The sequence below is a fragment of the Acidovorax sp. FG48 genome, assembly GCF_057809085.1.
Genome location: NZ_JBMDJH010000008.1, coordinates 1 through 112,984, shown reverse-complemented (window position 1 = coordinate 112,984; position 112,984 = coordinate 1). Strand labels below are relative to the sequence as shown.

The 112,984-nt window shown below is 64.9% G+C and carries 102 protein-coding genes and 2 tRNA genes (1 of these 104 cut by a window edge); 56 read left to right on the top strand and 48 right to left on the bottom strand.

All coding sequences use genetic code 11. The features are described 5' to 3' along the window. The 3 genes from ybgF to ACODSU_RS13470 form a co-directional block, all read left to right on the top strand. Positions 1–446, top strand: partial view of a tol-pal system protein YbgF gene (ybgF, locus tag ACODSU_RS13480; RefSeq protein ID WP_488842680.1) — the 3' portion only. It extends 346 nt beyond the left edge of the window; 446 of the gene's 792 nt are visible here — the last part of the coding sequence; the start codon falls outside the window, past its left edge; the stop codon is at positions 444–446. Beyond that, positions 443–1,273, top strand: coding sequence for a tRNA threonylcarbamoyladenosine dehydratase (locus ACODSU_RS13475; protein ID WP_488842679.1), 831 nt, complete (start codon positions 443–445; stop codon positions 1,271–1,273). Before ybgF ends, ACODSU_RS13475 begins: the two co-directional genes overlap by 4 nt. A 42-nt stretch (positions 1,274–1,315) precedes the next feature. Then, positions 1,316–1,391: transfer RNA gene (locus tag ACODSU_RS13470), tRNA-Lys, on the top strand. 144 nt (positions 1,392–1,535) lie between these two features. On the opposite strand, the gene ACODSU_RS13465 is transcribed toward ACODSU_RS13470, so the two are convergent. Next, positions 1,536–2,600, bottom strand: coding sequence for an AI-2E family transporter (locus ACODSU_RS13465; protein WP_488842678.1), 1,065 nt, complete (start codon positions 2,598–2,600; stop codon positions 1,536–1,538). A gap of 242 nt (positions 2,601–2,842) precedes the next feature. Between ACODSU_RS13465 and ACODSU_RS13460 the strand changes: the two genes are divergently transcribed. From ACODSU_RS13460 to ACODSU_RS13440, 5 genes are all read left to right on the top strand, one after another. After that, a complete protein-coding gene (locus ACODSU_RS13460) occupies positions 2,843–5,722 on the top strand; it encodes a 2-oxoglutarate dehydrogenase E1 component (RefSeq protein ID WP_015013899.1) in 2,880 nt (959 codons plus the stop codon). Between the two features lie 51 nt (positions 5,723–5,773). Continuing rightward, positions 5,774–7,039, top strand: coding sequence for a 2-oxoglutarate dehydrogenase complex dihydrolipoyllysine-residue succinyltransferase (gene odhB, locus ACODSU_RS13455; RefSeq protein WP_488842677.1), 1,266 nt, complete (start codon positions 5,774–5,776; stop codon positions 7,037–7,039). Positions 7,040–7,129: 90 nt separating this feature from the next. Beyond that, complete coding sequence (gene lpdA, locus ACODSU_RS13450) at positions 7,130–8,557, top strand: dihydrolipoyl dehydrogenase (RefSeq protein ID WP_488842676.1); 1,428 nt, start codon at positions 7,130–7,132, stop codon at positions 8,555–8,557. Positions 8,558–8,636: 79 nt separating this feature from the next. Then, entirely contained in the window at positions 8,637–9,734 is a 1,098-nt protein-coding gene (zapE, locus tag ACODSU_RS13445; RefSeq protein ID WP_015013902.1) for a cell division protein ZapE, read from the top strand. Continuing rightward, a complete protein-coding gene (locus ACODSU_RS13440; RefSeq protein WP_488842675.1) occupies positions 9,731–10,429 on the top strand; it encodes a hypothetical protein in 699 nt (232 codons plus the stop codon). The genes zapE and ACODSU_RS13440 overlap by 4 nt, the downstream gene beginning before the upstream one ends. Before the next feature lie 152 nt (positions 10,430–10,581). Here the strand turns inward: ACODSU_RS13440 and ACODSU_RS13435 are convergent, their stop codons facing one another. Further along, a complete protein-coding gene (locus ACODSU_RS13435) occupies positions 10,582–11,388 on the bottom strand; it encodes a PP2C family protein-serine/threonine phosphatase (protein ID WP_015013904.1) in 807 nt (268 codons plus the stop codon). A gap of 107 nt (positions 11,389–11,495) precedes the next feature. Here ACODSU_RS13435 and ACODSU_RS13430 point away from each other — a divergent pair, with 107 nt between their 5' ends. Continuing rightward, the gene (locus tag ACODSU_RS13430; protein WP_099730408.1) at positions 11,496–11,699 is read left to right on the top strand and encodes a YdcH family protein; all 204 of its coding nucleotides are present in this window, start codon (positions 11,496–11,498) and stop codon (positions 11,697–11,699) included. Beyond that, the gene (gene yoaA, locus ACODSU_RS13425) at positions 11,699–13,771 is read left to right on the top strand and encodes a DNA repair helicase YoaA (RefSeq protein WP_488842674.1); all 2,073 of its coding nucleotides are present in this window, start codon (positions 11,699–11,701) and stop codon (positions 13,769–13,771) included. The genes ACODSU_RS13430 and yoaA overlap by 1 nt, the downstream gene beginning before the upstream one ends. Here yoaA and ACODSU_RS13420 read toward each other — a convergent pair. Then, positions 13,734–14,531 carry an outer membrane protein assembly factor BamD gene (locus ACODSU_RS13420; protein WP_015013907.1) on the bottom strand — a complete coding sequence of 266 codons (798 nt, stop codon included), beginning with the start codon at positions 14,529–14,531 and terminating at the stop codon, positions 13,734–13,736. The genes yoaA and ACODSU_RS13420 overlap by 38 nt on opposite strands. A gap of 209 nt (positions 14,532–14,740) precedes the next feature. Here ACODSU_RS13420 and dnaE point away from each other — a divergent pair, with 209 nt between their 5' ends. The 3 genes from dnaE to clpA all read left to right on the top strand — a co-directional run bounded on the left by dnaE (position 14,741) and on the right by clpA (position 21,147). After that, complete coding sequence (gene dnaE / locus ACODSU_RS13415) at positions 14,741–18,274, top strand: DNA polymerase III subunit alpha (protein WP_488842673.1); 3,534 nt, start codon at positions 14,741–14,743, stop codon at positions 18,272–18,274. Between the two features lie 98 nt (positions 18,275–18,372). Next, on the top strand, positions 18,373–18,741 hold the full coding sequence (gene clpS / locus ACODSU_RS13410) for an ATP-dependent Clp protease adapter ClpS (RefSeq protein ID WP_015013909.1): 369 nt from the start codon (positions 18,373–18,375) through the stop codon (positions 18,739–18,741). A 57-nt stretch (positions 18,742–18,798) separates the two neighbouring features. Next, positions 18,799–21,147 carry an ATP-dependent Clp protease ATP-binding subunit ClpA gene (gene clpA, locus ACODSU_RS13405; protein WP_488842672.1) on the top strand — a complete coding sequence of 783 codons (2,349 nt, stop codon included), beginning with the start codon at positions 18,799–18,801 and terminating at the stop codon, positions 21,145–21,147. A gap of 110 nt (positions 21,148–21,257) precedes the next feature. Here the strand turns inward: clpA and ACODSU_RS13400 are convergent, their stop codons facing one another. Beyond that, positions 21,258–23,429 carry an AsmA family protein gene (locus tag ACODSU_RS13400; protein WP_488842671.1) on the bottom strand — a complete coding sequence of 724 codons (2,172 nt, stop codon included), beginning with the start codon at positions 23,427–23,429 and terminating at the stop codon, positions 21,258–21,260. Positions 23,430–23,624: 195 nt separating this feature from the next. Between ACODSU_RS13400 and ACODSU_RS13395 the strand changes: the two genes are divergently transcribed. Then, positions 23,625–24,533: a pseudouridine synthase gene (locus ACODSU_RS13395; protein WP_488842670.1), complete on the top strand. Its 909-nt coding sequence runs from the start codon at positions 23,625–23,627 to the stop codon at positions 24,531–24,533. Between the two features lie 213 nt (positions 24,534–24,746). Here the strand turns inward: ACODSU_RS13395 and ACODSU_RS13390 are convergent. The 7 genes from ACODSU_RS13390 to gabT all read right to left on the bottom strand — a co-directional run bounded on the left by ACODSU_RS13390 (position 24,747) and on the right by gabT (position 32,739). Continuing rightward, positions 24,747–24,820 (bottom strand) — tRNA-Gly (locus tag ACODSU_RS13390). Positions 24,821–25,346: 526 nt separating this feature from the next. Next, on the bottom strand, positions 25,347–26,843 hold the full coding sequence (locus ACODSU_RS13385) for an NAD-dependent succinate-semialdehyde dehydrogenase (protein WP_488842669.1): 1,497 nt from the start codon (positions 26,841–26,843) through the stop codon (positions 25,347–25,349). 150 nt (positions 26,844–26,993) lie between these two features. After that, positions 26,994–27,812 (bottom strand): ABC transporter permease, encoded by an 819-nt coding sequence (locus ACODSU_RS13380; protein WP_137745621.1) that lies wholly within the window; start codon positions 27,810–27,812, stop codon positions 26,994–26,996. Between the two features lie 41 nt (positions 27,813–27,853). Further along, a complete protein-coding gene (locus ACODSU_RS13375) occupies positions 27,854–29,116 on the bottom strand; it encodes an ABC transporter permease (protein WP_488842668.1) in 1,263 nt (420 codons plus the stop codon). A gap of 59 nt (positions 29,117–29,175) precedes the next feature. Next, positions 29,176–30,210 carry an ABC transporter substrate-binding protein gene (locus tag ACODSU_RS13370; RefSeq protein ID WP_488842667.1) on the bottom strand — a complete coding sequence of 345 codons (1,035 nt, stop codon included), beginning with the start codon at positions 30,208–30,210 and terminating at the stop codon, positions 29,176–29,178. An 83-nt stretch (positions 30,211–30,293) separates the two neighbouring features. Next, positions 30,294–31,391, bottom strand: coding sequence for an ABC transporter ATP-binding protein (locus ACODSU_RS13365; protein ID WP_488842732.1), 1,098 nt, complete (start codon positions 31,389–31,391; stop codon positions 30,294–30,296). Positions 31,392–31,434: 43 nt separating this feature from the next. Next, complete coding sequence (gabT, locus tag ACODSU_RS13360; RefSeq protein WP_488842666.1) at positions 31,435–32,739, bottom strand: 4-aminobutyrate--2-oxoglutarate transaminase; 1,305 nt, start codon at positions 32,737–32,739, stop codon at positions 31,435–31,437. A 190-nt stretch (positions 32,740–32,929) separates the two neighbouring features. Between gabT and ACODSU_RS13355 the strand changes: the two genes are divergently transcribed. Further along, complete coding sequence (locus ACODSU_RS13355) at positions 32,930–34,348, top strand: aminotransferase-like domain-containing protein (protein WP_488842665.1); 1,419 nt, start codon at positions 32,930–32,932, stop codon at positions 34,346–34,348. A gap of 176 nt (positions 34,349–34,524) precedes the next feature. Here the strand turns inward: ACODSU_RS13355 and ACODSU_RS13350 are convergent, their stop codons facing one another. The 9 genes from ACODSU_RS13350 to ACODSU_RS13310 form a co-directional block, all read right to left on the bottom strand. Further along, positions 34,525–35,199, bottom strand: a complete 675-nt coding sequence (locus ACODSU_RS13350) for a GntR family transcriptional regulator (RefSeq protein ID WP_488842664.1) — start codon at positions 35,197–35,199, stop codon at positions 34,525–34,527. A 70-nt stretch (positions 35,200–35,269) separates the two neighbouring features. Next, positions 35,270–36,292, bottom strand: coding sequence for a TRAP transporter substrate-binding protein (locus ACODSU_RS13345; RefSeq protein WP_488842663.1), 1,023 nt, complete (start codon positions 36,290–36,292; stop codon positions 35,270–35,272). 60 nt (positions 36,293–36,352) lie between these two features. After that, positions 36,353–37,618 (bottom strand): TRAP transporter large permease, encoded by a 1,266-nt coding sequence (locus ACODSU_RS13340; RefSeq protein ID WP_488842662.1) that lies wholly within the window; start codon positions 37,616–37,618, stop codon positions 36,353–36,355. A gap of 37 nt (positions 37,619–37,655) precedes the next feature. After that, on the bottom strand, positions 37,656–38,291 hold the full coding sequence (locus tag ACODSU_RS13335) for a TRAP transporter small permease (RefSeq protein WP_488842661.1): 636 nt from the start codon (positions 38,289–38,291) through the stop codon (positions 37,656–37,658). A 144-nt stretch (positions 38,292–38,435) separates the two neighbouring features. Further along, the gene (locus ACODSU_RS13330) at positions 38,436–39,785 is read right to left on the bottom strand and encodes an FAD-dependent oxidoreductase (RefSeq protein ID WP_488842660.1); all 1,350 of its coding nucleotides are present in this window, start codon (positions 39,783–39,785) and stop codon (positions 38,436–38,438) included. After that, the gene (locus ACODSU_RS13325; RefSeq protein WP_488842659.1) at positions 39,776–40,072 is read right to left on the bottom strand and encodes a 2Fe-2S iron-sulfur cluster-binding protein; all 297 of its coding nucleotides are present in this window, start codon (positions 40,070–40,072) and stop codon (positions 39,776–39,778) included. Before ACODSU_RS13325 ends, ACODSU_RS13330 begins: the two co-directional genes overlap by 10 nt. Then, on the bottom strand, positions 40,069–41,184 hold the full coding sequence (locus ACODSU_RS13320) for an NAD(P)/FAD-dependent oxidoreductase (protein WP_488842658.1): 1,116 nt from the start codon (positions 41,182–41,184) through the stop codon (positions 40,069–40,071). Before ACODSU_RS13320 ends, ACODSU_RS13325 begins: the two co-directional genes overlap by 4 nt. Before the next feature lie 28 nt (positions 41,185–41,212). Next, positions 41,213–42,160 carry a 4-hydroxyproline epimerase gene (locus ACODSU_RS13315; RefSeq protein ID WP_291442753.1) on the bottom strand — a complete coding sequence of 316 codons (948 nt, stop codon included), beginning with the start codon at positions 42,158–42,160 and terminating at the stop codon, positions 41,213–41,215. A 36-nt stretch (positions 42,161–42,196) separates the two neighbouring features. Further along, a complete protein-coding gene (locus ACODSU_RS13310; protein WP_291442755.1) occupies positions 42,197–43,114 on the bottom strand; it encodes a dihydrodipicolinate synthase family protein in 918 nt (305 codons plus the stop codon). A 290-nt stretch (positions 43,115–43,404) separates the two neighbouring features. Here ACODSU_RS13310 and alaS point away from each other — a divergent pair, with 290 nt between their 5' ends. Further along, positions 43,405–46,032, top strand: coding sequence for an alanine--tRNA ligase (alaS, locus tag ACODSU_RS13305; protein WP_488842657.1), 2,628 nt, complete (start codon positions 43,405–43,407; stop codon positions 46,030–46,032). A 101-nt stretch (positions 46,033–46,133) separates the two neighbouring features. Beyond that, positions 46,134–49,115, top strand: a complete 2,982-nt coding sequence (locus ACODSU_RS13300; RefSeq protein ID WP_488842656.1) for an HD domain-containing phosphohydrolase — start codon at positions 46,134–46,136, stop codon at positions 49,113–49,115. A gap of 112 nt (positions 49,116–49,227) precedes the next feature. On the opposite strand, the gene ACODSU_RS13295 is transcribed toward ACODSU_RS13300, so the two are convergent. From ACODSU_RS13295 to ACODSU_RS13275, 5 genes are all read right to left on the bottom strand, one after another. Beyond that, positions 49,228–50,283 (bottom strand): GGDEF domain-containing protein, encoded by a 1,056-nt coding sequence (locus ACODSU_RS13295; RefSeq protein ID WP_015013931.1) that lies wholly within the window; start codon positions 50,281–50,283, stop codon positions 49,228–49,230. A 39-nt stretch (positions 50,284–50,322) separates the two neighbouring features. Further along, the gene (trmB, locus tag ACODSU_RS13290) at positions 50,323–51,096 is read right to left on the bottom strand and encodes a tRNA (guanosine(46)-N7)-methyltransferase TrmB (RefSeq protein WP_488842655.1); all 774 of its coding nucleotides are present in this window, start codon (positions 51,094–51,096) and stop codon (positions 50,323–50,325) included. Then, positions 51,093–52,130, bottom strand: coding sequence for a tRNA glutamyl-Q(34) synthetase GluQRS (gene gluQRS / locus ACODSU_RS13285; RefSeq protein WP_488842654.1), 1,038 nt, complete (start codon positions 52,128–52,130; stop codon positions 51,093–51,095). The genes trmB and gluQRS overlap by 4 nt, the downstream gene beginning before the upstream one ends. Continuing rightward, entirely contained in the window at positions 52,127–53,269 is a 1,143-nt protein-coding gene (locus ACODSU_RS13280; protein ID WP_488842653.1) for an NAD(P)/FAD-dependent oxidoreductase, read from the bottom strand. Before ACODSU_RS13280 ends, gluQRS begins: the two co-directional genes overlap by 4 nt. Positions 53,270–53,366: 97 nt before the next feature. Next, on the bottom strand, positions 53,367–54,305 hold the full coding sequence (locus ACODSU_RS13275; protein WP_056744595.1) for a LysR family transcriptional regulator: 939 nt from the start codon (positions 54,303–54,305) through the stop codon (positions 53,367–53,369). A 104-nt stretch (positions 54,306–54,409) separates the two neighbouring features. Between ACODSU_RS13275 and ACODSU_RS13270 the strand changes: the two genes are divergently transcribed. From ACODSU_RS13270 to ACODSU_RS13250, 5 genes are all read left to right on the top strand, one after another. After that, positions 54,410–55,111: a pirin family protein gene (locus tag ACODSU_RS13270; RefSeq protein ID WP_110958555.1), complete on the top strand. Its 702-nt coding sequence runs from the start codon at positions 54,410–54,412 to the stop codon at positions 55,109–55,111. A gap of 40 nt (positions 55,112–55,151) precedes the next feature. After that, positions 55,152–55,565, top strand: a complete 414-nt coding sequence (locus tag ACODSU_RS13265) for a DoxX family protein (RefSeq protein WP_015013937.1) — start codon at positions 55,152–55,154, stop codon at positions 55,563–55,565. 153 nt (positions 55,566–55,718) lie between these two features. After that, positions 55,719–56,273 (top strand): flavodoxin family protein, encoded by a 555-nt coding sequence (locus tag ACODSU_RS13260; RefSeq protein WP_060987534.1) that lies wholly within the window; start codon positions 55,719–55,721, stop codon positions 56,271–56,273. Between the two features lie 59 nt (positions 56,274–56,332). Next, the gene (locus tag ACODSU_RS13255) at positions 56,333–56,740 is read left to right on the top strand and encodes an OsmC family protein (RefSeq protein WP_110958556.1); all 408 of its coding nucleotides are present in this window, start codon (positions 56,333–56,335) and stop codon (positions 56,738–56,740) included. Further along, the gene (locus tag ACODSU_RS13250; RefSeq protein WP_488842652.1) at positions 56,737–57,636 is read left to right on the top strand and encodes a pirin family protein; all 900 of its coding nucleotides are present in this window, start codon (positions 56,737–56,739) and stop codon (positions 57,634–57,636) included. Before ACODSU_RS13255 ends, ACODSU_RS13250 begins: the two co-directional genes overlap by 4 nt. 60 nt (positions 57,637–57,696) lie before the next feature. Here the strand turns inward: ACODSU_RS13250 and ACODSU_RS13245 are convergent, their stop codons facing one another. The 4 genes from ACODSU_RS13245 to ACODSU_RS13230 all read right to left on the bottom strand — a co-directional run bounded on the left by ACODSU_RS13245 (position 57,697) and on the right by ACODSU_RS13230 (position 61,997). Further along, the gene (locus ACODSU_RS13245) at positions 57,697–58,482 is read right to left on the bottom strand and encodes a sulfurtransferase (RefSeq protein WP_488842651.1); all 786 of its coding nucleotides are present in this window, start codon (positions 58,480–58,482) and stop codon (positions 57,697–57,699) included. Positions 58,483–58,569: 87 nt separating this feature from the next. Next, positions 58,570–59,433, bottom strand: coding sequence for a MinD/ParA family protein (locus tag ACODSU_RS13240; protein WP_488842650.1), 864 nt, complete (start codon positions 59,431–59,433; stop codon positions 58,570–58,572). Positions 59,434–59,443: 10 nt separating this feature from the next. After that, a complete protein-coding gene (locus tag ACODSU_RS13235; RefSeq protein WP_488842649.1) occupies positions 59,444–60,217 on the bottom strand; it encodes a GGDEF domain-containing protein in 774 nt (257 codons plus the stop codon). A gap of 91 nt (positions 60,218–60,308) precedes the next feature. Continuing rightward, positions 60,309–61,997: a SulP family inorganic anion transporter gene (locus ACODSU_RS13230; protein WP_488842648.1), complete on the bottom strand. Its 1,689-nt coding sequence runs from the start codon at positions 61,995–61,997 to the stop codon at positions 60,309–60,311. A 178-nt stretch (positions 61,998–62,175) separates the two neighbouring features. Here ACODSU_RS13230 and ACODSU_RS13225 point away from each other — a divergent pair, with 178 nt between their 5' ends. From ACODSU_RS13225 to ACODSU_RS13210, 4 genes are all read left to right on the top strand, one after another. After that, positions 62,176–62,667: a BON domain-containing protein gene (locus ACODSU_RS13225; protein WP_488842647.1), complete on the top strand. Its 492-nt coding sequence runs from the start codon at positions 62,176–62,178 to the stop codon at positions 62,665–62,667. 90 nt (positions 62,668–62,757) lie between these two features. Beyond that, positions 62,758–63,993, top strand: a complete 1,236-nt coding sequence (locus ACODSU_RS13220) for a PLP-dependent transferase (RefSeq protein WP_488842646.1) — start codon at positions 62,758–62,760, stop codon at positions 63,991–63,993. 95 nt (positions 63,994–64,088) lie between these two features. Then, positions 64,089–64,958 carry a DUF2189 domain-containing protein gene (locus tag ACODSU_RS13215; protein ID WP_238990651.1) on the top strand — a complete coding sequence of 290 codons (870 nt, stop codon included), beginning with the start codon at positions 64,089–64,091 and terminating at the stop codon, positions 64,956–64,958. Between the two features lie 317 nt (positions 64,959–65,275). Then, complete coding sequence (locus ACODSU_RS13210) at positions 65,276–65,455, top strand: hypothetical protein (RefSeq protein WP_488842645.1); 180 nt, start codon at positions 65,276–65,278, stop codon at positions 65,453–65,455. 16 nt (positions 65,456–65,471) lie between these two features. On the opposite strand, the gene ACODSU_RS13205 is transcribed toward ACODSU_RS13210, so the two are convergent. Beyond that, entirely contained in the window at positions 65,472–66,152 is a 681-nt protein-coding gene (locus ACODSU_RS13205) for an arylesterase (protein WP_488842644.1), read from the bottom strand. Between the two features lie 15 nt (positions 66,153–66,167). Here ACODSU_RS13205 and ACODSU_RS13200 point away from each other — a divergent pair, with 15 nt between their 5' ends. The 4 genes from ACODSU_RS13200 (at position 66,168) to ACODSU_RS13185 (ending at position 69,846) form a co-directional block, all read left to right on the top strand. Further along, positions 66,168–66,869, top strand: coding sequence for an ABC transporter ATP-binding protein (locus ACODSU_RS13200; protein WP_488842643.1), 702 nt, complete (start codon positions 66,168–66,170; stop codon positions 66,867–66,869). A gap of 125 nt (positions 66,870–66,994) precedes the next feature. After that, positions 66,995–67,741, top strand: a complete 747-nt coding sequence (rlmB, locus tag ACODSU_RS13195) for a 23S rRNA (guanosine(2251)-2'-O)-methyltransferase RlmB (RefSeq protein ID WP_060987527.1) — start codon at positions 66,995–66,997, stop codon at positions 67,739–67,741. Between the two features lie 34 nt (positions 67,742–67,775). Further along, complete coding sequence (locus tag ACODSU_RS13190; RefSeq protein WP_488842642.1) at positions 67,776–68,501, top strand: SIR2 family NAD-dependent protein deacylase; 726 nt, start codon at positions 67,776–67,778, stop codon at positions 68,499–68,501. Positions 68,502–68,679: 178 nt separating this feature from the next. Continuing rightward, positions 68,680–69,846: an ABC transporter substrate-binding protein gene (locus ACODSU_RS13185; RefSeq protein ID WP_488842641.1), complete on the top strand. Its 1,167-nt coding sequence runs from the start codon at positions 68,680–68,682 to the stop codon at positions 69,844–69,846. A 110-nt stretch (positions 69,847–69,956) separates the two neighbouring features. Here the strand turns inward: ACODSU_RS13185 and ACODSU_RS13180 are convergent, their stop codons facing one another. After that, positions 69,957–71,762: an ATP-binding response regulator gene (locus tag ACODSU_RS13180; protein ID WP_488842640.1), complete on the bottom strand. Its 1,806-nt coding sequence runs from the start codon at positions 71,760–71,762 to the stop codon at positions 69,957–69,959. Continuing rightward, complete coding sequence (locus ACODSU_RS13175; RefSeq protein WP_488842639.1) at positions 71,749–72,396, bottom strand: response regulator transcription factor; 648 nt, start codon at positions 72,394–72,396, stop codon at positions 71,749–71,751. Before ACODSU_RS13175 ends, ACODSU_RS13180 begins: the two co-directional genes overlap by 14 nt. 193 nt (positions 72,397–72,589) lie before the next feature. Here ACODSU_RS13175 and ACODSU_RS13170 point away from each other — a divergent pair, with 193 nt between their 5' ends. The 8 genes from ACODSU_RS13170 (at position 72,590) to ACODSU_RS13135 (ending at position 79,797) form a co-directional block, all read left to right on the top strand. Continuing rightward, positions 72,590–72,958: a hypothetical protein gene (locus ACODSU_RS13170; protein ID WP_488842638.1), complete on the top strand. Its 369-nt coding sequence runs from the start codon at positions 72,590–72,592 to the stop codon at positions 72,956–72,958. A 12-nt stretch (positions 72,959–72,970) separates the two neighbouring features. Next, entirely contained in the window at positions 72,971–73,483 is a 513-nt protein-coding gene (locus ACODSU_RS13165; protein ID WP_488842637.1) for a hypothetical protein, read from the top strand. A gap of 26 nt (positions 73,484–73,509) precedes the next feature. After that, on the top strand, positions 73,510–74,049 hold the full coding sequence (locus tag ACODSU_RS13160; RefSeq protein ID WP_488842636.1) for a DUF3617 domain-containing protein: 540 nt from the start codon (positions 73,510–73,512) through the stop codon (positions 74,047–74,049). Then, positions 74,046–74,891 carry a hypothetical protein gene (locus ACODSU_RS13155; RefSeq protein WP_488842635.1) on the top strand — a complete coding sequence of 282 codons (846 nt, stop codon included), beginning with the start codon at positions 74,046–74,048 and terminating at the stop codon, positions 74,889–74,891. Before ACODSU_RS13160 ends, ACODSU_RS13155 begins: the two co-directional genes overlap by 4 nt. Positions 74,892–74,919: 28 nt before the next feature. Continuing rightward, complete coding sequence (locus tag ACODSU_RS13150) at positions 74,920–75,639, top strand: hypothetical protein (protein WP_488842634.1); 720 nt, start codon at positions 74,920–74,922, stop codon at positions 75,637–75,639. 37 nt (positions 75,640–75,676) lie between these two features. After that, on the top strand, positions 75,677–76,723 hold the full coding sequence (locus tag ACODSU_RS13145) for a vWA domain-containing protein (protein WP_488842633.1): 1,047 nt from the start codon (positions 75,677–75,679) through the stop codon (positions 76,721–76,723). 45 nt (positions 76,724–76,768) lie between these two features. Further along, positions 76,769–77,791: a vWA domain-containing protein gene (locus ACODSU_RS13140; protein ID WP_488842632.1), complete on the top strand. Its 1,023-nt coding sequence runs from the start codon at positions 76,769–76,771 to the stop codon at positions 77,789–77,791. Between the two features lie 689 nt (positions 77,792–78,480). Then, the gene (locus ACODSU_RS13135; RefSeq protein ID WP_488842631.1) at positions 78,481–79,797 is read left to right on the top strand and encodes a Yip1 family protein; all 1,317 of its coding nucleotides are present in this window, start codon (positions 78,481–78,483) and stop codon (positions 79,795–79,797) included. 10 nt (positions 79,798–79,807) lie between these two features. Here the strand turns inward: ACODSU_RS13135 and ACODSU_RS13130 are convergent, their stop codons facing one another. Together ACODSU_RS13130 and ACODSU_RS13125 are read right to left on the bottom strand one after the other, a co-directional pair. Further along, positions 79,808–80,422: a chromate transporter gene (locus ACODSU_RS13130; protein ID WP_488842630.1), complete on the bottom strand. Its 615-nt coding sequence runs from the start codon at positions 80,420–80,422 to the stop codon at positions 79,808–79,810. Then, positions 80,419–81,015: a chromate transporter gene (locus ACODSU_RS13125; protein ID WP_488842629.1), complete on the bottom strand. Its 597-nt coding sequence runs from the start codon at positions 81,013–81,015 to the stop codon at positions 80,419–80,421. Before ACODSU_RS13125 ends, ACODSU_RS13130 begins: the two co-directional genes overlap by 4 nt. Positions 81,016–81,271: 256 nt before the next feature. Here ACODSU_RS13125 and ACODSU_RS13120 point away from each other — a divergent pair, with 256 nt between their 5' ends. Continuing rightward, the gene (locus ACODSU_RS13120; RefSeq protein WP_488842628.1) at positions 81,272–82,117 is read left to right on the top strand and encodes a fumarylacetoacetate hydrolase family protein; all 846 of its coding nucleotides are present in this window, start codon (positions 81,272–81,274) and stop codon (positions 82,115–82,117) included. Positions 82,118–82,236: 119 nt separating this feature from the next. Here the strand turns inward: ACODSU_RS13120 and ACODSU_RS13115 are convergent, their stop codons facing one another. Then, the gene (locus ACODSU_RS13115; RefSeq protein ID WP_060987522.1) at positions 82,237–82,521 is read right to left on the bottom strand and encodes a 7(1) septoil knot domain-containing protein; all 285 of its coding nucleotides are present in this window, start codon (positions 82,519–82,521) and stop codon (positions 82,237–82,239) included. Positions 82,522–82,762: 241 nt separating this feature from the next. On the opposite strand from ACODSU_RS13115, the gene ACODSU_RS13110 reads away from it, so the two are divergent. Beyond that, a complete protein-coding gene (locus ACODSU_RS13110) occupies positions 82,763–83,470 on the top strand; it encodes a VIT1/CCC1 transporter family protein (protein ID WP_488842627.1) in 708 nt (235 codons plus the stop codon). Positions 83,471–83,615: 145 nt separating this feature from the next. Here the strand turns inward: ACODSU_RS13110 and ACODSU_RS13105 are convergent, their stop codons facing one another. The 3 genes from ACODSU_RS13105 to ACODSU_RS13095 all read right to left on the bottom strand — a co-directional run bounded on the left by ACODSU_RS13105 (position 83,616) and on the right by ACODSU_RS13095 (position 86,369). Further along, complete coding sequence (locus ACODSU_RS13105) at positions 83,616–84,998, bottom strand: type II toxin-antitoxin system HipA family toxin (RefSeq protein ID WP_488842626.1); 1,383 nt, start codon at positions 84,996–84,998, stop codon at positions 83,616–83,618. Positions 84,999–85,037: 39 nt separating this feature from the next. Next, positions 85,038–85,340 (bottom strand): helix-turn-helix transcriptional regulator, encoded by a 303-nt coding sequence (locus ACODSU_RS13100; protein ID WP_015013960.1) that lies wholly within the window; start codon positions 85,338–85,340, stop codon positions 85,038–85,040. Positions 85,341–85,409: 69 nt separating this feature from the next. Further along, positions 85,410–86,369: a LysR substrate-binding domain-containing protein gene (locus ACODSU_RS13095; protein ID WP_488842625.1), complete on the bottom strand. Its 960-nt coding sequence runs from the start codon at positions 86,367–86,369 to the stop codon at positions 85,410–85,412. 93 nt (positions 86,370–86,462) lie between these two features. On the opposite strand from ACODSU_RS13095, the gene dsdA reads away from it, so the two are divergent. Genes dsdA through ACODSU_RS13075 form a run of 4 tightly spaced genes read left to right on the top strand, consistent with a single transcriptional unit; the run spans position 86,463 to position 91,630 of the window. Continuing rightward, the gene (dsdA, locus tag ACODSU_RS13090; protein ID WP_488842624.1) at positions 86,463–87,827 is read left to right on the top strand and encodes a D-serine ammonia-lyase; all 1,365 of its coding nucleotides are present in this window, start codon (positions 86,463–86,465) and stop codon (positions 87,825–87,827) included. A 57-nt stretch (positions 87,828–87,884) separates the two neighbouring features. Next, positions 87,885–88,871, top strand: a complete 987-nt coding sequence (locus ACODSU_RS13085; RefSeq protein ID WP_488842623.1) for a Bug family tripartite tricarboxylate transporter substrate binding protein — start codon at positions 87,885–87,887, stop codon at positions 88,869–88,871. A 34-nt stretch (positions 88,872–88,905) separates the two neighbouring features. After that, positions 88,906–90,468 carry an amidase gene (locus ACODSU_RS13080; RefSeq protein WP_488842622.1) on the top strand — a complete coding sequence of 521 codons (1,563 nt, stop codon included), beginning with the start codon at positions 88,906–88,908 and terminating at the stop codon, positions 90,466–90,468. Positions 90,469–90,484: 16 nt separating this feature from the next. Next, complete coding sequence (locus ACODSU_RS13075; RefSeq protein ID WP_209819559.1) at positions 90,485–91,630, top strand: NAD(P)/FAD-dependent oxidoreductase; 1,146 nt, start codon at positions 90,485–90,487, stop codon at positions 91,628–91,630. A gap of 35 nt (positions 91,631–91,665) precedes the next feature. Here ACODSU_RS13075 and ACODSU_RS13070 read toward each other — a convergent pair whose 3' ends face one another. From ACODSU_RS13070 to ACODSU_RS13060, 3 genes are all read right to left on the bottom strand, one after another. Beyond that, complete coding sequence (locus ACODSU_RS13070; RefSeq protein WP_015013966.1) at positions 91,666–91,881, bottom strand: YjfB family protein; 216 nt, start codon at positions 91,879–91,881, stop codon at positions 91,666–91,668. A gap of 102 nt (positions 91,882–91,983) precedes the next feature. Then, the gene (locus ACODSU_RS13065) at positions 91,984–93,399 is read right to left on the bottom strand and encodes a dihydrolipoyl dehydrogenase (RefSeq protein ID WP_488842621.1); all 1,416 of its coding nucleotides are present in this window, start codon (positions 93,397–93,399) and stop codon (positions 91,984–91,986) included. A 132-nt stretch (positions 93,400–93,531) separates the two neighbouring features. Then, complete coding sequence (locus ACODSU_RS13060) at positions 93,532–94,125, bottom strand: IMPACT family protein (protein ID WP_476016778.1); 594 nt, start codon at positions 94,123–94,125, stop codon at positions 93,532–93,534. A gap of 226 nt (positions 94,126–94,351) precedes the next feature. Here ACODSU_RS13060 and ACODSU_RS13055 point away from each other — a divergent pair, with 226 nt between their 5' ends. Next, complete coding sequence (locus tag ACODSU_RS13055; protein WP_309824355.1) at positions 94,352–94,555, top strand: hypothetical protein; 204 nt, start codon at positions 94,352–94,354, stop codon at positions 94,553–94,555. A 46-nt stretch (positions 94,556–94,601) separates the two neighbouring features. Here ACODSU_RS13055 and ACODSU_RS13050 read toward each other — a convergent pair whose 3' ends face one another. Then, positions 94,602–95,147, bottom strand: coding sequence for a GNAT family N-acetyltransferase (locus ACODSU_RS13050; protein ID WP_110958581.1), 546 nt, complete (start codon positions 95,145–95,147; stop codon positions 94,602–94,604). 62 nt (positions 95,148–95,209) lie between these two features. Next, on the bottom strand, positions 95,210–96,172 hold the full coding sequence (locus tag ACODSU_RS13045; RefSeq protein ID WP_488842620.1) for a bifunctional helix-turn-helix transcriptional regulator/GNAT family N-acetyltransferase: 963 nt from the start codon (positions 96,170–96,172) through the stop codon (positions 95,210–95,212). 191 nt (positions 96,173–96,363) lie between these two features. Between ACODSU_RS13045 and ACODSU_RS13040 the strand changes: the two genes are divergently transcribed. Then, positions 96,364–98,775, top strand: a complete 2,412-nt coding sequence (locus ACODSU_RS13040) for a YgiQ family radical SAM protein (protein WP_309824351.1) — start codon at positions 96,364–96,366, stop codon at positions 98,773–98,775. Between the two features lie 126 nt (positions 98,776–98,901). On the opposite strand, the gene ACODSU_RS13035 is transcribed toward ACODSU_RS13040, so the two are convergent. From ACODSU_RS13035 to ACODSU_RS13025, 3 genes are all read right to left on the bottom strand, one after another. Continuing rightward, a complete protein-coding gene (locus ACODSU_RS13035; protein ID WP_488842619.1) occupies positions 98,902–99,363 on the bottom strand; it encodes a hypothetical protein in 462 nt (153 codons plus the stop codon). Between the two features lie 193 nt (positions 99,364–99,556). After that, a complete protein-coding gene (locus ACODSU_RS13030) occupies positions 99,557–100,267 on the bottom strand; it encodes a DUF1294 domain-containing protein (protein WP_488842618.1) in 711 nt (236 codons plus the stop codon). Positions 100,268–100,285: 18 nt separating this feature from the next. Next, entirely contained in the window at positions 100,286–101,176 is an 891-nt protein-coding gene (locus ACODSU_RS13025; RefSeq protein ID WP_488842617.1) for a CoA transferase, read from the bottom strand. A 176-nt stretch (positions 101,177–101,352) separates the two neighbouring features. Here ACODSU_RS13025 and ygiD point away from each other — a divergent pair, with 176 nt between their 5' ends. Further along, on the top strand, positions 101,353–102,216 hold the full coding sequence (ygiD, locus tag ACODSU_RS13020) for a 4,5-DOPA-extradiol-dioxygenase (protein ID WP_488842731.1): 864 nt from the start codon (positions 101,353–101,355) through the stop codon (positions 102,214–102,216). 117 nt (positions 102,217–102,333) lie between these two features. Here the strand turns inward: ygiD and ACODSU_RS13015 are convergent, their stop codons facing one another. Further along, a complete protein-coding gene (locus ACODSU_RS13015) occupies positions 102,334–102,948 on the bottom strand; it encodes a nucleotidyltransferase family protein (RefSeq protein WP_488842616.1) in 615 nt (204 codons plus the stop codon). Continuing rightward, positions 102,941–104,137 (bottom strand): amino acid aminotransferase, encoded by a 1,197-nt coding sequence (locus ACODSU_RS13010; RefSeq protein ID WP_488842615.1) that lies wholly within the window; start codon positions 104,135–104,137, stop codon positions 102,941–102,943. Before ACODSU_RS13010 ends, ACODSU_RS13015 begins: the two co-directional genes overlap by 8 nt. A gap of 106 nt (positions 104,138–104,243) precedes the next feature. Here ACODSU_RS13010 and uvrB point away from each other — a divergent pair, with 106 nt between their 5' ends. The 9 genes from uvrB to dnaQ all read left to right on the top strand — a co-directional run bounded on the left by uvrB (position 104,244) and on the right by dnaQ (position 112,892). Continuing rightward, complete coding sequence (uvrB, locus tag ACODSU_RS13005) at positions 104,244–106,334, top strand: excinuclease ABC subunit UvrB (protein ID WP_488842614.1); 2,091 nt, start codon at positions 104,244–104,246, stop codon at positions 106,332–106,334. Positions 106,335–106,586: 252 nt separating this feature from the next. Then, positions 106,587–107,123, top strand: a complete 537-nt coding sequence (gene iscR / locus ACODSU_RS13000; RefSeq protein WP_015013980.1) for a Fe-S cluster assembly transcriptional regulator IscR — start codon at positions 106,587–106,589, stop codon at positions 107,121–107,123. A 115-nt stretch (positions 107,124–107,238) separates the two neighbouring features. Beyond that, positions 107,239–108,459 carry an IscS subfamily cysteine desulfurase gene (locus ACODSU_RS12995; protein WP_015013981.1) on the top strand — a complete coding sequence of 407 codons (1,221 nt, stop codon included), beginning with the start codon at positions 107,239–107,241 and terminating at the stop codon, positions 108,457–108,459. 39 nt (positions 108,460–108,498) lie between these two features. After that, the gene (gene iscU, locus ACODSU_RS12990; protein ID WP_015013982.1) at positions 108,499–108,900 is read left to right on the top strand and encodes a Fe-S cluster assembly scaffold IscU; all 402 of its coding nucleotides are present in this window, start codon (positions 108,499–108,501) and stop codon (positions 108,898–108,900) included. 25 nt (positions 108,901–108,925) lie between these two features. Beyond that, on the top strand, positions 108,926–109,249 hold the full coding sequence (gene iscA / locus ACODSU_RS12985; RefSeq protein WP_015013983.1) for an iron-sulfur cluster assembly protein IscA: 324 nt from the start codon (positions 108,926–108,928) through the stop codon (positions 109,247–109,249). A gap of 83 nt (positions 109,250–109,332) precedes the next feature. Beyond that, positions 109,333–109,851 carry a Fe-S protein assembly co-chaperone HscB gene (gene hscB / locus ACODSU_RS12980; protein ID WP_291437909.1) on the top strand — a complete coding sequence of 173 codons (519 nt, stop codon included), beginning with the start codon at positions 109,333–109,335 and terminating at the stop codon, positions 109,849–109,851. A 77-nt stretch (positions 109,852–109,928) separates the two neighbouring features. After that, positions 109,929–111,800, top strand: a complete 1,872-nt coding sequence (gene hscA / locus ACODSU_RS12975; RefSeq protein ID WP_488842613.1) for a Fe-S protein assembly chaperone HscA — start codon at positions 109,929–109,931, stop codon at positions 111,798–111,800. Positions 111,801–111,840: 40 nt separating this feature from the next. Beyond that, a complete protein-coding gene (gene fdx / locus ACODSU_RS12970) occupies positions 111,841–112,179 on the top strand; it encodes an ISC system 2Fe-2S type ferredoxin (protein WP_343736538.1) in 339 nt (112 codons plus the stop codon). Next, complete coding sequence (gene dnaQ, locus ACODSU_RS12965; RefSeq protein WP_488842612.1) at positions 112,179–112,892, top strand: DNA polymerase III subunit epsilon; 714 nt, start codon at positions 112,179–112,181, stop codon at positions 112,890–112,892. The genes fdx and dnaQ overlap by 1 nt, the downstream gene beginning before the upstream one ends. The last annotated feature ends 92 nt before the right edge of the window (positions 112,893–112,984 follow it).

Sequence of the window (112,984 nt, the reverse complement as noted above, 5' to 3'; positions counted from 1 at the left end):
GCGTGGACGAGCGGTTGCGGCAGTTCGAGCCCATCAAGGTCACGGTGGATGGCCGCGAGTTTCAGGCAGACCCGGCGGAAAAGCGGGACTTTGAAGCGGCCCTGGCTGTGTTTCGGTCCGGCAAGTTCCCTGACGCCAGTGCCGCTTTTGCAGGCTTCGTGCGGCAGTATCCGCGCAGCGGTTACGTGCCTTCTGCGCGTTTCTGGCTGGGCAATGCCCAGTACGCGACCCGCGAGTACAAGGAAGCCATCGGCAATTTCAAGCAGATGCTGGCCGAGGCCCCCACGCACGCACGTGCGCCCGAGGCCGCGCTGTCCATCGCCAATTGCCAGATTGAGCTCAAGGACACCCGCACTGCGCGCAAGACACTGGAAGACCTTCTGCGAGCCTATCCGCAGTCTGAAGCGGCCGTTGCTGCCAAAGAGCGTCTCTCAAGGCTCAAATGACGGCGGTTGGTGTGGCCTTGGCCTCGCAACCCGCCGCAGACGAGGCGGCGGAGTACGCATTGGAGCGTCGCTTCGGCGGGCTTCAGCGGCTCTATGGCGTGCAGGGGGCAGCCAGAATCCGTGCCGCTCACGTGGCCGTGGTCGGCATTGGCGGTGTCGGATCCTGGGCTGCGGAGGCGCTTGCTCGCAGTGGCGTCGCTCAAATCACCTTGATCGATTTGGACCATGTCGCTGAATCGAACATCAACCGCCAGATTCACGCATTGACCGACACCGTAGGGCAAGCCAAGGTTTTGGCCATGCGCGATCGCATCGCGCAAATCCACCCAGGATGCACCGTCAACTGTGTTGAGGAGTTTGTGGAGCCCGGAAACTGGCCGGATTTGTTGCAGACGCCGGTGGATGCACTGATTGATGCGTGTGACCAGATCAAGGCCAAAACGGCGTTGTCGGTGTGGGCGCGGGCCCATGGTGTGCTGCACATCACCGTAGGCGCAGCAGGCGGCAAGCGGCATGCGCACAAGGTGGATGTGGATGATCTTGCATTCACGACCCACGACCCGCTGCTGGCCCAAATGCGCTACCAGATGCGCAAGCACCACGGCGCGCCGCGTGAGGGCAAGAAGATCGGGGTCCCCTGTGTTTTCAGCCGGGAGGCGGTAGCACCGCCAGATGCCTCCTGCAACATCGATGGCGATGGATCGTTGAACTGCCATGGCTACGGATCGGTGGTTGCCGTGACTGCGACCTTCGGTCAATGCGCGGCCGGCTGGGTACTCGATAAACTTGCAACCGATTCCAAATCGGCGGTAAAAAAGACGCTATAATCCAAGGCTTTGCAGCAATCGATACGATGGTTGCAATCGGTCGGGACGTTAGCTCAGTTGGTAGAGCAGCGGACTTTTAATCCGTTGGTCACAAGTTCGAATCTTGTACGTCCTACCACCCGATTCAAAAACGTACTTTCAAGTGCGTTTTACGCCAAAAGCCTCCCTCGGGAGGCTTTTGTTTTTGCTGCTCAGCTTATCTGAGGTCATTGGGGCGTGATGCCCCGGGATATTGGCGCGCTTGGCCTGGGCAAAGCGGGTATCACCGGGTGGGGGCGTCCGTTTCAGCCGAGGGTGCAAAGAGGTCCCAGCTGGCCATGAATAAGGCCGCAATCACGGGGCCGATCACAAACCCTGTCAGGCCGAACAAGGCCATGCCGCCCAGGGTGGAGATCAGCACGATGTAGTCGGGCATCTTGGTGTCCTTGCCCACCAGAACCGGGCGCAAGATGTTGTCCACGAGCCCGATCACAAAGACTCCGAACGCCGTCAACACCACCCCTTGCCACACTGCACCGGTTGCCAGAAAGTAAATGGCGACGGGCACCCAGATCAGCCCGGCCCCCACTGCGGGTAACAGCGACAGGAAGGCCATCAGAACCCCCCATAGCACAGGGCCCTGGATGCCCAGGATCCAGAAAATCATGCCGCCCAGTGCGCCCTGAGAGGCAGCTACCACAATGTTGCCTTTGACCGTGGCTCGGATCACGGTGGTGAATTTGCCCACCAGCTGACGTTTGTGGGCCTCTTCCAGGGGGGTGGCCTGACCGATGCGCTTCGCCAGGCTGGCACCATCGCGCAGCAGGAAGAACAGCAGATACAGCATGATGCCGAAGCTGACGATGAACTCGAGTGTGTTTTGGCCGATGCTCAGAGCCTGCGTCGCAACAAATTGACTGGCCTGTACCGCAAAGGATGAAAGCTTCTGTTGAAGCTCGCTCACGCTGGTCAGTTGCAGGCGATCGAGCAGGTTGACGGCCCAGGCGGGTAGGGCGGCGATGACCTGTTGCAGGTACAGCCCAAAATTGATCTGGCCGGAGCGTACGCGCTCATAGATGGCGGTGGCTTCTTGAATCAACGACACCGTGATGGCAGCCATGGGCAGGATCACCACCACCAGGCACAGGCCAAGCGTGCACAGCGCAGCCAGTGTGGGGCGCCTTGGCATTTTTTTCAGCAGTTTGCGATGCAGTGGCGCAAAGAGGATGGCAAGAATGACTCCCCAGAAAACGGCTCCATGAAACTGCCAGAGGATCGCGCCGAATGCGATGGTGACGACGGTGAGCAGCAGCAAAAAAGCTTTGTCCTGGAGGTGTTGATGCGGCATGGAGTTGGGTTTGAAATGGGATACCCGGAATGTACGCGAGGCGCCGGTCGAGGCGGATTTTTGGACGGTGCAGCGATGGCAGCATCCATTTTTTAGGGGTGGACTTCGGTTCAGTGGCACAATGGCGGTCGTACCAAGGCCCTTCCCCAGCCACAGTCGCATCCGCCAACCGGTTCAGCCGTGTCGCGGAAGGTTTCTCAACCAGCTAATGCTTTCCCAAGGAAAGCGGAGGTCAGCGGAATATGAGCGATACGACATCCGTCTATCAAGCCTACCAAGGCAACACTTACCTCTTCGGCGGCAATGCGCCCTATGTCGAAGAGATGTACGAGAACTATCTCGCCAACCCCGGTAGCGTGCCAGATACGTGGCGCGAGTACTTTGATGCGCTGCAGCACGTCCCAGCCGTGGATGGCAGCAACGCCAAAGACGTTCCGCACCTGCCCGTCATCAATGCCTTCGCAGAGCGCGCCAAGCAAGGCGGCACCAAGGTGGTGGTGGCGACTGGTGCTGACTCGGAGCTGGGTCGCAAGCGCACGGCCGTACAGCAACTGATCGCCGCCTATCGCAACGTGGGCCAACGTTGGGCCGATCTGGACCCGCTCAAGCGCACCGAGCGCCCCGCAATTCCCGAGCTGGAACCCTCTTTCTACGGTTTCAGCGATGCCGACCAGGAAACCGTGTTCAACACCAGCAACACGTTCTTCGGCAAAGAGTCGATGACGTTGCGCGAGTTGATCAACGCGCTGCGCGAGACCTATTGCGGCTCCATCGGTGCCGAATACATGTACGCCACCGACCAGAATCAGAAGCGCTGGTGGCAAGAGAAGTTGGAAACCATCCGCAGCAAGCCCAACTTTGGCGCGGACAAGAAGAAGCAGATCCTGGACCGCCTGACGGCCGCTGAAGGCCTGGAGCGTTTCCTGCACACCAAGTACGTGGGCCAAAAGCGTTTTTCGCTCGAAGGTGGTGAGAGCTTCATCGCTGCGATGGATGAACTCATCCAGTCTGCCGGCGCCAAGGGCGTGCAAGAAATCGTGATCGGTATGGCCCACCGTGGCCGTCTGAACGTGCTGGTCAACTCCCTGGGCAAGATGCCCAAGGACCTGTTCGCAGAGTTCGACCACACCGCTCCCGAAGACCTGCCCGCAGGTGACGTGAAGTACCACCAAGGCTTCAGCTCGGACGTGACCACCCCCGGCGGCCCGGTTCACCTGTCGCTGGCATTCAACCCATCGCACCTCGAAATTGTGAACCCGGTGGTCGAAGGCTCTGTGCGCGCTCGCATGGATCGCCGTGCTGACCCCCATGGCAAGCAGGTTCTGCCCGTGCTGGTCCATGGCGACGCAGCTTTTGCGGGCCAGGGCGTCAACCAGGAAACGCTGGCGCTGGCCCAGACCCGTGGTTACTACACGGGCGGCACGGTGCACATCATCATCAACAACCAGATCGGTTTCACCACCTCCGATCCACGTGACGCCCGCTCCACGCTGTATTGCACCGACATCGTGAAGATGATTGAGTCGCCCGTGCTTCACGTGAACGGTGATGACCCAGAAGCCGTGGTTCTGGCCACCCAACTGGCGCTTGAATTCCGCATGGAATTCAAGAAAGACGTCGTGGTGGACATCATCTGCTTCCGCAAGCTGGGCCACAACGAGCAGGACACCCCGGCTCTGACGCAGCCCCTGATGTACAAGAAGATCGGCGCACACCCCGGCACCCGCAAGCTGTACGCCGACAAGCTTGCCACCCAAGGTCTGGGCGAGTCGCTGGGCGATGACATGGTCAAGGCCTACCGCGCCGCCATGGACGCGGGCAAGCACACGGTCGATCCGGTGCTGACCAACTTCAAGAGCAAGTACGCCGTGGACTGGAGCCCGTTCCTGGGCAAAAAGTGGACGGATGCTGGTGACACCGCCATCCCGCTGGCCGAGTGGAAGCGCCTGGCCGAGAAGATCACCACCATCCCCGATAGCGTCACGCCACACCAGCTCGTCAAGAAGGTGTACGACGACCGTGCCGCAATGGGCCGTGGCGATATGCCCGTGGATTGGGGCATGGGCGAGCACATGGCGTTTGCGTCGCTGGTGGCCAGCGGCTATCCGGTGCGCCTGTCTGGCGAGGATTGCGGCCGTGGCACGTTCACGCACCGCCACGCCGTGATCCATGATCAAAAGCGCGAGAAGTGGGACATCGGTACCTACGTGCCGCTGCAAAACGTGGCCGACAACCAGGCCCCGTTTGTTGTGATCGACTCCATCCTGTCCGAAGAGGCGGTGCTGGGCTTCGAATACGGCTATGCATCGAACGACCCCAACACCCTGGTGATCTGGGAAGCGCAGTTCGGCGACTTCGCCAACGGCGCGCAAGTGGTGATCGACCAGTTCATCGCCTCGGGCGAAGTGAAGTGGGGCCGTGTGAACGGTATCACGCTGATGCTGCCCCACGGCTACGAAGGCCAGGGCCCTGAGCACAGCTCGGCCCGCCTGGAGCGCTTCATGCAGCTGGCTGCCGATACCAACATGCAGATCGTGCAGCCCACCACGGCCAGCCAGATCTTCCACGTGTTGCGTCGCCAGATGGTGCGTGATCTGCGCAAGCCGCTGATCATCATGACGCCCAAGTCGCTGCTGCGCAACAAGGACGCCACATCGCCGCTGTCCGAGTTCACCAAGGGTAGTTTCCAGACGGTGATCCCCGAGCAGGATGAAGCGATCGTGAAAAAGGCCGCCAAGGTCAAGCGCGTGATCGCATGCTCGGGCAAGGTGTACTACGACCTCGTGAAGAAGCGCGCCGAGAAGGAAGCCGACGATGTGGCGATCCTGCGCGTCGAGCAGCTCTACCCCTTCCCGCACAAGGCGTTCTCTGCCGAACTGAAGAAGTACCCGAACGCTACCGACGTGGTGTGGTGCCAGGACGAGCCACAGAACCAGGGCGCCTGGTTCTTCGTGCAGCACTACATCCACGAAAACATGCTCGAAGGCCAGAAGCTGGGCTACTCCGGCCGCGCTGCTTCGGCATCGCCAGCCGTGGGTTACTCGCACCTGCACCAGGAACAACAAAAGGCGCTGGTGGACGGCGCGTTTGCCAAGCTCAAGGGTTTTGTCCTGACCAAGTAAGGCCAGCTGCGACCCGACAACAGAACAAAACCCCATTCCGAAAGAATTGATATGGCTATCGTAGAAGTCAAGGTCCCTCAGCTGTCCGAATCCGTGGCCGAAGCCACCATGCTGACCTGGAAGAAAAAGGCCGGTGAGGCCGTGGCCGTGGACGAAATCCTCATCGAGATCGAAACCGACAAGGTCGTGCTCGAAGTGCCAGCGCCCGCCGCTGGCGTGCTGGCAGAAATCATCCAGGGCGACGGCGCCACGGTGGTGGCGGACCAGCTCATTGCCAAGATCGACACCGAAGGCAAGGCCGGTGCTGCAACTCCTGCTCCGGCAGCAGCAGCTCCCGTGGCTGCGGCAGCACCTGCTGCTGCCCCCGCAGCTACTGGCAGCTCCAAGGGCGATGTGGCCATGCCTGCCGCCGCCAAGCTGTTGGCCGACAACAACCTGTCTGTCTCGGCTGTGGCCGGTTCGGGCAAGGATGGCCGCGTGACCAAGGGTGATGTGCTGGCCGCTGTGGCGGGCGGCGCCAAGGCTGCCGTGGCTGCGCCCAGCGTGATTCCCACGGGCGTACCCACCAAGGCACTGCCCCAGGTGGCAGCGCCTGCCGGCAAGGAAGACCTGAGCGGCCGTCCCGAGCAGCGCGTGCCCATGAGCCGCCTGCGCGCCCGTGTGGCCGAGCGTCTGCTGCAGTCGCAGTCGACCAACGCCATCCTGACCACGTTCAACGAAGTGAACATGGCCCCAGTGATGGACCTGCGCAAGAAGTTCCAGGACAGCTTCACCAAGGAACACGGCACCAAGCTGGGCTTCATGTCCTTCTTTGTGAAGGCTGCTGTGCACGCCCTGAAGAAGTACCCCGTGCTCAACGCATCGGTGGACGGCAACGACATCGTCTACCACGGCTATTTCGACATCGGTATCGCCGTGGGTTCGCCACGCGGTTTGGTGGTGCCTATCCTCCGCAATGCAGACCAGATGAGCTTCGCCGACATCGAGAAGAAGATCGCCGAGTTCGGCAAGAAGGCTGCCGAAGGCAAGCTGGGCATTGAAGAAATGACCGGTGGCACGTTCTCCATCTCCAACGGCGGCACGTTCGGCTCCATGCTGTCCACCCCCATCATCAACCCGCCCCAGTCGGCCATCCTGGGCGTGCACGCCACCAAGGACCGTGCCGTGGTCGAAAACGGCCAGATCGTGATCCGCCCGATGAACTACCTGGCCATGTCCTATGACCACCGCATCATCGACGGCCGCGAAGCCGTGCTGGGCCTGGTGGCGATGAAGGACGCGCTGGAAGACCCATCGCGCCTGCTGTTCGACATCTGATCCCCTGACTGCATCGACCCACCCGCGTGGCCCGACCTCTGGTCCTGCCCGCCGGTGGGTCTTTCTCCAACTGACTGAACGAGATTTCCCATGAGCAAACAATTTGATGTGATCGTCATCGGTGGCGGCCCCGGTGGCTACATTGCCGCCATCCGCGCCGCCCAGCTGGGCTTCAACGTCGCCTGTATCGACGAGTGGAAGAACGACAAGGGCGGCCCCGCACCCGGCGGCACCTGCACCAATGTGGGCTGCATCCCCTCCAAGGCGCTGCTGCAGTCGTCCGAGCACTTCGAGCATGCCAACAAGCACTTTGCCGAGCACGGCATCACGGCGACCGGCGTAAAGATGGACGTGGCCAAGATGATTGCCCGCAAGGACACCGTCGTGAAGCAGAACAACGACGGCATCCTGTACCTGTTCAAGAAGAACAAGGTCAGCTTCTTCCACGGCCGTGGCTCGTTCGCCAAGGCCGTCGAGGGGGGTTACGAGATCAAGGTGGCGGGTGCCGCTGAAGAGACGCTGACCGGCAAGCAGATCATCATCGCCACCGGCTCCAACGCCCGTGCGCTGCCCGGCACGCCGTTTGATGAAGAACTGGTGCTGTCCAACGATGGCGCGCTGCGCGTCGGCGCCGTGCCCAAGAAGCTGGGCCTGATCGGCTCGGGCGTGATCGGCCTGGAAATGGGCTCGGTGTGGCGTCGCCTGGGTGCTGAAGTCACCATCCTTGAAGGCCTGCCGACCTTCCTGGGTGCCGTGGACGAGCAGATCGCCAAGGAAGCCAAGAAGGCCTTCGATAAGCAGGGCCTGAAGATCGAGCTGGGCGTGAAGGTCGGCGAGATCAAGACCGGCAAGAAGGGCGTGAGCATTGCCTACACCAACGCCAAGGGCGAAGCCCAATCGCTGGATGTGGACAAGCTCATCGTCTCCATCGGCCGCGTGCCCAACACCATTGGCCTGAACACCGAAGTCGTGGGCCTGCAACTGGACGAGCGCGGCGCCGTCGTCGTGGATGCCGACTGCAAGACCAACCTGCCGGGCGTCTGGGCCGTGGGAGACGTGGTACGTGGCCCGATGCTGGCGCACAAGGCCGAGGAAGAGGGCGTGGCCGTGGCGGAGCGCATCGCCGGCCAGCATGGCCACGTGAACTTCAACACCATCCCCTGGGTGATCTACACCAGCCCCGAGATTGCATGGGTGGGCCGCACCGAGCAGCAGCTCAAGGCCGACGGCGTCAAGTACAAGGCGGGCAGCTTCCCGTTCTTGGCCAACGGCCGCGCACGCGCGCTGGGCGACACCACCGGCATGGTCAAGATGCTGGCCGATGCCGAGACGGATGAAATCCTGGGCGTTCACATCGTGGGCCCACAGGCCAGCGAACTGATCGCCGAGGCCGTGGTGGCCATGGAGTTCAAGGCCAGCAGCGAAGACATCGCGCGCATCTGCCACGCCCACCCCAGCCTGAGCGAAGCCACTAAAGAAGCAGCGTTGGCAGTGGACAAGCGCACTCTGAACTTCTGATTGAGGTTCAATCAGCTGCAAGCGCATGATTTGCATGCGCTTGTAGCTATTATTTTTGTAGTATCAGAGCATCCACAAAGTGACCGTCAAACAGGCTTACCTGGCTGAGTTGGCCGCCAAAGGCTACCAAAGCGATCCCGCCCAGCTGCGCGCTGTGGATGCCCTGCAGCGCTGTGCTGACGAGTGGGCCCAGTACAAGGCGCGGCGCTCCAACGCGATCAAGAAGCTGATCAACCGCCCCGAGATTCCGCGGGGTGTGTACATGTACGGCGGCGTGGGGCGGGGCAAGAGCTTCTTGATGGAATGCTTTTTTGACGCTGTGCCCCTGAAGCGCAAGGTGCGTTTGCACTTTCACGAATTCATGCGCGAAGTACATCGCGAACTGGCTGCACTTCAGGGCACCGTCAATCCGCTGGACGTGTTGGGCGAGCGCATCGCCAAACGCTACAAGCTCATTTGTTTTGATGAGTTCCATGTGGCGGACATCACGGACGCGATGATCCTTCACCGTTTGCTGGTGGCGTTGTTCGACAACGGCGTTGGCTTTGTGACCACTTCCAATTTCAAACCGGACGACCTTTACCCCGGAGGTTTGCATCGCGACCGCATCCTGCCGGCAATTGACCTGCTCAATGAGCGGCTCGAAGTGGTCAACGTGGACAACGGCACCGACTATCGCCGCCGGACGCTGGAGCATGTGAAGCTATATCACACGCCACTGGGCCCTGAGGCGGACGCCGAGATGAACCAGGCGTTCGACCAGCTCGCCGAAGTGCATGACGAAGACCCCGTGCTGCATATCGAGGCGCGCGAAATTCGAGCCCGGCGCAAGGCCGGCGGGGTGGTGTGGTTTGACTTCAAGACCCTGTGCGGCGGGCCCCGGTCGCAGAACGACTATCTGGAGATTGCGACGCAGTTCCATACCGTGCTGCTGTCCGATGTTCCGTACATGCCCGTGAGCATGGCATCGCCAGCGCGGCGGTTTACCTGGCTGGTGGACGTGTTGTACGACCGCAGGGTCAAACTCATTCTGTCGGCGGCCGTGCCGCCTGAGCAGCTGTATACCGAGGGGCCACTGGCGCACGAGTTTCCACGCACGGTGTCGCGACTCAACGAGATGCAATCCAAGGAATTTCTGGCGCTGGAGCGCCGCACGGTGGATACGGGGTTGACATGAGCAAGACCGGTGGGCGTTTGTGGTCTGCGTTGGTGGTGCTGGCTTGCTCAGTGGTGCCTGTGCTGGTTGCTCCGGCCCGTGCTACCACGGAGGCGGGGGCAGAGTCCGCATCTGCGTCGGCAGCAGCGCATCGAAAGACGGAGCGTGACCGTATCGCACGCGAACGCGAGGCGCTGACAGCCCGGCGCCAGCAGGAAGAGGCGGTGTGCTACCAGCGCTTTGCGGTGGAGGATTGCTTGCGTGGTGTACGCGCCAAGGCGCGGGAGACCCACGACCGACTGCGCGCGCAGGAAATCGAACTCAACGACGCCGAGCGCAGGGAGAAAGCGGCAGAGCGCCTGCGGGCCATCGAGGACAAGCAAACGGCCGTCCCCCCTGCGGCCAAGCGTGCCGAGGCACAGGTTCGCAAGCCAGCGGCTGACCCGGACGCTGCCAAGGCGCAGCGCGACACAGAAGCGCACCAACGCGCGCAGCAACAAAACAGCCGCGCCCAGGCTCAGGCGACTGAGCAGGCCACACGTGCTGCCGCCAACGCGGATCGCGCGGCCCAGTCGCGTGCCAAACATGAACAGGCGCTCCAGGCTGCGGAGGAGCGTCGCGCGCGGGTTGAAAAATCCAGAGCCGATGCCTTGGCCCAAGGCCGCAAACCTGCTGCGCCCTTGCCGGCGCCTGCCGCGTCTGCGCCGATGCGTTGAATTGGGAAAACCCGCAGGGGGACAGGCGATCAGAAGGGGCGGGAGATCCCAGGCACATCAGCCAATAGGGAGGCAGGGTGGGGCAGTCTCATCACTACCCGATGAAATCCCTGCACTACCCCTGCTCCCGGCTGGTGGAGCGGACGAGATCCTCAGGGCCGGCCCATGTCCAGGGGCGTCAGGCGCGCAATCTTTTTCTCTTCGGCCAGCGCCTCGATCTTGACGACCACCAGCGAAAGGTTATCGCCGCCTCCACGTGCGCGGGAGCGGGCTTTTTCAATCAGGAACTCTGTCGCCTCCCGGGGGGACAGTGAATCGACCACCGATGCCAGCTCGGTGGGAGAAAAGTAGTGCCACACCCCGTCACTACAGGCCAGCAAGACATCGCCCGGCTGAAGCTGTGGAATCACATGGGTCGTGATGGGCGGGTCACTTTCGGTGCCCAGGCAGCCCACCAGGATGTTGGAGTGGGGATGGTTGTTGGCTTCGGCTTCCGTCAGCTCACCCCGGTCGACCAGCGCTTGCACATAGGAGTGGTCGCTGGTACGAAACGCCAGCCGGGAACCCTGAAAGTGATAGATGCGCGAGTCGCCTGCATGGACCCAGTGGCAGTCACCCCGGGGGTTGATCAGAAACGCCGCGATGGTGCTGTGGGGTTCTTGCTCTGCCGAGATGGCGGTCAGCCGAATGACGATGTGCGCCTCTTCGACCATGTTCTTGAGCATTGCCACCGGGTCGTCGGTGTCGGGCGAATAGCGCTCGAACAACTGGCGCGCCGTCATCATGACCTGGTCCGACGCCTTGCGCCCGCCGCTGCGGCCACCCATCCCGTCGGCGACCACACCCAGCACGCAGCCGTTGTGCCGCTCATGGGAGATCAGTGCCACCTGGTCTTGCTGGTATTCGCGGTCACCCTTGTGGATGCCGGTGGAGGCGATGAGGCGAAACGCTTTGGTCATGCTGCAGATTGTGGGGGCGCCTACGCGAACGCCTGTCGTGGAAAGCGGGCCAAGCGCGTATTATCCGCCCGCCTGTGGCATTTTTGCCATGCCCGTGGCCCCCTGCCTTGAAACCCAGCCTGCACTCCCCCCACCGCCAGTTGATCGAACTGCGCATGGAACATGCCGATCTCGATGCGCTCATCGACCGGTGTACGCCCGACGCGGCGCCCGACGAACTCACCTTGCGCCGTCTTAAAAAGCGCCGGCTGGTGCTACGGGACGCCATGGAGCGGCTGGAGCGGCAACTCGAACCCCAAGAGCCCGCCTGATGTCGTTGGTGGCCATGGTGCCCGAGGTGTTTGCCCCCGGTGGTGTGCTGGCGCGGGCAGATGGGCATTTTCAGCCGCGTGACGGCCAGACCCAGATGGCCGTTGCGGTGGCTCAGACCATTGCAGAAGGGGGCGCGCTGGTGGTGGAGGCGGGTACCGGTGTGGGCAAGACCTACGCCTATCTGGTGCCCGCCTTGCTGAGTGGTGAGCGGGTGCTGTTGTCTACCGCGACCAAGGCCCTGCAGGACCAGTTGTTCGCGCGCGACCTGCCTCGGCTGGTCCAGATCCTGGGGCAGCCCGTTCGTATGGCCCTGCTGAAGGGGCGCACCAGTTATTTGTGTCTGCATCGCATGCAGCAGGCACGCCTGGATGTCCAGGCCCAGGACCGTGGTGTTGCCCGTGTGCTGGCCAAGGTGGAGGACTGGTCGCGCCAGACCGTATCCGGCGATCTGGCCGAGCTGACCGGATTGGATGAGCGCTCGCCGGTGATTCCGTTGGTCACCTCGACGCGTGAGAACTGCCTGGGGTCCTCGTGTCCTCGCTTTCGGGAATGCCATGTTCACCGCGCGCGGCGCGAAGCGTTGGCTGCGGACATTGTGGTCATCAACCATCACCTGTTCTTTGCCGATGTGGCGGTGCGTGAGTCGGGCATGGCTGAGTTGCTACCGACGGTGCGTGTCGTTGTTTTCGATGAGGCCCACCAGATCAATGAGACCGGCGTTCAGTTTCTGGGGATGCAGATGTCCACGGGGCAATGGATGGACTTTGCCCGCGACCTGCTGATCGCCGGACTACAACATGCGCGCGGGTTGGCGGACTGGGCGGGGCTGTCGCAGCTTCTGGAGTTGTCTGCTCGGGACCTTCGTCTGGTCGTTGGCAACGCGATTTTCCAGGGGGCGAATGGCGTTGCAGCAGGGGCCAGAGTGCGCTGGACGGAGGAGGCCCCCGAAGGTGTCTCGGGCGCTGAGTGGCGTGCTGCGTTGCGTGCATTGGGATCGGCGTGCGCGCAGTCGCTGGAGTCGCTGGACACGGTGAGCGAAATATCGCCCGATCTGGAGCGCCTGTACGAACGTGGCAGTGCACTGTTGGCACGGCTGGCCAGGTTTTCGGGCCCTTGTCAGGCCGATGCGGTGCGTTGGCTCGATGTGGGCAACCAGTTGCGTCTGATCGAGTCTCCGCTGGACATTGCAGATGCCATGCGCACTCGGATTCTGACGTCGCCCGCAGAAACCTCGGAAGGGGGAGCCTGGCCTGAAGAGCCGGCCGCAAATGTGGGCAGGGCGTGGATTTTCACGTCTGCGACGCTGGGTGCCGATGAGGCCTTGACCTGGTTCACCGAACGAGCCGGACTGAAGGATGCACGCATCCTTCGCGTGGCCAGCCCGTTCGACTATGCCCGACAGGCGGCCTTGCATGTGCCGCGCCAGTTGCCATCGCCTGCGGATCCGTCCCACAGCCGCAGTGTGGCCGAGTGGGTTGCGCTGGCCGCCGAGCCGCTGGGCGGGCGCACGCTGGTGCTGACCACCACACTCAAGGCGTTGCGCACCATTGGCGATGCCCTTAAAGCACGTTGGCAGACCTCCGGCGCGTTGGAGGTGTTGGTGCAGGGGGAATGGCCCAAGCGGCGCTTGATGGAGCGTTTTCGCGAAGGCGCATCACACGGCCTGCCGGGTTGTGTGCTGGTGGCCTCGGCTTCGTTCTGGGAGGGGTTTGATGTGCCAGGCGATGCTCTGCAACTGGTGGTCATCGACAAGCTGCCATTCCCACCCCCGGGAGATCCGTTGGGGGAGGCGCGCACCCAGCACATCGAGAGGGCGGGTGGCAAAGCGTTCACATCGTATGCACTGCCGGAGGCGGCGGTCGCGCTCAAACAAGGGGCCGGGCGCTTGATCCGGCATGAAACCGACCGGGGTATTTTGGTGGTGGGCGATACACGCCTGGTGACGATGGGTTACGGCAAGCGCTTGCTGGCCGCGTTGCCTCCAATGCGCAGGCTGGAATCGCCCGAAGAATTCGAGTCTGCGCTGATGGCGCTTACCAAACCTTCCACCACGGATCCGACTTGCCCTTGAAGCCGCCATTCAGATAGGCGCTTTGCGGGTAGGACTTGTCCATCACGCGGCGGGCGTCGTCGCGCAGCTGGGTCATTCCGAGCGCGTCGTAGGACTGGATCAGGATATACAGCGCCTCTTCAAGCGCTGGCACACCCTGGTAATCGGCCAGCGCCACTTGCGCTCGGCCAATGGCAGCCACGTAGGCGCCACGCTGGAAGTAGTAGCGCGCCACATGCACCTCGTACTGCGCCAGCGAATTGACGATGTAGGTCATGCGCTGGCGCGAGTCCTGCGCGTAGCGGGATTCAGGAAAGCGTGTGACCAGTTCGCTGAAAGCTTCAAAGGAGTCTTTGGCAGCTTTTTGGTCGCGCTCGGACAGGTCTTGGCGCGAGATGAACGAGAAAAGGCCCAGGTTGTCGTTGAAGTTGACCAGGCCTTTCAGGTACAGCGCATAGTCCAGAGCCGGGCTTGCAGGGTGCAGCTTCATGAACCGGTCGAGCGTTGCGATGGCCTGCGCTTTTTCACCCGCCTTGTAGTGGGCATAGGCCTTGTCGATCTGCGCCTGTTGGGCCAGGGGGGTGCCCGCAGCGCGGCCCTCCAGCTTTTCCAGCAGCGGAACGGCCTTGTCATAGGCCCCGCTGTTCATTTCGTCCTGGGCTTCCGAGTGAATGCGATTAGGACTCCAGCCCGCCGTTTTATCGACCGTGGTGCTGGAGCAGCCAGCCAGCAAACCAGCCAGCAGCAGGGCGGAAACAAGGGGCAGTGGGGCACGCAGCATCGCAAGCAGCTTTCAGCAAAGAAAAAAGGAGGTGCGCCAAAAGGGGCTCAGGGGTTTTGTTGCGGGCCGGTGCACTGAACACACCCGACACGCAAGCTGCCACCACCATTTCAGGCACGAAAAAGCATTGTACTGGCGGCGCCTGCAGCGCCAAGGCGCCGCAGGCGTCTGTGCTGCCGATGAACCGCCGGGGTTTCTACAATGCCTGCATGTTTGTTCATTTGCGCCTGCACACCGAGTTCTCCGTCGTTGACGGTACCAATCGCATCGACGAGGTGGCCAAAGCCGCTGCCAAAGACGGCCAGCCCGCACTGGCCATCACCGATCTCAACAATCTCTTTGGCGCGATCAAGTTCTACAAGGAAGCGCGGGGCAAGGGTGTCAAGCCCATCCTGGGCGCGGAGATCTTTCTCGAAGGCGAGGCGGGTGCACCGCCGTCGCGTCTCATTGTTCTGGTTCAGAGTCGGCAGGGGTATCTGAACCTTTCGGAGCTGTTGGCCCGCGCCTGGACGCGCAACGTGGTGAAAAACCTGGCGTTGAGCACCTGGGCATGGCTGGAGGAGCTATCCGAGGGATTGATCGCGTTGTCTGGCGCTCAGGCCGGTCCGGTAGGGCAGGCGCTGATGAAGGGGGATGAGTCGGGCGCTGCGGACATTGCGTTGCGTCTGGCGGGCATTTTCCCGCACCGGTTTTATGTGGAACTTCAACGCGCTGGCCGCACTGACGATGAAGCCCATGTGGTTGCTGCAGCCCAGCTCGCTGCACGACTGAGTCTGCCTGTCGTGGCAACCCACCCGATTCAGTTTGCTGGTCCTGACGATTACGAGGCGCACGAGGCCCGCATCTGCATCGCTGAAGGGGAAATCCTGGCCAACCCCCGCCGGGTGCGCAAGTTCACCCGCGACCAGTATTTCAAGACCTCTGCGGAGATGGAGGCCTTGTTTGCCGACCTGCCATCGGCCATTGCCAATACGGTCGAGATTGCGCAACGCTGCAATCTGACCCTGGTGTTGGGCAAACCGCAATTGCCGGATTTTCCGACGCCCAATGGCATGCCCATCGATGAGTATTTCCGCTACGCGTCATTCGAAGGGTTGGAGGAGCGCCTCAAGCATCTCTTCCCAGACGAGACCGAAAGAGACAAGCAGCGACCACGCTATGTGGAGCGACTGGAGTTCGAGCTGGGCACCATTCTCAAGATGGGGTTTCCCGGCTACTTCCTGATCGTGGGTGACTTCATTCAGTGGGCGAAGAACAATGGCTGCCCGGTGGGGCCGGGCCGTGGTTCGGGTGCCGGTTCGCTGGTCGCCTATGCGCTGAAGATCACCGACCTGGACCCGCTGCAATACAACCTGCTGTTTGAGCGCTTTTTGAACCCAGAGCGCGTTTCGATGCCTGACTTCGACATCGATTTCTGCCAGTCCAACCGCGACCGGGTGATTGACTATGTCAAGGACAAATACGGCAAGAATGCTGTGAGCCAGATCGCCACCTTCGGCACGATGGCGGCCAAGGCTGCGATCCGCGACGTGGGCCGGGTCATGGACATGAGCTACACATTCTGTGATGGCATCTCCAAGCTGGTGCCCGGCAAGCCCGGCATGTCCTACACCCTGGCCTATCCGCCCGAGGTGAAAAAGGAAGGCGACAAGAACAACTACGCGCTAGAACTGGAGCCCATGCTCTACGAGCGCGTGCGCAAGGAAGAGGACGTCAAGACCGTCATCGAGATGGCGCAAAAGCTCGAGGGCATGACGCGTAACATCGGCATGCATGCCGGCGGCGTGTTGATCGCGCCCGGCAAACTCACCGATTTCTGCCCGCTCTACCAGCAGCCAGGCAGTGAGTCGGCCGTGAGCCAGTATGACAAGGACGATGTGGAGGCCATCGGACTGGTGAAGTTCGACTTTCTGGGGTTGGCTACGCTCACCATTCTGGAGATTGCGCGCGAGTTCATCATCAAGCGCCACAAGGGCCAGGAGAACTTTGCGTTCGAGAACATTCCGCTCGACGACGGGCCGACGTACCGGCTGTTCTCCGAGGGTAAGACTGAAGCGGTGTTCCAGTTTGAAAGCCGTGGCATGCAGGGTATGTTGAAAGAGGCGCGCCCCAGCCGGCTGGAAGATCTGATTGCCCTGAACGCGCTGTACCGGCCAGGACCTATGGACCTGATTCCCAGTTTCGTGAATCGAAAGCATGGCAAGGAAGAGGTCATCTACCCGCACCCGCTGGTGGAGCCCGTGCTGGCCGAGACTTACGGGATCATGGTGTACCAGGAGCAGGTGATGCAGACCGCTCAGGTCCTGGGCGGTTACAGCCTGGGCGGCGCCGACATGCTGCGCCGTGCCATGGGCAAGAAGAAGGCCGAGGAGATGGCCGAACACCGCGCCATCTTCCGCAAGGGAGCTGCCGAGAAGGGCATCAGCCAGGAGAAGGCTGACGAGGTGTTCGACTTGATGGAGAAGTTTGCGGGCTACGGCTTCAACAAGTCGCACGCAGCCGCTTATTCCCTGCTGGCGTATCACACCGGCTGGCTCAAGGTGCACTACACCGCCGAGTTCTTCTGCGCCAACATGACGGTGGAAATGGATGACACCGACAAGCTCAAGGTGTTGTTTGAAGACGCGCAAAAGATGGGGCTGTCGTTTGAGCCGCCGGACGTGAACCGCGGTTTTTATCGGTTCGAACCCGTCACCGACAAGATCATCCGTTATGGCCTGGGGGCCGTGAAAGGCACGGGTCAACAGGCGATTGAAGCCATCGTCGCCGCCCGCGAAGGGCGCGGGGAGGGGCCACAGGGGTCGACGAAGGGGCCTTTCAAGAGCCTGTTTGATTTCTGTGTGCGGGTGGACAAGGCCCGCATGAACAAGCGCACGGTGGAGGCGCTGATCAAGGCTGGCGCCTTTGACTCCATCCATCTCAACCGGGCAGCCTTGGTCGCTTCGATTGACCGTGCGTTTGACTTTGCCGCCGTAACGCTCGCGAACGTGAACCAGGGGGGGTTGTTTGACATGATGGGCGACGACGCCCATGGCTCCAGCACGCAGGAACCAGACCTGGTGGATGCAACGCCCTGGGGCATCAAGGAGCGGCTCACGCTGGAAAAAACCGCCGTGGGGTTCTATCTGTCTGGTCACCTTTTTGATGAAGTGGCGACGGAGGTGCGCCGTTTTGTGCGGACCCAGATCGACGAGCTGCTGGATAGCCGTGAGCCTCAGGTCCTGGCCGGCATCATCAGCGACTTCCGGGTCATCAACGGGCAACGGGGCAAGCTGGGGCTCTTCAAGCTGGACGACAAGTCTGCAGTGATCGAAGCGTCTGCGGATGAAGCGCTGCTCAACACCTACCGCAACCAGCTCAAGGAGGACGAGTTTGTGGTGATGATGGGAAGGTTGCAGCTGGACCACTTCAGCGGCGGCCTGCGCGTCAAAGTGCAGCAGGTGTGGGATTTGGCGGGCGCGCGTTGCCGGTTTGGCAAATACCTGCATGTGACTGTGGGTGACAAGGCGCCCGATGTGCCGCGCTTGGTGCGAGAGTTTCCACCGGTGCGCGAAGAGATTGCCGAAGGGGAGTTGGTGCACGGGCTGCGCGTGCGCATGGGCGTGCGTTGCAAGTCGGACGACGCGGCCGCAGTGGCGGAGTTGCAACTGGGCGAAAACGCGCGTTTTTACCCCAGCGATGCAGCCCTCGCGGCGTGGACTGCCCAAGTAGGCGCCGGTGCTGCCAATGTGGTCTATGAGTGACGGATTGTTCTGCCAGAGTTTCGGTCAACGGCTGGCTTGAAAAATACCTGCCCCACAACCAGCTTCTCTTGCAGCAGCACCTTCTTCGGGTCGCTAGAATGATTTTCATGGCAACAAAACCACCTTCACCCCCCACCGCGCCGCCGGTGACTCGGCCAGCGCGGGATGACGGCGGTTCGGTCGTGCTCGAGAGGCGCACCCAAAAGACCCAGCCGCCCCAGATGTACCAGGTGGTCATGCTCAATGACGACTACACGCCCATGGAGTTCGTGATCGTGGTGCTGCAGGAGTTTTTTAGCAAGGACCGCGAGACGGCCACCCAGATCATGTTGAAGATCCACCTGGATGGCAAAGGCGTTTGCGGCGTTTATTCGCGCGATGTGGCCGCCACTAAGGTAGAGCAAGTGCTTGACGCCGCCCTCAAGGCGGGCCACCCACTGCAATGTGTCAGTGAGCCTGTTGAATAACAGGTCTTTTGTCCCGATCTACAGTTATCCCTTCCACGCAAGCACAAAGGAGTTCACATGATTGCCCAGGAACTGGAAGTCAGCTTGCACATGGCCTTTGTTGAGGCCCGTCAGCAGCGCCACGAGTTCATCACCGTGGAGCATCTGTTGCTTGCATTGCTCGATAACCCCAGCGCAGCGGAGGTGCTGCGCGCATGTTCGGCCAACATCGATGATCTGCGTTCATCGCTGTCGAACTTCATCAAAGACAACACGCCCCAGGTCGCCGGTACCGACGAGGTGGACACTCAACCCACCCTGGGCTTCCAGCGGGTGATCCAGCGCGCCATCATGCACGTGCAGTCCACGGGCAACGGCAAGAAAGAGGTGACGGGCGCCAATGTGCTCGTGGCCATCTTCGGCGAGAAAGATTCGCACGCTGTGTACTACCTGCACCAGCAGGGCGTCACGCGCCTGGACGTGGTCAACTTCATTGCCCACGGCATCAAGAAGGGCGAGCCACCGGAACCCGCCAAGGCTGAAAATCAGGCCGAGGGCGAAGAAGGCGGTGGTGGCGAGCGCAATGAAAAAGCCTCGCCCCTGGAGCAGTTCACCCAGAACCTGAACCAGGCGGCCAAGGACGGCAAGATCGACCCGCTGATCGGCCGCAACTACGAGGTCGAGCGCACGATCCAGATCCTGTGCCGCCGCCGCAAGAACAACCCGCTGCTGGTGGGCGAAGCCGGTGTGGGCAAGACTGCCATTGCCGAGGGGCTGGCCTGGCGCATCACGCAGAACGACGTGCCTGAAATCCTTGCCGAAGCCACGGTGTACTCGCTCGACATGGGCGCGTTGCTGGCGGGCACCAAGTACCGTGGCGATTTCGAGCAGCGCCTCAAAGGCGTGCTCAAGTCGCTCAAGGACAAGCCCAACGCCATCCTGTTCATCGACGAGATCCACACCCTGATCGGTGCGGGCGCGGCCTCAGGTGGCACCTTGGATGCGTCCAACTTGCTCAAGCCTGCGCTGTCCAGCGGCCAGCTCAAGTGCATTGGTGCAACCACCTTCACGGAGTACCGTGGCATCTTTGAAAAGGATGCTGCGTTGTCCCGCCGCTTCCAGAAGGTGGACGTGGTCGAGCCCAGCGTGGCCGAGACCATCGACATCTTGAAGGGCCTCAAGAGCCGCTTTGAAGAGCACCACAGCGTGAAGTACGCTGCTGCGGCCCTGCAGGCTGCGGCCGAACTGAGTGCCAAGTACATCAACGACCGCCATTTGCCTGACAAGGCCATCGACGTGATCGACGAGGCCGGTGCCGCGCAGCGCATCCTGGTGCCCAGCAAGCGCAAGAAGACCATTGGCAAGGCCGAGATCGAAGAGATCGTGGCCAAGATCGCGCGCATTCCGCCGGCCAACGTCAGCAACGACGACCGCGGCAAGCTGCAGACGCTGGAGCGTGACCTCAAGAGCGTGGTGTTCGGTCAGGACAAGGCGCTTGAGGTGCTCGCCAGCGCTGTCAAGATGGCGCGTTCGGGTCTGGGTAAGGGCGACAAGCCCATCGGCTCGTTCCTGTTCAGCGGTCCTACGGGTGTCGGCAAGACCGAAGCAGCCAAGCAGCTCGCCTACATCATGGGCATCGAGCTGATCCGCTTTGACATGTCCGAGTACATGGAGCGCCATGCCGTGAGCCGCCTGATCGGCGCCCCCCCGGGCTACGTGGGCTTCGACCAAGGCGGTCTGCTGACCGAAGCCATCACGAAGAAGCCGCACGCGGTGCTGCTGCTCGACGAGATCGAGAAGGCACACCCTGACATCTTTAACGTGCTGCTGCAAGTCATGGACCATGGCACGCTGACGGACAACAACGGCCGCAAGGCCGACTTCCGCAACGTGCTCATCATCATGACCACGAATGCCGGCGCCGAGACCATGAACAAGGCGACCATCGGCTTTACCAACCCGCGTCAGGCGGGCGACGAGATGGGCGATATCAAGCGCCTGTTCACGCCCGAGTTCCGCAACCGGCTGGATGCCATCGTCAACTTCAAGGCGCTCGACGAGCAGATCATCTTGCGCGTGGTGGACAAGTTCCTGCTGCAGCTGGAAACGCAGCTGGCCGAGAAGAAGGTGGAGGTCACTTTCACCGACGCCTTGCGCAAGCATCTGGCGAAGAAAGGCTTTGACCCCCTGATGGGCGCGCGCCCGATGCAGAGACTGATTCAGGACACGATCCGCCGTGCCTTGGCCGACGAGCTGCTGTTTGGCCGCCTGACCGAGGGTGGGCGCCTGACTGTGGAAATCGAGACGAAGAAGGACGACAAGGGTGTGGAAACACCCGAGGTGCTTCTGGACATCCAGCCTTTGCCCAAGAAGGAGCGCTCGGCGAAGTCTGAGCCTGCAGAGCCGGAAGAGGCAACGACCGACTGACCTTGCGTTCCTCGCAAGTCCGCGAAAAGCCCACGGCGTCAACCGTGGGCTTTTTCATTGGCGATGGCCGCTGGGGGCATACACCACCCGAGGCGATGTCTAGGTGTTTTCTAGCGTGATGGCGTGCGCGCGGCCGGAATGCGAGCACGCCCCGCCTTGACCGGTTGTGTGGCCTGAGCAAGCAAGGGCGCACACTGAGCATCGTCGTCAGCGCCGGGGACTGTGACCGGCAGCAGTGCCAAGGCTGCAGGCGCCGCGACTGCGGCGGCAATGGCTGCACCTGCGCGCAGCAGCAAGGGGCCCGGTTCTACGCCCACGTCGGGCTTGCCCAGCGTGCCGCGCACATATAACGGAGTGCGCAAAGAAAAGAACTTCCACTCCAAGGATGCGGGCTTCACGCTGAGGTTCAGGCGCTCGTCTGCCATGTCGATGGTGCCGGTGACATCCACCACCGCTTCGTTGGTGCTCAGCTTGGCAGTGCGGACCGTGGCAACCCCTTCGCGCACCGCCAGGTCAGCCACTGCGCACCGGAGCTGCACCTCCTTGTCGTCGCCAAACAGTTTGCCAATCACAATGCTGCCGACGTTGAGCGCAGCGCGGTCCAGCAGTTCGCGGCTCAGGGTTCCCTCGCGAACGTACAGGCGCGCCTCGCCATTGCTTGTGCCGAGCCATTGCGCCACGGAGTTGCCTTGGCCATTCAATGCGATGGCCCCATCCAGCCGACCTAGGCTTTTACGCGTCAATTCCACCTCGGGGAACAAGGCAGCGAGTCGCAGGTTTTGCACGCGGGTATCCATGCGTACCGTGAGCGGTCGTTTGCGACTGTCCAGCACCAGCTTTGACTCAATCTGGCCTTTGGCTACGCCAAAGTGCAAAGGCTCCAGGCGCAGCACTGCATCGTCGAGCACCGCGTGCACGCTGAGGTCTTCCAGTGGCAGGCTGTCGGGGCGGATCACTCGTTGTCCCGAGAATTTCAGATCCATGTCCATGTTGCTCCAACGATCGGTGGCAAAGGCCGCGTTGGGCAATACCCTGCCATTCCGACCCGCTCGGGCCTTCGCCGTGGTGGCTGTCCCGAGCACTGGCCCCAGGTCTGCAAGCCGCAATTGGTTGGATGTGATGGCTCCCGACAGCTTGCCGCGCGGCGCCCCTGATACAAAGCGCAGATTGCCGTGGAGGTCGCTCTGACCGACTGTTCCGGTGAAGTCACGGTAGTTCCACACGGCGCGGCCCGGCTGCAGGCTACCCTGCAGTCGGCCCTGGGTTTGAAACGCAGGTGTGTTGGGCAGAACCAGGCCCGTGAGCGGGTACAGATCCGCCATGCTGGCGCCCTTGAGCATGACCTGAAAATCCATGCCTGACAGGTCGCCCGGGTTGGCCAATATGCCCTGAACCGCTGTTTCCACACTGCCCGCCTTGGCTGTGAATTGCAGGGGGTAGTTCACTTGCTTGTCACGCAGTGTGAGGACGGAGCCGGCCTTGCCGTGGCCTTCGATGCGTGCTTTGCCCATCGTACCCAGCACATCGAATCGCACACCATAGCGTGGGGAACCAGAAGCAACGTCTGCGCTGGCCGCAGACGAGGCTGCAGCGTGCGGGGGCGCCATTACCGTCTCTTGTGGCAAGGTATCGACACGGGCTGTCAGTTCAAGGTCCTGTGTGGCGTCGGCATACCCCAGTCGGCCTTTACGAACCACCAGCTGATGGACACTGAACGACCAGCGAGTCTTCGTATCGGTGGGGTCTTTTTGGGGGAAGGTCCAGTTGTTGCTGCCATCGCGCAGCCGAGCCAGTGAGATATCCGGGCCAGAGAGTTCCAAGGTATCAATCACCACTTCACGAGCCAGCAACGGCCAGAGCTTGAGCGACGCGCGTGCCACCTCCGCGCTGGCCGTGGGGCGCGGTTCTGCGCTCCTCCCTGTGCGGGCGAACCCTGGGGGGTCTTGCAGAACCAGCTGCGTGCCCTGCACGGTGACGCCGGGTATCCAGCGGTGCCAGCCCTCTTCGAGGGGCTGCGGCCAGTGCCAGGAAGCGGACAGGTCGCCTTCCACCGCAAACTGTCGTCCGCTCGCTTCGCTGGCGGCTTGGTTCAGCCAGGGCTTGGCGCGATTCCAGTCCCACTGGGTCAAAGTCACCGCGCCAATCAAAAGCAGCCCCATCACGCTCGCCGCCACACCCCAGGCTATGCGTACCCCGCGGCTGCCTTGTCTCCTTGGGAATGCGGGTTGAGCTACGGTGCGGGGCGATGGGTTGGTAGCGTGGTTGGTCGGAGGGCTCGTCATAGAACGGTCATGCTAGCCCGCAGAACGTGACTTTGGGCCCTTCGCACTGCGCTGCAGGCCTTTTGGCGCGCTTGTCCTACAGAGTGGGAACGCGTGGACAATCTTCTTGCCGTGCGGGGCTGGGGACACGTCGGCCCATGCGGGGTCTGATGCTGTGCGGTTACGCATGTCGATCCCTCCTAGAATTCGCAAGCCATGCACAACCCCCGTCATCCCCATGTCCTGCCGGTGCGCGACGGGGTGAGCCCCAGCTGTGTGGTGCTGCCCACACGCGGGCAGGGCAGCATGCTGGATTTCCTGGTGCATCGACTGCCCGCAGTGTCCCGTGATGGCTGGTACGACCGCATGAAGGCGGGTGATGTGGTGGATGAGCACGGGCAGGCTGTTCAGCCCGAACGGCCCTTCGAGGGTGGTGTGCGTCTTTACTACTACCGTAGCCTCCCGGCGGAGCCCGCGTTGCCCTTCAGCGAAACCGTGCTGTACCAGGACGAGCATCTGGTAGTGGCGGACAAACCTCACTTCATGCCGGTTACGCCCTCGGGTCGTTATCTGCAAAACACCTTGCTGGTGCGGCTGAAGCGTCGACTGGGGCTACCCGAGTTGTCACCTCTGCATCGTATTGATCGCGATACAGCCGGGCTGGTGATGTTGTCGGTGCAGCAGCCCACCCGTGGTGTCTACCAGGCCTTGTTCCGTGACCGGCAGATCATCAAGCACTACGACGCGATTGCGCCCTGGCGCGCGGACGTAGTCTTTCCCCGCGACCATGCCAGCCGTCTGGAAGAAAGCCCGCAGTTCTTTCGCATGCACGAAGTGCCCGGCGAGCCCAACAGCCACACCCACATGCAGGTGCTGGAGGTGGCCGGTGATTGGGCACGCTACCGCCTGTCACCCATCACTGGCAAGCGGCACCAGTTGCGCGTGCACATGGCGGCCCTGGGACTGCCGCTGCGCAACGATCCGTTCTACCCCGTGGTCAACGACCCGCCCGAAGGTGACTATTCGCGGCCCTTGCAGTTGCTGGCAAGGTCACTGGAGTTTGTGGATCCGGTGACAGGGGTTCAGAGAGTCTTTGAAAGCCAGCAGGCTCTGGTCTTGCCCTGAGCTCATCGGCGGCCGGCTTGTGGCTCCAGGCCGCAGCTACCAAAGCGGGCTTCGTTAACGAGACCCTGCTGAGCTCCGTGCAAGGGGTTTATGATCGAAGGCAGTGCCCCCTGCCTGCCGCACCAAGTCGCCAGGCGGCGCAACATGCCGACATTCGCCCATGAAAAAGCCCGCCAAACGTTGTTGCCTGGGAGGCTTGGAATGTCGGGAATATGGAGCGGGTGAAGGGAATCGAACCCTCGTATGAAGCTTGGGAAGCTGCCGTTCTACCATTGAACTACACCCGCAGTAGTCTGGATTATAGGCAGCATCTGCAGGCTCAACCTCCAATGCCGGTCTGGCTGTGGTCCGGCCACATGAGAGCTCACTGGGCCGCAGTGGCGGCTGCGGAAAAGCGGATGCTGTCCGATACACTGCAACTGCATGGATGACCTTCAAAAAACGGTGGCCCCTTGGGTGCCAGCCTGGTTGCTGGTTTGGGCTGCCAGTCTTGGTGGGTGCACGTATTCGCCGCCAGCGCCTTTCATCATTGTCGGAAACGAAAAATCAGTGTCGATCAGTTGGGAAAACTCCACTCTGGGCTCGGATGGAGCGCTCAGAGCGGCAGAGAAGCACTGCGCTAAGTATGGCCTCGCGGCAGAACTCTCCAATCAAGTGGGTCGTTTCGAGGCGACTTACCGTTGCGTCCAGGCGGTGGAGTGACGCTATCGAGCGAATCAGGTCGCAGAGGGGTATTTTTGTACTCCAATGCGCCCTGGTACTTGATATTCATATGCAATCAGCTATTAAATTGATAGCAGAGCGCGCCGGCGCTCACTTGCCGCTCTGGATGTCCCCCACGCACAGGTACTTGATCTCCACATAGTCGTCCATGCCGTAGTGCGAGCCTTCGCGGCCCAGGCCGGATTGTTTGACGCCGCCAAAAGGCACATGCTCGGTGGCCAGAATGCCTACATTGGCGCCGACCATGCCGTATTCCAGCGCCTCGGTCACGCGGAAGATGCGGCCCACGTCGCGGCTGTAGAAGTAGCTGGCCAGGCCGAACTCGGTGTTGTTGGCTGCGTCGATGGCTTCCTGCTCGGTCTTGAACTTGAACACCGGGGCGAAGGGGCCGAAAGTTTCTTCACGGGCGCAGAGCATGTCGGCCGTGGCGTTGGCTACCACCGTGGGTTCAAAGAACTGGCCTGAGCCCAAAGCTGTGAGCCGCTGGCCGCCCGCGACCACTTGGCCGCCCTTGGCCAGCGCGTCGTCCACGTGGCGCTGCACCTTGGTCAGCGCGGCTTCTTCGATCAGCGGGCCCTGGTTCACACCGGCCTCAAAGCCGTTGCCCACCTTGGCCGTCTTCACCTTGGCGGCGAATTTGGCCACAAACTCGTCGTACACGCCTTCCTGCACATAAAAGCGGTTGGTGCACACGCAGGTCTGGCCCGCATTGCGGTACTTGCTGGCAAAGGCGCCTTCCACGGCGCTGTCGATATCGGCGTCGTCGAACACGATGAAGGGCGCGTTGCCGCCCAGCTCCAGCGACATTTTCTTGACCGTAGGCGCCGACTGCGCCATCAAGATACGGCCCACTTCGGTGCTGCCGGTAAAGCTGATGTGGCGCACCACGTCGCTCGCGCACAGCACCTTGCCGATGGCGATGGAGTTGTCGCTGTCGGCCGGCAGGATGTTGAACACCCCGGCCGGGATGCCCGCGCGGATGGCCAGCTCTGCGGCGGCCAGGGCGGTGAGCGGCGTCAGCTCGGCAGGCTTGATGACCACAGGGCAACCGGCGGCCAGCGCGGGCGCGACCTTGCGCGTGATCATGGCCAGCGGGAAGTTCCATGGCGTGATGGCCGCGCACACACCGATGGGCTGCTTGAGCACCAGCAGGCGGCGGTTGTTGTCGAACTGGGGCAGGGTCTCGCCATTGATGCGCTTGGCTTCTTCGGCAAACCACTCCACAAAACTCGCCCCGTAGGCCACTTCGCCCTTGGCTTCGGGCAGGGGCTTGCCCTGTTCGGCGGTCATGATGCGGCCCAGGTCGTCCTGGTTCGCCATCAGCAGGTCGTACCACTTGCGCAGGATGATGCTGCGCTCCTTAGCGGTTTTGGTCTTCCAGGGGCCCCAGGCGGCGTTGGCGGCGGCAATGGCGGCCTCTGCATCGGCCGGGCCCAGGTTGGCCACATCGGCCAGTTTCAGGCCTGTGGCCGGGTCGTTCACGTCAAAGCGGCTGCTGCCTGCGACCCACTGGCCGTTGATGAGGCCGTCGGTCTTGAGCAGTGTGGGGTCGTTCAGCAGGGCGAGGGGGGAGGTCTTCATGTCCATGGGATTGCTTCCAGAAAGAGGGGCGTGACGAAGGAAAGACGAAAGGAAAGCCAGACGCGTTTGCCCGCAGGGCCGTGGTCTAGCCAAAGGCTAGCACGCCCGGACGCATTGCGTTGGTCGCCAAGGTGGCAGCCACTGGCAGCATGTCGGTCATGCGCGGCGGCCGCGCAGCCATTCCAGTGCCAGCAGCAGGCTGGTGGTGAACAGGATGAGCAGCGTGGCCACCGCGGCAATGGTGGGCGAGATGTTTTCGCGGATGCCGTTGAACATCTGGCGCGGCAGGGTGGACTGGTCCGCCCCGGCCAGGAACAGCGTGACCACGACCTCGTCGAACGAGGTGGCAAACGCAAACAGCGCGCCCGAGATCACCCCCGGTGCAATCACTGGCAGCGTGATGCGGAAGAAGGTGTTCAGTGGCGTCTCGCCCAGGCTCAGAGAAGCCCGCACCAGGTTGTGGTTGAAGCCCGCCAGTGTGGCCAGCACGGTGGTCAGCACAAATGGTGCGCCCAGCGCGGCGTGCACGACGATGAGGCCCAGGTAGCTGTCGGCCAGGCCCAGCGGCGCAAAGTACAGGTAGGTGGCCACGCCCACCACGATGATGGGCACCACCATGGGCGCGATCAGGATGCCCATGAGCAGTCCCTTGAAGCGGAAGTCCGCCCGCGACAAACCCACCGCCGCCAGCGTGCCCAGCACCGTGGCAATCAGCGTGGCCGCAGGCGCCACGATGAAGCTGTTGCGCGTGGCGCGCGCCCATTCGGCGGATTCGAACAGGTTCTGGTACCACTTGAGCGACCAGCCGTGGATGGGGTAGGCGAGGAACGAACTCTCGGAAAACGACAGCGGCACCATCACCAGAATGGGCGCCAGCAAGAAGGCGAGCACGGCCACACACAGCGCGCGCACGGCCCACCAGCCGAGCTTGTCGGCCAGCGTGGCATAGAGGGGGAAGGAGGGAAGGCGGAACATGGTCAGTGGCTTTCTGCGTCAGAAGATGGGTCCACCTGGGGTCAGCCCAGGCTCAACTCGGCCTTGCCAAAGCGCCGGTACACGCCATACAGCACCAGCGTGGCCACCAGCAGCAGGGCGCCCAGCGCGCAGGCCATGCCCCAGTTCACTTCCACATTGGTGTAGCGGGCGATGTAGTAGCTCAGCATCTGGTCGTCCGCCCCGCCCAGCAGCGCAGGGGTGACGTAGTAGCCGATGGCCAGGATGAAGACCAGCAGCGCGCCCGCGCCAATGCCGGGGTAGGTTTGCGGCACATACACCCGAAAAAACGCTGCCACCGGCGAGCTGCCCAGCGACACCGCCGCGCGCAGGTAGCTGGGCGGCACACTTTTCATCACGCTGTACAGCGGCAGGATCATGAAGGGCAGCAGGATGTGCACCATGGCAATGACCACGCCCGTGCGGTTGAACAGCAGCGCCAGGGGTTGCTCGATCAGGCCCAACCCCATCAGCCCCCGGTTGACCAGCCCTTCGGACTGCAGCAGCACGATCCATGCGGCCACGCGCACGAGGATGGAGGTCCAGAACGGCACCAGCACCAGGATCATCAGCACATTGGCCGGGCGGGCGGGCAAGGTGGCCAGCCACCACGCCAGCGGGTAACCCAGCAGCAGGCACACCAGCGTGACCACCAGGCTGATGTGGAAGGTGCGCAGCAGGATGCCGCCAAACGCGCGTTGCTCCTCGGGCATGCGCTCGATGTGGCCCAGTGCGTCGCGCTGCAGGTCCACCGAGGCAAGCAGGTAGTCGGGCGTCCAGCGCGCGCCGTTCTTGGCGATGGCCTGCCACAGCGGCGCTTCGGCCCAGCGCGGGTCCTTGTCCAGCAGCTGCGCGCGGATGGCCTCGGGTGTGCCCTCCATGGGCAGTGCGCGGTACGCGCCCATGATGAGCGAGCGCGCACCGGGCACTTCGGTGTTGAGCCGCCGCGCCAGCGCCCCGGCGTCGGAGCTGTCGGGCAGGCGGGCCAGGTCTTGCACTAGCGCGGCGTAGGCGGGTGCGCCGGGGGCGTCCTTGCGGTCCCAGCCGTCCAGCGCGCGCATGGTGGCGGGCAGGGCGTTGGCGACTTCGGGGTTTTCTACCGCGCGCTGCAGCAGCGCGGCAATGGGCACCAGCAGCGTGAGCAGCAGGAACACCAGCAGTGGCAAGGTCAGCGCAAAGGCGCGCCATTTGCGGCGTGACTCGGCGCGCGCCAGGGCCTGGCGCAGCGCACCGGGGGGGCTGCCGGTGGAGGCAATGGCGTGGGGATGGGCCAGGGTGGCTTGCATGCGGGTGTCCTGCTCTCAGCGTTTCACAAGGGCATCTTCAAAGGGGCAATACAGGAGGCTTACTGGGTGGCCCAGGCGGCAAAGCGCTTCTCCAGCGCCTCACCCTGGTCGGCCCAGAAGCCCACGTTGAATTGCAGCGCTTCCTTGGCGTTGGTGGCCGAGGTGGGCAGGTCGTCCAGCACCTTCTTGTCCAGCGACGCCAGCGCCTTGCTGTTGGCCGGGCCGTAGGCAATGTTCTGCGCGTAGGCCGCTTGCTGCGGCGTCTGCATGGTGAAGGCGATGAACTTCACGGCCGCATCCTTGTTGGGCGTGCCCTTGGGGATGGCCCAGTAGTCCAGGTCGTAGATGCCGCCGGGCCAGTAGATCTTGAGGTTGCGGCCTTCGCGGTTGGCGGCGTCGATGCGGCCGTTGAACACCGTGGTCAGTGCCACATCGCCCGCCACCAGGAACTGGGGCGCCTGGGCACCGGCTTCCCACCACTGGATGTTGGGCTTGAGTTCGGTCAGCTTCTTGAACGCGCGGTCAGCACCGTCCTTGGTGGCCAGCACCTTGTACACATCGGCGGGCTTCACGCCATCGGCCAGCAGGGCGAATTCGAGGTTGTAGCGCGCGCCCTTGCGCATGCCGCGCTTGCCGGGGATCTTCTTGGTGTCCCAGAAATCGGCCCAGCTCGTAGGTGGGGTCTTGAGCTTGTCGCCGTTGTAGGCCATCACGGTGGACCATACAAAGATGCCCACGGCGCACTCGTGCACGGCGGCTGGCAGCAGGTCGACCTTGGGCACGATCTTGCTGTAGTCCAGCTTTTCGTACAGGCCCTCGTCGCAGCCGCGTGCGGCGTCGGGCGATTCGACCTCCACCACATCCCAGGTCACTTTCTTGGTCTCGACCATGGCTTTGACCTTGGCCTGCTCGCCGTTGTATTCCACGGCCACGATCTTGGTGCCCTGCTTTTCATAGGGCTCGTAGAACGCCTTTTTCTGCGCGTTGGCATTGGCGCCGCCGAAGTTCACGACGGTGAGTTGCTGTTGCGCAAAGCTGGGCAGGGCGACCAGGCAGGCAGCCAGGAATGCGCAGGCGATGAGGCTCTTTTTCATGGTGCAGATTTCCTTGGGTAGTGGAGGAACAGGAACGGGAAGGCAAACAGGGAAAGTGACGGGAGCGAGGCTGTGCAACGCACTCACACGGAGTAGATGCGCGTGGCAGCGGGCGGGAACTCCAGCAACACCCGGTCGCCCGGCTGCGCGTGGCTGGTGCCCAGGGGCGACAGGGCTCGCTTCACGGTGGCCGGCTCCTGGCCGTGGCCCAGCTCGCAGACCAGGCGCAGGTGGTCGCCGTAGTAAATGGTGCGCGCCACGGTGGCGGGGATGGCGTTGGGCCGGGGGTATTCGGACTGCGGGTGCAGCACGATGCGCTCGGGCCGCACGCAGGCCTGCACCCGCGCGCCCACGGGGGCCTGGTTCACGTTGATGCCGGGCAGCAGAAAGCCGCCGGGCATCTGGATGGCGGCGTCTGCCCCAGCGCCCTGCAGCGTGCCCGAGAGCACGGTGCTGTCGCCCACAAAACCCGCCACAAAGCGGTTGCTGGGGGTTTCGTACAGGCTCTCCACATCGGCCAGCTGCTGGATCACGCCTTCGTTGAACACGGCCACGCGGTCGCTCATGGTCAGGGCCTCGCCCTGGTCGTGCGTCACGTACACAAAGGTCACGCCCAGCTGGCGGTGCAGCTCTTTCAGCTCTATCTGCATGTGCTCGCGCAGCTGCTTGTCCAGCGCACCCAGAGGCTCATCCATCAGCACGAGCTGCGGGTTGAACACCAGCGCACGCGCCAGCGCCACACGCTGCTGCTGGCCGCCAGACAGACGCGCGGGCAGGCGGTCTGCCATGCCACCGAGGCGCACCATGTCCAGCGCTTTCTTTACGCGCTCGGCCTGCTCGGCCTTGGGCACCTTGCGCACCGTCAGCGGGTAGGCCACGTTCTCGCCCACCGTGAGGTGGGGGAACAGCGCGTAGTTCTGGAACACCATGCCAAAGTTGCGCTTGTGCGGTGGTGTGCGCGTGATCTGCTTGCCGTCCAGCAGGATGTCGCCCGCTGTGGGCGATTCGAACCCGGCCAGCATCATCAGCGTGGTGGTCTTGCCCGAGCCCGACGGGCCCAGCAGGCTCAGAAACTCGCCGCGCTGGATGTCCAGGTCCAGCGCGCGCACCACCAGCTGCTCGCCGTCGTAGGTCTTTTGCACGCCGGTAAAGCGCACCAGGGGTTCGGCAGGCTGGTTCATGGCGGGCGGTGCCTGGTAGGTGGAGTGGAGGGCCGGGCGCATGTCAGTTCGTGGCCGCAGCCACGGCCTTCAGGCTGTCGGCCAGGATGGCCAGACCTTCGTGCAGCAACTCGTCCGAGGCGGTCAGCGGCACCAGGATGCGGATCACGTTGCCATGCGTGCCGCACGACAGCAGGATCAGCCCGCGCCGTGCGGCCTCGGCCACCACCTGCTTGGTCAGGACGGCGTCGGGGCGGCTCAGGTCGCCGTTTTCAAACAACTCAATCGCCACCATGGCGCCCAGGCCGCGCACGTCGCCAATGGCGGGCACCTTGGCCGCGATGTCTTTCAGGCCGCGCACCAGCAGCGCGCCCATGTCCTGGCTGCGGGCCAGCAGCTTCTCTTGTGCAAAGGCCTCGATCACGGCCAGCGCGGCAGCGCAGGCCACGGGGCTGCCGGCATAGGTGCCGCCCAGGCCGCCAGGGGCGGGCGCATCCATCACATCGGCGCGGCCCACCACGCCCGCCAGCGGAAAACCGCCCGCCAGCGACTTGGCGGTGGTGATCAGGTCGGGCGCCACGGGCCACTGTTCGCTGGCAAACCAGGTGCCGGTGCGGCCTGCGCCGGTCTGCACCTCGTCGGCAATCAGCAGGATGCCGTAGCGGTCGGCCAGCGCCTTCAGGCCGCTGATGAATTCGGGTGGGGCGACGTAGAAGCCGCCTTCGCCCTGCACGGGTTCGACGATGAAGGCCGCCACACGCTCGGGCTCGATGTCGTTCTTGAAGATCAGCTCCACCGAATGCAGCGCCTGCTCCACGCTCACACCGTGCAGCGCGTTGGGGAACAGGGCGTGGTAGGTCTCGCCCGGGAACGGGCCAAACCCGATCTTGTAAGGCGCAACCTTGCCCGTGAGGCCCAGCGTGAGGTTGGTGCGGCCGTGGTAGCCGCCGGTGAAGGCGATCACGCCGGGGCGCTTGGTGTAGGCGCGGGCGATCTTGACGGCGTTCTCCACGGCCTCAGCGCCCGTGGTGAGCAGCAGGCTCTTCTTGGCAAACGCGCCGGGGGCCAGCGTGTTCAGGCGTTCGCACACTTCCACGTAGGGCTCGTACGCCACCACCTGAAAGCAGGTGTGGGTGTACAGGTCGAGCTGCGCCTTCACGGCGGCAATCACACCAGCGTGCAGGTGGCCGGTGTTGAGCACGGCGATGCCACCGGCGAAGTCGATGAAGCGGCGGCCCTCCACATCCCACAGCTCGGCGTTGCGGGCCTTTTGGATGAAGAGGTCATGGGCCTGGCCCACGCCCCGTGCCACGGCGGCGTGGCGGCGGGTGAGGAGGGCGGCGTTGGTGAAGTGGCGGTCTTGCTGCATGGTGGTCGGTGTGCTGGGTGACGAGGAAATGAAGGAATGGAGCGGATTCTGGAAGTCGCGCCATACACCGTCCATGTACAGCGCAGCGCTGTTTGGCGCGCACTGTGCAGGTCTAAAATCCTGTACAGGCAATCCCTGATTTGGTGTGCGCCAAGCCGGTGCACAATTCGCCTCCTTTTTTCCCCTCCTGATGCTCACTCTCAGCCCGGACCTGCAGACACCGCTGGTCAGCCAGATCGTTGATGGGCTGCGGGGCCTGATCGTTGGGCAGGTGCTCAAACCCGGCAGCAAGCTCCCGTCCATCCGCGCTTTTGCCGCTGCGCATGGCGTGAGCGTGTTCACCGTGGTCGAGGCCTACGACCGCCTGGTGGCGCAGGGCTGGCTGGTGTCGCGCGCCAATGCTGGCTTTTTTGTGAAGCGGCGGGGCGATGAAGGCGTGGCGCCCGGGGCTGGTGCGCCAGCGCGGCCGGTGCCCCGTTTTGATGCGCGCTGGTACCTCAAGCAAATTTTTGAAAACCGCAACCTGCCCATGAAACCGGGCTGCGGCTGGCTGCCGCACGACTGGCTGTTTGGCGATGCGGTCAAGCGGAGCATGCGCCAGCTGTCGTCTGATGGCCCGGAGCTGGACGGCTATGGCCTGCCGCACGGCCACATGGCCCTGCGCATGGTGGTGGCCGAATCACTGGCCGAGCACCACCTGGCGGTGGATGCCGACCAGGTGCTGCTGACCCAGGGCTCCAGCCAGGCGCTGGATCTGGTGGCGCGCCGCCTGGTCAAGCCCGGTGATGTGGTGCTGGTGGACGACCCCGGCTACCCCAACCTGCACTTCATGCTGCGTTTTGCGGGCGCGCAGGTGGTGGGCGTGCCGCGCACCCCCACGGGCTATGACCTGCCTGCGCTGGAGGCCCTGCTGGCCGCACACCGGCCCACGGTGTTCTTCACCCAGCCGCGCCTGCAAAGCCCCACCTGCTCGATGGCGTCGGTCGCGCACCTGCACCGCCTGCTGCAGCTGGCCGAGCAGCATGGCTTTGTGTTGGTGGAGAACGACATCTACGCCGACATGGATTCGACCGTGCGCCCCTCGCTGGCCAGCCTGGACCAGCTCAGCCGCGTGGTCTACATCGGCAGCTTCTCCAAGACCATCTCGCCCAATCTGCGCACGGGTTATGTGGCGGCGCGGCGCGATTTGCTGGATGAGCTGGTGCAGCTCAAGATGATCTCGGGCCTGACGTCCTCCGAGATCACCGAGCGCATCACCTTCGGCGTGGTGACCGATGGCCGCTGGCGCAAGCACCTCAAGTCGCTGCGCGAGCGACTGGCTGAGGCGCACCGCGCGGTGGGCCGGCGGCTGCTGAACCTGGGGTTTGAGCTGTTCCACGAGCCCGAGGCGGGCATGTACCTGTGGGCGCGCCACCCTGATCTGCCCGACAGCGCCGAGCTGTCGAAGGAGGCCACGGGCGCGGGCATCATGCTCGGCCCCGGCCAGCTCTTTCTGGTGGAGCCGCGCCCCACGGGCTGGCTGCGCTTCAACGTGTCATTCAGCCAGGACGAGCGGCTGTGGCGCTTCTTGGAGCAGCGCATCCTGCTGGGGCAGCAGGTGGCGGAATAGGGCGGCTCCATGCACTGAGGGCCTGCGCGCAGTCCCCTGCGGGATCGCAAACAGCCTCTCTGAATGCGTTTTCAAGCATTTTTGGCACCATGCGCTAGTGCAATATGGCTTGTTTGCTATCAAATATGTAGTGAGCGGGCAAGCTACCCCGCTTTCCTTGCCGGAGGGCCTGGCGCCTACCGGTCGATGATGCGCCGCGCAAACCGCTCCAGGTACTCCATCAGCTGCTCCGCCCCGGCCATGGCGTGCGCTTCGTCGCCGCTGGCAATGCCCTGGGCCAGCTGCATGTGGGCGCGTGCGCCTTCGGACACCTCGCCCTCGTGCTGGTAGGCGTACCAGAAGCGCCTGCACTGCACGATGAGCGGCTGCACACATTTGACGGCCGAATGGTTCTGGCTGGCCTGGTGCACCACCACGTCCAGCGCGTGGTCGGCCTGCATGTAGTCGTCCAAGTGGCCGCGTGCGGCGGCTTCCACCATTTTTTCGGCGCACTGCACGATGGCCTGGCGCTGCGGCGCCGTGGCGCGCCGCGCGGCGCAGGATGCGATCAGGCGCTCCAGCACGCGGCGGGTCTGGATCACGTCCAGGTGGTCGGCCAGGTCGATGTGCGACACCAGCAGCCCGCGCCGGGGCTGCTGCGCAATCAGCCCGATGGAGACCATGCGCAGCAGCGCCTCGCGCACGGGGGTGCGGCCGAGGCCCGTGCTTTCCACAATCTCGGCCTCCACCACGGGCGAGCCGGGCTGCAGCTGCAGGGTGGAGATCATGGCCTCGATGGCGTCATAGGCCACGTCGGCCGCGCGCCGTTTGGGCGCAGGGTCTCGCTGGATGGGGGCACTGCGGGTGGTCATGGGGAGCAGGGTGTGGGGAGCGGGGTTGCAGACCGCATCTTAGTGGCTTGCGGTAGCGGCCCCGCTGCCATCAGGCCAGGCTGGCGCCCGCTTTGCGCAGCTCGGCAATCTGCGGTGCCTTGGGCAGCCACAGCTTGTCAAACTCCTGGATCGTGCTCTCGGGGTTGAAGGCCGATGCCGTCTTGAACGCGATGGACGTGCCCTTGAACCTCTCGATCAGCCCGGCCTCGGTGGTCACGATGTCGTTGATCTGCGCATCGAGCGACTGGGCCACCCGCTTGCGGATGATGTCCTTGTCCTTGGCGTCGAGCCCTTGCCAGATGCGGCCGGAGACCAGCGGTGCAAACGGCATGAACAGCGCATTCATCTGCAGCAGCGTCTTGGCCACCTTGTCAAAACGCTGGTTCCACGAGAACTCGATGTCGGCCTCCAGCCCATCGACCTGGCCGTTGCTCATCGCATCGAACACCTGGGGTGTGGGGATGGGCGTGGGGGCGGCGCCCAGCATTTGATAAAAGTCGCGGTACACGGGCGTGGGGTTGATGCGCAGCTTCATGCCCTTGATGTCGGTGGGCAGGTTGATGTCTTTGGTGGAGAACACGGCGCGCATGCCGGTGATGCCCCAGCCCAGGCCAATGGTGCCGGTCTCGCGCGGCAGCACTTCCAGCAGCTTGGTGGCGGCCGGGTGCTTGACCAGCTTGGCCACGGCGGGCGTGGAGCGCACCAGGTAGGGCGCATTGATGGCCGCGATGCTGGCCACACGCGAGCCCAGTTCGGCCGCCTGGATCCAGCCCATGTCCAGCGCGCCGGACTGCAGCTGCTGCATCATCGCCGCCTCGTTGCCCAGCTGGCCCGAGTGGAAGACGGTGACGCTCAGGCGGCCGTCGGTTTCCTTCTTCAGTGCCTCGCCAAACTGCAGCGCGGCGCGGTTCCACGAGTGGCCTGCGGGCGTGATCAGGCCCAGGCGGAATTCCTTGGCGTCGGCGGCCCGCACCAGCGCCGGAAAGCCCAGCCCCGTGACGGCGGCTGCGGCCACGGCGTGGCGCTGGATGAAGTGGCGGCGGGAGACTGGGCGGGCAGGCTGGGTCGTCATGGTGAACTCCGTGTGAAAGAACGTTGGGAGGGGGACGGATCTGTCGGACGGCATGCCCCGCTACTTGAGCAGGCCGAGCGACAGGCTGGGGAACAGCGACAACATCACCAGCGCCACGCAGCTGATGATGAAAAACGGCAGGGTCACGATGAACATCTTTCCGGGCTTGGCCCCGGTGACGGCCGACGCGACAAAAAAGCTCAGACCCACGGGCGGGGTCATCAGCCCCAACACCAGGTTGACGACGATCACCACGCCAAAGTGGCGCGGGTCGATGTGATAGACCTCGGTGGCAATCGGCAGCAGGATGGGCGCGGTCATGATGAGACCGGGGATGCCGTCGATCACCGTGCCGATGACCAGCAGGATGACGTTGGTGAGCAGCAGGAAGGTGACCGGGTCGTGCGCCACCGTCTGCACCCAGGCGGCCACCATCTGCGGCACCTTGCCGTAGATCAGCAGCCACGAGAACACGGCCGCTGCCGCCACCAGAAACAGCACGATGGCCGAGTAGATCGCCGAGCGCAGCAGGATCGCGGGCATGGCGCTGAAGCGGAATTCCTTCGTCACATACCGGCCCACCAGCGCCGAGACCAGCGCGCCCACGGCCGCCGATTCGGTGGGGTTGGCCACGCCACTCAGGATGGAGCCGACGATGATGATGGGGATCAGCAGCGTGGGGCTGGCCTGCACCACGGTGCGTGCGCGCTGGGCCAGCGTGCGCTTTTCGCTGCGGGGGTAGTTGTAGACAAAACCCATGAGCGCGATCACGACAAAGAACAGCAGCGTGAGCAGCACGCCGGGCAGGATGCCTGCAATCAGCATGTCGCCCACGGCCACCTGGGCCAACACGCTGTAGACCACAAACATCACGGAGGGCGGGATGATGGGCCCGAGCATGCCGCCGTACACCGTGAGGCCCGCCGCAAAGGTCTTGTCGTAACCCTGCTTCTCCATCTCGGGCACCATGACCTGCGACATGATGGCCACCTGCGCAGTGGCCGAGCCGATGATGGACGACACCAGCATGTTGGCCAGGATGTTCACGTAGGCCAGCCCCCCTTTGACCGAGCCGATGAAGGCCATCGACAGGTCCACCAGCCGCCGCGTGATGCCGCCGCTGTTCATGATCTCGCCGATCAGGATGAACAGCGGGATGGCGATGAGGCCATAGCTGTCCACCCCGCCGAACATCTGCATGGGGAACGACTGGAACAGCACCGGACTGCCGATGCTGAGGATGTACACCGCGCCCGACAGGCACAGGCACGCGCCGATGGGCACACCCACCATCAAGGCGGCGAGGAAGAACAGGGTGGTGATCATGGTCGGGGCTCGGTGGGTTTGCAGGGGTGGGTGGCGTTCAGTTCACGGCGTCGGCGTTGACCACGTCAAAGCCTGCGTGCTGCACACGCTCTGCGGCGCCCATGTCTTCCAGCAGGTTGGCCAGCGCATGCACGCTGAAGGTGGCCGAGAAGATCGGCAGGATGAGCTGCAGCACCCAGGTGGGCCAGTTCAGCGTCTGGGTGCGCTCGGTGTAGATGAAGTTGAAGCTCTCGGCCGCAAACTCCTTGGCGTCAAAGCCGTAGCGCGCAATGCCGATGGGGTCCATCCACACCCAGCACATCACCAGCATGGCCAGGCCAAACAGCAGCACGCCGGACGTGGCCACCACCTTGAATGCCTTGGCGCCCCGCGCGCCGAGGTGGTCGGTCAGCATGGTCACGGCAAAGTCCATGCGCAGCCGCGTCATGACCGACGCGCCTACAAAGGTCAGCCACACCACGGTGTAGACCGCCGCTTCGTCCACCCAGTAGATAGGCATCCCGGTGTAGCGCGTGACCACGTTGAGCAGGATGAGCAGCACCAGCAACGTCATGAGGGCGGTGAGCAGATGCCGCTCCATGCGCAGAACCTGCGTGGACAGCGCCAGCACCCAGCGAACAGGTGCACGCGGCGTGGCAGTGAGTGGTGGGAAGGGACTGCGGGTGGATGGCATGGTGCGGTGCTCGGGGTGGAAGGGGCTTGGGCAGGCGGCTTGGTGAGACTGAATTTTTAATATCTGGCAGATATATTTGCAAGCAAGATGAATGCCTGTTGCTTGTGGGGGGCGTCGCTGCTGAGCTGGAGAAAAGGCTTCGGGTCAGGCAGGCGGCGCTGCGCTGGGGCCTTCCGGCGCAGGCCCGCCGCAGGCGGCCAGGGTGCCGATGCGTGCAGGTGCCAGCAGGTGCCGGGGCGCGGTCGGTGTCCACCCAAACAGGTGCTGTGTGGCTGCACCGCAAATGCGCCCCTGGCAGGCGCCCATGCCGCAGCGGGTGTGCAGCTTGGCGTCGATCCAGCCCTGGCGGGGGGCCAGGTCGGCATGGGCCACGTCTTCACAGCGGCACACCAGGGTGTCAGGCCGGGGCAGGGCCTTGAGCTGCTCGTTCAGCACAAACGAGGTCTGCAGTACCTGGGCAAAACCTTCCCAGCGCACAAGCTGTGCGCGCAATGCCTGGGCCTGTTGAACGTGGCCTGCGGCTGTGTGGCCTGCGATGGCGCCCTGCACCAAGGCACGCTCGCTGCCGCCAAAGCCCGTGCTTTCCCCGGCCGCCAAAACGCCCGGCACCGTGGTGCGCATCTGCGCATCCACCGCCAGACCCATGCCGCCGCTCAGCGGTCCACCCAGTACACAACCGAGCAGTTGGCCCAGCTGGGTGTTGGGTACCAGGCCAAAGCCGCAGGCGATGCGGTCGCAGGCGATGGTTTCTTCTGCGTGCACGCCCTTGCGCAACCGCACGGACTGCACCTGGGTGGTGCCCTGTGCCTCCAGCACATGGGTGCTTGCGCGCAAGCCGGGGTGAATCAAGGCGAGAGCCTGCAGCGCCTTGGCAGGCCAGCGCGGCAGCTGCGCCGCAAAGCCTGCCAGTGCTGCCCAGGCGGCCTGCTCGGCGATGCGCACCACGGTGGCGCCTGCTTGCGTGGCCGTGGCGGCGGCCGCCAGCAGCAGCGGGCCGGTGCCAGCGATCACGATGCGCTGGCCGCGCACATCCAGCCCCGCCTTGATGAGGGCCTGCAGCGCACCCGCGCCCGTCACGCCGGGCAAAGTCCAGCCGGGGAAGGGCAGCAGCAACTCGCGTGCGCCGGTGCACAGGATGATGCGGTGGCTGTGCTGGGTCCAGCCCCGGTCGGCGTCTTCCAGCAGCAGGGCGGGGGCCTTGTCGGTGGGCTGGCGTGCGCCCAGGCCCACCACCCGGGTGCCGGTCAGCACGCGGATGTTGGCGTGCTTGGCTAGGGCCGCGCGGTGCTGCTGCGCCAGCGGCGGCAGGGCCACCTGTGGGCCATCGCGCCAGATCTGGCCGCCGGGCTGGGGGTTGTCGTCCACCACCGTGATGGCCGCACCGCTGGGCGCAGCGGCAAGGGCCGCCGCCATGCCTGCCGGGCCCGCGCCGATGATGAGGATGTCGCAGCGCTCGTGCATGGCGACCGGTACAGACATGGGTGTCAGGGGCATGGTGTGGCGCTCCCGGGAGCGGTGCCTGCATCGGTGTCGATGGCCGTGCCTTCGGCGCACACCGTCTGGCACGCAAGGCGGATGCGGCCCTGGATGCGCACGCGACATTCGTGGCACACGCCCATGCCACACAGCGGCGCGCGCGGCTCGCCAGCGACCGAGGTGCGTGTGGTGCCCGGCGGTTGTTGCGCCAGCGCGGCAGCCACGCTGGTGCCCGCTGGCACTTGCCGGGGGATTCCGTTCACGACGATCTGCACGGTCAGGGTGTGGGGGGCGGAGCGCGTCATGCGGCACCCCACGAATCAAAACGCTGCGCGGCGTAGGGCATGGGGTCGATGGGCGGTGTACTGCCGGTGATTTGCGCGGCCAGCAGCTGTGCGGTGCTGGGGGCCGTGGTCACGCCCAGCCCTTCGTGGCCCACGGCCAGCCACAGGTGGGGGTGCGTCGGGTGCGGGCCGATGATGGGCAGGCTGTCGGGCGTGGCAGCGCGAAAACCCGTCCAGGTACGAATCGCGTTCAGGTCCGCCAGGCCGGGCAGGTAGTCGAGCGCGCGCTGCAGCATGCGCGCGAGCACGGCGTTGTTGACGGCCGGGTCGGTGGTGTCGAACTCGCGCGACGAGCCGATCAGCAGTTGCCCCGTGGGCCGGGGTTGTACGTTGAAGGCCACCGAGGTCCCATCGCTGTGGTGCGCGCTGGTGATGTAGCCCAGCTCCACCAGCTGGTGGTGCACGGTGCCGGGGTAGCGGTCTGTGATGACGAGGTGGCCCTTTTTGGGGCGCAGCGGCAGGCCGGGGCACAGCTGCGTGGCCTGGATGCCGCTGGCCAGCACGATGGCGCCTGCGCTGCGCTGGCTGCCGTCCCGTAAGGTGACGGTGTGGCCGTCGATCTGCGCGGCTTCGGCCTGTTCAAAAACCACGGTTCCATGCGCTGCAGCCTGGGCCACCAGCCACTGGGCGGCACGCGGGGCATAAACCACGCTGTCGCCATTCACCTTCAGCGCGCCCGCCAGGCCGCGGCGCAGCGCAGGTTCTGCGCGGGCGAGGGCTACGGCATCCAGCATCTCGCAGGCCACGCCTTGGGCTTGCAAGGTGGCGCGCTTGGCGTGCGCAGCCAGCAGCTCTTCCTCGTTGGCAGCCAGCCAGAGCGTGCCGCAGGCGGTGAAGGCGCAGCCAGCATCCATCTGCGGTGCCAATGCGTGCCAGAGGTCGAGCGACGATTTGCTGAGCGCCAGCTCAGCCGGGTTGTCATCCATCACCACCAGATGGCCCATGCCTGCCGCCGTGGCACCGCCCAGGCGCGCATCAATGATCCGCACCGACAGCCCGGCCTGCACGAGCGAATGGGCACAGGCCGCGCCGACGATGCCAGCGCCGATCACAAGGACGTCGGTGGTTTGCATGGGGCCTGTGTGGTGGAAGAAACGCGGTTTACAGCCGGATGCCCCAGCCGAAGGGGTCCGTGTCGTCGATCAGCAGGGTCGCTTCGGCACTCATGTAGGCACGGCCACGCAAGGTGGGGATGAGCTTGCCACCGTCCTGCAGCGTGTAGCTGGCCTCGAACTGGCTGCCGATGATGCTGGCCTGGCGCCACACCTGACCCGGCTGGAGCTTGCCATCGGCGGCCAGGCAGGCAATTTTGGCGCTGGTACCGGTGCCGCAGGGCGAGCGGTCGTAGGCTTTGCCGGGGCACAGCACGTAGTTGCGGCTGTCCGCGGGATCATCGGTGCTGTCGTCGTCAGCAAATAGTTCGATGTGGTCGATCTCGCCACCGTTGTCGCCGCGAATGCCCTGGTCCTTCAGGGCCTGCTGCACGGCGCAGGTGTAGTGCATCAGTGCCTCCAGGTTGTCGCTCGCCACGCGCTGGCCGTGGTCCGAGATCAAAAAGAACCAGTTGCCACCCCAGGCCACATCACCCACCACACGGCCATAGCCGGGCACATCCACCGCCAGCTGGTGGTGCAGGCGGTAGGCGGGCACATTGCGCACGCTCACCGATCCATCGGTGTGCAAGGTCGTGGTGACGGTGCCCACCGGCGTTTCGATGCGGTGATCGCCAGGCTGGATGCGGCCCATGTGGGCCAGCGATGCGATCAGGCCAATCGTGCCGTGGCCACACATACCCAGGTAGCCGCTGTTGTTGAAGAAGATCACGCCCGCCGCGTTGGCGGGGTCTTGCGGTGCGCAGAGCAGCGCGCCCACCACCACGTCGCTACCGCGCGGCTCCAGCACGGTGGCGGCGCGCCAGGCATCGTGCTCGCGTGCCAGCCGCTCGCGCCGCTCGGCCATGGTGCCAGTGCCCAGGTCCGGAAATCCGCCAATGACAAGCCGGGTGGGCTCACCGCCGGTATGGGAGTCGATCACTTGGATGTGTTGCATGGTGCTGTGGTCGTGGTGGGGCAGTGGCTTAGTGTCTCAGGCCACAGACTGGTACTGGGTCGGGCGGGTTTCGAGCGCTTTGCGCACCACGCGCTCGACAAACGCCCGCTCTTCACCCACCAGCGGCAGGCGGGGGCGGCGCATGTGCTCGGTGCCCACACCCACCAGCACGTCGATGAGCTTGAGGTTCTGCACCAGCTTGTTCGATACATCGAGGTGCAGCATGGGCGTCATCCATTGGTACAGCGGCAGGGCTTCAGCAAATTTGCCCGCCTTCATCAGCTCGTACAGCGCCACCGTTTCGCGCGGGAAGGCGCAGCCCACGCCGGCCAGCAGGCCGTCGCAGCCCAGGGCCAGGCCTTCGTAGGCCAGGTCGTCCACGCCCAGGAAGAGCTGGTAGCGGTTGCCCACGGTGTTGCGCAGGTCGGTGATGCGGCGGATGTCGCCTGTGCTTTCCTTGATGGCGGCAATCCATTCGCAGTCGGCCAGCTCCAGCATGTGCTCGGGCTTCAGGTCCACGCGGTAGGCGACGGGGTTGTTGTAGACCATGAGCGGGCGCTGGGCGGCATGGGCCATGGCCCGGACGTTGGCCATGGCCTCGCGGGCGTCGGCCACGTAGATCACCGAGGGCATGACCATGTAGCCCGCCACACCCAGCCGATTGCCTCCGTCGATGTAGCGCAGGGCCTCGCGGGTGCTGGTCTCGGACACATTGGCCAGCACGGGCACGCGGCCGTCGGCTGCTTCCAGGGCAATTTTGGCGACCTGGAGCTTTTCTTCCAGCGTGAGGGTGCTGGCCTCGCCCAGCGAGCCGCAGGTGACCAGCCCGTGAATGCCGTTACGGATCTGGAAGTCGATGTGCCGTGCCGTGCCTTCGGCGTCGATGGACTCGTCGGCATGGAACTTGGTGGTGACGGCGGGGAAGATGCCTTGCCAGCGGGGTTGTGGGTTCACAGGGTGCTCCTTGGGTGCGTTGGGCGATGAAGTTATTAATATATTAACAAGATATCAAAAGCGCGCAAGCGAATTTTCGAGCGCGGGCAATTGGTCGCTGGGCGAATTGGAGGCGAGGGGCAGGCATGGAACCTGCAAATCCTGTGCCGCCCTTTGCTGTCGCACCGCTGCCACGGGCGCCAGGGCTGCAAACCTATAATGAAAGGTTGGTCCCCATAGGGGCAGCGACAGGCAGCGCACAGGCGCGGGTCCTGCGGTCTGCCTGCTCCGTGCAACCACTCCACAACACCATGAGCACTCCCACTTTTTCTGTCGCTGACATCCGCAAGTCCTTCCTGGACTTCTTCGTCTCCAAGGGCCACACCGTTGTGGCGTCCAGCCCCCTGGTGCCTGGCAACGACCCCACGCTGATGTTCACCAACTCGGGCATGGTGCAGTTCAAGGACGTGTTCTTGGGCACCGACAAGCGCCCTTACAACCGGGCGGTGTCCGTACAGGCCTGCCTGCGTGCCGGCGGCAAGCACAACGACCTGGAGAACGTGGGCTACACCGCGCGCCACCACACCTTCTTTGAAATGCTGGGCAACTGGTCGTTTGGCGACTACTTCAAGCGCGAGTCGCTCAAGTGGGCGTGGGAACTGCTCACCACCGTCTACAAGCTGCCGCCCGAGCGCCTGCTGGCCACGGTCTACCAAGAGGACGACGAGGCCTATGACATCTGGACCAAGGAAATCGGCCTGCCGCCCGAGCGTGTGATCCGCATCGGCGACAACAAGGGCGGTCGCTACAAGTCCGACAACTTCTGGATGATGGCCGACACCGGCCCGTGCGGCCCTTGCAGCGAAATCTTCTATGACCACGGCCCTGAGATCCCTGGCGGCCCTCCAGGCAGCCCCGACGAAGACGGCGACCGTTTCATCGAGATCTGGAACAACGTGTTCATGCAGTTCAACATGGACGAAACCGGTGCTGTCACCCCGCTGCCCGCTCCCTGTGTGGACACCGGCATGGGCCTGGAACGCCTCGCCGCCATCCTGCAGCATGTGCACAGCAACTACGAGATCGACCTGTTCGACCAGCTCATCAAGGCTGCCGGCCGCGAAACCGGCGTGACCGACCTCAACAACAAGAGCCTGCGCGTGATTGCCGATCACATCCGCGCGACCGCTTTCCTGGTGAGCGATGGTGTGATCCCCAGCAACGAAGGCCGTGGCTACGTGCAGCGTCGCATCGTGCGCCGCGCCATCCGCCACGGCTACAAGCTGGGCAAGAAGACCCCGTTCTTCCACAAGCTGGTGGCCGACCTGGTGCGCCTGATGGGCGACGCCTATCCGTCGCTGCGCGAGCAGGAGCAGCGCATCACCGACGTGCTCAAGACCGAAGAAGAGCGCTTCTTTGAAACGCTGGCCAACGGCATGGAAATTCTGGACGCCGCGCTGGACGGCGGCGCCAAGGTACTGCCCGGCGACGTGGCCTTCAAGCTGCACGACACCTACGGCTTCCCGCTCGATCTGACCAACGACGTGTGCCGCGAGCGCGACGTGGAAGTGGACGAAGCCGGCTTCAAGACCGCCATGGAAAAGCAGAAGGCCCAGGCCCGTGCTGCTGGCAAGTTCAAGATGGATAAGGCGCTGGAGTACACCGGTGCCGCCAACCAGTTCACTGGTTATGAGCATTTGGCTGAGACTGCAAAAATCGTAGCTATCTACGTAGACGGGACAAGCGCTGCAGCCCTGAAAGCCGGTCAAAATGGCGTGGTGGTGCTGGACACGACCCCGTTCTACGCAGAAAGCGGCGGCCAGGTGGGCGACGAGGGTGTGATCACCAGCGGCTCCGCCCGCTTTGCGGTGGGCGACACGCTCAAGATCAAGGCCGATGTGTTCGGCCACCACGGCACGCTCGAAGAGGGCACGCTGAACGTGGGTGACACGGTGCAGGCCCAGGTGAACACCGCCGTGCGCGCTGCCACCATGCGCAACCACTCGGTCACGCACATCATGCACAAGGCCTTACGCGAAGTGCTGGGCAGCCATGTGCAGCAAAAGGGCAGCCTGGTCAATGCCGACCGCACCCGCTTCGACTTCACACACAACGGCGCCGTGACGGCGGCTGAAATCCGCGAGATTGAACGCCGTGTGAACGAAGAAATCCTGGCCAACCAGCCCACGCAAGCGCGCGTGATGGACATCGAGTCGGCCCAGAAGACCGGTGCCATGATGCTGTTTGGTGAGAAGTACGGCGAAACCGTGCGCGTGCTCGACATCGGCACCAGCCGCGAGCTGTGTGGCGGCACGCACGTGCAGCGCACAGGCGACATCGGCCTGTTCAAGGTGGTGGGCGAGGGTGGAGTGGCTGCTGGCATCCGCCGCATTGAGGCCGTGACTGGCGCCAACGCACTGGCATATTTGCAGAACCTGGAAGACACCGTGAACCAGGCCGCCAGCACCCTCAAGGCGCCGGTGGCCGAGCTCAATGGCCGCATCAGCCAGGCGCTGGACAACGCCCGCGCGCTCGAAAAGGAAGTGGCTGCCTTGAAGGGCAAGCTGGCCTCCAGCCAGGGTGACGAACTGGTGAACCAGGCGGTGGAGGTGAAGGGCCTCAAAGTGCTGGCTGCGGCGCTGCCGGGTGCCGACGCCAAGACCCTGCGCGACACCATGGACAAGCTCAAGGACAAGCTCAAGACCGCTGCCATCGTGCTGGCCGCCGTGGATGGCGACAAGGTGCAGATTGCTGCGGGCGTGACGGCCGACAGCGTGGGCAAGCTCAAGGCCGGCGAACTGGTCAACTTTGTGGCCCAGCAAGTGGGCGGCAAGGGCGGCGGCAAGCCCGACATGGCCATGGCTGGCGGCACTGACGCGGCCAAGCTGCCTGCAGCGCTGGCTTCGGTGACGGGCTGGGTCACGCAGCAACTGGGCTGATGTCCCGGGCCACCACAGCGGCACCGGCCGCTGTGGTGTGGCAGCCATGGCTGCCAAAAAGAGGGTGACGGAACGCGGGCTTTCACCCTAAAGTGCAGCGCATGGACACCCTGCGCGACAGCCCCCAAGACCCGCCGCCGTCCGCTGTGCTGCGCGGCACTGGTGCTGCTTTGGCGGGCCAAGGCGGCCACCTGCCGTGGTGGCGCCGTATCACCATCCCCTTTGAGGTCCTGATCGCCACCGTGGTGGTCACCGCCATGCTGTTGCTGACAGCGTTGTTGGTGTACCAGGTCAGCACCAGCGCGCGCCAGGCCATCATTGCGGCGTCGGACGAGAGTGCGCAGCGCATCAGCCAGCTCATTGCCGAACGGGTGCATCGCATCGTGGACCCGGCCGATGCCACCATCCGCCTGCTGGCGTTCGACCCGGTGGCCTCTGCGTCCACCCTGCCAGCGCGGCTGCGGCGCCTGCCTGTACTGGCCCGGCTGCTGGAGCAGAACCCGCTGCTGTCGGCGGTGTTCATCGGTTACCCGGACGGGCAGTTTTTGCTGGTGCGACCGGTGCGAAACGAAGCCTTGCGGGTGCGGCTGGATGCACCGCCCAAAACGGCGTACCTGGTGCAGTCCATGGCGCGCGAGCGTGGCCTGGTGGGCATGGTGGGGCGCTGGAGTTATTACGACGCGGACCTGCGGCTGATCGATTCGGCCGTGCGCCCGGAATACCGCTACGACCCCCGCACCCGCCCCTGGTACGCCGAGGCGCTGGAGCAGAACACCCAGATCCTCACGGCACCCTATGTGTTCTTCACCACGCAGGAGGTGGGCATCACGCTGAGCCAGCCCAGCGAGGACGGGCGTGCAGTGATTGGCCTGGACGTGGCCCTGACCGACCTGGGGCATGAGATCAGTGGCCTGCGCCTGATGCCCCGCACCGAGATCGCGGTGGTGGACAAGGACCGCCGCGTGCTGGCCTATCCCGACATGTCACGCGTGCTGCTGCGTGATGGCAACACGCCGGGCCTGCGGCTGCGTGCCCTGGACGATCTGGGTGTGCCCAGCCTGCATGCGCTGCAGGCGCTGGGCCTGAAAGATGGCGAGTCACGCCGCCTGCAGGCCGACGGCGAGGAATGGCTGGGCCGCTCGCTGCCACTGGCGTCGATGCGCTGGCAGGGGCTGCAGATTCTGATGGCGATCCCCACCAAAGAGCTGCTGGCCGACGTGAACAACAATCTGCGCCAGCAGGTGTGGCTGTCGGTGTCGCTCATCGGCCTGATGCTGCCGTTGGGCTGGCTCGCTGGCCGGCGGGTGGGGCGCAGCCTGTTCGGGCTGGCATTGCAGGCCAGGGCGCTGGCACGGTTTGATTTCCGGCGGCCCGAACGGCGGGTGTCGCCGGTGCGCGAAGTGCGCGATCTGGGGCAGGTGATGGACCGCATGTCCGACACCATCCAGGAGTTCCTGCACATCACCCACCACATCAGCGCCGAATCGCGCACCGACCTGATGCTATCGAGTGTGCTGTACGAGCTGGTGCGCGCCACCAGTTGCACCGGCGGTGCGGTGTATCTGGTGGATCCGCAGCGCACCGGCTTGCTGCGTGCCGCCCGCCATTGCGAAGACCCGGAGCAGCAGTCCCGCTACCCCGAGCACCTGGCCATGGTGCATTTCATCAACCACACCGAGCCCCAGCCTGGTGACCAGCACGAAGACGACGATGACACCGAGCCCGCCCGCGTGCTGCGCGTGCAGCTGCGCACCCGCGACGGGCAGCCCCTGGGCCTGCTGGTGCTGCGCTACATCGCAGACCAGACGCAGGACGACGCGCATTTCCGGGCCTTTGTCGAAAAGCTGTCGGGCACGCTATCGGTAGCCATCGAGACTCGCAGCCTGATCGAAGGCCAGAAGAAGCTGCTGGACGCCGTCATCCGCCTGCTGGCCGACGCCATCGACGCGAAGAGCCCCTACACCGGCGGCCACTGCGAGCGGGTGCCCGAGCTGGCCGAAGCACTCATGGATCGCATGTGCGCAGCCAAAGACGGCCTGTTTGCCCAGGTCACCATGACCGACGCCGAGCGCTACGAGTTCTGCCTGGGGGCCTGGCTGCACGACTGCGGCAAGGTCACCAGCCCCGAGCACATCATCGATAAGGCCACCAAGCTGGAAACGCTCTACAACCGCATTCATGAGGTGCGCATGCGCTTTGAGGTGTTGTGGCGGGACGCAGAGCTGGACTACTGGAAGCAGCATGTGTCGGGCGTGGACCCGGTGCGCCTGCAGCGCGAGCTGCTGCAACGGCGCGAACAGTTACAGGACGACTTTGCCTTTGTGGCCCGCTGCAACGTGGGGGGGGAATTCATGGCCGAGGCCGACATCGCCCGCCTCAAGACCATTGGCCGCCAGATCTGGCAGCGGCATTTTGATGACCGGCTGGGCCTGTCGGCGGCCGAGATGCTGCGGCTTTCGACCGTGCCGGTGCGCCCCATGCCCGCCAATGAGCCGCTGCTGGCCGACCGGCCGGAGCACATCGTGCCCTGGGGCACCCGCAAGCCACCGGTGGAGGCGGGCAACCCTGCCAACCGCTGGGGCTTCGACATGGTGTTGCCGCCGTACGAGGCCCACCTGGGCGAACTGCACAACCTGTCCATCCAGCGGGGCACGCTCACGGCGGAAGACCGCTTCAAGATCAACGACCACATCGTGCAGACCATCATCATGCTCAGCGGTCTGCCGTTTCCGCCGCACCTGGCGCGCGTGCCGGCGATTGCCGGGTCACACCATGAAAAGCTGGACGGCACCGGCTACCCTCGGCGGCTGAAGGCGCCAGAGCTGACCTTGGCCGACCGCGTAATGACCCTGGCCGATATCTTTGAGGCGCTGACTGCGGCCGACCGGCCCTACAAGCCACCCAAGACGCTGTCCGAGTCGCTCAAGATCATGACCCACATGGTGCGCGAGCGGCACATCGATGCCGAGGTGTTCCGCTTCTTCCTGACCAGTGGTGTGTGGCGGGACTACGCAGAGCGCTTCCTGACGCCTGCGCAGCGCGACGAGGTCAATGTGGAGGCGATCCTGGCATCGCTGGGCTGACAGGGGGCACCGCACTGCGCACTGCACGGTGGCCGGTGGAATCCGGCTCGGCCACTGCCAGCCTTTGTGTAGCGGATAGTAGAAAGGGGGGGCTGCGGATGGCGCAGCCCGCTCAGAACAATTCGACGTCGTCGTTGGCGACCTTGGTCGCCAGGTGCCCGCTGGCCACCAGATCGTCGTAGAAGCAGACCTGGTTGCGGCCATGTTCCTTGGCGTAGTAGAGCGCCTGGTCGGCCTGGCCCAGGATTTCGACGGGCGAACCGCGCGTGGTGCTCACAAAACCCAGGCTCACCGTCACCTGGCCCACCTGCGGGAAGTGGTACTCCTGCACGGCCAGCCGGAAGCGGTTAAACACCTTGTGGGCAGTGCTCAGCGTGGTGGAGCGCAGCAGCACCACAAACTCTTCGCCGCCAAAGCGGAAGATGCGGTCGTGGCTGCGGAATGAACTGCGCAGGATGTTGGCGATCAGGATCAGCACTTCGTCACCATAGAGGTGGCCGAAGCGGTCGTTGACCTGCTTGAAATGGTCGATGTCCACCACCGCCAGCCATTGCTGCACGGGCTCGTTGTCGCTGGCCACGGCGGTTTCTTCGGCCGCAAAGGACTCGGTGACTGCACCAGACCGGCTGGCCAGCCCGCTCATGGTGTAGCGGGAGAATTGCTCGTCAAACGTCTTGCGGTTGAACAGGCCGGTGAGCGCATCGCGCTCGCTGTAGTCGAGCAGGCTCTGGTAGTTCTGGTACACCTGAAACACGCCCATGAGCACGTCAAGCTTGTGGGCCGAGAACGGGCGCGACTGGGTGATCTCCAGGCAAGTGCTGACCTTGTCGTGCATCCACACCGGTAGCCAGAGCACATGGCGGCCCCGGCGGGGTGAGGCCAGGGCGCGCTCGCCCCGGTTGTCCACGCAGTCCCGCAGGGCGGGGTACTGGTCCAGCGGCTCCCGGCGGGGGTCGGCTGCGGCTTCGGAGTCGGTGGACACCAGCTGGCCGTTGTCCACCCAGGTGCGGGGGCGCACATGGGGCACGCCGCCCTCCGTGAACAGTTCCAGGGCCCGCACCTCGATGATGCTGCTGAGTTTTTGCAGCGTGGACAGCACCGACACCTCCAGCCGCAGGTGGTCGCGGTGGCCAGTCATCTCCACCAGGTTTTGCAGGATGGGTTTCATAGGCGGTGTGCTGCGGGCCGATCGGGGCATGTCGTTGGGTCAGTTGCGGCGCACAAACACCACGTCCCAGACCCCATGGCCCAGTCGCAGGCCACGGTTTTCGAACTTGGTCAGCGGGCGGTAGTCGGGTTGCGGTGCAAAGGCGTCTGCGGTGTTTTGCAGCAGGGGCTCGGCGCTCAGCACCTGCAGCATCTGCTCTGCGTAGGGTTGCCAGTCGGTGGCGCAATGCAGGTAGCCGCCGGGCTTGAGGCGTGCAGCCAGCTTGGCCACCAGCGGGGGTTGGATCAGGCGGCGCTTGTTGTGCTTTTTCTTGTGCCAGGGATCGGGGAAGAAGATGTGCACGCCGTCGAGGACGCCGGGCGGCAGCATGTGGTCGATCACCTCCACGGCGTCGTGCTGCAGGATGCGGATGTTGGTCAGCCCTTGTTCGCCAATGCGCTTGAGCAGGGCGCCCACGCCGGGCTCATGCACCTCGCAGCACAGAAAGTTGTCGTCAGGCCGCACTCGGGCAATATGGGCCGTGGCCTCGCCCATGCCAAAGCCGATCTCCAGCACCAGCGGCGCGCTGCGGCCAAAGGCGGCGGTGGCGTCCAGCGGCGCGGGGGTGTAGGGCAGAACAAAACGTGGCCCAAAGTCTTCAAAGGCCTTGGCCTGGCCCGTGGTGGTGCGGCCGGCGCGGCGCACAAAGCTCTTGATGGTTTTGGGGTGGGTCACACCGGCGGGGGCAGAGCCCTGTGCAGTGGGCGCTGTGGGGGCGATGGAGGCTGCGGGCGCAGCACTGGCGGGGGCGGAGGCTGTGGTCAATTCGGTCACGGTGGGCCATTGTAGTTTCGTCGCCACGCCACCACCCACTGTGCCAGTGCGTCGGGTATGCAAATGTTGTGCAGATTTGCCACAGCGGGCAGGCCCAGTGCCAGCGCGGCTTGCGACAGGGCCACCAACGGGTTCTGCAGTTCCAGCGCCTGCGCGCCGTTTTGTTTGGAGAGTTTTTCGCCGTTGTCCCCGCATACCAGGGGGGTGTGCAGGTAGCGCGGTGTGGGCACCCCCAGGGCCTGCTGCAGCAGGATCTGGCGGGGCGTGTTGTCGGCCAGGTCCTCGCCCCGGACCACATCGGTGATGCCCTGGTCGGCGTCGTCCACCACCACGGCCAGCTGATAGGCCCAGAGCCCATCTGCGCGGCGCAGCACAAAGTCGCCCACGGCGGTCGCAACCTGTTGCTGCTGGCGGCCCAGGCGGCGGTCGTGCCACTGCAGCAGCCCGTCTGCTATTGAATACGTAGCACCCCAGGCATGATCTACTAGCGCTATCGGCTGTTTTGGCTTGAAGTCTGTCACATTGAAGCGCCAGGAACGCCCTGTGCGGCCATGCAGCCCATGGCGGCAGGTCCCGGGGTAGGGCAGTGCGGCATGGCGTTCACGCGCATGGCCCTGCGCGGCATGGGCATCTTCGACGTCCTTGCGTGAACAGGCACAGGGATAGGCATCGCCCTGCGCCACCAGCTGGTCCAGGGCATGCTGGTACAGCCCGCTGCGCGCAGACTGCCACTGGGGCGGGGCATCGGGGTGCAGGCCACAGGCGGCGAGCTGCTGCAGGATGAAGGTGTCAGCCCCTGGCACGCAGCGGGGCTGGTCCACATCTTCAATGCGCACCAGCCACCGGCCGTTGTGTGCGCGTGCGTCCAGCCAGCTGGCCAGCGCGGCCACCAGAGAGCCCGCATGCAGCGGGCCCGTGGGAGAGGGGGCAAACCGCCCCACATAGCGCCCCACATAGCGCCCCACATTGCGCTCCTCTGAGCGTGCTGTGGGGCTGCCCTCGTTGTGCGGCGTTGCTCCTACGCCCCCCGTCATGCCACGGCAAGTGCCAGTTCCAGGCCCGACACAAAGGCATCTTCCAGCCGGTGCCCCAGGCACCAGTCTCCGCACGCACCCAGCCCGGCCTTGGCGTCCCACAGGTGGCTCTTGCCCAGGGGGTGGGTGGTTTGGGCATAGCGCCAGCGACGGGTGTCGGCATGCGCAGGCTCGGCCCGGATGCCGGTGACTTCGGCAAATGCCTTGAGCAGCTTGGCCTGCACGCGGGCTTCGTCGTCTTCGAGGTGTTCTGCCGACCAGGCAGGGCTGGCCTGCACCGTCCAGCGCTCCACCACGTTGCGGCCCGGCTTGGACGACTCGCGCGCCAGCCAGGCAATGCGGTGGTGGGTGCTGCGCGCGGCGTTCCATTGCGGGCCGAGCGTGGTCAGGCCGGGGCGCACGGCCTGGGGGTAGGCAAGCATCAGGGTCCAGCAGGGCGCGATGGCGACCTTGCACATGGCGTCGGCCAGCGGGGAGTCGAGCCCGGAGCCGGAAATCAAGGCCTGTGCGGGCACCGAGGGCTGGGCCAGCAGCACCGCGTCAAAGCCCGCATACACATGCTGCTCGCCGCCCGCGCCTTCGGTGCGCAGTTGCCACCCGGGTGCGTTCACGGCGTCGGGTTCGATGCGGGTGACGCGGGTGTGGGTGACCAGCTGGCCTGCCTGGGCCAAGGGTTCCGCCCAGGTGGTCACCAGCGACTGCATGCCCGGGGTGGCGACCCAGTGGGCTTCGCGGTGGGGCAGGCCCACGGCGGCCACCCGGCCTGCGGCGTCCAGCACCTGGACCGAATTGGCGCTCCAGCGCTTGCAGATGCCGGGCACGGTGTCGATGGCTCGGGCAAAGCGGGGGTCGCGCACGGTGAAATACTGGGCACCGGCATCAAAGTTGCCAAAGGGGCTGTCGATGGTGGCGGTGCGGCCGCCAGCGTGGTGGGACTTTTCGAACACTGTCACCCGGTGGCCGGCCTGGACCAGGGTTCGGGCACAGACAATGCCCGCCATGCCCGCGCCAATGATGGCGAAGTGGCGCTGCGGTTTGCCGGAGGGGGTGATAGGGGTGGCGGGCGCTGCGGAAGCTGCAGGGGCCGGGGCGCTGGTGCGTCGGAGCCGTTTGGCGGGGAGAGGATCAGGTTTGCTCATGGGAGGCCTTTCGGTGACGGTCGGCAAAAGAAATGCGATGCAAAACCAACAGCAACCACTCTACACGCGGTGCCGGCCTGTGCGCACTTGATCAGGGTCACAAATGATGGTGGTTTTCCAGCAGAGCGCGGCGTGTGGCGGGGCTTTGCAGCTGGTTCAGCCACCACTGCAGCGCGCGGCCGGGGGCGGTGAAGCCAGGGCCGCCCCAGGCGTAGTGCACGCGCACGTTGCGCTCCGGCCGGGCCACGCGGCGCGCCACCAGGCGGCCGGCCTCCAGGTAGGGGCGCACCATGGGTTCGGGCAGAAAGCCGCCGCCCAGGCCGCGCAACTGCACGCGCACCTTGGCCTGCATGGTGTCCACCGTCAACACGTCCTGTCCGCCCAGCAGGCCCATGGTGGCGCCGCCACGGGTGGCCGAGTCGGCCACGGCCACGGCGCGGTGCTCCAGCAGCGTGGCGTCGGAGATCGGCTCGGGCGCGGTGGCCAGCGGGTGGTGGGGCGCCACCACGTAGATGAAGAGCACATCGCCCAGCAGCCCTTGCTGCAGGCCGGCCACGTTGTTGCTGGCGACCGATACGCCAATGGCCAGGTCGGCGCGGCCGGAGGTCAGCGCCTCCAGCGTGCCAGTCATGATGCCGTCGCGCAGCTTGAGGCGCGTGGGGGGCTTCATGGCGTAGAACGCGTCCACCAGCTCCAGCAGGGTGTGGGGCGAGATGATGCCGTCCACCGACAGCGTGAGCTGCGGCTCCCAGCCCGTGGCCACGCGGCGCACGCGGTGGGCCACGGCGTCGATGTCCTGCAGCAGGCGCGCGCCTTCGCGCAGCAGCTCTACCCCGGCCTCGGTGGGGCGGGCCTGGCGCGCGCTGCGGTCGAACAGCAGCACGTCCAGTGCGTCTTCGATCTGGCGCACGCGATAGGTGAGGGCGCTGGGCACCAGGCCCAGTTGCCGTGCGGCGGCGGCAAAGCTGCCGGCCTCGGCAATCACCTGCAGCATGGTCAGCGCATCGGGGGTGAGGACATCGCGGGCGTTTTGCATGGTGGCGTCATGTTAATTCAGATTATTTGAACATTGCCATCAATCCGTCTGTGCCCGCAGCGGGTGTGGCAGTCCTACAGTCGAGTCTTGAAAGGAGCACTCACATGCTGACTGTTCGTAAATCGCAAGACCGGGGCCACGCCGACCATGGCTGGCTCAATTCCTTCCACAGCTTCTCGTTCGCCGGGTACTACGACCCCGCCCACATGGGCTTTGGCAACCTGCGCGTCATCAACGAAGACCGCATTGCGCCGGGCACCGGGTTTGGAACCCATGGCCACCGCGACATGGAAATCATCAGTTACGTGCTGTCGGGCGAACTGGCCCACAAGGACAGCATGGGCAACGTCAAGGGCATCCCGCCCGGTGACGTGCAGCGCATGAGCGCAGGCACTGGCGTGCAGCACAGCGAGTTCAACCACGCTGCGGGCCAGACCACGCACTTCCTGCAGATCTGGATTGAGCCCAACGTACGCGGCATTCCGCCCAGCTACGAGCAAAAGACCTTTGCCGAGGCGGAAAAGCGCGGCGCCCTGCGCCTGGTGGCGTCGCCCGATGGCGCGCAGGGCTCGGTCAAGATCCATGCCGATGCGGCCTTGTATGCGGGTTTGCTGGATGGGGACGAGTCCGTCACTCTGGCGCTGAACCCCGCCCGCAAGACCTATGTGCACCTGGTGCGCGGCGCGCTGACCGCCAACGGCCAGACCCTATCGGGCGGCGATGCGCTGCTGATGGAAAAGGAAACCACCTTGTCTTTGACCCATGGCCACGACGCCGAGGTGCTGGTGTTTGACCTGGCCGCCTGATTTTTACTTCGTAACCACTTTCACTCAGGAGTTCTTCACCATGTTCACATCACTGCAAAACCCCTTGGCCCTGGCATCGCGCCTGCTGCTGGCCGCCCTGTTCCTGCCTGCGGGCATTGGCAAGCTGACCGGCTTTGCCGGTACCGTGGGCTATATCACGTCGGTGGGCCTGCCCATGCCCACGGTGGCCGCAGCCATTGCGGCGGCGGTTGAAGTGCTGGGCAGCCTGGCGCTGATCTTTGGCGTGGGCACCCGGTTCGCCGCGCTGGCGCTGGCCTTCTTCACGCTGGTGGCCAGCTTCTTCTTCCATGCCTACTGGAACCTGCCCGCTGACAAGCAAATGATGCAGCAGCTCATGTTCTTCAAGAACGTGGGCGTGACCGGCGGCCTGCTGGCCCTGGCAGCATTTGGCGCCGGTGCGTGGAGCCTGGACGCACGCCGCTCGGACCGCTGATCCGGTCTGTCGATAAAGGGCCTGCAGCCCGCAGGGGTGCAGGTTCTGGCATTCAATCGCGTGGTTGTTTGTTGTTCTGTAGGCAGTTCGTCGGTCGTTTTTTTGGTTTTTCCCCTGGTCTCGTTCCCTCATCGTTTCAACAGGAGTTATCTCATGGCACACATCGCAGTTGTTTACCACTCGGGTTATGGTCACACGCAGCGTCTGGCGCAGGCGGTGGCGGAGGGCGCAGGCGCCCAGCTGGTCGCCATTGACGCAGAAGGCAATCTGCCCGAAGGTGGCTGGGAAACGCTGGCCGCAGCCAGTGCCATCATTTTTGGCTCGCCCACGTACATGGCTGGCCCGAGCTGGCAGTTCAAGAAGTTTGCCGACGCCTCGTCCAAGCCCTGGTTCAGCCAGGCCTGGAAGGACAAGCTGTTCGCTGGCTTTACCAACAGCGCTAGCACCAACGGCGACAAGCAGATCACGCTGGACTACATGTTCCACCTGGCCATGCAGCACGGTGGCATCTGGGTGGGCAACGGCATGATGCCCGCCAACTCCAAGGCGGCCACGCGCAACGATGTGAACTGGATCGGCTCGTTCAGCGGCGCCATGTCCCAGTCGCCGTCCGACGCCTCGGCTGCCGAGATGTTCCCTGGCGACCTGGAGACGGGCAAGCAGTTTGGCCAGCGTGTGGCCGACGTGGCCCGCCGCCTCTCTCGTTAAGGCGCAGCCGCCTTTTGGCGCTACAGTGGCGCGCCCCAATACAACCAGGAGAACACCCCATGGCAGTTGAATTGCGGCGCGTCCCCGGCGCGCCCATGGCCCAGACCGTGCACATCCGTGCGCACGATCTCGTGGCCGATGGCAGTGTGGAAGAGGGCGGCACCGACAGCGGCCCGAGCCCGCACGATCTGTATGACGCTGCCCTGGGGGCCTGCAAGGCGCTCACGGTGTTGTGGTACGCGCGCCGCAAGGGCCTTCCGGTGGACGATGTGCAGACCGTGGTCGAGCGCGACGCCTCGGCCGAGCGTGCGGGCGTCTACCGCCTCGCGACCCGGCTGCAGGTCAGCGGCGACCTCACCGATGCCCAGATCGCCGAGCTGGAAAACGTGGCGCAGAAATGCCCGGTGCACAAGTTGATGACCACGGTGACGACCGAGATCAGCACCGTGGTGGAGCGTGCGGCATGAGCGATACCCCCAGCACTTCTTTTCTGCCCCTCACGGGCCATGCCAAGGACCTGGGCGGCGGTTTCACCGTGCGCCGCCTGCTGCCCGCTGTGCAGCGCAAGGCCGTGGGGCCCTTCCTGTTTTTCGACCACTTCGGTCCGGTGACCGTCGCTCCGGGCGATAGCCACGACGTGCGGCCCCATCCGCACATTGGCCTGGCGACGGTGACCTACCTGTTCTCGGGCGCCATCATGCACCGCGACAGTCTGGGCTATGTGCAGCAGATCGAACCCGGCGCCATCAACTGGATGACGGCGGGGCGGGGCATCGTGCACTCCGAGCGCCGCCCGGAGAGCCTGGCAAACCAGCCGTATGTGAACCACGGCATCCAGCTGTGGGCTGCGCTGCCACTGGCCCACGAAGAAGCCGACCCCTCGTTTGTGCACACGCCTGCTCCGGCCATCCCGCAGGTGCAGGTGGATGGGGCCAGCGTGCGGGTGCTAGTCGGCGAGGCATTTGGTCAGACCTCGCCGGTGGCCACCTACTCGCGCACCTTGTACCTGGACGTGCAGCTGCCCGCTGGCGCCACCCTGGAGATCCCGGCACTGGTGCCCGAGCTGGCGGTGTACACCGTGGATGCACCGGTGTCGTTGAACGGCGCTCAGGTGCCTGCGCACATTCTGGCTGTGGCGGAACCCGGCCAGCCCCTGCGTTTGACGGCCGGTGAGAGTGCCGTGCGCCTGATGGTGATCGGCGGTGAGCCGCTGGATGCGCCGCGCCACATGTGGTGGAACTTTGTCTCCAGCCGCAAGGAGCGCATCGTGCAGGCCGCCAGCGACTGGGAGGCACAAGCGATGGGCCAGGTGCCGGGCGAGGTGGAATGGATTCCCCTGCCGGAACACCGCTTCAAAGCCTGATCAAAGCGTGATGTTTAGATAAAAATGGGCTGTAGCGCTAGTGCGTCAAGCGCTGGCAGCTCATGATTTGATAGCGTTTTCTGCGGTCGCTACGACCGCAGAGGGAGCGTCGATGGCAAGCCCCGTGTCCAGCACGCGGCGCTCGTCAAACACAAAGCACCCGCCGTGGTAGTGCGCGCCATCCGTCAGCTCAAAGTACTTCAGGATGCCTCCCTCCAGCTGGTAGACATGGGGCAGGCCTTCCTCGCGCATGAGGATGGCGGCCTTTTCGCACCGGATGCCGCCGGTGCAGAAGCTCACCACGGTCTTGTCCTGCAGCTCGGCCTTGTGGGCGCGCAGCGCTGGCGGAAACTCGGTGAACTTGTCGATGCGCCAGTCGATGGCGTTGTCGAACGTGCCTGCGTCCACCTCGAAGGCGTTGCGGGTGTCTAGCGTGACCACTTCACGGCCTTCGTCGTCGTGCCCCTGGTCCAGCCAGCGGCGCAGCGTGGCCGGGTCTACCGATGGCGCGCGGCCCGCAGCAGGGCGGATGGTGGGGTGGTCCATGCGGATGATCTCGCGCTTGACCTTGACCAGCATCTTGCGAAACGGCACCGTGGCTGACCAGCTCTCCTTGGGTTCCAGGTCGGCAAAGCGGGCATCGGTGCGCAGCTGCGCGACAAACCCCCGCACGGCATCGGCTGGGCCCGCAAGAAAGAAGTTGATACCTTCCTCCGCCAGGAGGATGGTGCCCTTGAGCTGGGCGGCCACCGCACGCTCATGCAGCACATCGCGCAGCGCGGCGGCATCGGGCAGCGGCACAAACTTGTAGCAGGAGATGTTGAGGACGGTGTCGGTAGGGTTCACGGCAGTAAAAAAGCACAAAGGCCCGCTGGCGGGCCTGTGGGTCACAGTGGCCAAGCTGCGCCTCAAGCGCCGCTCGGCGTATCCGGGTCATGCCGCCGGTGACAGCAGCGTGGACTCGATCTTGTTGGCCAGCTGCGCAATTGCCAGCGCCGCCGGGCAGCCAGGGGTTTGCAGCAGCAACAACTGGCGGCGCATCACGGCGTCGCGCACCGAGGGGTCGGCCGGGATGTCGCCCATGTGGATCAGCCGCATGGGGCGACCGGATTCGGTGCTCACAAAGCGGTCAAGCACCTGCTGCAGCTGGCTGGTGATGGCTCGGCCGTCGCCCGGACGCGCCGCCTGGTTGATGACCATGCGCACATGCTGGCGCTTTTGCTGCATGGCCAGCACCTTGATGGCGGCGTAGGCATCGGTAAGCGAGGTGGGTTCGGGCGTGGCCACGATCAGCACCTCGGACGCCAGGGACACCGAGAACAGCACCACGTCGGAGATACCGGCGCCGGTATCGAGCAGCACCACGTCGTAGCGCGGCGTGAGCGCCTGGATCACGTTCAGGAACTGGTTGCGCACCTCGGGCGTGAGGCGCGAATACTCCACCATGCCGGAGCCGGCCAGCAGCACGTCAAAGCCACCAGGCGCGGCGATCACGGCGTCGTCCAGCGCGGCCTTGCCGGTGAACACGTCGTGCAAGGTGATCTTGGGGTGCAGGTTCAGCACCACGTCCAGGTTGGCCAGGCCCAGGTCGGCGTCGAGCACCAGCACGCGCTGGCCTCGGCGGGTGAGGGCGGCGGCCAGGTTGGCTGATACGAAAGTCTTGCCCACACCGCCTTTGCCGCTGGTCACCGCAATGATGCGGGCGCCAGGAGCGGCAGAGGCCAGGGGGGTGGCAGGGCCTGCAGGGCCTGCAGGGGCTGCAGGCGTTGTGGGTTGGGGGGACAGCGCGTCGCTCATCATCTAACTTTCAGTAGGCGCTGCCTGTTGGGTTGGGGTCCAGTGGAGGCAGGTCGCCCCAACCCGAAGGGGTGTAGAGCGGGCCAAACAACAGGCTTTTCTCTTCGGCACTGACGGTGCTGTCGGGTTGTTCCTCGATGCTGACGCGGTTGCGGCCCGACGCCTTGGCCTGGTAGAGCTGGTGGTCGGCCCGGTCGGTCCACAGCAGGGTGGTGGAGCGGATCCACTGCATGGCAAACGCTCCCCCGATGCTCAAGGTGACGTTCAGCTCCACCGTGGGGGAAATGCGGATGGGCGTGTTGGCCACCGCGCGCCGGATGCGTTCTGCCACCACCCGGCCAAAGGCAGCCTGGCAGGCCGGCAGCACCACGGCGAATTCTTCACCGCCGTAGCGGGCCAAGGTGTCCATGGGGCGCACGCAAGCACTGAGCGTGCGGGCCACCGACTGCAACACCACGTCACCAGCCAGGTGGCCGTGGGTGTCGTTCACCTTTTTGAAATGGTCGATGTCCAGCATCAGCAGCAGGGCTGCCTCGCCGGAGCGTGTGACGCGATCGATTTCACGTTCCAGCACGGCGCGGAAATGTCTGCGGTTCGCCAGTCCCGTGAGCGGGTCTTTGAGCGACAGCTCGCACAGGCCGTCGATCAGCCCCTGCAAATAAAGGGAAGGCACCTCGCGGTGCAATGCTGCCTCGCTGCCGCCGGCCTGAGCCACCAGTGCGTGGGCAGTATCTAGGCGAAGGTCGCGCAGATCTACCAGATGAGAGGCCGCAGAGTCAGACACAAATTGGAACAAAGAGAGTTAGGCAAGTGTACCAGCGCGTCAGCAAGAACAAGGCCGAGGCACAGCGGTCGCAGCGTAGGTAAAACCCGGCTCACGCCCGCGCCACGGGCTCGGGAAGCTGTTGCAGTGCCACCAGCGCCTCGGCGTCGGTCCGGTACATGGCCAGCCCGGGGCGCAGGTCCAGCAGGCCGGCCTGGCGCAGCACCTGCTCCACCGGCAGCTTCAGGCCACTCAGATGCAAGGTGCCGCCCCGCAGTTCCATCTGCGCCAGCAGTTGGGCAAAGGTTTCGACGCCCGTCACGTCAATGCGGTTGATGGGCTGGGCCAGCAGGCACAGGTGCACCACCTCGGGGTGGGCGGCCAGATGCTCGGTCACGCGCCGCTCCAGCGCGCTGGCGGAGGCAAAGTCCAGCTCCGCATCCATGCGCAGCGCCAGCAACCGGGGGGCGAGGGGTGGCAGCTGCCACAGGTGCCGGTCGCGCAGGCTGCCGTCCGGGTGCAGGCCCACCTCGATGATGCGCGGGTGCAGGCGCTGGTACAGGAAGTGGCTCAGGTTCATCAACAAACCCACCAGTACGCCCCAGTACATGCGCGGGGCGGTGGCCAAGGTCAGGGCAAAGGTGACGCCGCCGATCACAGCCTCCACGCGCGATACCCGCCACAGCCGCAGCAGGGTGCCCGGCTTGATGAGGCTGGTGACTGCCGTGACCACGACCGCCGCCAGCACCGACTGCGGGACGTGGTACAGCGCAGGCGTCAGCCACAGCAGCACGACCAGCACCAGGCTGATCGCAAACAGCGTGGCCCAGCCGGTCTTGGCGCCCGCGTATAGGTTGATGGCCGAGCGCGAGAAGGATGCGCTGGTGGCAAAACTGCCGCACAGGCCGCTGCTGATCTTGGCGAGGCCCTGGCCGATGAGGTCCTGGTTTTCATTCCACTGCTCCTTGGAGCGCTGGCTTTCCACCTTGGCGCTGGATGCGGTCTCCAGAAAGCTCACCAGCGTCACCACCAGCACGGGCATGACCAGTGCGCTGAAGCTGGACCAGGGCAGGGCGCCCGGCCAGTAGGGGTCGGGCAAGCCCGAGGGTAACGCGCCCACTACGGCACCCCCAGCGTCGGCGTAGCCCAGGGCCCAGCTCAAGGCGCCTGCCGCGCCCACTACCACAATCGCGGCCGGAAACTGCGGCAGCCAGCGGCGCGCCAGCATCAGCAAGCCCAGGCTGCCCAGGCCAAAGCCCGCGGCCGTCAGGTCAAACAGGCCGGGTGAAGGAGTGGACAGCAGTGCGCCCCAATCGGCGGCGCGCAGTCCAGTCAGCGCCGCCAGTTGCGAGCCCAGAATCAGCAGCGCTGCCGCCTGCGTAAAACCATTGAGCACGGGCGAGGTCACGAGGTTGAGCAACCAGCCAAAGCGCGCGATACCCATCACCATCTGCAGCAGCCCCGACAGCAGGGCCATCCACGCGGCCAGGGCCACCCACTGCGCACTACCGGGTTCGGCCAGGCCGGTGAGTGAGGCACCGATCAGCAGGCTGGTCAGCGCGGTAGGGCCCACCCCCAGTCGGGTGGAGGAGCTGAACAGCACTGCGACCAGCGCCGGAATCAGGGATGCGTAAATGCCGGTGACCAGGGGCATGCCCGCCAGCGCCGCGTAGGCCACGCCCTGGGGTACCAACATCAACCCTACCGTCATGCCTGCCCAGAACTCGCCTTTGAGCAGTTGCCGATCCGGGCGGGGCCATTTCAAAAAAGGAAGCCAGCGTGCGAGCGAATGCAGGGTCATGCCCTCGATTGTCGCGCGCCCGGGACCTCGGCGCCCCGGCTCTTCCCAATAGGCAAGGTCAGCGGTGGTGGCGGACCGCAGGCTCCTTCGTCCTACAGGCACTTCGGCCCTGTCCGACCCGCAGGCTTGGACCGGTTGCCTACAGTCTGCCCATGTCTTAACCGCAAGGAGTCAAAGCATGAATTCCCAAAACCTGATGGATCGTCCCGCACACCGCATCACCAGCATCCTGGCCGTCAGCGCCCTGGCCTTGGGTCTCGCCGCATGCGGCAAGACCGAAGAGCCCACCGTGGGCCAGCGTCTGGACTCTGCGGTCGAAAAGACCGAACAGGCCGCTGCCGATGCTCGAGTGAAGGCCGAGAGCGCCATGCAGAGCGCCGAAACCAAGATGGAACAGGGCGCCGCCAATGCCGAAGCTACCGCTAAGGACGCCGCCAACACCGCCAAGGGCGCGATTGACGACGCCACCATCACCGCCCAGGTGAATGCGGGCCTGGCCAAGGACCCCGATCTGAGCGCGCTCAAGATCAACGTGGACACCGTGAACGGCAAGGTCACCCTGAACGGCCCTGCGCCCTCTACCGTAGCCCGTGACCGCGCCGAAACCATCGCCAAGAGCGTGACCGGCGTGACCTCCGTCAACAACCAGCTGGTCGTCACCGCCAGCTAATGTCGGACCACAGGGCGGGCGGCCTGTGCCGCACAGCCCTGATCACCGCACCCACGCGCCGCCCGGCTCACCACCGGGCGGCGCGCTACCATGGCCGGCATGAAAGACCACGACATCGATCTTGCCACCCACCTCGTCCACCACGACTACCAGCCCCCGGCTGGTTTTGTAGCCCCCCAGCCCGGGGTGTTCAAGGCCTCTACGGTCATCTTCCCCAACGTCGCAGCCATGCGCTCGCGGGAGTGGAAGGACAAGAGCGGCTACACCTACGGCCTGCACGGCACGCCCACCACGTTCATCCTCGAAGAGCGCCTTTGCGCGCTGGAAGGTGGCCTGCAGTGTGTGCTGGTGCCCAGCGGCCTCGCCGCCATCGCCAACGTGGGGATGGCCTTGCTCAAGTCCGGCGACGAGGTGCTGATTCCCGACAACGCCTACGGTCCCGGCAAGGACTTTGCCAACGGCGAGCTGGCCCGCTTTGGCGTCACCCATGCGTTTTACGACCCGCTGGACCCGGCTGACCTGGCCGCGCGCATCACCCCCGCCACCCGGCTGGTGTGGCTGGAGGCGCCGGGTTCGGTGAGCATGGAGTTCCCCGACCTGTGCGAGCAGGTGCGCATCTGCCGCGCACGCGGCGTGACCACGGCGCTGGACAACACCTGGGGCGCTGGCCTGGCGTTTGCGCCGTTTGACCTGACGGGTGACGGCAGCCTGGGCGTGGACATTTCTGCCCATGCGCTGACCAAGTACCCCAGCGGTGGTGGCGATGTGCTCATGGGCAGCGTCATCACGCGCGACCAGGGCTTGCACATGAAGATCAAGCTCACCCACATGCGGCTGGGCCTGGGCGTGGGCGCCAACGATGCCGAGGCGATCCTGCGCGCGCTGCCCAGCATCGGCCTGCGCTATCGCGCCCACGACGAAGCCGCGCGCCAGCTGGCGCGCTGGTTGCAGCAGCAGCCCGCCATCGCCCAGGTGCTGCACCCCGCACTGGAGGGCGCGCCCGGCCATGCCCACTGGAAGGCGCTGTGCGGCGCTGCAGAGGGCGGGCAGGGCGCGGCGGCCGGCCTGTTCAGCGTGATGATCGACGCGCGCTACACCCAGCAGCAGGTGGATGTCTTCTGCGACAGCCTGCGCCTGTTCAAGCTGGGCTACAGCTGGGGCGGCCCCATGAGCCTGGTGGTGCCCTACACCATCGCCAGCATGCGCAGCCGCCCGTCGCCCCACCTGAAGCCGGGCACGCTGATGCGTTTTTCCATCGGGCTGGAGGCGGTGGAGGACCTGCGGCGTGATCTGCAGCAGGCGATGGAGCGGGCCTTCCCCGCCTGAGCTGCCGCTTGACCCCCTGCCTATTGGGCAGATGTGGGTCGGGCTACGGGCTTTCCTCAGTGGCGCAGCCGAACGCGCGGGCTTAGTGTGGCGGCATGAACGCGACATCTTCCAAGCCCGGGCCGGACACCGTTGGTACTCCAGACACCTCCGAGGCCCGGCAGGCCGAGGCCATCGCCGACCGCGTGAAGGCCCAGACGGCGCAACCTGTGCAGCTGCAGCCGTTGCATCTGGCCGACCCTTTTCGGTGGCTGATGCGGGGGCTGGACGACGTACGAGCAGCGCCTGGCATTGCGGTGTTTTACGGCGTGTGCTTTTGGGCCATGGCCGTGGTGCTGGGCTGGGTGTTCCGCACGCGACCGGAGTACACCATGTCCATGGCCAGCGGTTGCCTGCTGCTGGGGCCGTTTCTGGCCATGGGGCTGTATGACACCAGCCGTCGGCGTGAGGCCGGCCTCCAGCCGCAGCTGAGCGAATCCCTGACGTGCTGGGACAGCCACATGGGCAGCATGGGCATGCTGGTGCTGGTGCTCGTGGTGCTGGAACTGCTCTGGGGGCGTGCGTCGCTGGTGGTGTTTGCGGTGTTCTTCAACACCGGCATGCCGTCCACCACGGGCGTGCTGCAGGCTGTGTTCAACCCGCAGAACTGGAGCTTTGTGGCGGTGTACACGGTGGTGGGCGGCGTGTTTGCGGCACTGGTGTTTTCCACCTCGGTGGTGTCCATCCCCATGATTCTGGACCGCGATACCGACGCGCTGACTGCGGGCATCACCAGCATGCGTGTGGTGGTCGAAAACCCCGGCGTGATGCTGCTGTGGGGGGCATTGATCACCCTCATCGTGGCTGTCTCGCTGTGGTTCTGGGGCGTGGGCCTGCTGCTGGCGGGGCCTGTGCTGGGTTTTGCCAGCTGGCACGCCTACCGGGCTGCCGTCATCCCGCTGCAGCGCACTGCGGCGATGGGCTAAGAACCTGTTCAAAGTTTTTTTGGAGTTGCACAAGTTCCTTGCCGGGATGGGATGTAAGGCGCGGTGCGCAGTGGATAGCTCGGCTATCAACAAGCGCCGCAACGCCGCAGACCGCCCGGCAAGGTACTTGCCCGAAGGGTTGGAGTGAAATCGGGCGATTGAACGCCCCGGCTGCTTGCATGGGCACGAGCCCATGCGGCGCACCCGAAGCATCCACTCGTCCCGATTGCACTCCAATGCGATCTCCAAAAAAACTTTGAACAGGTTCTAGAAGCCCAGCCTGTTACAGTGGGTCTCAACTTCAGGAAGCAACTACCTTGGCAACACCCAACTACGGATACGAAAAGCGCCAGCGCGAACTCGCCAAAAAGCAAAAAAAGGAAGAGAAGCTGCGGGCCAAAACACAGCGCAGGCCGGACGATCCGCAGGGAGGCGACCAACCCGCTAACGACCAGCCAGCAGGCGCTGCCGGCCACTCCGAGCAGCCTGCGGGCTGAGTGACTGGGCTGCGTCCTAGCGCAGCAGCTTTTTGAGTTCTGGCCACACATTGGCCAGCATCTGCGGATGCGCCTCGGCGCGGGGGTGGATGCGGTCGGGCTGGAACAGGCGCGTCGGGTCCGGCCCGTCCGCCACCCCTTTCAGGAAAAACGGCACCACCGCCGCCTTGTGGGCCTGCGCCACACTGGTGAACAGACCCGCAAACTTGTTGGCGTAGTCGGTGCCGTAGTTGGGCGGCACCTGCATGCCCACCAGCAGCACCTTGGCCCCGGCCTTTTGGGCTGTCTGGGTCATCCAGGTCAGGTTTTCTTCGGTGTTCTTGAGCGGTAGCCCGCGCAGCGCATCGTTGCCGCCTAGCTCGATCACTACATGGCTGGGCTTGTGCTGGGCCAGTAAAGCCGCCAGGCGCGAACGGCCGCCCGAGGTGGTCTCACCACTCACGCTGGCATTGACCACGGTGGCCGTGAGCTTGTCTTGCACCAACTGCTTTTCCAGCAGCGCCACCCAGCCCGTGCCCCGCGCCAGGCCGTATTCGGCACTGAGTGAATCCCCCAGCACCAGGATCACGGGCGTGCGCCCCGCAGCCCCCGGCTTGGCGGTGGCCTGCGCAAAGGCCATGGGGGCACAAAGCCCCACCACCAGGCCGATAGATGCGCTCAGGATAAAGTGGCGCCGTTGCTGCAGATTGCGAATCAAAGTAAAGAGCCTTTCATGTCCGAATCCTCCCCACTGCCCAAGACACCGCCAGCCACCCCCATCATTGCCGTGGAGCATGTGTTCAAGTCGGTGACGGATTCCACCGGAACCCTCGACATTCTGCGGGATATCGATTTCCGCCTGGCTGCCAGGGAAACGGCGGCCATCGTCGGCGCCTCGGGCTCGGGCAAGAGCACGCTGCTGTCCATCATCGCGGGGCTCGATACCCCCACGCGCGGAACGGTGCGGCTGGACGGCCACGACCTGTTTGCCATCGATGAAGATGCGCGGGCTGCATTGCGGGCCCAGAAGGTGGGTTTTGTGTTCCAGAGCTTCCAGCTCATGGGCAACCTCACAGCGCTGGAGAACGTCATGCTGCCGCTCGAGCTGGCCGACCGCCGCGATGCACGCAAGGCCGCCACCGAGATGCTGGCGCGCGTGGGGCTGGGCCAGCGCCTGTCGCACTACCCCAAAGTGCTGTCGGGCGGCGAGCAGCAGCGCGTGGCCCTGGCCCGGGCGTTTGTGATGCAGCCGGCCGTGCTGCTGGCGGACGAACCCACGGGCAGTCTGGACTTTGCGACGGGCGAAACCATCATGAAGCTCATGTTCGAGCTCAACCGCGAGTTGGGCACGACCCTGGTGCTGGTGACCCACGACCGCGCGATTGCAGCCCAGTGCGAGCGGCGCATCACCATCGACGCAGGGCGTGTTGTGTAAGGTTTAAAGGGTTAGCGGGATTATTTGAGCTTTTTAGGCCGCAGGCGCTAGTGAAACATGCGCTAGCAGCTATGAAATTGATAGTGTCCTAATGGATAGTGTCGCGCCCAGCGGATAATCCCCGTATGTCCAGCCCCAAAGTTCTCTTCGGCTTTCACGCCGTGGGCGTGCGTCTGAAGACCGCGCCGCAATCCATCATCGAGATTTACTACGAAGCCACGCGCCGCGATGCGCGCATGCGCCAGTTTCTCGACCGCGCCCGCGAGGCCGGTGCCCGCCTGATCGAAGCCGACAGCGTACGCATCGCCAAGCTGGCCGGCAGCCACGGCCACCAGGGTGTGGCCGCGCGGGTAGAGCCTGTGAAGGTAGCCACCTCGCTGGATGAGCTGCTGGAAGATCTGGAAGCCGCGGGCATCGAGCAGCCCCTGCTGCTGGTGCTGGACGGCGTCACCGACCCGCACAACCTGGGCGCCTGCCTGCGAGTGGCTGACGGAGCGGGCGCGCATGCCGTCATCGCCCCCAAGGACCATGCCGTGGGCATCAACGCCACCGTGGCCAAGGTGGCCAGCGGCGCGGCCGAGACCATGCCGTACTTCATGGTTACCAACCTGGCGCGCACGCTGAACGAACTCAAGGAGCGCAACATCTGGTGCATCGGCACCAGCGACGATGCGCCCAAGACCATTTACCAGGTAGACCTGAAAGGCCCCGTGGCCCTGGTGCTCGGCGCTGAGGGCGACGGCATGCGCCAGCTCACGCGCAAGACCTGTGACGAGCTGGTCAGCATCCCCATGAAAGGCGCGGTGGAAAGCCTGAACGTGTCGGTGGCCAGCGGCGTGTGCCTGTACGAGGCGCTGCGCCAGCGGACCTGATCCCTGGCCCGCTGCACGCATCAACGAGGGTTCCATGCTGGACACCGTGAAAGCCTGGGTCCGGCACAGCCAGCGCATCGCCGTGCTGACGGGCGCCGGGGTCAGTGCCGAGTCGGGCGTGCCTACCTTCCGCGATGCGCAGACGGGGTACTGGGCACAGTTCCGCCCCGAAGACATGGCGACGGAGGCAGGCTTTCGCGCCCACCCCCAGCGCGTGTGGGACTGGTACCAGTACCGGCGCGACCTGCTGGCCGGGGTGTCGCCCAACGCCGGGCACCGGGCGCTGGCCGATTTTCAGCACCGCTACCCCGGCCGCTTCACCCTGATCACCCAGAATGTGGACGGCCTGCACCAGCGCGCGGGCAGCACCGGCGTGCTGTGCCTGCACGGCGACATCTTTCAGGACCGGTGGCTCGACACCCCGCGCAACTGCTGCTTCGTCGACCATGCAGTGGCCGGCCACCCGCCTTACTGCGACCGCTGCGGCAACCTGCTGCGCCCGGGCGTGGTGTGGTTTGGCGAGCCTTTGCCGCTGGCGACCTTGGAAGCCGCCGAACAGGCGGCCAAGCAGTGCGACCTGATGCTGGTGGTGGGCACGGCCGGTGCGGTGTACCCCGCCGCGGGACTGGCCCACCACGCACGGGCTGCCGGTGCCAGGGTGGTGGTGCTCAACCCCGCGCCAAGTGCGCTGGATGAGGTGGCCCACCAGGTGCTGAAGGGCACGGCGGCTACGTTGCTGCCCCAGTTGCTGGACGACTGAGCGTACGCGGGGCAGAACGTCTTGGTGGGGAGCACCGCCTCTTGTGTTTCTCAGGGCTCGTGTCTCGGTAGAAACCCTGATTTGATGTGCTGCCGCCACCCTGTGTCGCCCATTGGACAGGTGCAAAGGTGCGGTGCCCGGTAGCCTCCGCGCCTTTGTTTTACCCGCCTTGCACACCATGAGCCGTCGCCAATTTCTTTTGCGTGCCACCCAGGCCGTCGCCGCCACTGGCCTGCCCGCATGGGCCCACACCGCGATGGCGGCCGAAGAGGCCCTGACCGCGCGCTCCGTCACCCTGGGCTGCTCCATCGCGCTGACGGGCCCGCTGGGGCAGGCGGGCATTGAGCAGGTGGCGGGCATGAAGGCCGCTTTTGCCGAGGTGAATGCCTCCGGTGGCGTGTTGGGCCGCGAAATCCGCATGGAGGTCAAGGACGACGGCTACGTGGCTGCACGCACCCTGAAGAACGTGACCGAGATGGTGGAGGCGCAGTCGGTGTTCGCACTGATCTCGCCGCTGGGCACGGCCAACACTGCGTCCATCCTGCCGCTCATCGAGTCCAAGGGCATCCCCACCGTGGGCCCGGTGACCGGCGCCACATCGCTGCGCGCAGCGGCCAACAAGCACGTGTTCTTCCTCCGCCCCAGCTACCGCGAAGAAACCCAGCGCCTGGTCAAGCAGATCGTGGAGATGGGCCTCAAGCGCATTGCCGTGGTGTACCTGGACAACCCGTTTGGCAAAGAGGTGCTCAAGGACATGTCTGCGGCGCTGGACGAGATCAAGGTCGAGCGCGGCGGCGAGTTTGCGCTGGCCGTGGATGGCAAGAACGGCGCCGAGCTGGCCGATAAGGTGGCGGCCGAGCGCCCCGGCGCCGTGCTGCTGGCCACTACCGGCACGGCCAATACCGCGTTTGTGCAGGCCTTTCGTGCCAAGGCGCAGGGTGTGCCGCTGGCCGGCCTGTCCGTCACGGTGATCTCGTCGGAACTGCCCAAGCTGGCTGCGTCCACGCGCGGCCTGGCGCTGGTGCAGGTGTTCCCCGATGCCAACTCCCAAAAGTCGGTGGCGGTGCGCAAGTTCCAGGCCACGATGAAGGCCACGGGCGGCGACCCGGCGTTCCTGAACAGCAACAGCGCGCTGGAGGGCTGGCTCAACGCGCAGATCATGATCGAAGGCCTGAAGAATGCGGGCAAGGAGCCCACACGTGAGCGCCTGCGCGCCGGGCTGACCGCCATCCGCTCGCTGTCGTTTGGCGACTTCAACGTGGGCTTTGGCAACAAGGCGCCCTACATCGGCTCGGACGCCATCTACCTGGCGATCTACGCGGAGAACGGTCGCCGGATCAGCTGATTGCTATTGAAAGAGTAGCTGCCAGCGCTTGATGGGAAAGCGCTGGATGCCAAAAATGCATAAAAAAAGCGCCTGCACGACGGCATGGGCGGTGCTTTCCAATAACCCACCTATGCGGCCTTGTGCTCGCGCAGGTATCGCTCCAGCAAAGCACGCAGGCGCAGGGGCCGCACGGGTTTGCGCAACACGGGGAAGTCCGGTGGCGCCTCGGCCATGCGCTGCGTGTCCTCGCCCGTGATCATGGCGGCCAGCTTCAGGCCGGGCTGCAGTGCTCGCGCCTGGCGCAGCACGGCCAGCCCGTCGTCGGCGCCGGGCAGCCTCCAGTCACTCAGCACGGCGTCGAAGGTGGTGGTGCGCAGCGCCTGCAGGGCGCGGGGCGCATCGTGGACGGCGGTCACCTCCAGGCCCCAGCCGTCCAGCAGTGCCAGCAGCGCGTCGCGCACCAGGGAGTTGTCCTCCACCACCAGCACGCGGCCTTGCAGGCGCCCCGCGGCTGCCGGCTGCGTGCGGGGCGCGGGCGCGTCGTTGGGCCGGGCGGCGGGCAGGTCGAGCGTGAAGACGCTGCCCCGTCCCACGCTGGAGCGCAAGCCTACGGGATGGCCCAGCAGCGCGGCGATGCGCCGCACCGTGGGCAGGCCCAGGCCGTGGCCGCGTTCAGGGTTGCGCTCGGCGTTGTCCAACTGCACGAACTCCTCGAACACGGCTTCATGCGCCTCGGGCGGGATGCCGATGCCCGTGTCCACCACACACAGGCGCAGGCTCGCGCCCTGGTTGCGCACGCCCAGCAGCACGCCACCGCGTTCGGTGTATCGGATCGCGTTGGTCAGCAGGTTGGCCAGCACCCGCTCCAGCAGAACCGGGTCGCTGCGCGCCCAGGCAGTGGTGGGGTGCACGCGCAGCTGCAGGTCCTTTTTGCGCGCAGCAGCTTCGTAGGTATCGGCCAGCCGCTGGAGCAGCGGCTGCAGGGCCAGGGGTTCGGGGTGGGCGGTGGTCTGGCCGCTGTCCAGGCGCGACAAGTCCATCACCTGCGCCAGCAGGCGGTCGAGCGCGTCCATGCACTCACCCATGCGTGCCAGGGTGGGGCCATCGCCCTGCAGCACGCTCAGGTACAGGCTCATGGCCTGCAGCGGCTGGCGCAAGTCGTGGCTGGCGGCGGCAAAAAAGCGGGACTTGGCGGCGTTGGCCGCCTCAGCTTGCTGGCGCTTCACATCCAGCTCGTGCACCAGTTGCTCGTTGAGCAGGCGGGTGGACATGTCGTTGTGCAGCGTGCGCGCAAAACGCAGGCCAGCCATGCCCAATGTGATCCACAGCAGCACCGTGAAGGCCACGCCGAACGCGCCGTGGCTGCCGCCGAACACCAGCAGCTGCAAGCCCAGGCCCAGCAGGATCGGAGTGAATGATGCCCACATGGCGGGCGGCCAGCAGCAAAACTGCGCCATGGAGCTTGCCGACACGATGGTTGCCAGTGCCAGGATCATAAAGACCAGGGTGGTGTCGCCCGATGTGACCACCGGATAGCCCCACAGCGCCACCACCAGCGCCGACAGGCCCGTGCGCCAGGTGAACGCGTTCAGCCAAGGCCGCGCGCTGGCACCGCCCGGAGCAGCCAGGTAGCGCGCCACGCGGCGTGCGAACAGTACGCGGTCAATGGTGATGAGGTAGAGGAGCGCGGCCGGGCCGATGGCAGCGGCCAGGCCGATGGTGGGCGCGGTGAGCCAGGCGATGAGTGCCGGGCCGATCAGTGCCGTGATGAGCGCAGTGCGAATGCCTGCGGCCAGCAATGCCAGCGTACGCGCCTCCAGTTGCGCGCGCTGCGTTGCATCGCCAATGCGGGGGAACATGCTGTCGCCCGACAGCATGAAACGCTCGCGCCAGCGCTGCGCGGCTGGAGGCAGTGCGGGTTCAGCCTGCGGCATCTTGTTCGAGCGCGCTGCGCGCCATCATCACCGCCTGCGTGCGGTTGGCCGCGCCCATCTTGGTGAAGATGGCGTTCAGGTGGTTTTTCACCGTGCCGGGGGAGATGCCCATCTCGCGCGCAATTTCCTTGTTGCTGCCACCCGAGGCCAGCATAAGCAGCACATCTACCTGCCGAACCGTCAGGCCGTAGGGGCCGGTGGGTGCCTGGTCGGCATCGGGCGCCCGCGCGGCATCGGCAAAGGCGGGCTCGCCCTCGGCCAGCTGGCGCAGTTGGGCGAGCAGGGCAGGTACTTCGAGCGTCTTGGGCAGGTAGGCCACGAGCCCGGCGTCCTGCGCGCGGCGGCCCAGCGTGGGGTCGTCCGCGCCCGACATCAGCCCCACGCCCAGGCCGGGGTGGCGCTCCATCACCTGCGCAGCGCAGCGCAGGCCGTCGGTGCCGGGCAGGCGGTAGTCCAGCAGCACCAGGTCGAAGCCTTCGCCATCGCTCATGAGCAGTTCCAGCGCCTCGGCCGGTGAACCCACGGCCTGTACGCGCAGCCCCGGCGCCTGGTGGCGCAGCGCAGCCGCCAAGCCATCGCGGAACAGGGGGTGGTCATCCACCAGCAGCAGAGCGAAACCGTCGAGCGCGTCCAAGGCGGGGACTCCTTTGTTCGTGAAATTTTTCACGGTGCAGAGGATAGCGCGCAGCCCGGGTACCCAGCATGGGCCGAATGGCATATGGCGGTGCGTGGCGGCGGCGTGCACCATGCGACCCCATGCGTGAAAGGCACCGTACGAAACCCGTCTGCGCCGCCCTTCAAATCAATCCACCCGCCAGGAGAACAGCATGACCATCCACCACACCCTTGCCATCAGCGGCGCGGCCTGGGTTGCCGCGCTGGCCCTGGCTGGCTGCGGCGACAAGGCCCAGGAACCCGTCCACGCGGCGCAGCAGGCAGTCGAAGCTGTCACCGGCAAGAAAAAAATCAAGATGAAGGGCAACACACCGCTGGATGCCGCTGCCTATGCGGTCACGTCTGTGATGTCCGGCAAGTTCAAGGACTACCACATCAACGGCAACACCGTGCGGCTCATCGTGCAGGATGGCGCCACCCTGTCCGGCAGCGAATGCACCATCATCAATGCGGCCACCAAGGCAGATCATCCCAACGTAGCCTTCGTGATTGATGGCGGCGGCCAAACCATCACCTGCTGAGCAAGGCACCCCATGCGCGAAAGCAAAGCCACGCCATTGCACCGTACCCGCCTGCTGCTGATCGCCGCTGCCTTCCTGCCTCTGGCCGCGCTGGCCGAACACGGCCAATCCGCCGCCGAGCGGGCGCTCGAAACTCCTCCCGGCCCCTGGCAGGGCAATTGGCTGGTCACACGAGACGATCCGCGCATCCGTACTCGCGCCGGGGCCGAACTGGCGCGCCTGCACGTTGTTCAGGAGCAGGGCAGCCATGTACTGCAACTGCAATGGGTGGCAGGGCGCGCCATGTGCGAGGACCCGGGAGGCGAACCCTGCGAATGGGCGGGTGCGGCGGGCGAATCGGCCCGTGCCCGGCAGACGAAAGCGGGTGGCCTGACCGCGTCCCTGGCCGTGAGCGCAGATCAGGACGATCCCTTCACCCTGCATTTCGCGCGCCGTCCCAAGGCTGGCCAGGCGGTGCAGGGCACCCTCAGCAGCGCGCGCGGCGACATCCGCTGGCGCGTGCGTATCGAGCGCGATGCGCAATGAACACCATCACCGAAAGAGAGTCCAGCATGAAAAAACCCCTCGCCATTGCAGTTGCCTGCATCGGCTTCGCCGCTCAGGCCCAGACCATCCAGCCCGGCCTGTGGGAGTTCAAGCACGACATGCGCATGCCCGGCCGGCCCGACGTGGCCGCGCAGATGGCGCAGATGCGCGAGCAGATGAAAAGTCTGCCGCCCGAAGCTCGCAAGATGATGGAGCAGCAGCTGGCGGGCCACGGCATGGGCATGGGAGCCGACGGCGCGCTGCGCCTGTGCATCGGCCCCGAGGACGCGAAGCAAGACCCCATTCGCGAAGGCCACACCGAGGGCGACTGCACCTACACCCATGTCAAGCGCAGCGGCAACACCTGGACAGGCCGCCTGACCTGCAAGGAGCCGCCCAGCCAGGGCGACTTCACCACCACGCTGCACAGCGCCACGCACTTCACCACCCAGGCGGCGCTGACCAGCAAAGAGCATGGCCGTATCGACATGAACACCGAGGCCCGCCGCCTGTCCGCCGACTGCGGCACGCTCAAGCCCGTGGCAAAGCCCACCGCCAAGCGATGATGAAGGCAACCCGGTATCTGCTGGCGGGCGCGGCGGCATTGTGCGGCGCTGCCAGTGCCCAGCCGCTGGACCAGTTGGCCTGCGCGGCGGGCGTGCATTGCAGCGGCGCGCTGCCGCCCGATGAGGTGCGGGTGGTGCTTGGCTTTGACAGCCAGCACGAGGCCGAGCGCGCCTTCATCGACGCCAGCCGCGACTTCCCCGACGACCTGTGGCGCTGCGCCGCCACTGGCAGCGGCTGCACGAACATGACGCAGAACGAGGCGCGGGTGATGATTCCCCTGCCCGAAGAAGCATTCGCCCCCGCCGAGGTGGTGCGCGGCAGGCAGCCGCCCGCACCGCCCGCCATGGCGCAAGCGCCCGTTGCCAAACCTGCGGCCACGCCACCCGCCAAGCCGCGTGGCGGCATCGAGGTAGAGGTCAACAAGCCCGGCCCCACGGAACTCGACCTGCGCCCGCCCGCCCCCGCGCCCGGCGGCGAAATCCAGCCGCAGGATGGCCAATGGACGTTCACCCACGGCAGCCGCCCCCGCGCCAGCGGCCAGTGCCTGCCCGGAGTGGCCGAGGCTGTCAGCAAGCAGATGCCCGCGCCGCAGTCCGGCCCCGTCACCTTTGCGCGCCCGTTCAACGCCTCGCAAATCATCCGCAGCCCGCAGGTGGCGTGGAAGCGCATCGCGCCCAACCACTGGCGCGGCACGCTCACCAGCGCGGGCGGCAGCGCCATGCGCATGGAATGGGACGTGCGCGTGACCAGCCCTGCGCGCATGGAGGGCGACTCCATCGTGCGCGTCAGCGTCCCCTCGGCCTGCACCCTCAGCACTCCGTTCACCTTTGTGCGGCAGTAGCTGCGTTGCAACCTTGGGAGGAATTTCCATGAACCTCGTACAACGCACCGGCCTTCGGTTGGGTGTCCTCTTGGCTGCTGCGGCGCTGGGCGCAACCGGCCCGGCCAGTGCGCAGGAAAAGCTGGCCCCCGGCAGCACCCAGCGCGTGCAGGGCAGCATCCATGCCGACGCAGGGCGCGGCATGGTGGAACTGACCTCCCGCGCCACCACGCTGCCCTCCAACCTGGGCCAGCAAACCGCTGCGCGTTTGCAGACCGCAGAGGGCCAGTCCGCTGTGCGGCAGGGCGATGCACGTGCCAAGGCGGCCACGGGCCAAGGTGTGGGCGCAGCTGATGTTCAGGCCATTGCCGACCAGTACGCGGGCAAGACGGTCTATGACTCGACCATGCGCAGCGTGAAGGTGATAGCGCGCTACCTCTTGACGCTGGACGCCAAGGCCGCTGGCGGCCCGCGCGTGGCGCTGGCCCTGGAGCTGGACGAAAAGACCCTGGCACCGGTGAGTGCCAGCGTGAGCTACTACCCCGACAGCAAGGATCTGTTCAACAACTTCAAAACTGGCAAGAAGGCCCCCGCCACCGTGCGCATCGAAAAGATCGAGCGCGTGGGAGACAAGGTGTTCGCCGTCTCCGGCAGCTTCTCCGCGGCGGACCTGGAACCCGGTGTCATGTCCAAGAAGCTCCAGGGCCAGACGCTGCCCACCGTGAGCGGGCGCTTTGCGTTCACCGAAGTGCCTGTGCTGGACAAGTGATGCCATGACGAGTCAACCCCATTCCAGGAGTGTTTCCATGCCAAACATCGCATCCGCCCTCGCCGCCGCGCTGCTCGCCTGCGCCATCGGCGCGCACGCCCAGCCCGCCGCCCCGCAAGGCCCCGGCCAGTCCATGCTGGTGCTCGACGCCTCCGGCTCCATGTGGGGCCAGATCGGCGGCAAGCCCAAGATCGAAATCGCCCGCGAGGCCGTGGCGAGCATGCTGCAAAGCTGGCCCGCCAGCCAGCAGCTCGGCCTGATGGTCTATGGCCACCGCAGCAAGGGCAACTGCGCTGACATTGAAATGCTCAAGGCCCCCGGCAGCGTGGAGAAAGCGGGCTTTCAGCAGGCGGTGAACGCGCTCCAGCCCAAGGGCATGACGCCTATCTCGGCTTCGGTACGCATGGCGGCGGAACAGCTCAAGTTCAGCGAGCGCAAGGCCACCGTCATTCTGGTGAGCGATGGCGAGGAAACCTGCCACGCCGACCCATGTGCGCTGGGCAAAGAATTGGAAAAGCTCGGCGTGGACTTCACCGCCCACGTGGTCGGCTTCGACATTGACAAGAATCCCAAGGCCAGGGCGCAGTTGCAGTGCCTTGCCAGCAGCACCGGCGGGCGGTATCTGGACGCCAAGGACGCTGGCGAATTAAATCGTGCGCTCCAGTCCGTCGCATCAAGCCCCCGGAGCGAGCGCCAAGACAAGCCGCCTGAAACCGCCGGGCAAATCTATGACACCACTTTTGGCCGCATGAAGATTGAACGGTGGGATCAGGGCCGCATGGCTGGGCGGTATGCAGGCACCGCGAGCGATGGGGCGGATGCTGGCCGCATCGAAGGCACGGTGACGCAGGATCCCAGCGACGGCAGCGCCAGCTTCAAGGGGATCTGGTCGGCCAAGACCGCAGAACAACGGTGCGACATCCAGAAGGATGGCACGCACTACTGGGGCGCAGCGACGCTCCTCTTCGACCGTGAGCGCACTCAATTCCAGGGGTACTGGGATTACTGCGACAGAGGTGGCGCCGCGGAAGGCGCGTGGCACGGGCAATTGATCGGGCGGGAGCCAGCCAGCGCCGCCAAATGACCTGATGACCGAATGATGAGCAAACCCTGTTCAAGGAGTGTTTCCATGGTAAGAATGACATCCGCACTCGCCGCCGCCTTGCTGACTTGCGCCATCGGCGCGTACGCTCAACCCGCCGCCCCGCAAGGCCCCGGCCAGTCCATGCTGGTGCTCGACGCTTCCGGCTCCATGTGGGGCCAGATCGGCGGCAAGCCCAAGATCGAAATCGCCCGCGAGGCCGTGGCGAGCATGCTGCAAAGCTGGCCCGCCAGCCAGCAGCTCGGCCTGATGGCCTACGGCCACCGCAGCAAGGGCAACTGCGCTGACATTGAAATGCTCAAGGCCCCCGGCAGCGTGGAGAAAGCGGGCTTTCAGCAGGCGGTGAACGCGCTCCAGCCCAAGGGCATGACGCCTATCTCGGCTTCGGTACGCATGGCGGCGGAACAGCTCAAGTTCAGCGAACGCAAGGCCACCGTCATCCTGGTGAGCGATGGCGAGGAAACCTGCCACGCCGACCCATGTGCGCTGGGCAAAGAATTGGAGAAGCTCGGCGTGGACTTCACCGCCCATGTGGTTGGCTTTGACATTGACAAGAACCCGAAAGCCAAAGCACAGCTGCAGTGCCTGGCCAGCAGCACGGGCGGGCGCTACCTGGACGCCAAGGACGCGGGCGAGTTGAACAACGCGCTCCGGCAAGTGGCCCAGGCACCGGCGCCCGCTCCTGCGCCACCTGCAGCCCCGCCCGTTTGCGGCAAGTTTGTGGAAGGCCCCGAGTTTGCTGTGAACCGTAGCACCTGGCCTACCGGCGAACATGCGAGTTCGACTGCGACGCAAAAGAACTTCGATGCCGTTGAGATGGGCAAGGATGCCGACCCCCGCGCATGCCAGAAGCTCTGCAACGACGACAAAGTCTGCACCGCCTGGTATTTCGAAGCGATCGGCAGCAACTTCCGTACGACACCCCTCTGCCACCGTTGGGATGCCGTCGCGGCGCTCTCGCCTCCTGAAGAAGCACATCCTGGGAATACCGTGGGTGTGAAGAAAGGGGTGAAGCAGATCGTGCGAGAGGCGGGCGCCGCATGCCAGTGATCCGTACGGAGACCTTCGCGCCAGCTTCTCTGTGGCCGCGGTCCCGGCTTTTTGCACTGTTGGTGGTATCGAGCTTGGCGCTGCTCGGCGCCTGCTCGCCGGATGCAGTACCGACGGCGACCACTGTGACACCAGCTTCCGGCTCCGCGGCTGCGGCTGAGCCAGGCGCTGCGGTACCTGGCTCGCCTGCGTCTCTGTCTGTTCAGGCGGCCGCCCCAGCGAGCGATGCGCCTGTCCTGCTTTTGGTCCGGGGAGCGACTGGCACGTTCATGGGGGCGACGTCATGCATGGTCAACTTTCAGACGACCAATCGCGGTGCTCTGCCTCTGGTGGTGTTCTCGGGCTCGGTCGTGCCGGTAATGTCAGGCAGCGGCCAGAAGCTGCAGGCCGTGGGCATGGCTTCGGTGGGAGTCGCAGGCCTGTCCCCTGAAGAGCCATTGGTACCGCAGGAGCAGGGAAAGCCTTGGCCCGTGCATGTCAAAGGTGCGTCGTGTGACCAAGTGCGCATCCGGTTTGATCGCTTTCTGTGCTCGTTCGCAGGACAGCCTTGCGGTGCCGTGGCCGTTGAGCAGCAGGGGCTGGCAGGCATTGAGCCTCCGGTGCTCGCCCGGAAATAGCAGTCAGTTGTGCAGGACCCGGTCAGCGCGGTCGCCTTGGCCGTGGCTGACCCTTTCATCGAGGAGTATGTGATGACAACACCCGAAGACATGGTGGCCACCCCCGGCGTCCAGAACTCTGCCACTTCCCGGCGACCGCTGGTGGCAGACCTGCTTGAGCGCGTGCAGGCCATCCTGCTGCGCCCAGGCTCAGCCTGGACAGATATTGCAGCTGAGAACCACAGCATCGCCCACATCTACAAAAGCTACCTGATTTTCCTGGCGGCCATTCCCGCCATCGCGGGCTTCATTGGCTTCAGCCTGGTGGGCGTGGGTGCCTTTGGCATATCGGTGCGAGTACCGCTGGTGCAGGGGCTGGTGAGCGCGGTGGTGAGCTATGTGCTCTCGCTGGTGATGGCCATGGTCGTGGCCTGGGTTGCCAGCTGGCTGGCGCCGCGCTTTGGAGGGCAGGCACAGTTGCCGCGCGCCTTTCAGCTCATCGCTTATGGCGCCACGGCTGGCTGGCTTGGGGGCATATTCAGCGCAATCCCTTCACTGGCTATGCTGGGGGCGCTGGCAGGTCTGTACTCGATCTATCTCATCTACCGGGGCGTCCCTGTGCTCATGCAGGTGCCCCAGGCAAAGTCCGTGGGCTACACCGCGGCGCTCATCGTCTGTGCGGCGGCGGCGGCTTTGGTGGTTGGCATGGTGAGTTCCCTGGTTGTACCGCGGCCAGGCGGTTTGGGCGGACTGGGTGGCTCTGGGCTGGGCGGGCTGGGCGGGCTGGGGGGGGCTTCCGTTCAAAGCTCAGGTGCCAGGATCACGGTGCCTGGCACGGATATTCGCATTGATACCGCCAAGGTCGAGGCGGCCAGCCGCCGCATGGAAGAGGCGAATGCCCGGGGCGACACGCAGGAAGCAGGCAAAGCAATGGGCGACATGATGAGTGCGGCGCTTGGAGGCAAAGGCGCCGCGCCGGTGCCGCCTGAGACCTTGCGTGCATTGCTGCCCGAAACGCTGGGCAGTATGCCCCGCACAGCGGTAGAGGCCCGTGCAGACGGAGCGTTGGGAATGCAGTTCACCAACGTGAGCGCCCAGTACACCGAGGGGGACCAGCTGATTGAAATCCGGGTGCAGGACGTTGGCGCCGTGCCCGCGCTGGCTCTTGGCATGACGTCATGGTCACGCAACACGTTGGACCGTGAAACCGCCGACGAGGTGGCGCGCGTGTACCGGCGCGACGGTGTGGCCTACAAGGAGAGCTATCGCAAGGATGGAACCGGCGCTACGCTGGTCATGCTGCTGCCCAACAGCGTGTTGCTGGAGGGCAATGGCAATGTGCCCATGGATGTGCTGCGCTCAGCCTTTCAGTCCATCCCTGTTGCGAAGATTGGCGCTTTGCAGCGATAGACCCAAGGCATCAGACCCAGCCCAGCGCGCCCAGCGCCGCTCCTGCACCCAGCATCCACAGCAGGTGCAGCTTGGTGCGCCACACCAGCAACGTGGCCGTGGCGGTCAGCAGCCACAGGGGCCAGTCGGTGGTCCATTCGCCATGGGCGCGGGCAAGCACCCAGGACGTGGCGACCAGCAGGCCGATCACGACCGGGGCCATGCCCTGCTTGAAGGCGCGCACGCCGCGTCGCTCGCGGTTGCGGTGGCCCCAGCGTGTGGCCGTCCAGGTCAGCAGACTGCTGGGCAGCATCACGCCCAGCATGCACACCGCCATGCCCAGGGCGCCCAGTAGCCAGCCGGCCACGCCAGGGCCGCCGGCGTTGATGCCCACGTTCCAGCCCAGCAGGGCAATGAACAACACGTTAGGGCCCGGGGCCGCCTGGGCGATGGCGATGGAGGCGTTGAACTGCGGGTCGGTCAGCCACGCCTGGCGTTCGACCAGGAACCGGTGCATGTCGGGCGCGGTGGCAATGGCGCCGCCCACGGCCAGCAGCGACAGCGACAGGTAGTACAGGAACAGGTTGAACCAGTCGCCGATGCTCAGGGCCATCAGCGGTGCGGTGAGGGGGGCGGCGGTGCTCATGGCGCGAGCTTTCTCCAGGTCAGCAGGCAGGCGGCCCCGCCGATCACCGGCAGCATCCAGAACAGCGGCCAGCGCAGCCAAGCCATGGCGATGATGGTCAGCGCCGTGATTGCCAGGCACAGGGGGCGACCCAGTGGGTGGTTGCGGATGGAGACAAACAGCTTGATGCCCACCCCGGCAATCAGGCCCGCCGCCACAGCTCCCATGCCACGCAACGCGCCGGCCACGGCTGGTTGGGCCGAGAACTGCGCGTACACCACCGCCAGTGCCAGCACCAGCATGAGCGGAAAGGTCAGCATGCCCGCCAGCGCCGCAAAAGCGCCCCGCAGGCCAAAGTAGCGGTCACCGATCATGATGCTGAGGTTGACCACATTGGGCCCCGGCATGATCTGCGCCACGGCCCAGTCTTCGACGAACTCCTCGTTCGTCATCCAGCGCTTTTTCTCCACCAACTCGCGCTGCACCACCGCCAGCACCCCCCCAAAGCCCTGCAGGGCCAGCCAGGTGAAGGACCAGAACAGGTCGGTCGGGTTGCGGGGCTGCGGGCGCGCGGGCGTTTCGGTGGGGGGGGGTGAGGCGGTGGCGGGTGCCATGGGTGCAAGATTCAGTGAAAAGTGGCTGATGCGCCAGTAATTCATGCCTTGGTAGCTATCATTGTGATAGCTGTTCGGTGATGCGGCGGCCCCCGTGATGTTACGCGCGCATGAGGCGGTGCGCTGGCGTCGGGGCGTCGTCATCGGGCAAGCCCGGGGCGGCCATTGGTGCACGCGCGCAAGGCGGTGTGCCGCTATGCTGCCGGGTGGTACGCTCCCCGGGCCCTGGATTCATCCATAGAGACAAGGACACCCCATGAAACTCATTCGATACGGCCAGCCTGGTGCAGAACGCCCCGGTCTGGTGGACGCCCAAGGCACGCTGCGCGACCTGTCCATGCTGTTGCCTGATATCGGCCCCGCGCAGCTCAGCCCGCGCGCCCTGTCGGCGCTGGCCGCCATTGACGCGCGCCGCCTGCCTGCCGTCTATGGCTCGCCCCGCCTGGGCAGTCCGGTGGGCGGTGTGGGCAAGATCGTGTGCGTGGGCCTCAACTATGCCGACCACGCCAAGGAGGCGGGCATGCAGCCACCCGCCGAGCCAGTGCTGTTCATGAAGGCCGTGACCGCGCTGAGCGGCCCCAACGATGATGTGCGGATACCGCCCGGCGCCACCAAGACCGACTGGGAGGTGGAGCTGGGCATCGTCATCGGCACCCGCGCCCGCCATGTGTCCGAGGCCGATGCCTTGAGCCACGTCGCCGGTTATGTGTTGGCCAACGATGTGTCGGAGCGTGCCTGGCAGATGGAGCGCGGCGGCCAGTGGGACAAGGGCAAGAGCTATGACACCTTTGCGCCCATCGGCCCCTGGCTGGTCACGGCCGACGAGGTGGGCGACCCCCACGCCATCGACCTGTGGCTGGAGGTGAACGGCCAGCGCGTGCAAAACGGCAGCACACGCAATTTCATTTTTGGTGTGCCCACCGTGGTGTCGTACATCAGCCAGTTCCTGACCCTGGAGCCGGGCGACCTTATCCTTACCGGCACCCCTGCGGGTGTGGGCCTGGGGCAAAAGCCCACGCCGTGGTTCCTCAAGCCTGGCGATGTGGTGCGCCTGGGCGCCACGGGGCTGGGCGAGCAACTGCAAAAGTACGTCGGTGGTTGAGGTCGCCTACAGCGGCTCCTGACTTGGCGGGGGAGGTTGGCGGGGGGGCTGTGCACTCTTCCAACCTGCATCCGCATGGCCGGAGGGCTTGGTGGGCGCTTTAGGCGTGTTCGGCTTTGTCAGGCCAGCTTGCCCTTGAGCGCATGCCCCAGGGTGCGCCAGCCGGCTTGCTCTGCATGCGCCACCTTGAAGATCCTGAGATCCGCCTGGCTCTCGCGTTTGACCTTGAAAATCTTGAAGCTGGCCTGGTTCTCGTAGTTCACAAAGAACCACAGCGCATCGCCCGTGGCCTGCGTGGCGTAGCCCACCTCGTGCCAGCACAGGTCGGCCTGGCTCTCATAGGCCACTTCGCACACGCGTGCATCGGCCTGGTTCTCGTACTTCACTTCCAGAATCTTGGCCATGGGCGTCCTTTTCGGGGTGTGGGCGGATGATCTTGAAACTGACGGTGTCTCAACACGGAGCTTTCAACGCCAGGAACCTGCGTGGCGCTGCCTTGCGAGGTTATCCAAAACTGTGGATATCGGACAGCGTGCGGTGCAAGAGGATGTAAACAAACTTCAACCCGCAGTGGCGCGCCGGGTGGCTTGGCGTGCCGGGCAGCGGTAAGGTAGGGGCCTGTACACCTCCACCGCGAAAGCCGCTATGCCCCACACCCCGCGCCGTGCCCACACCGAAGGCCATCGTTCTGACCGCATTGGCTGGCTCCGCGCGGCCGTGCTGGGGGCCAACGACGGCATCGTCTCCACCGCCAGCCTAGTGGTAGGTGTGGCGGCCGCGCAGTCCAGCCAGTCCACCATCGTGATGACGGCGGTGGCCGGGCTGGTGGCGGGCGCCATGTCGATGGCGGCGGGCGAGTATGTGTCGGTGCATTCGCAGGCCGATACCGAAAAGGCGGACCTTGACCGAGAGCGGGCCGAGCTGGCCGCTGACCCGGCGGCCGAGGCGCGCGAACTGACCGCCATCTACGTCGCCCGAGGCCTGACGCCTGAACTGGCTCAGCAGGTGTCGGCGCAACTCATGGCACACGATGCGCTGGGCGCCCATGCGCGGGATGAGCTGCAGGTGTCCACGGCACTCGCTGCCCGTCCGGTGCAGGCGGCCCTGACTTCGGCGGCCAGCTTTGCGGTGGGGGGCGCACTGCCGCTGGCTGTTGCCGTGGTGTCGCCTGACAGCAGCCTGCTGTATGCGGTGGCAGGTTCTGCGCTGGTGTTTTTGGCATTGCTCGGGGCCTTGGCTGCACACACAGGCGGCGCGGGGATGGCTGTGGGTGCCTGGCGTGTGACCTTTTGGGGGGCACTGGCCATGGCGATCACGGCGGGGGTGGGCGCGTGGTTTGGGGCGCCGGTGTAAGGGCGCCGGAAGAGGCCACCAATGATCCAAAGCCTCAGCGCAAGCACCTTCCGCACTGGGCACGAGTATTTGAATCAAATATTTGAGCCAAATCGGTCTGTAGCGCTAGTGAAATATGCGCTGAAAGCTATTAAATCGTGAGCAGTCAGCCTCCGCCTGCCGCGCCCGTACGGGTACCCTGGCTGATGCGGACGGCACCGGCCAGCCGCTGTTGCACAGTGGTGCGTACTGCGGGCGGCGCATCGTGCAGCAGCACGGGCCAGTCGGCCTGGGCCTGTTTGACCACATCGCGCAGCAGCGCCAGGTGCCGGGGCACCCGCAGCAGCCCGGCGGATTTCATCAGGCCTTCCATGTCGTCCCACGTCAGTGCCCGCAGGGTTTTGTCGATGGCGCGGTTCACCGCGTATTGCTGGTCGGGCACGCCTTCAAAAAACGCTGCCACGCACACCGGGTCGTACACCGGGGCCAGTTGGGGCACGCGGCCGTCGGGGTAGACCAGGGCCCAGTTTTTCAGGTGCGCGTCGGTGTTGCCCATCAGGATGAAGGCCACCATGCGCGCCAGAAACTCGCGCGTGTCCTGCACGGGTTGGCGGCTCAGGCGGTTGAGCACGCGCAGCATGGTGGCCCAGTCCTGCAGCACGCCTTTGCCGTGCGACTTGCCGTATTTCTGGCGCGGCGTGTAGCCCAGCACCTGGTTGAACTCCTCCATGTGCACGCGGGCGCCTCCGGGCAGGTGGTCAAAACGCTGCACGGCCAGAATTTCGTTGAAGGGCACGGCGTCGGGCAGGTCGGCCTCGGCGCGGGTGATGACGCGCGCATCGGCGCAATGCAGACCCAGCGCCTTGCACAGCTGGTAGCCGGTGTACTCGTTGGCCACCAGATCGGGGTGGGCGGTGGTAGGCAGCTTCAGTATGACGCTGCCCGCCGCGCCCCGGCGGTGCACGGTGTAGCGTCGGCCGTCCTGCACCGCGCTGAACTTGGTCACCACGCCGGGCAGCGAGGCCGCGTCTTCCACCGGGAACTCTACAAACCCCGGCTCCAGCACATCCAGCCCCTGGGTGGTGTGCCAGTAGCGCACCACGTCCGGGATGCCGTCTTGCGCGGGCACGGGCTCCACCTCCAGCGCGCCCATCAGGTCGTGGCCTGCTGCAGCCAGCAGCTCGAACTCGTCGTCGGGGCTGCAGCCCCGCTCGCGCGCCAGCCGCTCGCGGTTGTGGCCCTCGGGCAGCAGGTTCTGAAAGTACACCGGCCAGCGCCCATCGGTACGCACCAGCCGCGCATCGCGCGCCGATGCCAGGATCTGCTGCGTGGCCGCCTCGTCCGCGCCCTGGTAGTTGAGAGACAGGGTGGGGCGCTGCGGGTTGCGGATGTAGCTCTCGTCGAAGGACACACGCAGGATGTCGCCGTACTGCGAGAGGTAGCCAATCGCTTCACGACGGCTTGCTGTCGTACCCGACTCGCTCGCGCTGCCGCCCGCCTGCGGGGGGCGGTGCAGGTACAGGCGCAGGTAGCGGATGGAAGTGCTCATGGGGCTTGGGCCAGGCAGTGCGGTGTGGTGTCGCCAGGGTCAGCGGCGCAGGCTGTCTACGACCGAGGGGGGCGCATCCACCCCTTCGGGCTGGCCCAGAAACTTGCCGCCGGACTGAATGAACGCCTCCAGGCTGGGACGCAGGCTGCTGGGCACGGCAATGATGTCCATACCCAGCACCCGCGCCATTTCGGCCAGGGTGGAATAGCGGGGGTCCAGGTCGCCGCCTTCGGTGCGCTGCACTGTCATGCGGGAGAGGCCTGCACTTTCGGCGAGCTGGGCCTGGGTCATCTGGTGGGCTTTGCGGGCGGCGGCGAGGGTGGGGATGAGATCGGTTGACATGATGCTATTTATACTCTTTTTATAATCAAAGAGTAGAAAAATATATAAATTATTTGCGCCATGCTAGGTTTAGGGCAAAGCCAATGGAGGCAATACCTCGCTGCGCTCTGCGCAAACCCGCTGCGCTTCCTGCACCAGCCACTCCCTCACCAGCTCCATCGCCGGGCTCGGGTGGGTGGTGGTCACAAACGAATAGGCCGCGCGCGATGGCACGCTGCGCCCCAGCAGCGGCACCAGTCGCCCGGCTTTCACGTCCTGCAGCACCAGCGCGGCGCGGCCCATGGCAATGCCCTGGCCGGCCAATGCGGCGCCCAGGGCCAGTTGCGACAGGTTGAACTGCTGGCCGCCCGCCCAGGGCGGGGGCGGGGCGCCCCTTTGCGCAAACCAGTGCTGCCACTCCTCATAGGTGTCTGCGCCGTCCCAGGCGCTGCCGTCGTGCAGCAGCCAGTCGCCGTGCAGATCCTCGGGCGTGGTGATGGGTGGGTGCCGGGCCAGGAATTCGGGGCTGGCCACGGGGATGAGCCATTCGTCCAGGAACACGGTGGCGTTCAGGTCGCGGTAGCCGCCCAGGTCAAAGCGCACGGCGGCCTCCACGCCGTCGCGCACCATGCGGGTGCGGTCCAGGGTGTGGAACTCGCCAAACACGCGCAGCCCGGTGTGCGGGTGCTGGCGAAAGAAGTCGCCCAGTCGGGGGGTGAGCCAGCTCATGGCGAAGGAGGGCGAGCAGCTCAGCGTGGCGGTGGCCGCCTCGGCCGGTTGGCGCATCTGGGCCAGGGTGCTTTCGATGGCATCAAAGCTCTCGCGCAGCACCACGGCCAGCCATTTGCCCTCGGGCGTGGGCACCAGCGCGCGCGGGGTGCGCAAGAAGAGGGGGCGGCGCAGCCAGTCTTCGAGCTGCTTGACCTGCTGGCTCACCGCCCCCTGGGTGATACACAGCTCGGCCGCCGCCTTGGTAAAGCTGCCGTGGCGGGCCGCTGCATCAAAACTGCGCAGCCAGGCGAGCAGGGAGGGGGAGAGGCGAATATCCATTATTAATACTAATGTTTCGCTCAATATAAATGGTTTGTGATGGTGGCGTGACAGGCGAAGAATGGGGGCAACACTCTTCGAGACATAGCTGCCATGACGACTGCCCAGACCCAACCTGCCGTGGATGCCTTGCTGGCTGCCCGCTTGCGCAATGCCCAGCCTGCTTTGTGGACCAACGCAGCCCGGGAGGCGCAGCCTGCCGCCGAGATTTCGGCATTGGGCAGGACTATTAGTCTGGATGATACGAAGGCAGCGGCGGCGCGTTTGGCGCGTTTTGCCGGGCTGCTGGCTCAGGTGTTCCCCGAGCTGGCCGCAACAGGGGGTGTGGTGGAGTCGCCCCTGCTGCCCGCTACGGCGCTGCAGCCCGCGCTGGGCATGGCCGAGGGGCAAGGCCGCCTGTTCATCAAGGCCGACCACAGCCTGCCCGTCGCAGGCTCCATCAAGGCGCGCGGCGGCATGCATGAGGTACTGGAGTTTGCGGAGAAACTGGCGCTGCAGCATGGGCTGGTAGAGCCGGGTGGTGACTACCGCGCGTTGGCGACGCCGCAGGCGCGCGAGGTGCTGGGCCGCTACCAGGTGGCGGTGGGCTCCACGGGCAACCTGGGCATGAGCATCGGTGTGGTGGCGTCGGCTTTGGGCTTCCAGGCCACGGTACACATGTCGGCCGACGCGAAAGAATGGAAAAAGGATCGACTGCGTCAGCGCGGTGTGCAGGTGGTGGAGCACGCGGGCGACTACGAGCGTGCCGTGGCCGCTGGCCGCGCCGAGGCGGCCAGCAACCCGCTGTGCCACTTTGTGGACGACGAGCAATCGTTCTCGCTACTGCTGGGCTACAGCGCGGCGGCGCTGCACCTACAAAAGCAACTGGCCGAGCAAGGCGTGGTGGTGGATGCCGAGCACCCGCTCATCGTCTACCTGCCGTGTGGTGTGGGCGGCGCGCCCGCAGGCATCACCTTTGGCCTGCGGCAGGTGCTGGGGCCGCATGTGTACTGCTTCTTTGCGGAGCCGGTGCAGTCGCCGTGCTTCATGGTGCAAATGATGGCCGATGCAACGCAAGGTGTGGGGCAGCACCCCTCGGTCTACGACTGGGGTCTGACCAACCGCACCGAGGCCGACGGCCTGGCCGTGCCGCGTGCATCGCTGCTGGCGGCCGAGCTGGTGCGGCCGCTGCTGTCGGGCGTGTACACCGTGGCTGACGACACCTTGTTTGCGCTCCTGGTGCGGGTGCTGGACGCCTTGGGCGAGCGCATTGAGCCCTCGGCCGCCGCAGGCTTCAGCGGCCCGGCCATGTTGACGGGTACCACGGCCGGGCAGGCCTGGCTGCGCAGCACGGGCATTGAGGCCGTGCTGCACCAGGCCACCCACCTGGTATGGACCACGGGCGGCCTGCTGGTGCCCGATGCGCAGTACCAGGGCTTTGTGCAGCGCGGGCGGGCTGTGCTGGCTGCGCAGGCCTGATGGCCCACCACCTTCTTTCCTCTTTTTTCTTTTCACTTTTTTATCTGGAGCCACGCCATGAACCGCAAGCAACTGCTTTTGTCGGCCGTCCTCTGTGCCGCCCTGGGGGCCACTGCGTGGACTCCGGCCATGGCGCAGGAGGCTGCGTTCCCCACCAAGCCGATCACGCTGGTGATTCCGTTCCCGCCCGGTGGCGCCACCGATGTGCTGGGGCGGCTGATTGGCAAAAAGCTGGGCGACAAGCTGGGCCAGAGCGTGGTGATCGACAACCGCGCGGGGGCGGGCACGGTGATCGGTGCGACGTCGGTGGCGCGGGCGGCGCCGGATGGCTACACGCTGCTCATGAGTTCGGGCACCACCTTCACCGTCAACCCCGCCGTGCGCGCCAAGCTTCCGTACGACCCGGTCAAGAGCTTTGAGCCCATTGGCATCACGGGCCGCACGGGGTTGATTCTGCTGGCCAACAAGGATGTGCCGGCCAGCGACCTGAAGCAGTTCGTGGCACTGGTGAAAGCGGCGCCCGACAAGTATTCGTATGGCTCGTTCGGCACGGGCACCACCTCGCAGTTTGCGGGCGAGATGTTCTTCCACGCGGCGGGTCTCAAGATCCAGCATGTGCCCTACAAGGGCAGTGCACCTGCAATGACCGACCTGCTCGGCGGGCAGATCCCGTTCACTGTCGATACCGTGTCGGCGGCGCTGCCGCAGCTCAAGGACGGCAAGATCAAGGCCATTGCGGTGACCTCCGGCAAACGCTCGGCTCTGCTGCCCAAGGTGCCCACGCTGGCCGAGAGCGGTTACCCCGGCCTGGAGATGGACACCTGGCTCGCCATGGTGGCGCCGCGTGGGCTCCCGCCAGCCGTGAAGGCGCGGCTGGAACTGGCGCTGGCCCAGGTGGTGTCAGACCCCGAGACGCGTGACAAGATGATCGCGGTCGGGTTCGAGCCGTCCTATGCTTCGTCCAAGGTGTTGGCCGAGCTGATCGATAAGGAGTTGCCGCTGATGCGCGCCATTGCACAGCGTGCCGCTATCACCGCAGACTGAACCCGTGGGACCAGAACAAGGAGACAAGCCCGAGATGACCACCACAACCCCCCAAGCCCTGGTTGAGCTGACGGCCAACGAACTGCGCCACCGCATTGGCACACGCGAGATTTCGCCGGTGGAGCTGCTGGACGCCTGCATTGAACGCATCGAGGCCGTGAACCCGCACGTGAATGCCGTCACCGCCACCTGCTACGACCGCGCCCGCACCGAAGCCAAGGCGGCCGAGCAAGCGGTGCTGCGCGGCGAGCCGCTGGGCCTGCTGCATGGCCTGCCCATGGGCGTGAAAGACCTGGAGGCCACGGCGGGCTTGCTGACCACCTATGGATCGCAGATCTACCGCGAGCACATTCCGGCCGAGGACAACGTGCTGGTGGCGCGCCTGCGCGCAGCGGGCGCCATCGTGACGGGCAAGACCAACATCCCGGAAATGGGCGCGGGCGCCAATTCGCGCAACACGGTGTGGGGCGCCACGGGCAACCCGTTCAACCCCAACCTGAACGCTGGGGGCTCGTCGGGCGGCTCGGCCGCTGCGCTGGCGTGCGACATGCTGCCGGTGTGCACGGGCTCGGACACGGGTGGGTCGCTGCGCATTCCGGCGTCCATTTGTGGTGTGGTGGGCTTTCGGCCCTCGCCCGGCGTGGTGCCCAGCTCGCGCAAGCTGCTGGGCTGGACGCCGATTTCTGTGGTTGGCCCCATGGGCCGCACGGTGGAAGAGGCCTGCCTGCAACTGGCCGCATCGGCGGGCATGTCGGCGGGTGACCCGCTGAGCTACCCGCTGGACCCGATGAGCTTCCTTCTGCCTGAAACCGTGGACCTGAGCCGCCTGCGCGTGGCCTACACCGATGACTTTGGCGCCTGCGCTGTGGACAACGGCATCCGCGCCGTGTTCCGCAACAAGGTGCAAGCCATGAAGCACTTGTTTGCGCGTTGCGACGCCATCGACATCGACCTGGGCGATGTGCACCGCTGCTTTGACGTGCTGCGCGCCGAGGCCTTTGTGGCCAGCACGCGCGAGGCCTATGAGCGCGACCCCGCCAGCCTGGGCCCCAACACCCGCGCCAACTACGAAATGGGCGCCGCCATGACGCTGCTGGACAGCGCCTGGGCGCAGGCGGAGCAGACACGCATCCTGGCGCGGTTCCAGAAGTTGTACGAGGACTACGACATCATCCTCGCGCCCACCACACCTGTGTCGCCCTTTGCCTGGACCGAGCTGTTTGCCAGCCACATCAACGGCGAGCCGCAGGCCAATTACTACCGCTGGCTGGCGCTCACGTATGTGACCACGCTCACCACCCATCCGGCGCTGAGCCTGCCCTGCGGGCTGGACGACGCTGGCATGCCGTTTGGCCTGCAGATCGTGGGCCGTTTCCGCGCCGACCGGCACACGCTGGGTGTGGGGCATGCGCTGGAGCAGGCGTTCAAGGGCATTGCAGGGCTGGCACGGCCCCGGCCCGACATCGCCAAGCTGATGCAGACGCGCGCCGAACCTGCGCTGACCTCCATCGTGACCGTGGCACCGGACCCCCGCGACGCCCGCACCCTGCCGCGCGACGACCGTGCGGCATCGGCTGCGCAGGTGTCGGCGGTTTGAACAGGAGACACCGACCATGCAAACCGTGGACACCATCGTGATTGGCGCAGGCATTGCCGGGGCCTCCGTGGCCTGGCAACTGGTACAGCCCGGCGCCGCAGTGCAGGGCGCCAGCGTGCTGCTGCTGGAGCGTGAATCGCAGCCCGGTTACCACACCACTGGCCGCTCGGCCGCGCTCTACATGGCAACCTATGGCACGCCCAACATCCAGGCGCTGACCCGGGCCAGCCGCGCGTTTTACGATGCGCCGCCGCCTGAATTTGGCGCCGACCCCATCCTCTCGCCCCGGGGCGTGGTCTATGTGGCAGGGCCCGACCAGCTCGATCTACTGAAGCAAGCCTACGACGAGGCGCTCGCCACCTCGCCCAATGTGCAGTGGGTGGAGCAGGCCGAGCTGCTGGCGATACTGCCCTGCCTGAAGCCCGAGGCTGTGGTCGCAGGCATGAGCGAGCCCGAGGCAGCGGACATTGACGTGAACGCCTTGCACCAGGGCTACCTGCGTGGCCTGCGCCAGCGCGGCGGCCAGGTGCTGACCCACGCCGAGGTGACGGCTGTGCGCCGCGAAGGCACTGTGTGGCAGGTGACGATGGCCGATGGGCGGGTGTTTGCCACCCCCACCATCGTCAACGCAGCGGGTGCCTGGGCCGATGTGGTGGCGGGCCTGGCGGGTGTGCCGCCGATCGGGCTGGAGCCACGCCGCCGCACGGCGTTCACCTTTCCGGTGCCCGAGGGCATGGACGCCACCCACTGGCCTGCGGTGATCGGCATCGACGAAAGCTTTTACTTCAAGCCCGATGCTGGGCAACTGCTGGGCTCACCGGCCAATGCCGACCCCACGCACCCGCACGATGTGGTGCCCGAAGAGCTGGACGTGGCCACCGGGATTTATCACATCGAGGAAATGACCCGGTTCCAGATCCGCCGCCCGTCACACACCTGGGCCGGGCTGCGCTCGTTTGTGCCGGATGGCGACATGGTGATTGGCTGGGACAACCATGTGCCCGGCTTCTTCTGGCTGGCCGGGCAGGGCGGATATGGGATTCAGAGCGCGGCGGGCGCCTCGTTGCTGGCGCGGCAGCTGCTGCGCGGCGAACCGCTGGCCGACGAGCTGGTGCGCGAGGGCGTGGGGGTCGAAGGGCTGTCGCCCGCGCGTTTGCGCTGAGCCGCCAGGGCCGAGAGAGAGGGGGGCTCAGCCCCTTAGGCGAAGGTGTTGACGTTGGTCCCCAGCGTACCGCTGGTGGCCAACTGGGGCTGCGGCATGGACTGCTGCATGGCGTCGATCATGGTGGCGGCCGACACGGCCTGCATGTCCAGCGCCTTTTTCAGCACCACCATGTTCAGGGCGTCGGACGTCTTGGCGCTGGCCAGGCTGGTAGCGGTGTTGACGATGCTGTTGGTCAGGGCGACGTCCATGGTGACTCCTTGGGGCAATAGTGGTTTATCGGCACTACAAAAGCGTGCTTGAGGGTTGTTACATGTGCAGGTGGCGGTGAAGCTGCGCTGTTCTGCATTGCCTTAGTCCAGCGCAGGCACCCCCAGGGCTGGGCAGGCGGCCAGGTCGGAGGTGCGGGCGTTCGGCAACTGTCGGGCTGCGTCGCGCAAGGCGGTGCGCAGGCCTTCTTCCAGCGTGGGGTGGTAGAACGGCATGCCCAAAAGATCGTGCACGGTCAGCTGTTGCTGAACGGCCAGGGCCAGCAGGTGGGCGAGGTGCTCGCCATCGGGGGCGCACAACTCGGCACCCAGCAGGCGACCACTCGCGTGGTCGGCATAAATGCAGAGGCGTCCCTGGTTGCGCTGCGCGGTGCGGGCGCGGCCCTGGTTTGCGTAGCTGGCGGTGCCGGTGATGGTGCTGTGCGGGTCCATGTCGGCCACGCGCGGCCCCACCACCGCCACGTTGGGGTCGGCGAACACGATGGAGAGCAAGCTGCGGCGCCGAAATCGCGTGGGCGTGGGGGCCAGGGCGTTCAGGCCTGCAATGTGGCCTTCATCGGCCGACTCGTGCAGCAACGGGGTGTGGGTGTTGGCGTCGCCCGCCAAAAACACCGGCAGGTCGCCAATCTGTTGGGTTTGCGGGTCTGCGGTGGGCAAGCCGCGCGCATCCAGCGGCACGCCCAGCGTCTCGAGGCCCAGGTGTTCGATGTTGGGCACCCGGCCCATCGCGGCGATGACCTGGTCCACCACCACGCGGTTGGCGCCACTCGCCACCTCGATGCCTCCGGGCACCTCGCGCAACTGCGCCTCGGCGCCCATGTGCAGGACCATGTCTTGTTTCAGCAGAGCGGCCAGCTCGGCGTTGAGCGTAGGATCGCTCAGCCCGGCCAGCGTGTGGCCGGTGGTGAATGCCGCCACCTCCAAGCCCAGCCGCGCCAGGGCTTGCGACAGCTCCACCCCGATCGGTCCCATGCCAATCACTGCAACGCGGGGGCCGAGACTGGGTTGCTCGAACAAGGTGTCGGTGGTGAGCATGCGGTCGCCAAACGCCAGCCATTCATCGGGCACGCGGGGGCGTGACCCCGTGGCGATGATGATGCTGCGTGTGGCGTAAGCCGTGCCGTCGATGTCCACCGCACGTGGCCCCAGCAGCGTTGCACGCCCTGACCTCTGGGCGCTGCCCAGCCCGTTGGTGGCCTGGGTGGCTCCTGCCACGAAGTAATCTCGCAGTGCGCGCACGCGCTGCAGCACGGCAGGCAGGTCGGCGGTCAGACCACTCGCGCCGCGCAGACCGAATTCTTCAAAGGTGTGGCGGCGGTGGAAGGCGTTGGCTGCCTCGATCAGCGCTTTGGACGGCATGCAGCCCACGCGCGCGCAGGTGGTGCCCCAGGGGCCTTCGTTCACGATGAGGTAGCGGTCGGTGCGCTTGCGCACTTCGCGCAAGGCGGCCAGGCCCGCCGTGCCGGCGCCGATGATGATGGTGTCGAGCGGTTGGGGCATGGGGCTCTTTCGGAGTCGGAAAAGCCGGAGTGTGTAGCGTGAACGGCCCCACCGCTGTAGGCATGCACGCCGTTTTACGAGGGCGCTGTGGGGGGCGCTTCCCAACCCTTTGTATGAAGGCGTAGCCCGGGGTCAGGCTTCGACATCCGACCAGCCCACGCGGCCTTGCCCATGGTCGTTGATGCGTTGCACAAAGGGCGCCGCTTGTGTTTGGGGCAGGCGCAGTTGCAAGGTGACCAGGGTGCCATGCTGAACGTCCACCAGTTCGGCACCTGCCGCCTCGATTTCTCGGCGCAGCAAGCCCTCCAGGGCATAGGGCACCTGGCATTGCAAGGTGGTCATGCGCTGCAGCGTGACCTTGGGGGCGGTGAGCAGCGCCTGGGCAATGGTGTCGGTGTAGGCGCGCACTAGGCCGCCCGCGCCCAGCTTGACCCCGCCAAAATAGCGCACCACCGTGGCCAGCACGCCTTCCAGGTCCTGGTGGCGCAGCACGTCCAGCATGGGGCGGCCAGCGGTGCCTCCGGGCTCTCCATCGTCCACCGCGGCAGACTGGCCGCCCGCCAGCAGGGCCCAGCAGATGTGGGCGGCGCCGGGGTGCTGCTTCCACAAGGCATCGACGGCGGCCTGGGCACTGGTGCGGTCGGCCATGGGTTGCACGCAGCCGATGAAGCGGCTTTTCTTGATGATGAGTTCGCTGTGCGCGGGGGCGGCCAGAGTCTGGGGCATGGGGCAGCGAGTGTACGGCGAGCATTTGGGGTGCCAGCCTGGGACGGTGTGTGACAGAAGTCACAGTCCATGCCCTCAAGGGCATGGATCGACACCAATCGCGTCGCGAATGTGCGTTCTGTCACACACACGTTTGGCGTGCGTTCCTACACTGCGGACTTGTCGCTGTGGCCTACGCTGTTGCTACGCATTTGAAAGCACCCGGGCCACCAGAAAAGGAACCGCCATGTTTGCCACTTCGCTCTCTGCACCTTTGCCTACCTCTCTCGCCAGCCATCTGTTTGGCCGTTTTATTGCCCCCTCTGGCGCCCAGGCATCGAGCCCCAGTGCGTTGGCATCGGCCGCCGCAATGCCCAGCGCGATGGACGAGCAGGATGACGATGCGATGCCGGACCTAGCACAGCGCGTGCGGGAAATTGGCGAGTGGTGATACGGCGCCCTGCGTGATGTGACAAACCACGCAGTGGAGCGCGTGTTTATTCGGTGTTGTCTACGCCGCCTTGTGCCTTCTCTAAGTCGCGTGCCATGAGCACGCTGGTGTAGTTGGTCAAAGGGCGCCAGTCGCACTCGCCCACCACCCGGTAACCCCAGGATTCATACATTGCTATCAAAGCGGTAGCGGGTTGTGCAGTGTCTAAAGCCATCACTCGGGCGCCTGCCTTGCGGGCATAGTCCAGGGCATAGGCGTGCAACTGTTTGCCGTAGCCCCGGCCTTTGGCGTCGGGGCTGATACAGAACTGGCACAGCGACCACACCGCAGGCTCGCGGTAAAGCGGTACAGTGGACTCGGGTTGCGGCGGTCGCAGCGTGGCGGTGCCCACATAGTCGTTTCCATCCAGCATCACCAGCCCCGTGCCAGAAGCAAATCGCTTGGCTGTGTCTTCCACGGACTGGTGGGTGCCCCAGTAGCGCAGGCCCCGCTGCGCGTGGGGTGCGTAGGCGGAGTGGATGAGGGCGGTCAGCCGTGCCAGGTCATCGGCGGCCGTGACGGGGCGAATCAAAAGCGGATCGGACAAAGTCATCGAGATGCTCCGTGCCCTCGCGTTGGGCGCTGCCGGTCATGCAGCGGATTGCGTAGCCTCATTCAAAGCTTCAGCTCCCAGGTTTCTCCCACCAATTGCTGACCAAAACCTTCGTAGGGCTCGGTCTTGACCAACTGAAAACCCCGTTGCGCATAGATACCGCGCGCCGCCGTCAGGCAGCTGTTGGTCCACAGCACCATCTTTTTGTAACCTTTTGCACGCGCAAAGGCAATGCATTCGTCGGTCAGGCGGGTGCCCAGGCCGAGGCCCCTGGCTTTGGGGCTGAGGATGAGCATGCGCAGCTGTGCGGTGGTGGGGGATTTGCGCACCACAAACACCGAGCCCACCCGCTCGCCGTCCAGCTCGGCGATCCAGGCCTTCTCCCACGCGGGCTGAAACTTGCGCAGAAACTGCGCCGCGATGTCTGCCACCAAGGCCTCAAACCGGTTGTCCCAGCCGTACTCGCGCCAATAGATCTCGCCATGCTGCTGCACCACCCAGCCCATGTCGCCGGGCAGAGGGTCGCGCAGAACGGCGATGCGCGTGCCGTCCGCGGCGTTGGAGGGGGCGGACAGCAGGGTTTCGATCCGCTCCATGGCCTCCACCACCTCTTGGCGCCGCGCCGGGGGCAAAGGCGCGAGCAGTGCGGCGGCCTCGTCGCGCGAGCGCTGCTGCAGCGGCTCGAACACCTCGCGCCCGGCAGCGGTGAGCGTGACCAGGCTTTGTCGCGCGTCCTTGGTGCTGGCGTGGCGTTCTATCCACCCTGACTGCTCAAAACGCCGCAGTATCCGGCTCATGTACCCACCGTCCAGGCCGAGCTCCCGTGCGAGTTCGCTGGCCACGGGTGCCTCGCGGTGCGCCAGTTCATACAACACGCGCACATCGGTCAATGACAGCTTGCTGCCCAGGTATGGGTCCAGCACGCCAATGCGGCGGGTGATGAAGCGGTTGAAGCGGCGCACGGCCTTCACCGCGCTCGGGGGAACGGGGAGGGGGTCGGAAGGGGTGGGGGCAACGTTGCTCATGAATGCCTTTGTCAGTTAATTAATTGACAAAGGCAAGTATATGCTTGATGGTCATCAAACCTGTATCAGTGAGGGGCAAGGGCCACCAAGGGGACAAAAAACGTCTGCCAACGTAAAATCGCGGGTTATCCACCACAGATGCGCCCTACAAAAGCCCCCATCGCACCGGGGGCGGCCGCGACCCCCTTTGCATGAACGCCCCCGTTGACGTCTCCTTTTTTGCGCGCGCCGCAAAGCCCTTGACCAGCTACCGTCCGTACTGGGCCAAGCGCTTCGGCACGGCCCCGTTCCTGCCAATGAGCCGCGCCGAGATGGAGAAACTAGGCTGGGACAGTTGCGACATCATCCTGGTCACAGGCGACGCGTATGTGGACCACCCCAGCTTCGGCATGGCCGTGATCGGCCGCACGCTGGAGGCCCAGGGCTTTCGCGTGGGGATCATCGCCCAGCCTGACTGGCAGAGCGCCGAACCCTTCAAGGTGCTGGGCAAGCCCAACCTGTTCTGGGGCGTGACGGCGGGCAACATGGATTCGATGATCAACCGGTACACCGCCGACCGGAAGATCCGCAGCGACGACGCCTACACCCCCGGCGATGTGGGTGGCAAGCGCCCCGACCGAGCCGCCATCGTCTACAGCCAGCGCTGCCGCGAGGCCTACAAGGACGTGCCCATCATCCTGGGCGGCATTGAAGGCAGCCTGCGCCGCATTGCGCACTACGACTACTGGAGCGACAAGGTGCGCCGCTCCATCGTGGTGGACAGCAAGTGCGATCTGCTGCTGTACGGCAACGCCGAGCGTGCGCTGGTCGAGGTGGCTCACCGCATTGCTGCGCGCGAGCCGGTCGAGAAAATCACCGACGTGCGCGGCACGGCCTTTGTGCGCCGTCCCGACGATGAAAGCGGCAAGGGCTGGTTCGAGATCGACTCCACCACGGTGGACGAGCCGGGCCGGGTGGAAGCCCACATCAACCCCTACATGACCACCAGCGAGCAGGCCGCAGCGCAAGGCAGTACCTGCAGCAAAGACGATGGAAGTGCTACTGATTCTGTAGCGGTTGCCGCAGATAGCACCAGTGCTACCGACCAAAATAGCCCCAATCCCGCCATCCAGCCGATCCAGTTCGTTGCCAACCCCGCGCTCAAGGTCAAGCTCAAGGTCCCTCCGCGCGAGAAGACCGTGATCCGCCTGCCCAGCTACGAGCAGGTCAAAAGCGACCCCGTACTCTACGCCCACGCCAACCGTGTGCTGCATCTGGAGACCAACCCGGGCAACGCCCGCGCCCTGGTGCAGGCGCATGGCGAAGGCGCCACGGCGCGCGATGTGTGGATCAACCCGCCGCCCATCCCGCTGACCACGGCCGAGATGGACCATGTGTTCGATCTGCCCTACGCACGTGGCCCGCACCCCAGCTACGCCGACGAAAACGGCAGCCATGACGGCGCGACCAAGATCCCCGCGTGGGAGATGATCCGGTTCTCCATCAACATCATGCGCGGCTGCTTTGGCGGCTGCACCTTTTGCTCCATCACCGAGCACGAGGGCCGCATCATCCAGAGCCGCTCGGAAGATTCGATCATCCAAGAGATCGAGGACATCCGCGACAAGGTCAAGGGCTTCACAGGCACCATCAGCGACCTGGGTGGCCCCACCGCCAACATGTACCGTCTGGGCTGTCGCAGCCCCGAGATCGAGGCCGCCTGCCGCAAGCCAAGCTGCGTGTACCCCGGCATCTGCCAGAACCTCACCACCGACCACGGCCCGCTGATCAAGATCTACCGCCGTGGCCGCGCGCTCAAGGGCATCAAGAAGATCCTCATCGGATCGGGCCTGCGCTACGACCTGGCCGTGAAAAGCCCCGAGTACGTGAAGGAACTGGTGCAGCACCACGTGGGGGGCTACCTCAAGATCGCGCCCGAGCACACCGAGCAGGGCCCGCTCACCAAGATGATGAAGCCGGGCATCGGCAGCTATGACAAGTTCAAGCAGATGTTCGAGAAGTTCAGCGAAGAGGCGGGCAAGAAGCAGTTCCTGATCCCGTACTTCATTGCTGCGCACCCTGGCACGAGCGACGAGGACATGATGAACCTCGCCATCTGGCTCAAGAAGAACGGTTTCCGCGCCGACCAGGTGCAGACGTTCTACCCCAGCCCCATGGCCACGGCCACGGCCATGTACCACTCGGGCCGCAACACCCTCACCAAGGTGCGCCGCCAGATGCGCGACGAGGCCGAGGAATCGGTGGACATCGTGCGCGGCGAAAAGCGCCGCCGCCTGCACAAGGCCTTTTTGCGCTACCACGACCCGAACAATTGGCCGCTGCTGCGCGAGGCGCTCAAAGCCATGGGCCGGGCGGATTTGATTGGCAACGGCAAGCACCACCTGATCCCTACCTTCCAGCCCTTGACGGACGGCGGGTACCAGAGCGCGCGTCGCAAGAACTCCACGCCCACAGGCGCGAAGGCCGCAACGGCTGCACCCGTCAAGCAGGTCAAGCCCATGAAGCCCGGTCAACCGCAGAAGGGCCGCATACTGACCCAGCACACCGGCCTGCCACCGCGCGTCACGGGTGCCGCTAAGCCGTCCGCACGCAAGCCGCGCTGAGATCGATGGCGGCAGCCGCGGTCCACTGACAGTGGGCGCGGTGGATGAGACGCCGAAAGGCTCCTAGCTCAATGACGCAGCCGCCATGATCCTGCCTCTAAGAGTGCTGGGCGATTTCGTGGAGCTTCAACCCTCTGCCGCGTGGGTGCCAACCACCACCGACTGCGGGCCAGTGCTGGCGGGCTGCGAGATCAGGTCTTCGATGATGAAGGTGCGGTAGTAGAACGCCGTGACTGCACCTTCGGGCGCAATGGCGTTCACCACGCTGTCGGCCTCGTCTTTGTCTGCCATAGCGATCAGCAGGCCGTGGTGCCCGGTGCCCGCCAGATCGGCAATGCGCCGCACCATGTCGCCTTCGGCACCCACAGACGGGAGCGGCGCGTCTGCCGTACCCAGCGTGTGCACAATTTCTTGCAGGATGACCTCGGGGCTGGCGTACGCAATATCGCCCTGGTGGCTTGCCGCCTGCAGCGCGAGCGCTGCCTGGCGCGTGCAGTCTTCATCGGGGAACAGGGCGAACACCTGGCCGGTGGGGTAGAAGATGCCGCCCATATTGGTCATGGAGGAATCAAGGACGAAGGGTTTCATGGACATCTCCCAAGGTGTTTCAGACCTTGGGATTGAAACCGGGTGCCCGTAAACGCTGTGTAGGTCTGCGGGCTGTCTTTGCGTCAGCCTGCGGTGCGCTGTTGTAGATCAGGGCTTGCTGATGTGCACAAAGTGCCTGTTGCGCCAGTGCTTCATGGCTTCTTTGCTATCAAATTTGATAGCAACGGCGGCACTACAACCCGTGCAACCATCCGCCCAGCCAAGCGACCACGGCCGCGCAGTGCAACACCACGGTGGCCCAATACACCGCGCGGAACTCCGTCTTGCGCGATTTGTGCCGCAGCCATTGCTGGGCAAACCATGCGCCCGGCCAGCCGCCCGCCAGGCTCAACATGTGCAGGTGGCTCTCTTTGGTGCGCCACTGGCCGTTTTGCGCGGCGCTTTTGTCCATGGCGTAGACCAGAAAGGTCAGAAGGTTGACGCCTATGGCGGCGCCCAGCACCCACCAGGGCAGCCGGCCTGCCCAGAGGCCCCAGGCCACCAGACTCACCCAGCCCAGCATCAGCAGGTGTATCAGCGCTGAACCGGCGCCGGTGGGCGGCTGGCTGGCCGTTGCAGGGCGTTTGCGTGGGGCAGGCTGTGTCTGACCTGCGCGCTGCGCAGGCGTACGCCGTGTTGGGTGCGGAGATGTTGACTGCGTGCGCGTTGGGCTCTGGGGCTGGATGGCACCTGCAGCTGGCCCCACAGGCAACACAGCCATGGCCCGAGGCCCCTTGCCGCCCACGTGAATCTCTTCGTACACGACGGTAAGCCCTTCACGCGGCGGGGTGCTGCCCCGGTAGTCCCGCACATGAAAAAACACATCGGCAGACGTGTCCGGGCTGCGGATAAAGCCAAAGGCGCGGCTGGCGTCCCAGCGGACGACGGTGCCTTGCTTCTGCATCGGTCAGCGCGCCCGTCTTCAAGCCAGGGTGTGCAACGGGATGTCTTGCGCCACTGCCAACGCATCGAGTTGTGCGCGGGTCTGAGTCCGCAGAAAAGCCGCCACAGCCGCGTGGGTGTCGGGGGCGCGCAGCACCTGGGGGTCACCCGTAGCAGGCAGGCCTGCAGCAGCGCACAGGCTGGCGGCAAAGTGCGGCTCCAGCGCAGCCACGGCCACACGGCCGTCGGCGCACGGGTAGATGCGGTAGCCCGCGTGGTGGCCGCCCACGTCACCGTCGGGCGTGGTCAGGCCCCAGTGGCGCGGCTGGGCCAGCCAGGCTGCGGCATCGGCCAGGGCCACTTCGATGCACACGCCGCCTCCGGTGTGGGCGCGCTCCAGCAGGGCCTGCAGCACGGCTTCGCTGGCCATCAGCGCGCCGCCCATGTCGGCGTAGAGCGTGGGGGGCATCTCGGTGCCGGTTACCAGGCCGGCGTCGGCCAGATAGGTGAGGTCGTGGCCCGGTTCTTCGGCCCGCTCTGCCGCGGCGCCCACGATGCGCACCAGCGACAGGCGCGGGTATTGGGTCTGCAACGCGTCCCAGCCCAGGCCCAGCTTGGTGAGCGCCGAGGGGCGGAAGGAGGTGATCAGCACATCGGTGCGAGCCAGCTCGTCATGCAACGCGGCCTGGCCTTCGGGCGTCTTGAGGTGGGCATGCACCACGCGCACGCCATCGTGCAGCGTGGCATAGGCTGCGGGGCTGTAGATGCCCATGGGGTCAGCGCTGGGGTAGCCAGGCGCGGGAGGAGGTTCGAGCTTGGTGCATTCGGCCCCCATGCGCGCGCAGCGCATCAGGGCGGCGGGGCCGGGCAGGTTGAGCGCAAGGCTCAGAACACGGGTGTTGCGCAGGGGCTGGGGCAGGGCGGTGGGCATGGGTGGGAAGGTGTCTCGGTGTTGTGGTTTTTGAATGGAGGGGGTGACGCCGGAACTTCGCGGTACGCCCCGGCTCACTCCCTGCGTTATACATAATTTGTTACGCTCCCTGATCCATGCAACGCAGAACCTCTTTGGCCGCCCTCACAGGCCTGGCCGCCTTTCCGGGAGCCTTCATGACCACGTCCCTGAGCAGTGCTGCCACGGCGCCCGCGCTGCAGGCGCTCAAGCCTTCGCCCCGCATGCCGGTGATGTTTGTGGGCCATGGCAGCCCCATGAACGCCATCGAGGACAACGCCTGGCGCCGCAGCTGGCAGGCCATGGGCGCGGAGCTGATGGCGCGCGCGGTGCAGCCACAGCTCATCCTGTGCGTGTCGGCCCACTGGCTCACGCGCGGTGGCTGGCAGCTGACGGGCATGGCCAACCCCAAAACCATCCACGACTTTGGCGGCTTCCCCCAGGCGCTGTTTGACCAGCAGTACCCCGTGCCGGGCGCCCCGGCGGTGGCACGCAGCCTGGCCAAGGAGCTGAAATCCCCGGCCACGGGCGCAGCGCTGGGTGTGGACGAGGGCGAATGGGGGCTGGACCACGGAACCTGGTCGGTGCTCAAGCCCATGTTCCCCCAGGCGCGCATCCCGGTGATGCAACTCAGCATGGACTACAGCCGCCCTCCGGCCGAGCACTATGTGCTGGGACAGCAGCTCAAGGCCCTGCGCGAGCGGGGCGTGCTGATCGTGGGCAGCGGCAACATCGTGCACAACCTGCGCGCATCCCGCCGTGGCTCGGCTGCCAACGAAGCGTATGACTGGGCCACCGAGTTCGACACCGTGGTTCAGGAACAGATCAAAAAGGGCCAGCTGGGCGCCTTGCAGGACTTCCAGAAGCTGGGCGCCGTGGCCCAGCAGGCACACCCCACTTACGAGCACTACCTGCCGCTGCTTTACGCAGCGGGGGCCGTGCTGCCCAGCGAGATGCCCCGCTTTTTCAACACGGGCTATCAGTCGGCATCGATCTCGATGCGGTCCGTGCTGTGGGGCTGAGGGATGCTTTCTGAAGCGGATTGAATGCTTCTTTTTTGATAGCTATTGGCGCATGTACATCTAGCGCTTGAGGCCAAAAATGCCTGAAATCGCAGCGTCGCAGCGGTCGGACGGTCTTCAGGCCGCCGCGCGACCTGCGGTCTGGATCGTCAGCCACGGCCAGCGTTCGCGGTAGCTTTGCGCTTTGGCCTCAAACAACGGCAGGTGCGGGCAGGCGGGGTTGGGTTTGAGAAGTCCTGCGTACAGCTCTTCCAGTCCGTACGGCGCGTACAGCCTGGGCTGAGCAACGCCGGGGGTGATGGCAGGTTGCAGGCCCACGCAGGTGCAGGGCACCAGAAAACGCTCGATCCCGTTGCGGGCCGACTGCAGCGGCGCATAGGGGTAACCAAACCAGCGTTCGTACCAGAGGTGTACCCGGGCCTGGTTCTTGGCTTCGACGGTGATGGGCAGGTCGGCGAAGAGGGAGGTGGCGCGGGCTTGCACCTGCTGCTCCGTCGATTCGGACAAGTCGTTGCCGTCGAAGTAGAACAGGTCGTAGTCCTTGATGTTCGCGGTGGGCGCCAGACCTGATCGCAGGTTCCACACCGTCTGGAACAGGCAGCCCGCCACCAGCCACGCATCGGGCAGGCCCAGAAACGGCAAACGCTCCAGAAGGGCCGCGTTGTGCGGGTTCTGGAGCGTTTCGCTCACGAAGCGGAGCGCGAGCGCCGCTTCCTCATCGTGCTCAGACAACCTTTGCAATGGCCTGGCAGACGTAGTCAATGTTCTTGCTGTTAAGCGCGGCCACGCACATGCGGCCGGTGTCGGTGCCGTACACACCGAACTCGTTGCGCAGGCGCACCATCTGGTCCTTGGACAGGCCGGAATAGCTGAACATGCCGATCTGGGTGGTGATGAAGCTCATGTCCTGCTTCACGCCGGCGGCCTTCAGGCCGTCCACCAGCTTCTGGCGCATGGCCTTGATGCGTACGCGCATTTCGGCCAGCTCTTGTTCCCACATCGCGCGCAGCTCGGGGTTGTTCAGCACGGCAGCCACCACTGCGCCACCGTGGATGGGTGGGTTGGAGTAGTTGGTGCGGATCACGATCTTGAGCTGGCTCAGCACGCGGCCGGCCTCTTCCTTGTCGGCGCACAGCACCGACAGGCCACCCACGCGTTCGCCGTACAGGCTGAAGCTCTTGGAGAACGAGGTGGAGACGAAAAAGTTCAGGCCAGCGGCCACAAACTTGCCGATCACGGCGCCGTCTTCGGCGATGCCGTGGCCAAAGCCCTGGTAGGCCATGTCGAGGAAGGGGGTCAGGCCCTTGGCCTTGACGGCGGCGATCACCTGGTCCCACTGCTCGGGGGAAATGTCATAGCCGGTGGGGTTGTGGCAGCAGGCGTGCAGCACGACGATGGTGCCGGGAGCGGCCGCGTTCAGGCTGGCCAGAAAACCTTCAAAGTTCACGCCGCGCTTTTCAGCGTCGTAGTACGCGTAGGTGTCGACTTCGAAACCGGCGTTGGTGAACAGCGCGCGGTGGTTTTCCCAGCTGGGGTCGGAGATCAACACCTTGGCGTTGGGGCTGACCTTCTTCAAGAAGTCAGCGCCGATCTTCAGGCCGCCAGTGCCGCCGATGGCCTGCACGGTGGCCACGCGGCCGGACTTCACGGGTTCACTGTCGGCGCCGAACACCAGGCTCTTGACAGCGTTGTCATAGGCCACGATGCCGTCGATGGGCAGGTAACCACGGGCCGTGGGCTTTTCCATCATGGTCTTTTCAGCGGCCTGCACGCACTGCAGCAGGGGCAGCTTGCCATTGTCGTCGAAATAAACGCCGACGCCCAGGTTGACCTTGTTGGGGTTGGTGTCGGCGTTGAATTGCTCGTTGAGGCCCAGGATGGGGTCGCGGGGGGCCATTTCGACGGCGGTGAACAGAGACATGAAAATCCTTGAAAGGTTGTCAGTAGCGAAGAATCCGGGCGTGGTGTACTGTGCCGGGTTCCGCCGATTTTAACGGGCGGCCTGCTCCACCCGTTGACCACGCCCCATGCCAGATATCACCGAAGTCATAACTGAAAAGCAAGACGGCGAGTTCGTCCGCTTCCCTGATTCCCCCTTCGAACTGTTCCAGCCCTATCCCCCCGCAGGTGACCAGCCCGAAGCCATTGCCAAGCTGGTGGAGGGTCTGCATGACGGAGAAACCTTCCAGACCCTGCTGGGCGTGACGGGCTCGGGCAAGACCTTCACCATGGCCAACGTGATCGCGCGCATGGGCCGCCCGGCCATCATCTTTGCGCCCAACAAGACGCTGGCCGCGCAGCTGTATAGCGAGTTCCGCGAGTTCTTCCCCAAGAACGCCGTGGAGTATTTCGTGAGCTACTACGACTACTACCAGCCCGAGGCCTATGTGCCGCAGCGCGACCTGTTCATCGAGAAGGACAGCGCGATCAACGAGCACATCGAGCAGATGCGGCTGTCTTGCACCAAGAGCCTGATGGAGCGGCGCGACGTGGTGATCGTGGCCACCGTGTCGGCCATCTACGGCATTGGCGAGCCCGAGAGCTACCACCGCATGGTGATGACGCTGCGGGTGGGCGACAAGGTGGGGCAGCGCGATGTGATTGCCCAGCTGATCCGCATGCAGTACCAGCGCAACGAGGCGGATTTCAGCCGGGGCAAGTTCCGTGTGCGCGGCGACACCATCGATGTGTTCCCGGCCGAACACTCGGAGCTGGCGATTCGCATCGAGCTGTTTGATGACGAGATCGAGAGCCTGCAGCTGTTCGACCCGCTCACCGGCCGCGTCAAGCAGAAGATTCCGCGCTTTACGGTGTACCCCAGCAGCCACTACGTGACGCCACGCGACAAGGTGCTGGCCGCCGTCGAGACCATCAAGCTGGAACTGGCCGAGCGCCTGCAGCAACTGGTGGCCGACGGCAAGCTGGTGGAGGCGCAGCGGCTGGAGCAGCGCACGCGGTTTGATTTGGAGATGCTCAGCGAGGTGGGCCACTGCAAGGGCATCGAGAACTACACGCGCCACCTGTCGGGCGCCGCACCGGGCGACCCACCCAGTACGCTGACGGACTACATGCCCAAGGACGCGATCATGTTCCTGGACGAGAGCCACCAGATGATCGGCCAGCTCAGCGCCATGTACAACGGCGACCGTGCGCGCAAGACCACGCTGGTCGATTACGGCTTTCGGCTACCGTCGGCGCTGGACAACCGCCCGCTCAAGTTCGAAGAGTTTGAGCAGCGCATGCGGCAGGTGATCTTTGTCTCGGCCACACCCGCTGATTACGAAAAGACCCATTCAGGGCAGGTGGTGGACCAGGTGGTGCGCCCCACGGGCCTGGTGGACCCGGTGGTGGAGGTGCGACCCGCCACCCATCAAGTGGATGATGTGCTGCAAGAAATACGCATTCGGGTTGAAAAGCACGAGCGCGTACTCATTACCACGCTGACCAAGCGCATGGCCGAGCAGTTAACCGACTACCTCACGGACAACGGTGTGAAGGTGCGCTACCTGCACAGCGATGTGGATACCGTGGAACGCGTGGAGATCATCCGGGACCTGCGGCTGGGCGCGTTTGACGTGCTGGTGGGCATCAACCTGCTGCGTGAAGGGCTGGACATCCCCGAGGTGTCGCTGGTAGCGATTCTGGACGCGGACAAGGAAGGCTTCTTGCGCGCTGAGCGCAGCCTGATCCAGACCATTGGCCGTGCAGCGCGCAATCTGAACGGCCATGCCATCCTGTACGCCGACCGCATCACCGACTCCATGAAAAAAGCCATGGGCGAAACGGAACGCCGGCGCATCAAGCAGATCGCATACAACGAGGCCAATGGGATCACGCCGCGCAGCATTGTCAAGCGGGTAAGAGACCTGATTGACGGGGTGTACAGCGAAAAAGCGGGCAAGGACGCTGAACGCCTGGAGCAAGAAGCCCTGCAGCGTGCGCAGGTGGAGGACATGTCCGAGAAGGACGTGGCCCGCGAGATCAAGCGCCTGGAGAAGCTCATGCTGGAACATGCGCGCAACCTGGAGTTCGAGCAGGCCGCCCGGGTGCGCGACCAGCTGACGCGGCTCAAGGACCAAGCGTTTGGAGCCCACGGCAGCGATTCCGTAGCCTTGTAGAAAAAGGATTGCGGCCGGGTGTGTGATGAGAAATTACTATTGAGTCGATTAATAACTATTTGGTTTTTTAACCCGACAGAATCAATAGGGATTTGTGCTATACTCGCACAAAACACTCAACAAAACAGCCCAACGATGAAGGGCTCCGCGGCAGGTGACTGTGCGGAGTAAGGGCGGAGACGGTGCCACGCTGGCAAACAGTCAGCGACGGCGGTTTCTTCAACGAACAAGCCTTAGCACAAGGAGCTTGCGATGCGTCTCACAACCAAAGGCCGTTTTGCGGTCACCGCCATGATTGACCTGGCCTTGCGCCAAAACAACGGCCCCGTCACGCTGGCTGCCATCAGCCAGCGCCAGCAGATTTCGCTGTCGTACCTGGAGCAACTCTTTGGCAAGCTGCGCCGCCACGAGCTGGTGGAGTCCACCCGTGGCCCCGGCGGCGGTTACACGCTGGCCCGCAAGGCAGGTGACATCACTGTGGCAGACATCATCGTGTCGGTAGATGAGCCCATCGACGCCACTCAATGCGGTGGCAAGGAAAACTGCCTGGGTGAAGCCGGTCGTTGCATGACGCACGAGCTGTGGGCTTCGCTGAACCAGCGCATGGTCGAATTCCTGGATTCCGTCACCCTGCAAAAGCTGGTGGACGAGCAGCTCGCCAAGGGCGTGCAGATCGAAGACAAGCCCGTGGTGCGCCGTGCCATCTCCACCACCCCTGTGGTCAAGCCCATTCGCGTGAATGCCCCGAACTCGGTGTTTGCGCTGGGCAACGTTTTCGCCAAATCCTGACCTATGAGGCGCGGTGCTGGCCCTGGGGTCGGCACTGCCCTGACCGCGTTTTAATCGTTTTCCTGTTTGTTCTGCCTCTTCTGTTTGCCAGCCAGAACCTTTTACTGAGCCAGCCATGGACATGACCCCGCACTTTCCCATTTACCTCGACTATGGCGCCACGACCCCGGTAGACCCCCGTGTGGTGGACGCCATGATTCCCTGGTTGCGTGAGCACTTTGGCAACCCGGCATCGCGCAGCCACGCCTGGGGCTGGGAGGCCGAAGAGGCGGTGGAAAAAGCGCGTGTCCAGGTGGCAGACCTGATCGGTGCCGACCCGCGCGAAATCGTCTGGACCAGTGGTGCGACCGAGTCGATCAACTTGGCCCTGAAGGGCGCCGCGCATTTCTACAAAGGCAAGGGCAAGCACCTCATCACGCTCAAGACCGAGCACAAGGCCGTGCTGGACACCATGCGTGAGCTGGAGCGCCAGGGTTTTGAAGCTACTTACCTGGACGTGCAGGAAGACGGCTTGGTCAACATGGACGTGCTCAAGGCGGCCATCCGCCCCGACACCGTGCTGATCAGCATCCTCTTCGTGAACAACGAAATCGGCGTGATCCAGGACATCCCCGCCATCGGCGCGCTGTGCCGCGAAAAGGGAATCCTGCTGCATGTGGATGCTGCCCAAGCCACCGGCCGTGTCGAGATCGACATGAACGTGCTTCCCATCGACCTGATGAGCATGACCGCCCACAAGACCTATGGCCCCAAGGGCATTGGTGCGCTTTACGTGCGCCGCAAGCCCCGCGTGCGGCTGGAAGCCCAGATGCACGGTGGCGGCCATGAACGCGGCATGCGTTCGGGCACCTTGCCCACGCACCAGATCGTGGGCATGGGCGAAGCCTTCCGCATTGCCAAGGAAGAAATGGCAGAGAGCAACGCCAAGGCCAAGGCCTTGCAGCAGCGTTTGCTCGACGGCCTCAAGGATATTGAACAGGTCTACATCAACGGCAGCCTGGAGCGCCGTGTGCCGCAGAACCTGAACATGAGCTTCAACTTCGTCGAAGGTGAATCGCTCATCATGGGCATCAAAGGCCTGGCGGTGTCGTCGGGCTCGGCCTGCACCTCTGCCAGCCTGGAGCCCAGCTATGTGCTGCGCGCGTTGGGCCGCAGTGACGAGCTGGCGCACAGCAGTCTGCGCATGACCATCGGCCGTTTCACGACCGAAGAAGAGATCGACTACGCCATCTCCACCATCCGCGAGAACGTGGCCCGCCTGCGCGAGTTGAGCCCGCTGTGGGAGATGTACAAGGACGGCATCGACATCAGCACCATCCAATGGGCTGCTCACTGATTCCGCACAAATTCTGGACGTATTGAAGAGGTACACATCATGGCTTACTCAGACAAAGTGGTTGACCATTACGAAAACCCCCGCAACGTAGGTTCGTTCGACAAGGGTGACGATTCGGTGGGCACCGGCATGGTGGGCGCGCCCGCCTGCGGCGACGTGATGAAGCTGCAGATCAAGGTGAACCCCGAAACCGGCGTGATCGAAGATGCCCGGTTCAAGACCTATGGCTGTGGCTCGGCCATTGCCTCGTCATCGCTGGTGACCGAGTGGGTCAAGGGCAAGACGCTGGACGAAGCTGCGGCGCTCAAGAACAGCGAGATCGCCGAAGAACTGGCTTTGCCGCCCGTCAAGATCCACTGCTCCATCCTGGCCGAAGATGCGATCAAGGCTGCCGTGCTGGACTACAAGACCAAGCACGCTGCCACGACCACCGCCGCCTGATTGTTTGACAGATAGATCGAGAGACATGGCCATTACGCTGACCGAAGCCGCCGCCCGGCACGTCAACCGCTACCTGACCCGTCGGGGCAAGGGGTTGGGCGTGCGTCTGGGAGTCAAGACGACAGGCTGCTCAGGGCTTGCCTACAAGCTCGAATATGTGGACGAGAGCGAGCCTGAGGACATCGTGTTCGAGAACCACGGTGTCAAGGTGCTGATCGACCCCAAGAGCCTAGCCTACATTGACGGCACTGAGCTGGACTTCGTGCGTGAAGGCCTGAACGAAGGTTTCAAGTTCAACAACCCCAACGAGCGGGACCGCTGCGGTTGCGGGGAGAGCTTCCGCGTCTGAGCGCCTTTCGTTGATGTCACACCAAACCGCCAACGCGCTCTGTGCTGGCGGTTTTTTCTTGGATTTCTCTCTCGCCCCTGCGCATGAATCTGCAATCTGACGACTTCGAACTGTTTGGCCTCGCGCGCCGCTTTGCGCAGGAGCGCAGCGCCATCGACGCGCGCTGGAAGGATCTGCAGCGCGAGGCCCACCCCGACAAGTTTGCCGCCCAGGGCGCTGCGGCACAGCGTGTGGCCATGCAATGGTCGGTACGCATCAACGAGGCGTACCAGCGCCTGAAGGACCCGATGCGCCGCGCTGCTTACCTGTGCGAACTGCACGGTGCGCCCATCCGTGCCGAAGACAACACCGCCATGCCCGCTGCCTTTCTGATGCAGCAAATGGAGTGGCGCGAGGCGCTGGAAGACGCCCGAGCAGACAGCGAGCTGGACGCGTTGGATGATGAGGTGGCGCAAGCCCGCCGTGCCGCGCTGGCGCAGTGCGAGCAACTCATCGACCAGCAGCAGGACTATGCGGGCGCAGCCCGCCAGGTCAGAGCCCTCATGTTCATTGCGCGATTTGCCGACGACATTGAGCGTCGCAGAGAGCAACTGGGACAATAGGGCGGTTTGCATTCCCAAAGGGCCCCCTCGCGTGTTGATGCGATGGCGGGCTCCACCACGTAGAGATCCGAAATTTCATGGCGCTTCTGCAGATTTCCGAACCTGGCCAATCCCCCGACCCGCACCAGCGGCGCATTGCAGTGGGCATTGACCTGGGCACCACCCATTCTTTGGTCGCAGCGGTGCGCAATGGGGTGTCCGAATGCCTCCCCGATGCCCAGGGCCGGGTGCTGCTGCCCTCGGTGGTGCGCTACCTCGCCAACGGCGGGCGTCAGATCGGCTATGACGCCGTGGCGGCGCAAGCCCAGGATGCACGCAACACCATCGCCTCGGCCAAACGCTTCATGGGGCGTGGCCTGAAAGACGTGGCAGAGGCAGGAAAGTTGCCGTACGACTTTGTGGTCGCAAACGACGCTGGCGCGGGCGGCATGGTCAGTCTCGCTACGGTGGATGGCAACAAGTCACCCGTCGAGATCAGCGCCGAGATCCTCGCTACGCTGCGTTACCGGGCCGAAGACACCTTCAACGACGATCTCTACGGCGCGGTGATCACCGTGCCAGCGTACTTTGACGACGCCCAGCGCCAGGCTACCAAGGATGCGGCCAAGCTCGCGGGCATCAACCTGCTGCGTCTCATCAACGAGCCCACGGCGGCAGCGATTGCCTATGGCCTGGACAACGCCAGCGAGGGCGTCTACGCCGTGTATGACCTGGGTGGGGGTACGTTTGATATTTCCATCCTGCGCCTGACGAAGGGGGTGTTCGAGGTGATCGCCACGGGCGGCGACTCTGCCCTCGGGGGCGATGACTACGACGCCGCGCTGGCAGAGTGGGTACTGCAACAGGTGGGGCAACAGGCGGTTACGCCTGCCGACAAGTCGGCCGTGCGCATGGCGGCGCGCCAATGCAAAGAGGCGCTGACTGCTACTGATTTGGTAGTGTTCAAGGCAGATTTATCTAGCGCTTCCGTGCAGTTTGACGTCAAACGTTCGGATTTTGATGCCGTGACCGCCGATCTGACTGCCCGCTCCATGGCGGCTGTGCGCCGTGCCCTGCGCGATGCGCATCTGGAGCGCGACGAGGTGCAGGGCGTGGTCATGGTGGGGGGCTCCACCCGCATGCCGCAGGTGCAGCGGGCCGTGGCAGAGTTCTTCGGCAAGGAACCGTTGACCAATCTGAACCCGGACGAAGTGGTGGCCTTGGGCGCCGCCATCCAGGCCAACCAGCTGGCAGGTAACAACACCGTAGGTGACCTGCTGCTGCTGGATGTGATTCCGCTGTCGTTGGGCATCGAGACCATGGGCGGCTTGGTGGAGCGCATCGTCTCGCGCAACGAGACCATTCCCACCGCCAAGGCGCAGGACTTCACCACCTACAAGGATGGACAGACTGCTTTGGCCATCCATGTGGTGCAGGGCGAGCGCGATTTGGTGCAGGACTGCCGCAGCCTGGCGCGCTTTGAGTTGCGCGGTATTCCCCCCATGGCGGCAGGCGCTGCGCGCATCCGTGTGACCTTCACCGTCGATGCCGATGGCCTGCTGAGCGTGGCCGCCAAGGAGCAGGGCAGTGGGGTGGAGGCTCGCATTGACGTAAAGCCATCGTATGGCCTCACGGACGACGAAATAGCGCGCATGCTGCAGGACGGCTTTGCCACGGCAGCGCAAGACATGAAGGCCCGTGCCGTGGTCGAGGCCCGTGTGGACGCCGACCGCATGTTGATTGCTACGCAAAGCGCACTGGATGCGGATGGCGACGTGCTCAGCCCCAAGGAGCGGGCCGCCATCGACGCCCTGATGGTGGCCCTGCGCCACCAGCGCGACAGCGACGATGCAGCGGCTATCGAAGCAGCCACGGAAGCCCTGGCCAAGGGCACCGAGGCTTTCGCAGCCCAGCGCATGAACCGCGGTATCCAGCAGGCCCTGGCCGGCAAGAACGTCGCAAGCCTGTGATGCGCCCCTGCGCATCCCTCTGACAAGAAGAAAACACCCCATGCCCGTCATCAAGATCCTTCCCCATCCCGAATATTGCCCCGCAGGCACCGAAATCAATGCGCCTGCAGGCACCTCGATCTGCGAAGCCCTGCTGGACAACCACATCAACATCGAGCACGCCTGCGACATGAGCTGCGCGTGCACCACCTGCCACGTCATCGTGCGCCAGGGGTTGAATTCGCTGAATGCGGCAGAAGAAGAGGAAGAAGACTTGCTGGACCGTGCCTGGGGCCTGGAGCCGCAGTCGCGCCTGTCGTGTCAGGCCATCCTGGCGCAGACCGATCTGGTGGTCGAAATTCCGAAGTACACGATCAACCACGCCAAGGAAAATCACTGATGTCCCGGCAAATTGTTCTGGACACTGAGACCACCGGCCTTTCGGCCGAGGGGGGTGACCGCATCATTGAACTGGGTTGTGTGGAGCTGCTCAACCGCAAGCTGACCGGCAACAATCTGCACCTGTACTTCAACCCTGGCCGTGACAGCCATGAAGATGCGCTGAAGGTGCACGGCATCAGCAACGAGTTTCTGAAGGACAAGCCCAAGTTTGCGGATGTGGTGGATGACATCCTGCAGTACCTGCAGGGCGCCGAGATCATCATCCACAACGCAGCGTTTGACGTGGGCTTCCTCAACAAGGAGCTGGAGCTGGTGGGGCGCCCGACGTTTGGCACCTATGTGCAGAGCGTGACCGACACGCTGGCCATGGCCAAGGAGATGTACCCCGGTAAGCGCAACTCGCTGGACGCCCTGTGCGACCGCCTGGGCGTGGACAACTCGGGCCGTACGCTGCACGGCGCCTTGCTTGACGCCGAGTTGCTGGCCGACGTGTACATCAACCTCACACGCGGGCAGGATGCCTTGCTGATCGCCGATGATGGCCATGACAGTGCTGACGGTGTGAAGGTGGCCGCCATTGATTTGCGTGGCCTTGCGCTGCCCGTGCTGCGGGCGAGCGAGCAGGAGCAGGCAGCGCATGCCGAGGTGCTCACGCAGATCGACAAGGCCAGCGGTGGCAAAACAATTTGGAGAACTCTCCAATCGGCCTGAAAAGCTGTGCCATAATAGAAGGCTGTCGCAGCGACAAGGGTGATTAGCTCAGCGGTAGAGCACTGCCTTCACACGGCAGGGGTCACATGTTC

Coding starts and splice junctions, on each gene's coding strand:
- ACODSU_RS13125 (WP_488842629.1), bottom strand. CDS start 81,015: ATGGCACCCGCCACCGCCTCACCCCCCCCCACCGAAACGCCCGCGCGC.
- ACODSU_RS13105 (WP_488842626.1), bottom strand. CDS start 84,998: ATGAGCACTTCCATCCGCTACCTGCGCCTGTACCTGCACCGCCCCCCG.
- ACODSU_RS13350 (WP_488842664.1), bottom strand. CDS start 35,199: ATGACCACCCGCAGTGCCCCCATCCAGCGAGACCCTGCGCCCAAACGG.
- ACODSU_RS13345 (WP_488842663.1), bottom strand. CDS start 36,292: ATGACGACCCAGCCTGCCCGCCCAGTCTCCCGCCGCCACTTCATCCAG.
- ACODSU_RS13375 (WP_488842668.1), bottom strand. CDS start 29,116: ATGCAAGCCACCCTGGCCCATCCCCACGCCATTGCCTCCACCGGCAGC.
- clpA (WP_488842672.1), top strand. CDS start 18,799: ATGATTGCCCAGGAACTGGAAGTCAGCTTGCACATGGCCTTTGTTGAG.
- iscU (WP_015013982.1), top strand. CDS start 108,499: ATGGCTTACTCAGACAAAGTGGTTGACCATTACGAAAACCCCCGCAAC.
- ACODSU_RS13395 (WP_488842670.1), top strand. CDS start 23,625: ATGCACAACCCCCGTCATCCCCATGTCCTGCCGGTGCGCGACGGGGTG.
- ACODSU_RS13280 (WP_488842653.1), bottom strand. CDS start 53,269: ATGAGCAAACCTGATCCTCTCCCCGCCAAACGGCTCCGACGCACCAGC.
- ACODSU_RS13315 (WP_291442753.1), bottom strand. CDS start 42,160: ATGCAACACATCCAAGTGATCGACTCCCATACCGGCGGTGAGCCCACC.
- clpS (WP_015013909.1), top strand. CDS start 18,373: ATGATTTTCATGGCAACAAAACCACCTTCACCCCCCACCGCGCCGCCG.
- ACODSU_RS13095 (WP_488842625.1), bottom strand. CDS start 86,369: ATGGATATTCGCCTCTCCCCCTCCCTGCTCGCCTGGCTGCGCAGTTTT.
- ACODSU_RS13165 (WP_488842637.1), top strand. CDS start 72,971: ATGCGCGAAAGCAAAGCCACGCCATTGCACCGTACCCGCCTGCTGCTG.
- ACODSU_RS13475 (WP_488842679.1), top strand. CDS start 443: ATGACGGCGGTTGGTGTGGCCTTGGCCTCGCAACCCGCCGCAGACGAG.
- ACODSU_RS13325 (WP_488842659.1), bottom strand. CDS start 40,072: ATGACGCGCTCCGCCCCCCACACCCTGACCGTGCAGATCGTCGTGAAC.
- dnaE (WP_488842673.1), top strand. CDS start 14,741: ATGTTTGTTCATTTGCGCCTGCACACCGAGTTCTCCGTCGTTGACGGT.
- ACODSU_RS13320 (WP_488842658.1), bottom strand. CDS start 41,184: ATGCAAACCACCGACGTCCTTGTGATCGGCGCTGGCATCGTCGGCGCG.
- ACODSU_RS13220 (WP_488842646.1), top strand. CDS start 62,758: ATGGCCGGCATGAAAGACCACGACATCGATCTTGCCACCCACCTCGTC.
- ACODSU_RS13335 (WP_488842661.1), bottom strand. CDS start 38,291: ATGCCATCCACCCGCAGTCCCTTCCCACCACTCACTGCCACGCCGCGT.
- ACODSU_RS13225 (WP_488842647.1), top strand. CDS start 62,176: ATGAATTCCCAAAACCTGATGGATCGTCCCGCACACCGCATCACCAGC.
- ACODSU_RS13045 (WP_488842620.1), bottom strand. CDS start 96,172: ATGAGCAACGTTGCCCCCACCCCTTCCGACCCCCTCCCCGTTCCCCCG.
- ACODSU_RS13340 (WP_488842662.1), bottom strand. CDS start 37,618: ATGATCACCACCCTGTTCTTCCTCGCCGCCTTGATGGTGGGTGTGCCC.
- rlmB (WP_060987527.1), top strand. CDS start 66,995: ATGTCCAGCCCCAAAGTTCTCTTCGGCTTTCACGCCGTGGGCGTGCGT.
- ACODSU_RS13255 (WP_110958556.1), top strand. CDS start 56,333: ATGGCAGTTGAATTGCGGCGCGTCCCCGGCGCGCCCATGGCCCAGACC.
- ACODSU_RS13265 (WP_015013937.1), top strand. CDS start 55,152: ATGTTCACATCACTGCAAAACCCCTTGGCCCTGGCATCGCGCCTGCTG.
- ACODSU_RS13330 (WP_488842660.1), bottom strand. CDS start 39,785: ATGCCCCTGACACCCATGTCTGTACCGGTCGCCATGCACGAGCGCTGC.
- gluQRS (WP_488842654.1), bottom strand. CDS start 52,130: ATGACGGGGGGCGTAGGAGCAACGCCGCACAACGAGGGCAGCCCCACA.
- ACODSU_RS13075 (WP_209819559.1), top strand. CDS start 90,485: ATGCAAACCGTGGACACCATCGTGATTGGCGCAGGCATTGCCGGGGCC.
- ACODSU_RS13145 (WP_488842633.1), top strand. CDS start 75,677: ATGCCAAACATCGCATCCGCCCTCGCCGCCGCGCTGCTCGCCTGCGCC.
- dnaQ (WP_488842612.1), top strand. CDS start 112,179: ATGTCCCGGCAAATTGTTCTGGACACTGAGACCACCGGCCTTTCGGCC.
- ACODSU_RS12995 (WP_015013981.1), top strand. CDS start 107,239: ATGGACATGACCCCGCACTTTCCCATTTACCTCGACTATGGCGCCACG.
- ACODSU_RS13170 (WP_488842638.1), top strand. CDS start 72,590: ATGACCATCCACCACACCCTTGCCATCAGCGGCGCGGCCTGGGTTGCC.
- ACODSU_RS13190 (WP_488842642.1), top strand. CDS start 67,776: ATGCTGGACACCGTGAAAGCCTGGGTCCGGCACAGCCAGCGCATCGCC.
- ACODSU_RS13080 (WP_488842622.1), top strand. CDS start 88,906: ATGACCACCACAACCCCCCAAGCCCTGGTTGAGCTGACGGCCAACGAA.
- ACODSU_RS13240 (WP_488842650.1), bottom strand. CDS start 59,433: ATGAGCGACGCGCTGTCCCCCCAACCCACAACGCCTGCAGCCCCTGCA.
- gabT (WP_488842666.1), bottom strand. CDS start 32,739: ATGCAGCAAGACCGCCACTTCACCAACGCCGCCCTCCTCACCCGCCGC.
- hscA (WP_488842613.1), top strand. CDS start 109,929: ATGGCGCTTCTGCAGATTTCCGAACCTGGCCAATCCCCCGACCCGCAC.
- ACODSU_RS13260 (WP_060987534.1), top strand. CDS start 55,719: ATGGCACACATCGCAGTTGTTTACCACTCGGGTTATGGTCACACGCAG.
- odhB (WP_488842677.1), top strand. CDS start 5,774: ATGGCTATCGTAGAAGTCAAGGTCCCTCAGCTGTCCGAATCCGTGGCC.
- ACODSU_RS13300 (WP_488842656.1), top strand. CDS start 46,134: ATGGACACCCTGCGCGACAGCCCCCAAGACCCGCCGCCGTCCGCTGTG.
- ACODSU_RS13420 (WP_015013907.1), bottom strand. CDS start 14,531: ATGCTGCGTGCCCCACTGCCCCTTGTTTCCGCCCTGCTGCTGGCTGGT.
- ACODSU_RS13370 (WP_488842667.1), bottom strand. CDS start 30,210: ATGAAAAAGAGCCTCATCGCCTGCGCATTCCTGGCTGCCTGCCTGGTC.
- ACODSU_RS13185 (WP_488842641.1), top strand. CDS start 68,680: ATGAGCCGTCGCCAATTTCTTTTGCGTGCCACCCAGGCCGTCGCCGCC.
- ACODSU_RS13115 (WP_060987522.1), bottom strand. CDS start 82,521: ATGGCCAAGATTCTGGAAGTGAAGTACGAGAACCAGGCCGATGCACGC.
- ACODSU_RS13440 (WP_488842675.1), top strand. CDS start 9,731: ATGAGCAAGACCGGTGGGCGTTTGTGGTCTGCGTTGGTGGTGCTGGCT.
- ACODSU_RS13035 (WP_488842619.1), bottom strand. CDS start 99,363: ATGAAACCCTTCGTCCTTGATTCCTCCATGACCAATATGGGCGGCATC.
- ACODSU_RS13050 (WP_110958581.1), bottom strand. CDS start 95,147: ATGACTTTGTCCGATCCGCTTTTGATTCGCCCCGTCACGGCCGCCGAT.
- uvrB (WP_488842614.1), top strand. CDS start 104,244: ATGCCAGATATCACCGAAGTCATAACTGAAAAGCAAGACGGCGAGTTC.
- ACODSU_RS13465 (WP_488842678.1), bottom strand. CDS start 2,600: ATGCCGCATCAACACCTCCAGGACAAAGCTTTTTTGCTGCTGCTCACC.
- ACODSU_RS13230 (WP_488842648.1), bottom strand. CDS start 61,997: ATGACCCTGCATTCGCTCGCACGCTGGCTTCCTTTTTTGAAATGGCCC.
- ACODSU_RS13160 (WP_488842636.1), top strand. CDS start 73,510: ATGAAAAAACCCCTCGCCATTGCAGTTGCCTGCATCGGCTTCGCCGCT.
- ACODSU_RS13275 (WP_056744595.1), bottom strand. CDS start 54,305: ATGCAAAACGCCCGCGATGTCCTCACCCCCGATGCGCTGACCATGCTG.
- dsdA (WP_488842624.1), top strand. CDS start 86,463: ATGACGACTGCCCAGACCCAACCTGCCGTGGATGCCTTGCTGGCTGCC.
- ACODSU_RS13180 (WP_488842640.1), bottom strand. CDS start 71,762: ATGCCGCAGGCTGAACCCGCACTGCCTCCAGCCGCGCAGCGCTGGCGC.
- ACODSU_RS13355 (WP_488842665.1), top strand. CDS start 32,930: ATGCTCACTCTCAGCCCGGACCTGCAGACACCGCTGGTCAGCCAGATC.
- yoaA (WP_488842674.1), top strand. CDS start 11,699: ATGTCGTTGGTGGCCATGGTGCCCGAGGTGTTTGCCCCCGGTGGTGTG.
- ACODSU_RS13270 (WP_110958555.1), top strand. CDS start 54,410: ATGCTGACTGTTCGTAAATCGCAAGACCGGGGCCACGCCGACCATGGC.
- ACODSU_RS13110 (WP_488842627.1), top strand. CDS start 82,763: ATGCCCCACACCCCGCGCCGTGCCCACACCGAAGGCCATCGTTCTGAC.
- ygiD (WP_488842731.1), top strand. CDS start 101,353: ATGACCACGTCCCTGAGCAGTGCTGCCACGGCGCCCGCGCTGCAGGCG.
- ACODSU_RS13070 (WP_015013966.1), bottom strand. CDS start 91,881: ATGGACGTCGCCCTGACCAACAGCATCGTCAACACCGCTACCAGCCTG.
- alaS (WP_488842657.1), top strand. CDS start 43,405: ATGAGCACTCCCACTTTTTCTGTCGCTGACATCCGCAAGTCCTTCCTG.
- ACODSU_RS13140 (WP_488842632.1), top strand. CDS start 76,769: ATGGTAAGAATGACATCCGCACTCGCCGCCGCCTTGCTGACTTGCGCC.
- ACODSU_RS13025 (WP_488842617.1), bottom strand. CDS start 101,176: ATGCCCACCGCCCTGCCCCAGCCCCTGCGCAACACCCGTGTTCTGAGC.
- ACODSU_RS13385 (WP_488842669.1), bottom strand. CDS start 26,843: ATGGACATGAAGACCTCCCCCCTCGCCCTGCTGAACGACCCCACACTG.
- ACODSU_RS13365 (WP_488842732.1), bottom strand. CDS start 31,391: ATGAACCAGCCTGCCGAACCCCTGGTGCGCTTTACCGGCGTGCAAAAG.
- ACODSU_RS13380 (WP_137745621.1), bottom strand. CDS start 27,812: ATGTTCCGCCTTCCCTCCTTCCCCCTCTATGCCACGCTGGCCGACAAG.
- iscA (WP_015013983.1), top strand. CDS start 108,926: ATGGCCATTACGCTGACCGAAGCCGCCGCCCGGCACGTCAACCGCTAC.
- hscB (WP_291437909.1), top strand. CDS start 109,333: ATGAATCTGCAATCTGACGACTTCGAACTGTTTGGCCTCGCGCGCCGC.
- ACODSU_RS13150 (WP_488842634.1), top strand. CDS start 74,920: ATGAACCTCGTACAACGCACCGGCCTTCGGTTGGGTGTCCTCTTGGCT.
- ACODSU_RS13155 (WP_488842635.1), top strand. CDS start 74,046: ATGATGAAGGCAACCCGGTATCTGCTGGCGGGCGCGGCGGCATTGTGC.
- ACODSU_RS13215 (WP_238990651.1), top strand. CDS start 64,089: ATGAACGCGACATCTTCCAAGCCCGGGCCGGACACCGTTGGTACTCCA.
- fdx (WP_343736538.1), top strand. CDS start 111,841: ATGCCCGTCATCAAGATCCTTCCCCATCCCGAATATTGCCCCGCAGGC.
- ACODSU_RS13460 (WP_015013899.1), top strand. CDS start 2,843: ATGAGCGATACGACATCCGTCTATCAAGCCTACCAAGGCAACACTTAC.
- ACODSU_RS13120 (WP_488842628.1), top strand. CDS start 81,272: ATGAAACTCATTCGATACGGCCAGCCTGGTGCAGAACGCCCCGGTCTG.
- ACODSU_RS13130 (WP_488842630.1), bottom strand. CDS start 80,422: ATGAGCACCGCCGCCCCCCTCACCGCACCGCTGATGGCCCTGAGCATC.
- ACODSU_RS13250 (WP_488842652.1), top strand. CDS start 56,737: ATGAGCGATACCCCCAGCACTTCTTTTCTGCCCCTCACGGGCCATGCC.
- ACODSU_RS13040 (WP_309824351.1), top strand. CDS start 96,364: ATGAACGCCCCCGTTGACGTCTCCTTTTTTGCGCGCGCCGCAAAGCCC.
- ACODSU_RS13010 (WP_488842615.1), bottom strand. CDS start 104,137: ATGTCTCTGTTCACCGCCGTCGAAATGGCCCCCCGCGACCCCATCCTG.
- ACODSU_RS13085 (WP_488842623.1), top strand. CDS start 87,885: ATGAACCGCAAGCAACTGCTTTTGTCGGCCGTCCTCTGTGCCGCCCTG.
- ACODSU_RS13295 (WP_015013931.1), bottom strand. CDS start 50,283: ATGAAACCCATCCTGCAAAACCTGGTGGAGATGACTGGCCACCGCGAC.
- ACODSU_RS13030 (WP_488842618.1), bottom strand. CDS start 100,267: ATGCAGAAGCAAGGCACCGTCGTCCGCTGGGACGCCAGCCGCGCCTTT.
- iscR (WP_015013980.1), top strand. CDS start 106,587: ATGCGTCTCACAACCAAAGGCCGTTTTGCGGTCACCGCCATGATTGAC.
- ACODSU_RS13065 (WP_488842621.1), bottom strand. CDS start 93,399: ATGCCCCAACCGCTCGACACCATCATCATCGGCGCCGGCACGGCGGGC.
- ACODSU_RS13100 (WP_015013960.1), bottom strand. CDS start 85,340: ATGTCAACCGATCTCATCCCCACCCTCGCCGCCGCCCGCAAAGCCCAC.
- ACODSU_RS13055 (WP_309824355.1), top strand. CDS start 94,352: ATGTTTGCCACTTCGCTCTCTGCACCTTTGCCTACCTCTCTCGCCAGC.
- ACODSU_RS13060 (WP_476016778.1), bottom strand. CDS start 94,125: ATGCCCCAGACTCTGGCCGCCCCCGCGCACAGCGAACTCATCATCAAG.
- ACODSU_RS13435 (WP_015013904.1), bottom strand. CDS start 11,388: ATGACCAAAGCGTTTCGCCTCATCGCCTCCACCGGCATCCACAAGGGT.
- ACODSU_RS13400 (WP_488842671.1), bottom strand. CDS start 23,429: ATGACGAGCCCTCCGACCAACCACGCTACCAACCCATCGCCCCGCACC.
- ACODSU_RS13200 (WP_488842643.1), top strand. CDS start 66,168: ATGTCCGAATCCTCCCCACTGCCCAAGACACCGCCAGCCACCCCCATC.
- lpdA (WP_488842676.1), top strand. CDS start 7,130: ATGAGCAAACAATTTGATGTGATCGTCATCGGTGGCGGCCCCGGTGGC.
- ACODSU_RS13135 (WP_488842631.1), top strand. CDS start 78,481: ATGACAACACCCGAAGACATGGTGGCCACCCCCGGCGTCCAGAACTCT.